At 61.4% G+C, this 113,328-nt stretch carries 102 protein-coding genes and 3 pseudogenes (2 of these 105 only partly in view); 56 read left to right on the top strand and 49 right to left on the bottom strand.

Annotation, left to right across the window (positions count from 1 at the left end):
* Together CQ002_RS15690 and CQ002_RS15685 are read right to left on the bottom strand one after the other, a co-directional pair.
* Window positions 1-1,224, bottom strand: the 5' portion of a protein-coding gene (locus CQ002_RS15690; RefSeq protein WP_105162013.1) for a heavy metal sensor histidine kinase. The gene continues 138 nt to the left of window position 1, outside the view; the window shows 1,224 of its 1,362 coding nt (coding positions 1-1,224); the start codon lies at window positions 1,222-1,224; its stop codon lies beyond the left edge, outside the window.
* Window positions 1,221-1,892, bottom strand: coding sequence for a heavy metal response regulator transcription factor (locus CQ002_RS15685; RefSeq protein WP_069023171.1), 672 nt, complete (start codon window positions 1,890-1,892; stop codon window positions 1,221-1,223). The genes CQ002_RS15690 and CQ002_RS15685 overlap by 4 nt, the downstream gene beginning before the upstream one ends.
* A 146-nt stretch (window positions 1,893-2,038) precedes the next feature.
* Between CQ002_RS15685 and CQ002_RS15680 the strand changes: the two genes are divergently transcribed.
* The 5 genes from CQ002_RS15680 to CQ002_RS15660 all read left to right on the top strand — a co-directional run bounded on the left by CQ002_RS15680 (window position 2,039) and on the right by CQ002_RS15660 (window position 5,044).
* Window positions 2,039-2,542, top strand: a complete 504-nt coding sequence (locus CQ002_RS15680; RefSeq protein ID WP_105162012.1) for a heme-binding protein — start codon at window positions 2,039-2,041, stop codon at window positions 2,540-2,542.
* A gap of 10 nt (window positions 2,543-2,552) precedes the next feature.
* Window positions 2,553-2,963 carry a hydroxyisourate hydrolase gene (uraH, locus tag CQ002_RS15675; protein ID WP_069023166.1) on the top strand — a complete coding sequence of 137 codons (411 nt, stop codon included), beginning with the start codon at window positions 2,553-2,555 and terminating at the stop codon, window positions 2,961-2,963.
* 248 nt (window positions 2,964-3,211) lie between these two features.
* The gene (locus tag CQ002_RS15670; protein WP_069023164.1) at window positions 3,212-3,676 is read left to right on the top strand and encodes a thiol-disulfide oxidoreductase DCC family protein; all 465 of its coding nucleotides are present in this window, start codon (window positions 3,212-3,214) and stop codon (window positions 3,674-3,676) included.
* Window positions 3,677-3,736: 60 nt separating this feature from the next.
* Entirely contained in the window at window positions 3,737-4,297 is a 561-nt protein-coding gene (gene folE, locus CQ002_RS15665; protein WP_069023161.1) for a GTP cyclohydrolase I FolE, read from the top strand.
* A 36-nt stretch (window positions 4,298-4,333) separates the two neighbouring features.
* The gene (locus tag CQ002_RS15660) at window positions 4,334-5,044 is read left to right on the top strand and encodes an SDR family oxidoreductase (RefSeq protein ID WP_069023159.1); all 711 of its coding nucleotides are present in this window, start codon (window positions 4,334-4,336) and stop codon (window positions 5,042-5,044) included.
* Between the two features lie 66 nt (window positions 5,045-5,110).
* On the opposite strand, the gene CQ002_RS15655 is transcribed toward CQ002_RS15660, so the two are convergent.
* Window positions 5,111-7,021 (bottom strand): potassium transporter Kup, encoded by a 1,911-nt coding sequence (locus tag CQ002_RS15655; protein WP_105162011.1) that lies wholly within the window; start codon window positions 7,019-7,021, stop codon window positions 5,111-5,113.
* A gap of 589 nt (window positions 7,022-7,610) precedes the next feature.
* Here CQ002_RS15655 and CQ002_RS15650 point away from each other — a divergent pair.
* The 5 genes from CQ002_RS15650 to CQ002_RS15630 all read left to right on the top strand — a co-directional run bounded on the left by CQ002_RS15650 (window position 7,611) and on the right by CQ002_RS15630 (window position 12,264).
* Window positions 7,611-8,087: a PAS domain-containing protein gene (locus tag CQ002_RS15650; protein WP_069023155.1), complete on the top strand. Its 477-nt coding sequence runs from the start codon at window positions 7,611-7,613 to the stop codon at window positions 8,085-8,087.
* 79 nt (window positions 8,088-8,166) lie between these two features.
* Window positions 8,167-9,705 (top strand): cryptochrome/photolyase family protein, encoded by a 1,539-nt coding sequence (locus CQ002_RS15645; RefSeq protein ID WP_105162010.1) that lies wholly within the window; start codon window positions 8,167-8,169, stop codon window positions 9,703-9,705.
* Complete coding sequence (locus CQ002_RS15640) at window positions 9,702-9,854, top strand: DUF2256 domain-containing protein (RefSeq protein ID WP_105162009.1); 153 nt, start codon at window positions 9,702-9,704, stop codon at window positions 9,852-9,854. The genes CQ002_RS15645 and CQ002_RS15640 overlap by 4 nt, the downstream gene beginning before the upstream one ends.
* 574 nt (window positions 9,855-10,428) lie before the next feature.
* A complete protein-coding gene (locus CQ002_RS15635) occupies window positions 10,429-11,874 on the top strand; it encodes an ATPase domain-containing protein (RefSeq protein WP_164403629.1) in 1,446 nt (481 codons plus the stop codon).
* 24 nt (window positions 11,875-11,898) lie between these two features.
* Complete coding sequence (locus CQ002_RS15630; RefSeq protein ID WP_069023148.1) at window positions 11,899-12,264, top strand: response regulator; 366 nt, start codon at window positions 11,899-11,901, stop codon at window positions 12,262-12,264.
* A 131-nt stretch (window positions 12,265-12,395) separates the two neighbouring features.
* Here CQ002_RS15630 and CQ002_RS15625 read toward each other — a convergent pair whose 3' ends face one another.
* The 4 genes from CQ002_RS15625 to CQ002_RS15610 form a co-directional block, all read right to left on the bottom strand.
* A complete protein-coding gene (locus CQ002_RS15625; RefSeq protein WP_105162008.1) occupies window positions 12,396-12,761 on the bottom strand; it encodes a histone-like nucleoid-structuring protein, MvaT/MvaU family in 366 nt (121 codons plus the stop codon).
* Window positions 12,762-13,112: 351 nt separating this feature from the next.
* The gene (locus CQ002_RS15620; protein WP_069023144.1) at window positions 13,113-13,760 is read right to left on the bottom strand and encodes a nicotinamidase; all 648 of its coding nucleotides are present in this window, start codon (window positions 13,758-13,760) and stop codon (window positions 13,113-13,115) included.
* A gap of 164 nt (window positions 13,761-13,924) precedes the next feature.
* The gene (locus CQ002_RS15615; protein WP_098466276.1) at window positions 13,925-14,698 is read right to left on the bottom strand and encodes an L-iditol 2-dehydrogenase; all 774 of its coding nucleotides are present in this window, start codon (window positions 14,696-14,698) and stop codon (window positions 13,925-13,927) included.
* 18 nt (window positions 14,699-14,716) lie between these two features.
* Window positions 14,717-15,976 carry a sugar ABC transporter substrate-binding protein gene (locus CQ002_RS15610; protein WP_371919458.1) on the bottom strand — a complete coding sequence of 420 codons (1,260 nt, stop codon included), beginning with the start codon at window positions 15,974-15,976 and terminating at the stop codon, window positions 14,717-14,719.
* Between the two features lie 264 nt (window positions 15,977-16,240).
* Between CQ002_RS15610 and CQ002_RS15605 the strand changes: the two genes are divergently transcribed.
* The 3 genes from CQ002_RS15605 (at window position 16,241) to CQ002_RS15595 (ending at window position 19,340) form a co-directional block, all read left to right on the top strand.
* Window positions 16,241-17,179 (top strand): AraC family transcriptional regulator, encoded by a 939-nt coding sequence (locus CQ002_RS15605; protein WP_105162006.1) that lies wholly within the window; start codon window positions 16,241-16,243, stop codon window positions 17,177-17,179.
* A 155-nt stretch (window positions 17,180-17,334) separates the two neighbouring features.
* Window positions 17,335-18,282 (top strand): nucleoside-specific channel-forming protein Tsx, encoded by a 948-nt coding sequence (locus CQ002_RS15600; protein ID WP_069023136.1) that lies wholly within the window; start codon window positions 17,335-17,337, stop codon window positions 18,280-18,282.
* A gap of 14 nt (window positions 18,283-18,296) precedes the next feature.
* Window positions 18,297-19,340, top strand: a complete 1,044-nt coding sequence (locus tag CQ002_RS15595) for a purine nucleoside permease (RefSeq protein ID WP_069023134.1) — start codon at window positions 18,297-18,299, stop codon at window positions 19,338-19,340.
* Between the two features lie 20 nt (window positions 19,341-19,360).
* On the opposite strand, the gene CQ002_RS15590 is transcribed toward CQ002_RS15595, so the two are convergent.
* The 3 genes from CQ002_RS15590 to CQ002_RS15580 all read right to left on the bottom strand — a co-directional run bounded on the left by CQ002_RS15590 (window position 19,361) and on the right by CQ002_RS15580 (window position 21,377).
* Window positions 19,361-20,320, bottom strand: a complete 960-nt coding sequence (locus CQ002_RS15590; RefSeq protein WP_105162005.1) for a zinc-binding alcohol dehydrogenase family protein — start codon at window positions 20,318-20,320, stop codon at window positions 19,361-19,363.
* Between the two features lie 29 nt (window positions 20,321-20,349).
* Window positions 20,350-20,523, bottom strand: coding sequence for a DUF1427 family protein (locus CQ002_RS15585; RefSeq protein WP_012723684.1), 174 nt, complete (start codon window positions 20,521-20,523; stop codon window positions 20,350-20,352).
* 89 nt (window positions 20,524-20,612) lie between these two features.
* Window positions 20,613-21,377 carry a helix-turn-helix transcriptional regulator gene (locus CQ002_RS15580; protein ID WP_105162004.1) on the bottom strand — a complete coding sequence of 255 codons (765 nt, stop codon included), beginning with the start codon at window positions 21,375-21,377 and terminating at the stop codon, window positions 20,613-20,615.
* Between the two features lie 115 nt (window positions 21,378-21,492).
* Here CQ002_RS15580 and CQ002_RS15575 point away from each other — a divergent pair, with 115 nt between their 5' ends.
* Together CQ002_RS15575 and CQ002_RS15570 are read left to right on the top strand one after the other, a co-directional pair.
* Window positions 21,493-21,735 carry a DUF6555 family protein gene (locus tag CQ002_RS15575; RefSeq protein ID WP_069023127.1) on the top strand — a complete coding sequence of 81 codons (243 nt, stop codon included), beginning with the start codon at window positions 21,493-21,495 and terminating at the stop codon, window positions 21,733-21,735.
* 16 nt (window positions 21,736-21,751) lie between these two features.
* Window positions 21,752-22,024: a hypothetical protein gene (locus tag CQ002_RS15570; protein WP_069023125.1), complete on the top strand. Its 273-nt coding sequence runs from the start codon at window positions 21,752-21,754 to the stop codon at window positions 22,022-22,024.
* A 121-nt stretch (window positions 22,025-22,145) separates the two neighbouring features.
* Here the strand turns inward: CQ002_RS15570 and CQ002_RS15565 are convergent, their stop codons facing one another.
* The 3 genes from CQ002_RS15565 to CQ002_RS15555 all read right to left on the bottom strand — a co-directional run bounded on the left by CQ002_RS15565 (window position 22,146) and on the right by CQ002_RS15555 (window position 23,350).
* Window positions 22,146-22,316: a metallothionein gene (locus CQ002_RS15565; RefSeq protein ID WP_081327098.1), complete on the bottom strand. Its 171-nt coding sequence runs from the start codon at window positions 22,314-22,316 to the stop codon at window positions 22,146-22,148.
* A gap of 88 nt (window positions 22,317-22,404) precedes the next feature.
* Window positions 22,405-22,857, bottom strand: a complete 453-nt coding sequence (locus CQ002_RS15560) for a DMT family transporter (RefSeq protein WP_069023122.1) — start codon at window positions 22,855-22,857, stop codon at window positions 22,405-22,407.
* 4 nt (window positions 22,858-22,861) lie between these two features.
* Window positions 22,862-23,350, bottom strand: a complete 489-nt coding sequence (locus CQ002_RS15555) for a DMT family transporter (protein ID WP_069023120.1) — start codon at window positions 23,348-23,350, stop codon at window positions 22,862-22,864.
* A 118-nt stretch (window positions 23,351-23,468) separates the two neighbouring features.
* On the opposite strand from CQ002_RS15555, the gene CQ002_RS15550 reads away from it, so the two are divergent.
* Window positions 23,469-24,401 carry a LysR family transcriptional regulator gene (locus CQ002_RS15550; protein WP_098466269.1) on the top strand — a complete coding sequence of 311 codons (933 nt, stop codon included), beginning with the start codon at window positions 23,469-23,471 and terminating at the stop codon, window positions 24,399-24,401.
* 261 nt (window positions 24,402-24,662) lie between these two features.
* Here CQ002_RS15550 and CQ002_RS15540 read toward each other — a convergent pair whose 3' ends face one another.
* From CQ002_RS15540 to CQ002_RS15530, 3 genes are all read right to left on the bottom strand, one after another.
* Window positions 24,663-25,985, bottom strand: a complete 1,323-nt coding sequence (locus CQ002_RS15540; RefSeq protein ID WP_069023116.1) for an Nramp family divalent metal transporter — start codon at window positions 25,983-25,985, stop codon at window positions 24,663-24,665.
* Window positions 25,986-26,026: 41 nt separating this feature from the next.
* Window positions 26,027-27,580 carry a DUF726 domain-containing protein gene (locus CQ002_RS15535; protein WP_105162003.1) on the bottom strand — a complete coding sequence of 518 codons (1,554 nt, stop codon included), beginning with the start codon at window positions 27,578-27,580 and terminating at the stop codon, window positions 26,027-26,029.
* Between the two features lie 103 nt (window positions 27,581-27,683).
* Window positions 27,684-28,481, bottom strand: a complete 798-nt coding sequence (locus tag CQ002_RS15530) for a helix-turn-helix domain-containing protein (RefSeq protein ID WP_069023112.1) — start codon at window positions 28,479-28,481, stop codon at window positions 27,684-27,686.
* Between the two features lie 107 nt (window positions 28,482-28,588).
* Between CQ002_RS15530 and CQ002_RS15525 the strand changes: the two genes are divergently transcribed.
* The 4 genes from CQ002_RS15525 (at window position 28,589) to CQ002_RS15510 (ending at window position 33,320) form a co-directional block, all read left to right on the top strand.
* A complete protein-coding gene (locus tag CQ002_RS15525) occupies window positions 28,589-29,374 on the top strand; it encodes a crotonase/enoyl-CoA hydratase family protein (RefSeq protein ID WP_016977256.1) in 786 nt (261 codons plus the stop codon).
* An 80-nt stretch (window positions 29,375-29,454) separates the two neighbouring features.
* Window positions 29,455-30,414 (top strand): diiron oxygenase, encoded by a 960-nt coding sequence (locus tag CQ002_RS15520; RefSeq protein ID WP_069023110.1) that lies wholly within the window; start codon window positions 29,455-29,457, stop codon window positions 30,412-30,414.
* Between the two features lie 45 nt (window positions 30,415-30,459).
* Window positions 30,460-32,364 (top strand): asparagine synthase (glutamine-hydrolyzing), encoded by a 1,905-nt coding sequence (gene asnB, locus CQ002_RS15515; protein WP_069023108.1) that lies wholly within the window; start codon window positions 30,460-30,462, stop codon window positions 32,362-32,364.
* Between the two features lie 53 nt (window positions 32,365-32,417).
* Entirely contained in the window at window positions 32,418-33,320 is a 903-nt protein-coding gene (locus CQ002_RS15510) for an EamA family transporter (RefSeq protein ID WP_069023106.1), read from the top strand.
* A gap of 188 nt (window positions 33,321-33,508) precedes the next feature.
* Here the strand turns inward: CQ002_RS15510 and CQ002_RS15505 are convergent.
* Window positions 33,509-33,791, bottom strand: a pseudogene (locus CQ002_RS15505) (XRE family transcriptional regulator).
* Window positions 33,792-33,938: 147 nt separating this feature from the next.
* Between CQ002_RS15505 and CQ002_RS15500 the strand changes: the two are divergent.
* Window positions 33,939-35,747, top strand: coding sequence for a monovalent cation:proton antiporter-2 (CPA2) family protein (locus CQ002_RS15500; RefSeq protein WP_069023101.1), 1,809 nt, complete (start codon window positions 33,939-33,941; stop codon window positions 35,745-35,747).
* Window positions 35,748-35,819: 72 nt separating this feature from the next.
* On the top strand, window positions 35,820-36,374 hold the full coding sequence (locus CQ002_RS15495; protein WP_069023099.1) for a hypothetical protein: 555 nt from the start codon (window positions 35,820-35,822) through the stop codon (window positions 36,372-36,374).
* Between the two features lie 76 nt (window positions 36,375-36,450).
* On the opposite strand, the gene CQ002_RS15490 is transcribed toward CQ002_RS15495, so the two are convergent.
* From CQ002_RS15490 to CQ002_RS15475, 4 genes are read right to left on the bottom strand one after another with little or no spacing between them, the layout of a single operon-like run.
* Window positions 36,451-37,170: an alpha/beta hydrolase gene (locus CQ002_RS15490; protein WP_105162002.1), complete on the bottom strand. Its 720-nt coding sequence runs from the start codon at window positions 37,168-37,170 to the stop codon at window positions 36,451-36,453.
* Window positions 37,171-37,181: 11 nt separating this feature from the next.
* Window positions 37,182-37,937 (bottom strand): precorrin-6A synthase (deacetylating), encoded by a 756-nt coding sequence (cobF, locus tag CQ002_RS15485; protein ID WP_069023094.1) that lies wholly within the window; start codon window positions 37,935-37,937, stop codon window positions 37,182-37,184.
* A gap of 12 nt (window positions 37,938-37,949) precedes the next feature.
* Window positions 37,950-38,537: a histidine phosphatase family protein gene (locus CQ002_RS15480; RefSeq protein WP_105162001.1), complete on the bottom strand. Its 588-nt coding sequence runs from the start codon at window positions 38,535-38,537 to the stop codon at window positions 37,950-37,952.
* Between the two features lie 46 nt (window positions 38,538-38,583).
* Window positions 38,584-39,132 (bottom strand): DUF4865 family protein, encoded by a 549-nt coding sequence (locus CQ002_RS15475; RefSeq protein ID WP_105162000.1) that lies wholly within the window; start codon window positions 39,130-39,132, stop codon window positions 38,584-38,586.
* Window positions 39,133-39,225: 93 nt separating this feature from the next.
* On the opposite strand from CQ002_RS15475, the gene CQ002_RS15470 reads away from it, so the two are divergent.
* From CQ002_RS15470 to mntP, 3 genes are all read left to right on the top strand, one after another.
* Window positions 39,226-40,098: a LysR family transcriptional regulator gene (locus CQ002_RS15470; protein ID WP_105161999.1), complete on the top strand. Its 873-nt coding sequence runs from the start codon at window positions 39,226-39,228 to the stop codon at window positions 40,096-40,098.
* Between the two features lie 54 nt (window positions 40,099-40,152).
* Window positions 40,153-41,862, top strand: coding sequence for an SMEK domain-containing protein (locus CQ002_RS15465; RefSeq protein ID WP_158260142.1), 1,710 nt, complete (start codon window positions 40,153-40,155; stop codon window positions 41,860-41,862).
* A gap of 1,060 nt (window positions 41,863-42,922) precedes the next feature.
* Window positions 42,923-43,486: a manganese efflux pump MntP gene (gene mntP / locus CQ002_RS15460; protein ID WP_034103889.1), complete on the top strand. Its 564-nt coding sequence runs from the start codon at window positions 42,923-42,925 to the stop codon at window positions 43,484-43,486.
* A 154-nt stretch (window positions 43,487-43,640) separates the two neighbouring features.
* Here the strand turns inward: mntP and CQ002_RS15455 are convergent, their stop codons facing one another.
* The gene (locus CQ002_RS15455; RefSeq protein WP_034103885.1) at window positions 43,641-44,708 is read right to left on the bottom strand and encodes an NAD(P)-dependent alcohol dehydrogenase; all 1,068 of its coding nucleotides are present in this window, start codon (window positions 44,706-44,708) and stop codon (window positions 43,641-43,643) included.
* Window positions 44,709-44,874: 166 nt separating this feature from the next.
* Between CQ002_RS15455 and CQ002_RS15450 the strand changes: the two genes are divergently transcribed.
* A complete protein-coding gene (locus CQ002_RS15450) occupies window positions 44,875-45,693 on the top strand; it encodes an alpha/beta fold hydrolase (protein ID WP_034103883.1) in 819 nt (272 codons plus the stop codon).
* A gap of 46 nt (window positions 45,694-45,739) precedes the next feature.
* On the opposite strand, the gene CQ002_RS15445 is transcribed toward CQ002_RS15450, so the two are convergent.
* Window positions 45,740-46,126 (bottom strand): DoxX family protein, encoded by a 387-nt coding sequence (locus CQ002_RS15445; RefSeq protein ID WP_105161997.1) that lies wholly within the window; start codon window positions 46,124-46,126, stop codon window positions 45,740-45,742.
* A 76-nt stretch (window positions 46,127-46,202) separates the two neighbouring features.
* Entirely contained in the window at window positions 46,203-47,078 is an 876-nt protein-coding gene (locus CQ002_RS15440; RefSeq protein WP_034103879.1) for a LysR family transcriptional regulator, read from the bottom strand.
* A gap of 198 nt (window positions 47,079-47,276) precedes the next feature.
* Between CQ002_RS15440 and CQ002_RS15430 the strand changes: the two genes are divergently transcribed.
* Window positions 47,277-48,275, top strand: coding sequence for an NAD(P)H-quinone oxidoreductase (locus tag CQ002_RS15430; protein ID WP_105161995.1), 999 nt, complete (start codon window positions 47,277-47,279; stop codon window positions 48,273-48,275).
* A 68-nt stretch (window positions 48,276-48,343) separates the two neighbouring features.
* On the opposite strand, the gene CQ002_RS15425 is transcribed toward CQ002_RS15430, so the two are convergent.
* Window positions 48,344-49,468, bottom strand: coding sequence for an alkene reductase (locus CQ002_RS15425; RefSeq protein ID WP_105161994.1), 1,125 nt, complete (start codon window positions 49,466-49,468; stop codon window positions 48,344-48,346).
* 79 nt (window positions 49,469-49,547) lie between these two features.
* Window positions 49,548-50,531, bottom strand: coding sequence for a GNAT family N-acetyltransferase (locus tag CQ002_RS15420; protein WP_371919455.1), 984 nt, complete (start codon window positions 50,529-50,531; stop codon window positions 49,548-49,550).
* 179 nt (window positions 50,532-50,710) lie between these two features.
* On the opposite strand from CQ002_RS15420, the gene CQ002_RS15415 reads away from it, so the two are divergent.
* Window positions 50,711-51,583 (top strand): undecaprenyl-diphosphate phosphatase, encoded by an 873-nt coding sequence (locus tag CQ002_RS15415; RefSeq protein ID WP_034103870.1) that lies wholly within the window; start codon window positions 50,711-50,713, stop codon window positions 51,581-51,583.
* 81 nt (window positions 51,584-51,664) lie between these two features.
* Here the strand turns inward: CQ002_RS15415 and yghU are convergent, their stop codons facing one another.
* From yghU to CQ002_RS15390, 5 genes are read right to left on the bottom strand one after another with little or no spacing between them, the layout of a single operon-like run.
* Complete coding sequence (yghU, locus tag CQ002_RS15410) at window positions 51,665-52,498, bottom strand: glutathione-dependent disulfide-bond oxidoreductase (RefSeq protein ID WP_105161993.1); 834 nt, start codon at window positions 52,496-52,498, stop codon at window positions 51,665-51,667.
* 44 nt (window positions 52,499-52,542) lie between these two features.
* A complete protein-coding gene (locus CQ002_RS15405) occupies window positions 52,543-53,643 on the bottom strand; it encodes an agmatine/peptidylarginine deiminase (RefSeq protein WP_105161992.1) in 1,101 nt (366 codons plus the stop codon).
* Window positions 53,644-53,650: 7 nt separating this feature from the next.
* The gene (locus CQ002_RS15400; RefSeq protein WP_105161991.1) at window positions 53,651-54,742 is read right to left on the bottom strand and encodes an extracellular solute-binding protein; all 1,092 of its coding nucleotides are present in this window, start codon (window positions 54,740-54,742) and stop codon (window positions 53,651-53,653) included.
* Window positions 54,739-55,632 (bottom strand): N-carbamoylputrescine amidase, encoded by an 894-nt coding sequence (gene aguB, locus CQ002_RS15395; protein ID WP_098466252.1) that lies wholly within the window; start codon window positions 55,630-55,632, stop codon window positions 54,739-54,741. The genes CQ002_RS15400 and aguB overlap by 4 nt, the downstream gene beginning before the upstream one ends.
* Window positions 55,629-56,678 (bottom strand): agmatine/peptidylarginine deiminase, encoded by a 1,050-nt coding sequence (locus tag CQ002_RS15390; RefSeq protein WP_105161990.1) that lies wholly within the window; start codon window positions 56,676-56,678, stop codon window positions 55,629-55,631. Before CQ002_RS15390 ends, aguB begins: the two co-directional genes overlap by 4 nt.
* A 134-nt stretch (window positions 56,679-56,812) precedes the next feature.
* Here CQ002_RS15390 and CQ002_RS15385 point away from each other — a divergent pair, with 134 nt between their 5' ends.
* The 3 genes from CQ002_RS15385 to CQ002_RS15375 are packed head-to-tail and all read left to right on the top strand — an operon-like array spanning window position 56,813 to window position 58,835.
* Window positions 56,813-57,679, top strand: coding sequence for a LysR substrate-binding domain-containing protein (locus CQ002_RS15385; RefSeq protein WP_105161989.1), 867 nt, complete (start codon window positions 56,813-56,815; stop codon window positions 57,677-57,679).
* The gene (gene mug, locus CQ002_RS15380; RefSeq protein ID WP_034103859.1) at window positions 57,676-58,209 is read left to right on the top strand and encodes a G/U mismatch-specific DNA glycosylase; all 534 of its coding nucleotides are present in this window, start codon (window positions 57,676-57,678) and stop codon (window positions 58,207-58,209) included. Before CQ002_RS15385 ends, mug begins: the two co-directional genes overlap by 4 nt.
* Before the next feature lie 29 nt (window positions 58,210-58,238).
* Window positions 58,239-58,835, top strand: coding sequence for a glutathione S-transferase family protein (locus tag CQ002_RS15375; protein ID WP_105161988.1), 597 nt, complete (start codon window positions 58,239-58,241; stop codon window positions 58,833-58,835).
* A 97-nt stretch (window positions 58,836-58,932) separates the two neighbouring features.
* On the opposite strand, the gene CQ002_RS15370 is transcribed toward CQ002_RS15375, so the two are convergent.
* Window positions 58,933-59,700, bottom strand: coding sequence for an SDR family NAD(P)-dependent oxidoreductase (locus CQ002_RS15370; RefSeq protein ID WP_069023062.1), 768 nt, complete (start codon window positions 59,698-59,700; stop codon window positions 58,933-58,935).
* 138 nt (window positions 59,701-59,838) lie between these two features.
* Here CQ002_RS15370 and CQ002_RS15365 point away from each other — a divergent pair, with 138 nt between their 5' ends.
* The gene (locus tag CQ002_RS15365; RefSeq protein WP_034103852.1) at window positions 59,839-60,987 is read left to right on the top strand and encodes an aldose epimerase family protein; all 1,149 of its coding nucleotides are present in this window, start codon (window positions 59,839-59,841) and stop codon (window positions 60,985-60,987) included.
* Between the two features lie 64 nt (window positions 60,988-61,051).
* On the opposite strand, the gene araH is transcribed toward CQ002_RS15365, so the two are convergent.
* The 7 genes from araH to CQ002_RS15330 are packed head-to-tail and all read right to left on the bottom strand — an operon-like array spanning window position 61,052 to window position 69,390.
* Window positions 61,052-62,020 (bottom strand): L-arabinose ABC transporter permease AraH, encoded by a 969-nt coding sequence (gene araH, locus CQ002_RS15360; protein WP_034103851.1) that lies wholly within the window; start codon window positions 62,018-62,020, stop codon window positions 61,052-61,054.
* Between the two features lie 9 nt (window positions 62,021-62,029).
* Complete coding sequence (gene araG, locus CQ002_RS15355) at window positions 62,030-63,532, bottom strand: L-arabinose ABC transporter ATP-binding protein AraG (protein WP_105161987.1); 1,503 nt, start codon at window positions 63,530-63,532, stop codon at window positions 62,030-62,032.
* Window positions 63,529-64,533, bottom strand: coding sequence for a substrate-binding domain-containing protein (locus CQ002_RS15350; RefSeq protein ID WP_034103847.1), 1,005 nt, complete (start codon window positions 64,531-64,533; stop codon window positions 63,529-63,531). The genes araG and CQ002_RS15350 overlap by 4 nt, the downstream gene beginning before the upstream one ends.
* 37 nt (window positions 64,534-64,570) lie before the next feature.
* A complete protein-coding gene (locus CQ002_RS15345; RefSeq protein ID WP_034103845.1) occupies window positions 64,571-65,434 on the bottom strand; it encodes an SMP-30/gluconolactonase/LRE family protein in 864 nt (287 codons plus the stop codon).
* A 36-nt stretch (window positions 65,435-65,470) separates the two neighbouring features.
* Window positions 65,471-67,051 carry an aldehyde dehydrogenase (NADP(+)) gene (locus tag CQ002_RS15340; protein ID WP_105161986.1) on the bottom strand — a complete coding sequence of 527 codons (1,581 nt, stop codon included), beginning with the start codon at window positions 67,049-67,051 and terminating at the stop codon, window positions 65,471-65,473.
* Between the two features lie 11 nt (window positions 67,052-67,062).
* Complete coding sequence (gene araD1 / locus CQ002_RS15335) at window positions 67,063-68,052, bottom strand: AraD1 family protein (RefSeq protein ID WP_098466246.1); 990 nt, start codon at window positions 68,050-68,052, stop codon at window positions 67,063-67,065.
* Between the two features lie 15 nt (window positions 68,053-68,067).
* Entirely contained in the window at window positions 68,068-69,390 is a 1,323-nt protein-coding gene (locus tag CQ002_RS15330; RefSeq protein WP_034103839.1) for an MFS transporter, read from the bottom strand.
* Between the two features lie 193 nt (window positions 69,391-69,583).
* On the opposite strand from CQ002_RS15330, the gene CQ002_RS15325 reads away from it, so the two are divergent.
* Complete coding sequence (locus CQ002_RS15325; RefSeq protein WP_105161985.1) at window positions 69,584-71,320, top strand: IlvD/Edd family dehydratase; 1,737 nt, start codon at window positions 69,584-69,586, stop codon at window positions 71,318-71,320.
* A 48-nt stretch (window positions 71,321-71,368) separates the two neighbouring features.
* A complete protein-coding gene (locus CQ002_RS15320; protein ID WP_034103835.1) occupies window positions 71,369-72,091 on the top strand; it encodes a FadR/GntR family transcriptional regulator in 723 nt (240 codons plus the stop codon).
* Between the two features lie 701 nt (window positions 72,092-72,792).
* On the opposite strand, the gene CQ002_RS15315 is transcribed toward CQ002_RS15320, so the two are convergent.
* Window positions 72,793-74,919, bottom strand: coding sequence for a TonB-dependent siderophore receptor (locus tag CQ002_RS15315; RefSeq protein ID WP_105161984.1), 2,127 nt, complete (start codon window positions 74,917-74,919; stop codon window positions 72,793-72,795).
* 172 nt (window positions 74,920-75,091) lie between these two features.
* Here CQ002_RS15315 and CQ002_RS15310 point away from each other — a divergent pair, with 172 nt between their 5' ends.
* Complete coding sequence (locus CQ002_RS15310; protein WP_034103831.1) at window positions 75,092-75,781, top strand: SOS response-associated peptidase; 690 nt, start codon at window positions 75,092-75,094, stop codon at window positions 75,779-75,781.
* On the opposite strand, the gene CQ002_RS15305 is transcribed toward CQ002_RS15310, so the two are convergent.
* Window positions 75,772-76,863, bottom strand: coding sequence for an NADH:flavin oxidoreductase/NADH oxidase (locus CQ002_RS15305; protein ID WP_034103829.1), 1,092 nt, complete (start codon window positions 76,861-76,863; stop codon window positions 75,772-75,774). The two genes, CQ002_RS15310 and CQ002_RS15305, sit on opposite strands and share 10 nt — an antisense overlap.
* Window positions 76,864-76,941: 78 nt before the next feature.
* On the opposite strand from CQ002_RS15305, the gene CQ002_RS15300 reads away from it, so the two are divergent.
* Complete coding sequence (locus CQ002_RS15300; RefSeq protein ID WP_034103827.1) at window positions 76,942-77,253, top strand: helix-turn-helix transcriptional regulator; 312 nt, start codon at window positions 76,942-76,944, stop codon at window positions 77,251-77,253.
* 8 nt (window positions 77,254-77,261) lie between these two features.
* Here the strand turns inward: CQ002_RS15300 and CQ002_RS15295 are convergent, their stop codons facing one another.
* Genes CQ002_RS15295 through CQ002_RS15285 form a run of 3 tightly spaced genes read right to left on the bottom strand, consistent with a single transcriptional unit; the run spans window position 77,262 to window position 79,643 of the window.
* Window positions 77,262-77,720: a metallophosphoesterase family protein gene (locus tag CQ002_RS15295; protein ID WP_098466242.1), complete on the bottom strand. Its 459-nt coding sequence runs from the start codon at window positions 77,718-77,720 to the stop codon at window positions 77,262-77,264.
* A gap of 25 nt (window positions 77,721-77,745) precedes the next feature.
* A complete protein-coding gene (locus CQ002_RS15290; protein ID WP_105161983.1) occupies window positions 77,746-78,768 on the bottom strand; it encodes a GGDEF domain-containing protein in 1,023 nt (340 codons plus the stop codon).
* Window positions 78,769-78,794: 26 nt separating this feature from the next.
* Window positions 78,795-79,643 (bottom strand): hypothetical protein, encoded by an 849-nt coding sequence (locus CQ002_RS15285; protein ID WP_244914138.1) that lies wholly within the window; start codon window positions 79,641-79,643, stop codon window positions 78,795-78,797.
* 382 nt (window positions 79,644-80,025) lie between these two features.
* On the opposite strand from CQ002_RS15285, the gene CQ002_RS15280 reads away from it, so the two are divergent.
* The 5 genes and pseudogenes from CQ002_RS15280 to CQ002_RS15265 all read left to right on the top strand — a co-directional run bounded on the left by CQ002_RS15280 (window position 80,026) and on the right by CQ002_RS15265 (window position 86,996).
* Window positions 80,026-80,916: a bestrophin family protein gene (locus CQ002_RS15280; RefSeq protein WP_069023038.1), complete on the top strand. Its 891-nt coding sequence runs from the start codon at window positions 80,026-80,028 to the stop codon at window positions 80,914-80,916.
* A gap of 145 nt (window positions 80,917-81,061) precedes the next feature.
* Window positions 81,062-82,141 (top strand): annotated as a pseudogene (locus CQ002_RS28895) (cache domain-containing protein); the annotation flags it as partial.
* A gap of 321 nt (window positions 82,142-82,462) precedes the next feature.
* Window positions 82,463-83,005 (top strand): annotated as a pseudogene (locus CQ002_RS28890) (methyl-accepting chemotaxis protein); the annotation flags it as partial.
* A gap of 260 nt (window positions 83,006-83,265) precedes the next feature.
* Window positions 83,266-85,674, top strand: coding sequence for a glucose/quinate/shikimate family membrane-bound PQQ-dependent dehydrogenase (locus tag CQ002_RS15270; protein WP_034103816.1), 2,409 nt, complete (start codon window positions 83,266-83,268; stop codon window positions 85,672-85,674).
* Between the two features lie 56 nt (window positions 85,675-85,730).
* The gene (locus tag CQ002_RS15265) at window positions 85,731-86,996 is read left to right on the top strand and encodes a carbohydrate porin (protein WP_105161981.1); all 1,266 of its coding nucleotides are present in this window, start codon (window positions 85,731-85,733) and stop codon (window positions 86,994-86,996) included.
* 145 nt (window positions 86,997-87,141) lie between these two features.
* Here CQ002_RS15265 and CQ002_RS15260 read toward each other — a convergent pair whose 3' ends face one another.
* Window positions 87,142-88,317, bottom strand: a complete 1,176-nt coding sequence (locus tag CQ002_RS15260) for a DNA-binding transcriptional regulator (RefSeq protein WP_034103812.1) — start codon at window positions 88,315-88,317, stop codon at window positions 87,142-87,144.
* Between the two features lie 139 nt (window positions 88,318-88,456).
* Between CQ002_RS15260 and xylA the strand changes: the two genes are divergently transcribed.
* The 4 genes from xylA (at window position 88,457) to CQ002_RS15240 (ending at window position 93,674) form a co-directional block, all read left to right on the top strand.
* Window positions 88,457-89,773, top strand: coding sequence for a xylose isomerase (xylA, locus tag CQ002_RS15255; protein WP_034103810.1), 1,317 nt, complete (start codon window positions 88,457-88,459; stop codon window positions 89,771-89,773).
* 212 nt (window positions 89,774-89,985) lie between these two features.
* A complete protein-coding gene (gene xylF, locus CQ002_RS15250; RefSeq protein ID WP_034103808.1) occupies window positions 89,986-90,987 on the top strand; it encodes a D-xylose ABC transporter substrate-binding protein in 1,002 nt (333 codons plus the stop codon).
* Window positions 90,988-90,992: 5 nt separating this feature from the next.
* Window positions 90,993-92,537: a D-xylose ABC transporter ATP-binding protein gene (xylG, locus tag CQ002_RS15245; protein WP_177431171.1), complete on the top strand. Its 1,545-nt coding sequence runs from the start codon at window positions 90,993-90,995 to the stop codon at window positions 92,535-92,537.
* The gene (locus CQ002_RS15240; protein WP_034103804.1) at window positions 92,538-93,674 is read left to right on the top strand and encodes a sugar ABC transporter permease; all 1,137 of its coding nucleotides are present in this window, start codon (window positions 92,538-92,540) and stop codon (window positions 93,672-93,674) included.
* Between the two features lie 475 nt (window positions 93,675-94,149).
* On the opposite strand, the gene CQ002_RS15235 is transcribed toward CQ002_RS15240, so the two are convergent.
* Complete coding sequence (locus CQ002_RS15235; protein WP_034103802.1) at window positions 94,150-95,649, bottom strand: CoA-acylating methylmalonate-semialdehyde dehydrogenase; 1,500 nt, start codon at window positions 95,647-95,649, stop codon at window positions 94,150-94,152.
* Between the two features lie 109 nt (window positions 95,650-95,758).
* On the opposite strand from CQ002_RS15235, the gene CQ002_RS15230 reads away from it, so the two are divergent.
* The 4 genes from CQ002_RS15230 (at window position 95,759) to CQ002_RS15215 (ending at window position 99,466) form a co-directional block, all read left to right on the top strand.
* Window positions 95,759-96,697, top strand: a complete 939-nt coding sequence (locus CQ002_RS15230) for a LysR family transcriptional regulator (RefSeq protein WP_105161980.1) — start codon at window positions 95,759-95,761, stop codon at window positions 96,695-96,697.
* Between the two features lie 68 nt (window positions 96,698-96,765).
* Complete coding sequence (locus CQ002_RS15225) at window positions 96,766-97,710, top strand: ornithine cyclodeaminase family protein (protein WP_034103798.1); 945 nt, start codon at window positions 96,766-96,768, stop codon at window positions 97,708-97,710.
* On the top strand, window positions 97,707-98,840 hold the full coding sequence (locus CQ002_RS15220; protein WP_098466235.1) for an FAD-binding oxidoreductase: 1,134 nt from the start codon (window positions 97,707-97,709) through the stop codon (window positions 98,838-98,840). Before CQ002_RS15225 ends, CQ002_RS15220 begins: the two co-directional genes overlap by 4 nt.
* Window positions 98,840-99,466, top strand: a complete 627-nt coding sequence (locus CQ002_RS15215) for a transcriptional regulator (RefSeq protein ID WP_069023021.1) — start codon at window positions 98,840-98,842, stop codon at window positions 99,464-99,466. Before CQ002_RS15220 ends, CQ002_RS15215 begins: the two co-directional genes overlap by 1 nt.
* 141 nt (window positions 99,467-99,607) lie before the next feature.
* On the opposite strand, the gene CQ002_RS15210 is transcribed toward CQ002_RS15215, so the two are convergent.
* Window positions 99,608-100,384, bottom strand: coding sequence for an ABC transporter substrate-binding protein (locus CQ002_RS15210; RefSeq protein WP_034103792.1), 777 nt, complete (start codon window positions 100,382-100,384; stop codon window positions 99,608-99,610).
* A gap of 261 nt (window positions 100,385-100,645) precedes the next feature.
* Here CQ002_RS15210 and CQ002_RS15205 point away from each other — a divergent pair, with 261 nt between their 5' ends.
* The 4 genes from CQ002_RS15205 to CQ002_RS15190 all read left to right on the top strand — a co-directional run bounded on the left by CQ002_RS15205 (window position 100,646) and on the right by CQ002_RS15190 (window position 106,532).
* Window positions 100,646-102,346: an AMP-binding protein gene (locus CQ002_RS15205; protein ID WP_105161979.1), complete on the top strand. Its 1,701-nt coding sequence runs from the start codon at window positions 100,646-100,648 to the stop codon at window positions 102,344-102,346.
* Between the two features lie 151 nt (window positions 102,347-102,497).
* Window positions 102,498-102,953 carry a (2Fe-2S)-binding protein gene (locus CQ002_RS15200; RefSeq protein ID WP_105161978.1) on the top strand — a complete coding sequence of 152 codons (456 nt, stop codon included), beginning with the start codon at window positions 102,498-102,500 and terminating at the stop codon, window positions 102,951-102,953.
* On the top strand, window positions 102,953-105,172 hold the full coding sequence (locus CQ002_RS15195) for a molybdopterin cofactor-binding domain-containing protein (protein WP_105161977.1): 2,220 nt from the start codon (window positions 102,953-102,955) through the stop codon (window positions 105,170-105,172). The genes CQ002_RS15200 and CQ002_RS15195 overlap by 1 nt, the downstream gene beginning before the upstream one ends.
* A 16-nt stretch (window positions 105,173-105,188) precedes the next feature.
* Window positions 105,189-106,532, top strand: coding sequence for a cytochrome c (locus CQ002_RS15190; RefSeq protein ID WP_105161976.1), 1,344 nt, complete (start codon window positions 105,189-105,191; stop codon window positions 106,530-106,532).
* Window positions 106,533-106,616: 84 nt separating this feature from the next.
* Here CQ002_RS15190 and CQ002_RS15185 read toward each other — a convergent pair whose 3' ends face one another.
* Window positions 106,617-107,510, bottom strand: coding sequence for a glycine betaine ABC transporter substrate-binding protein (locus CQ002_RS15185; RefSeq protein WP_105161975.1), 894 nt, complete (start codon window positions 107,508-107,510; stop codon window positions 106,617-106,619).
* Window positions 107,511-107,666: 156 nt separating this feature from the next.
* On the opposite strand from CQ002_RS15185, the gene CQ002_RS15180 reads away from it, so the two are divergent.
* Window positions 107,667-109,703, top strand: coding sequence for an NADH:flavin oxidoreductase (locus tag CQ002_RS15180; RefSeq protein ID WP_105161974.1), 2,037 nt, complete (start codon window positions 107,667-107,669; stop codon window positions 109,701-109,703).
* 234 nt (window positions 109,704-109,937) lie between these two features.
* On the opposite strand, the gene CQ002_RS15175 is transcribed toward CQ002_RS15180, so the two are convergent.
* Window positions 109,938-110,645, bottom strand: a complete 708-nt coding sequence (locus CQ002_RS15175; RefSeq protein ID WP_069023009.1) for a TetR/AcrR family transcriptional regulator — start codon at window positions 110,643-110,645, stop codon at window positions 109,938-109,940.
* Between the two features lie 293 nt (window positions 110,646-110,938).
* On the opposite strand from CQ002_RS15175, the gene CQ002_RS15170 reads away from it, so the two are divergent.
* Together CQ002_RS15170 and CQ002_RS15165 are read left to right on the top strand one after the other, a co-directional pair.
* Complete coding sequence (locus tag CQ002_RS15170; RefSeq protein WP_105161973.1) at window positions 110,939-111,208, top strand: hypothetical protein; 270 nt, start codon at window positions 110,939-110,941, stop codon at window positions 111,206-111,208.
* A gap of 278 nt (window positions 111,209-111,486) precedes the next feature.
* On the top strand, window positions 111,487-113,328 hold the 5' portion of the coding sequence (locus CQ002_RS15165) for an ATP-binding protein (RefSeq protein WP_234010476.1). It continues 264 nt past the right edge of the window; 1,842 of the gene's 2,106 nt are visible here — the first part of the coding sequence; it begins with the start codon at window positions 111,487-111,489; its stop codon lies beyond the right edge, outside the window.

The following is a 113,328-nucleotide window of genomic DNA, read 5'->3' as shown; positions in this document are numbered from 1 at the left end:
ATCACACCGGTAGAACCGTTCAAACAGCCGAGGTAGATGCTCCGCTGAAATCGGCGGGCCTTGGTTGTGTACAGAGACCTCGACCCTGTCCTCCCACACCACACTGTTGATAACCACGTCCGTCGCAGGCGATCCATAACGCAGTGCATTGGCCACCACGTTAGCCAACGCTCGACGGATCAACACCGGATCAGCACGCAACTGGGCGTGGGCATGATTGACCAGCGTCATATCGCGTTCTTGCGCGACGCCTTCGAAATACTCACACAGTTGCTCGACCAGATCATGCAGGTTGATGGGATCGTCGTGCACGGAGGCTTGCGACTGCTCGGTACGCGCGAGAAAAAGCATGCTGTCGATCATTCGCGCCAGGCGCTCATATTCCTCTTGATTGGACACCAACAGGTTTTGATAGTCCTCGACCGACCGACTGTGCCTCAGGCTTTGCTGGGTATGCCCCATCAGGTTGCTGAGCGGGGTGCGCATCTCATGGGCGAGGTCTTCCGAGAAGCGTGACAGCTGGGCGAACCCGTCTTCAAGGCGTGCAAGCATTTGATTAAGCGCCTGGCTGAGCGCTTGCAGCTCAGTCAGTTCGTTGAACTCATCCAGCCGCAGATGCAGATGGTGTGCATCGATACTGGCCGCGCGTTGCGCCAGCATACGCACCGGTTGCAAGCCTCGTCGACTGACCCACCCGCCCAGCACAAACGCCAACAAAGCCCCGACTGACATGGCGAGCCAGAGCTTGAGTCGGTAAGCCCCCAGCATCTGCTCACGCTCACCTAACAACTTGCCAGCAATCAGGGTCAAGCTTCGTCCCCCCTGCATGACATCCTTCCAGGCCAGTCGGACTCCCTGCGAAGCATCGCCGTCACCGAGCCGGGCCTGGGTTGCGGCAGGCAACGTGGGCACGCTCATGCCGACGGGGTTGATTTCGATCAGCGCCTGACCGGAGCCGTCGACAATCCAGAGCAGGTTGTCACGGTTGCCCAGCATATTTTCGTAGAGCTTGGGTCGATGTCGTAGTTGCTCGACGCTGACGCTGTCGTTTAGCAACGCTTGCATACGCTCCAGGCGACCTAGCAGCGCCTGGTCATCGCGCCAGGCGATTTCCCGTTGTAACGATTGATAAAGATAAAAACCGATGGAACCCAGCAGCAGCGCACTGACCAGCGCGAACATGACCGCCAGGCGCAGGCTCAGGGCACGCGGGAACAGTTTCAGGATTGCACCTCGAGCATGTAGCCAATGCCTCGCACGGTATGTATCAGCTTGAGCGCATAGGGGTCGTCCACCTTGGCCCGCAGTCGACGGATGGCGACATCGACCACATTGGTGTCACTGTCAAAGTTCATCTGCCAGATCTGCGAGGCAATCAACGAGCGCGAGAGCACCTCCCCTTCTCGGCTGACCAGCAGGTGCAAGAGGGCAAACTCCTTGTTGGTCAGGATCAGGCGTTCGCCCCTGCGCGTGACCTTGCGTCGCAACAGATCCAGGCTCAGGTCGGCGACCAAAAACTGCTCGACCTCACGGGGCGGCCCCCTGCGTAGCAAGGTCCGTACACGTGCCAACAACTCGGCATAGGAAAAGGGTTTGACGAGGTAATCATCGGCCCCTGACTCGAGCCCCTTGACCCGGTCTTCCACGGAATCACGGGCGGTGAGAAAAAGCACCGGGGTTTGCCACTTGCGCCGAATGACCTGAAGCAATTGCCATCCATCCAGGCCCGGCAGCATGACGTCCAGAATGATCAAGTCGAACTCACTTTCCTGCGCCAGGTACTGGCCCTCCAGGCCATCCAGGGCGACTTCGACCACGTAGCCAGATTCAGTCAGGGCTTTGTGGAGGTAATCCGCTGTTTTGGCTTCATCTTCAACGACCAGGATACGCATCTTTTCCTCCAAGGCTGGCGCATAGGCTAGCGCGCCAGACCGTTTCGTTACATTACATATTGGTAATGATGAGGCAATCATTCTGACGGAGCGCTCGGGTCATCATGCCTGGCAATGACTCAGCCAGACCAAACACAGGAAAAAGCATGCGTAAAAGCCTATCCACTTCATTGCTGGTGCCTCTCGCAATGAGCTCTGCGCTCGCCGTTGCAACGCCCGACCACGTTGTGCAGCGCAAGGACGTGTCACTGGCAATGGCCAATGACTTATTGAATGCCGCGCTGGCAGCCTGTCATGCCCAGGGGCGCACCGCCGTTGGCGCAGTCGTCGACCGTGGCGGCAACTTGGTCGCCGTCCAACGCGACGACGATGTCGGCCCGCACAACACGCTGGCGGCTCAGCGAAAAGCCTACACCGCGCTGTCGACCAAGACCCCAACACGGCTATTGGCAGAACGTGCCCGCACGACGCCGGATGCTGAGAACCTCAACACCCTGGATGAACTGTTGCTGCTAGGCGGCGGCGTGCCGTTGCTGTTTGAGGGGCAAGTCATCGGGGCTATCGGAATGGCCGGAGCCGGTGGGGCAGCAACCGATGAAGGGTGTGCATTAGCCGCTATCAACAAAATCCTACCTGCCGTCAAACACTAAGGACATGATCATGACTGTATTGAAAACCCTGTTCGCTGGCATCGTATTGAGTGTCGTATCGTCGCTGGCATCAGCGGCAACCAACCCGCTCAGCGTGCATGTGCTCAACCTACAAGATGGCCTGCCGTCAGCGGGTGTCAATGTCACCCTGGAAAAACAGTCCGGGAAGAGCTGGAACATGCTCAACCATGCAACGACGAACGAACAAGGTCGTGTGACCGGGCTGTACCCGGAAGGTCAGGCCCTGGAGAAAGGCACTTACCGTGTCACCTTCAAAACCGGTGAATGGTTCGCCGCCCACAACACCTCAAGTTTCTTCCCGGAGGTACCGGTGATTTTTGAGGTGGACGGCACTGTCCCGCACTACCACATTCCCTTGCTGCTCAGCCCGTACGGTTTCTCTACCTACAGAGGGAATTGAGTACCTACCCGGCAGGACAACCAGGCCGCCCCTGATCTCAGGGGCGGCTTTTTTAATTGTTGGGCATCTCCCCCGATGACGCGCACGCCCTAGCGTACCTTGCCGCCAGGAACCTCCCTGTCGAACGAACGGGCGATCCGCCCACGCAACGGCGCGTCAGGGTCCATGGCACGGCAAAACACTCATGCTCATTGTCAGTCCGTTTCTTTAAGCATATCTTGTACAAAACCTATACAAGACCATACACCATGTACAACAATACGGATTGGCCGCTGACGCTGTACTTTGACGGTGAATGCCCGCTGTGTGCGCGCGAAATCCGGATCCTGCAACGGCACGCCTCTGATAATCGACTGCTGTTTGTCGACATCAGCAGCGCTGGGTTTGACGCCAAGGCACTTGGTTTCACAGTCGAGCAGATGCAGTCCTCACTGCATGCGCGTTTCGCTGATGGTCGCTGGCTAACCGGCTTGGACGCCACCCTGTGGAGCTGGCGAGCCGCTGGCCTGGGGTTTTGGGCCACGCCACTGACATGGCGTGCATTGCGCCCGCTGTTTGAATTGGGTTATCGCCTTTTCTGCCGCTTACGTCCCCATTTGGCGTGGTTACCTCACCCGGACGGTGGTCGTCGCTGTGTCGATAACCGTTGCACGGTGGCGCAGTCAGAACCCGAGTCCGACAAGAAGCCCGCGTCGAAAATAAAGCACGTCTAGAAAACTTCGTCTTGTCATTGGCCCAACGAAGAACCTGAGTCAACGCTGCGAGGAATCAACATGAACCCGTCATTAGCAGATCAATACCGTGAAATTCTCGTCGGCGTAGGCGAGAACCCTGAGCGCGAAGGCTTGCTGGACACGCCCACGCGGGCGGCCAAAGCGATGCAGTACCTGTGCAACGGCTACACGATGGACCTGGAAAGCGTGGTAAACGGCGCGTTATTCGAATCGCAGAATGATGAGATGGTCATCGTGCGCGACATCGAACTGTATTCGTTATGTGAGCATCACATGCTGCCCTTCATCGGCAAGGCTCATGTCGCGTACATCCCCACCGGAAGGGTGCTGGGCCTGTCAAAGGTCGCCCGAGTGGTGGATATGTTCGCTCGCCGCCTACAGATCCAGGAGAACCTCACAAAACAAATTGCCGACGCCATTCAGCACATCACCGATGCCGCCGGCGTTGCGGTGGTGATCGAGGCCAAGCACATGTGCATGATGATGCGGGGCGTGGAGAAACAAAATTCGGTGATGACCTCATCGGTGATGCTGGGCGCCTTTCGTGAATCCTCCCCTACACGTCACGAGTTCCTGCAACTGATAGGACGACTGGGTTAACGCCAACACATCGCGCCAGACGGTGGGAGAGACTAGATGAACAGTGCGTTCAAGATGAATTCCCTTGGCGAGGGCTATCGTGCCTTGGTGATTGGCGCCAGTGGTGCGCTCGGCTCGGCTTTTTGTGAATGGCTCAATCAGGATCCACGGTGTGCGGGCGTACGTGAGCTGGGGCGCAACAGCGTTCCATGCCTGGACCTGGAGGATGCGGACAGTATCGCCAGAGCGGCCGCAGAATTGACTGGAGAAGCACCGTATCAGTTGATCTTGCATGCAGCCGGCCTGCTCCATCGCGAGGGAATAAAGCCTGAAAAAAGTTACGCCGCGATTGAAGCAGATGCACTGCATTCGGTATTTCAAGTCAATACTGTGGGGCCCGCCCTGGTGTTGCGTTACTTCCTGCCGTTGCTAGACCCTCAGGGCGCAATGGCAATGCTCTCTGCCAAGGTCGGTAGCATCGGTGATAACCGCCTGGGCGGCTGGTACGCCTATCGCGCTTCCAAGGCGGCATTGAACATGCTGATTAAAACCGCGGCAATCGAACTGGCACGAACCCGTCCCCAGGCGCGCTTGCTGAGCCTGCATCCCGGCACGGTGATCTCGGGCTTGTCACAGCCCTTTCGTGGGGCTTCTGCCGCGAGACCAGCAGACATTGCTGCACGCGAATTGTTAACGCTGATTGACCGCTTGGAGCCTGCCGACAGCGGCCACTTCTTTGCTTACGACGGAGAGCGCCTACCCTGGTAGGCGCGTCGTGAACCGTCATCGACAGGGGTTGACCGAAAGCAAGGCGAATGGTGACGTACGAGTGTGTTACATCTCCACTTGAGTACCCAGTTCAATCACCCTGTTCAATGGCAATTTGAAATACTTGAGGTTGCTGTTGGCGTTCTTCAGCAGAAACGCGAACAGGTTTTCTCGCCAGCGTGCCATGCCAATACGCTGGGTCGGGATCACTGTCTCACGACTGAGAAAATAGGTCGTGCGCATCGGGCTGAAATCCAGCTCATTCAAATGACACAGCTTCAAGGCCATGGGAACGTCGGGCTCCTCCATGAAACCGAAGTGGAGGCTGACACGGAAGAACCCTTCTCCATAAGCTTCGACCTCAAACCGTTGGTCTGCACTCACTCGAGGGCTGTCTTCGGACACTACGGTGAGAAGCACCACTTGCTCGTGCAGCACCTGGTTATGCAAGAGGTTGTGCAAGAGTGCATGGGGAACGGCATCCGCCCTGGCGGTCAGGAAAACCGCTGTACCTTGCACCCGGTGCGGCGGCTGCGAACGGATGCTACTGATGAACAACGGCAGGGGCAGCGCGGTCTCGTCCAGCCGCTCGACGATGATTTTGCGCCCCCGCTTCCACGTGGTCATCAAGATGAACAACCCGATACCGGCGATCACCGGGAACGCACCCCCCTGGAAAATCTTCGGCGCATTGGCCGCGAAGTACAAGCTGTCGACCAGTAGAAAACCGAGCAGCAGCGGGATAGCCACCCAGCGCGGTGTTTTCCAGAGCAGCAGGGCCACGGCTGAAGACAGAATGGTGGTGATCAACATAGTACCTGTGACAGCCACGCCATACGCAGCCGCCAAGTTACTGGAAGACTCGAAGCCGATCACCAGCAGTACCACACCCACCATCAATGCCCAGTTGACGGTGCCGATGTAAATCTGACCCTGCTCCTGGCTGGAGGTGTGCTGGATAAACATCCGGGGCACGTACCCTAGCTGGATCGCCTGGCGCGTCAGGGAAAAAGCACCGGAGATCACTGCTTGAGAAGCGATGATGGTAGCCAGTGTGGACAGCGCGACCATGGGGAGCAACGCCCAGCTAGGCGCGAGCAAATAGAATGGATTGCGCACCGCCTCCGGGTTCTCCAGGATCAGGGCACCCTGGCCAAAGTAATTGAGCGCCAGGCCAGGCAATACCAGCATGAACCAGGCACGCGAGATCGGTTTGCGACCAAAGTGGCCCATGTCGGCATACAGTGCTTCGGCGCCGGTCAACGCCAATACGACAGCACCCAGTATTGCCACGCCTATTCCCGGATGGGCGACGAAAAACTGTACCGCCCAAGCAGGGTTGAGCGCTTGCAGCACTTCGGGGCGCTGCAAGATACCGTAGATCCCGAGGGCACCCAACACCACGAACCATAGCACCATGACCGGGCCAAACAGGACACCGATGCGAGCCGTGCCATGTTTCTGTATCAAGAACAACGCCACCAGCACGATCACCGACAGTGGCACGACCCAGTGTTCTATTCCGTCAAAGGCGAGCTGTAACCCTTCCACCGCCGAGAGCACAGAAATCGCGGGGGTGATCATGCTGTCCCCGTAAAAAAGCGCTGCACCGAACAGGCCAAGCAGAACCAGGACTTTACTCATGTGCGGATAAGGCGCTGCTGCGCGGCGGGCCAACGCTGTCAACGCCATGATGCCGCCTTCGCCCTGGTTGTCGGCGCGAAGAATAAACAGCACGTACTTGATCGAGACGACCCAGATCAATGACCAAAAGATCAGTGACAGAATGCCCAGCACACCGTCGTGATTGACCTGAACGCCATAATGGCCGGAAAAAACCTCCTTCAATGTATAGAGGGGGCTGGTGCCAATATCCCCATAAACTACCCCGACCGCAGCGACGAGCAAGCCCACCCCTGACGTCTTGGAAGGGGAGTGTTCATTTACGGCGGTCGCTGTCTCACTCAAGGGGCGCATCTCTCAATTATCAGGGGGAGTGAATGCACGCAATCCTTGGTCATTGCACTCTTTCAGGGCCATCGGAAAAACGAGGCGCGTAGAGGATCAAAAAAACGACGCCAGTATCGTTGCGAGCAACGCCCTCTACCGTAAAGAAGCCGTAAAAATTTCGGACGGAACCTGCCCTTCTTGGCGCGCTCATCACAGCGTGTCCTACCTGGCCAAAGGGCATCGGTTCACAATCGACGTGATGCTGGCGGCGCGGCGCCTGGCAGTGTCTTTGTCTTTCAATGCAGTCTTATTTTACGAAGAAAGAACGCCCGCCAGCGTCGATGATTTACCCTCGAAAGACGTCCGCAGGGCCATCGGCAATAAAGGGTCTAAACGGGGTGCCCTCCGGTATTCAATACACGTCGACAGTGTGGGTTGGTACGAAAAACACTTGAGCCGACTACGTTTGACTGCGAACGGGTGTAACAGTGGCTTGTGGGTACGCGTTCGAGTGTCCAAACGGTCGAGCCACCATGGAAAAATGCCCTAGCACTTCTGGAAATCCAGATCAGCCAGGTTGTTATAGAATGGCTTGAAACTCATAGGGGCTCTGAAAATGATCGACGCAGAACTGCTGAAATTGATGGTTGAAACCTCCGATGACGGCATTGTGATTGCCGAGCAGGAAGGCGATGAGAACATCCTGATCTATGCCAACCCCGCCTTCCAGCGCCTGACGGGCTACAGCGTCGACGACATCCTGTATCAGGACTGCCGCTTCCTGCAGGGCGATGACCGGGACCAAGCCGGCTTGGCCGTTATTCGCGAGGCGATAAAGAACCATCGCCCTTGCCGGCAGATCATTCGCAACTACCGTAAAGACGGCAGTGCGTTCTGGAATGAGCTGTCGATTACCCCGGTATTCAACGACGCTGACCAACTGACTTATTACATCGGGATCCAGAAGGACGTGAGCGCCGAATTCGAGGCTGTCGCGCGTGTGCGCGAACTGGAAGCGGAAGTCGAACACTTGAAGGTTCAACTGGCTCAATGGCAATCCACGTCCCCAATGCTTCAGGACCCAACGCATTAATGATTCTTTGGTGTCCACTGCAAACGACTTTCCTCCGATGACGGCTACCTGGCACCCACACTCAGCTGGAACTTACTGAATGAAGAAGTCGAACCGGCTGTGCCTGGTCTTGGGCGACCAGTTATCTTTCGACCTTGCCTCACTGCAAGGGCTCAACAAGGACCGTGACACGGTTCTACTGGTCGAGGTGATGGAAGAAGCCAGCCATGTGCCCCATCACCCGCAGAAAATCATCCTGATCTTCAGTGCCATGCGTCATTTCGCCGAGGCGTTACGACAGCAAGGGTTCCAGGTGCAATACGTCACGCTTGATGATCCGAAAAACAGTGGAACCGTCAAAGGCGAACTGCAGCGCTGGCAGGCATTGACGCATTCCGATGAAATACATATCACGGAGTGCGGCGACTGGCGCCTGGAACACGCCCTCAAGGACTGTGGGCTGGCCATCCAATGGCATCCCGACAGTCGGTTCCTTTGCACGCGCACCGAATTCTCTGACTGGGCCAAGGGCAAGAAGCAACTGCGCATGGAGTTCTTCTACCGCGAGATGCGTCGCAAAAGCGGGTTATTACTCAATGGCGATGGGAGCCCGGTCGGAGGCGCCTGGAACTTTGATGCGGACAACCGCAAGGCATTGCCCAAGGGCGTCATCCCGCCGTCACCGGCCCGCTTCAAGCCAGATGCGATCACCCAGGATGTGCTTGCGTTGGTAGCCGAACATTTCTCCAGTCACTATGGCAGCTTCGACACGTTCGACTACCCGGTCACACACGCCGATGCCCAGGCGTTGTGGGAGTATTTCCTCGACTGGGGGCTGGCAGCGTTCGGCGACTACCAAGATGCAATGGCCAGTGATGAACCCTTCCTGTTTCATGCCCGGATCAGCGCCGCGCTCAATATTGGCCTGTTGGACCTGCGTCAGCTGTGCCGTGACGTTGAGTCGGCGTATTGGGCCCACAGGATTCCATTAAACGCCGCCGAAGGTTTTATTCGTCAACTCATAGGTTGGCGTGAATATGTACGGGGCGTCTACTGGCTGAAAATGCCCGACTACGCCGGCGGCAATCTGTTTGGCAACAACCGGCCGCTTCCAGCGTTCTACTGGACGGGCAACACCCAAATGAAGTGCATGAGCCAGGCGATCGGCCAAAGTTTGAAACATGCCTATGCCCACCATATCCAGCGGTTGATGGTGACCGGCAACTTCGCGCTGCTCGCAGGCATCACCCCGACTCAGATCTGCGACTGGTACCTGGCAATTTACATGGACGCGTTCGACTGGGTCGAACTGCCCAATACACTGGGTATGGTCATGCACGCCGACGGCGGGTACCTGGGTTCCAAGCCTTATTGCGCCAGTGGCCAATATATAAAGCGCATGTCTGACTACTGCCGCACCTGCGTCTACAAGGTCAGTGAAAGCACGACCGACGACGCCTGCCCTTTCAATTCACTCTACTGGCATTTCCTGATGCGCCACGCAGACCTTCTGCGCAGCAATCAGCGCTTGGGCATGGTCTACAAAAACCTCGACCGGATGACTGAACCCAAACAACAAGCGCTGTGGGATCGCGGCCAGGAACTGCTCGCCAGGCTCGATGCAGGGGAATCGTTGTGAAGAAGAGCGAACTGCCGGTCAAAAAGTGCGCGGTCTGCGGATTAGATTTTGCCTGGCGCAAAAAATGGGCGCGCTGTTGGGATGAGGTCCGCTACTGCTCGCAGCGTTGCCGTCGAAACAAGGCCGCAAACGCTGAAAGTGTGAAGTAGATACGTGTGAGTCTTGTGCAGTGACGACAAGCATGCAAATAAGCAGTCCAGTCGCTGTAGTCGCTTCAAGAGGGTCGGCTGCGATAAGCCGCAGCAACGATTACCGCATGTGCTGGGATCGCTGCTGATGACGTTCACTGGATACGGCTGGTTTGATCGTAGGGTCCAGGCAACCGCTTCATTCTGGAATCAAGCCTTAGCGCGCGTTAAGCGTTTAATGCCTGCCGGCCAAGTCCCAATACTACCCCTGGTCACTGCGCAACAATGCTGTACGGCAAATAGCGCCGTTTTTTAGAACTCGCGACGTTCCGTGCAAGAGGCTGTTGGCCAGAACTCGAAAATGATTTGAATTGCCGAGCTCCGTCATTGTCCTCTCAACACCTCATGCGAAAACAAGCGGTCTAGCAGGGGCGACACCGTTGCCAAGACTCACAATAGAGCCGTCATTCGACGGAAAAATAGGCACCTGCTACCATGCCCATCCCTGTCCAAGGGATGGATGGCCCCAACACGCAATTGACGTTAGCATTCAACTTAATTCGGCTTGAATAGCCTGTCTTCATATCAGGGTCGCATTGTGGAAAAGCTTAAACGCCTTCAAAGCGGAATCGAAGGGCTGGATGCTCTGCTCAAGGGGGGACTGGTTGCGGGCTCCTCATACATTATTCAGGGCCGTCCAGGGTCCGGCAAAACGATCCTCGCCAACCAACTTGGATTCCATCACGCGAATAATGGAGGGCGGGTACTGGTTGCGACGCTCCTGGCTGAATCGCACGACCGGCTTTTTCAATTTCTTTCTACCCTCAGCTTTTACGACGCCTCCAAAGTAGGCGCCGAAATCCAGTTCGTCAGCGCATTTGACACCTTGGAAAACGAGGGTCTTGACGAAGTAGTGAAGCTGCTTCGGCGCGAGATAAGCCGTCAGAAAGCAACCGTGATGGTGGTGGACGGTTTACTCAACGCACGCTCCAGAGCTGACTCGCACATTGACACCAAAAAATTCATCTCTGAGTTACAAGGCCACGCCGCCTTTGCGGGTTGCACCGTGTTATTTCTTACCAGCTCCCGCCTGGATGACGGTAGTCCAGAGCACACGATGGTCGATGGTGTGATCGAAATGGGTGAGGAGCTTTATGGCACGCGCTCAGTACGTCGTATTCAACTGCGAAAGACTCGCGGTAGCGGAGCGATGACGGGCCTCCACGAGTGTGAAATCAACGATCATGGGTTAGTGGTTTATCCACGGCTGGAAAGCCTCTACAGCCACCCGTCAGCACTCGACAGTGCCGACTTGACGCGCATCGCCAGCGGCGTCGCCTCGTTAGACACCATACTGGGTGGCGGTCTGTACAGCTCCAGCGTGACGCTGGTCATGGGCCCCTCAGGAATAGGTAAAACGACCCTGGGGCTCAAGTTCCTCGGCGAGTCCACACCTGAAGCACCCGGCTTGCTGTTTGGATTCTATGAAAGCCCACAGCGACTGCGCTTGAAAGGTGTCTCCCTGGGGGTCGATGTAGAAGGTATGGAAAAAAGCGGCGCCTTGAGCATCGCCTGGCAACCCACCACCGAAGGCCTGCTGGATGGCTTGGGCGCCCGACTCCTGAAAATTGTCGAGGAAAAGGGCATCAAGCGTGTTTTTATCGATAGCCTCAGCGGCATGACGCGGGTTTCGACCAACCCAGCACGGATCACCGACTTTCTAAGTGCGCTGATGAACGAGCTTCGCGCCAGAGGAGTAACGGTGTTCGCGTCCTGGGAAATGCGTGATCTCTTCGGCTCGGAGGTCAGCGCACCCAACTCTGACCTGTCCAGTTTCGTTGATAACCTGATGCTTATGCGCTTCTTCGAGAATCAGTCTGAACTATGCAGGACCCTCTCTATTCTTAAAGTACGAGACAGCTCCTACGACCCCTCTCGTTTTGAGATGGTGATCCGTGACCAAGACGTTGATCTGAAAAAGGCTTCAAGCAATGAGCCACCCACATCCAGTCATTCATCGCTGCCTGGTTCAACTTCCTAAGTCTTTGATTCGGGTTATATTCACATGACCACCATTCTGGTCGTCGACGACGAGTATTTGATCGCTGACATTCTTGGCTTCGCGCTAGAGGATGAGGGGTTCATGGTCGTGAAGGCAGGCCACGGTCAAAAGGGACTTGAAGTGCTTGAGAGAGAGCGCCCCGACTTGATCATCACCGATTTCATGATGCCGGTGATGGATGGACTCGAATTCGCCAAAGCCGTACGAGCCCTGCCCTCCGTTAAACACTTGCCGATTATTCTGATCAGCGGCGCCCAGGCGCACATTGGCATGCAGAGATCTGACTTGTTCAATGTTGTGTTGGAGAAACCGTTTAATATCGACTTGATCATTGACGAGGTAAAGAAACTCCTGGCTGACCGTCATTAAGATGCCAAGTCGAAGTGCCCTGAACGTGTGATTGAACGAAGGGACGATTGGCAGCCGTGTCGAGGTTCAAGCCAGCCAGCGGTTAACTGAAAATGGGCCCTCGTTGGGCCCATTTTTACCTCAAGCGATGATCATTGGGCGAGCCAGGATTCCACGGTGGCCGAACCATGTTCAGCTTTCCACTCTTTCAACCCTTTGTGATTGCCGCCCTTGGTTTCAATGGTCTCGCCGGTGTGCGGATTCTTGTAGACCTTAACCTGGCGGGCTTTGCGTGTACCGGTTTTCGGCGCGGCTAAAGAGGCGCGTCGGCCGGCTTGCGGATCCAGCAGGTTGATCACGTTTTTCAAGCTGTAACCATATTTCGCGAGCAAATCCCGAAGCTTCGTTTCGAATTCGATTTCTTTCTTGAGGCCAACATCACCCTTCAACGCTTCGAGTGCCTGGAGCTGTTCGGCGAGGTGTTTTTCGAGCTGGCGGAATTCGGCAAGCTTAGACATTGGAAACCTCTGGTAGGTAAGTCTTTTAACAGTACACCAAAAGCAGAGTACTGGACGAACGACGGGTGATCGAAAGCGCGCGGCCATCAATCATCTGAAGCCTGTAAGGCAAGCAAGGTTGCGCACTAAGAGAATAGAACATGAATAACAACAGTGATCGCGCCGACTTTATTTATCATTGCACTCACACTAACGAATCCATCGATATTGCATCGAGTGTTGAGCGCAGAACGACGGGCGGCCGCGTTGTTCCGATCCGTGGCCGCGTAGACGCTTAAGAGGACGCCTTGAGATAGGAACGGGCTGACACACGACAGCGATCATTCCAGCCAATCAAGTCGACCTCGGCCATCAACGTGTGGCCAACGCCACCAGTTCTTCGCGGCTGCTGCTGATCTGGGCACCGGCCTTGAGCAGATCATTGACCGCCTGTACGCCGCCCTCCTGCGTGATGCCTCGGCACGCCGGCAGGTGCAAGACCACTTCAAGGCCAGCGCTGAGCAGTTGCAACGCGGTGGTCTTGACGCAGTAGTCCAGGGCCAGGCCGCCGACGATCACGCGGCTAACGCCCTGGGCCCTGAGGTACTCGATGACGCCGGTCGACAACTTGTCGTGCAGGTCGTGGTAGCAGGCACCGTAGGGGTGCAGGTCGGGTTCGACACCTTTCCAGATGAAGTAATCGTAGTCGTAGGGCGTGGGCAACTCGTCCAGCAAGGTGAAGCCTTCGGTGCCCGGTACGCAGTGGCTCACCCAGGTTACATCGGCGTGGGCCAGGCCCGTCGGTTGTAGCATCTCGCTGTGCTGCGACACCACCCAGGGCGCGTGCGGGGTGTGAGCGTCCTTGCTGCCGACGCGATGGCCGGCGAGGCTGGCCATGTAATTGAGTTCGGCACCGATCTGGTCACCGCCCGCTACCGGTAGCTCGTTGGGGCACAGTGGCGTGAAGCTCTTCTGGGCATCCACGTCGAATGAAGCAATGGCGGTTTTCGCAAGGGGCATGGTCGTTCTCCTGTGGCCTGGCATCCACTTAACGCAGTGGCTGATGGCAGCGTCAAGCTGCCGTTCTACCACACCATGACCGCGGCATCGCTACAGAAACCGCGGTTCTTCAAACGGCCGCAGTCGCGAGCAAGCCCGCTCCCGCATTTTTACTCGGCCTGCAGTCAACTCATCCAATTGCCGCCGTCGACGTTATAGGTCTGGGCCACCACATAGTCGGCCTCCTTCGAGGCCAGGAAGATCGCCATCCCGGTCAGGTCCGCCGCCGTCCCCATCCGCCCAAAGGGCACCGCCTCCCCAACCCGCTTCTTTTTCTCGCCTGGCGCCAACCCTTCATGCCTGGCAAACAACGCATCCACTCCGTCCCAGTGCTCACCCTCGACCACGCCGGGGGCAATGGCGTTGACGTTGATGCCCTGCTTGATCAGGTTCAGCCCCGCCGATTGGGTAAGGCTGATCACCGCCGCCTTGGTCGCGCAGTAGATCGCCACCAACGCCTCGCCCCGCCGTCCGGCCTGGCTGGCCATGTTGATGATCTTGCCGCCGTGCCCCTGGCTGATCATCTGCCGCGCGGCGGCCTGCAGGGTGAACAATGTGCCGGCGACGTTGATCGAGAACAGCCGCTCGTAACTGTCGCGGGTGATGTCGACAATAGGCGCGAGGTCGAATAGCGCGGCGTTATTGATGAGGATATCCAGCTTGCCGGCCTGGGCCACCACGGCAGCAATCGCGCCGTCGATGGAGGCCTGGTCAGTGACATCCATTGCCACCGCGTAGGCTTGCGGGCCCAGTTCGGTGGCGGTGGCCTGGGCGCGTTGCAGGTTGATATCGGCGATGGCCACGGTGGCGCCCTCGGCGATGTAGGCCTGGGCAAAGGCGCGGCCGATCCCGCGTGCTGATCCGGTGATCAGCGCGCTCTTACCTTCGAGTCGTTTCATTGAGGTGTCCTGTGAACATTATTTCGGGTAGCCGGCGCGTTTCATCTCGCGCTCGGTGCTGGACTGCGCCTGCAACAGGGCCTGGTCAACCGACATGCCGCCGGTCAGCGCAGCCGAGAACAGTTTGCCGACCGACGTGCCAATCGCCTGGAACTCAGGGATCGTCACGTACTGGATGCCCACGTACGGCACCGGCTTGGCCGACGGGTGTGCAGGGTCGGCGTGCTTCATCATCTCCAGGGTCACCTGGGCAAAGGGCGCCGCTTTCAGGTACGCCTCGTTGTAGGTGGACTGGCGGGTGCCTGGCGGTACGTTGGTGATGCCTTCTTTGTCGGCCACCAATTGGATGTAGTCCTTGGAAGTCGCCCAGTTGATAAAGGCCTTCGCGGCGTCCTTGTGCTTGGAGGTGGCCGGAATCGCCAGGGACCAGGCGTAGAGCCACGAGGACCCTTTATCGGTGACTTCGGTAGGCGCGGCGGCAAAACCTACGCGGTCGGCGACCTTGCTCTGAGTGTTATCGGTGGTGAAGGAACCGGCCACGCTGGCATCGACCCAGATCGCGCATTTGCCGCTGTTGAACAGCGCCAGGGTTTCGTTGAAGCCGTTGCTGGACACGCCCGGCGGCCCATATTGCTTGAGGGTGTTGACGTAGAAGTTGGCGGCAGCGGTCCACTCGGGGCTGGTCAGTTCGGGCTTCCACTGTTCGTCGAACCAGCGTGCCCCAAAGGCGTTGGCCATGGTGCTCAGCAAGGCAATGTTTTCGCCCCAGCCAGCCTTGCCACGCAGGCACATACCGTACTGGTCCTTGTCCTTGGCGGTGAGCTTGGACGCGAACTCACCGAGCTGGGTCCAGGTGGGGTGCGCCGGCATGCTCAGGCCTGCCTGATTGAACAGGTCGGTACGGTAATAGGTGACGGTGCTTTCGCCATAGAACGGCAAGGCATACAAGGTGCCGTTGACCGACAGGCCCTGGCGTACCGAGGGGAAGATATCGTCAGCGTCGTAATTGGCCGGCAGTGGGGCCAGGGGTTCCAGCCAGTGCTTGGCACCCCATAGCGGGGTTTCGTAGGTGCCGATGGTCAGCACGTCGAATTGCCCGCCCTGGGTGGCGATATCGGTAGTGAGGCGCTGGCGCAGCACGTTTTCTTCCAGCACCACCCAATTGAGCTTGATGTCCGGGTGCTGTTCTTCGAACACCTTGGACAGGCGCTGCATGCGGATCATGTCACTGTTGTTGACCGTGGCAATGGTGACGGTGTCGGCGGCATGGCTGGGCATTGCCAAGGCCAGGCCAGAAAGCAGGAACAACGCTTGCGGGATCTTGAACATAGCGGTTTCCACCTGTTGTTTTTCTTGTTGTTGAGCGCCGATTACAGCAGCTTGGCCAAGCCCTCACAAACGCATGGCGAATGCTCGACCGATACTTTTTTAACTGCTGACTGGAAGTTAAAAAAGTATCAGTGCCGGGCGAAACCGGGGGTAGCGCGTCCGTTACCAACCCGCGTATTTTGAGACGATCCAACCTCTAAAAGAGGCATCACCATGCCCGTCAGTCGCGCCCAACTGTTCGAACATCGCCCCGCCGAACTCGAAGTGATCCTGCCCGAACCGGATCATTGCTTTCGCTGGTTCGAACACGACTACCCCTATGACCTGGCGCGCTGGAACCACCACCCCGAATTCGAAATCCACCTGATCCGCCAAGGCAGCGGCAAACTGGTGGCCGGCGACTATATCGGTGCATTCAGTGCCGGGCATGTGGCACTGATCGGCCCCGACCTGCCCCACGACTGGATCGGCGAGCTGGCGCCCGGCGAGTCCCTGAGCGGCCGCGACGTGGTGCTGCAATTTGACGGCGCCGCCCTCCTCGCCCTGCGCAAGACCTTGCCGGAACTCGGTGACCTGTCGGTATTGTTCGAACAGGCCCGTCGCGGTCTGGAATTCATAGGCGACACTGCCGTCACCGCAGCGAATCTGATGGAAGCCATCGGCAGCGCCCATGGCCTGCAGCGGTTGATCCTGTTCCTGCAATTGCTCGACACCCTGAAAAACGCCCCGCCGCAGCAGGTCAAGGCCCTGGCCAGCCCGTGCTATGCGCCGACCCTGGACGCGCGTAGCGCCGAGCGCATCAACAAAGCGTTTGACTATTTGATGCGCGAGCTGACGGGCGATGTGCGCTTGTCGGTGATCGCACAACAGCTGGACATGAGCGAACCAGGCTTCTCGCGCTTCTTCAAGCGCAACACCGGCCACGGGTTCATCGACCTGATGCGCAAGTTCCGTGTGCAACGCGCCTGCCGGCTGTTGCTGCAAAGTGACATGTCGGTGGCCGACATCTGCTTTGAAGTGGGCTACGCCAACCTGTCCAATTTCAACCGGCACTTTCGCATCGAGATGAACCAGACGCCGAGTGACTATCGGCGGGAAACGGCGATGCATCTGTTCCAACGCATTGAAAAAATGACACCCAGTCAATTCTGACCAAAAGGTCGACTAATCCCATTTTTTTTCAGGCTGATCAATCGATTGAGCAAAGTTGGTACAGCCTGTGCAAACGTTTGCGGTACGAACTTGGCCACCCAGTTCACCCCCACCCGAAGAATCGGGTCCAAACCGCGTACGAATAGGGATTTTCAATGCATCACTCCTCTTGGCACCCTGCTTCCCTTGGTGTTTCCCTGCTACTGGCCGCCGTTACGGGAGTACTCAGCGCCCCCATTTTGGCGCAGGAGAAACCCGCCGATGACTCAGCACAGGGCGAAACCCTCAGCCCTGAAGCCAGCCCGGCAAAAAAAGGCGCGTACCTGTCGGACTGGTTCAACCAGGACCTGACGTTGATCGGCAGCAAAGACATCAGCTTCGGCCCCAAGCCGCAAGATGACATCTATCTGGAATACGAGTACTTCGGCCGCAAGGGACCCTTCGAGTTGTACGGCTATATCGACGTGCCTAAGATCCTCACGATCGGTAACAGTAATGACAAAGGCGTGTGGGACCATGGCTCGCCAGTGTTCATGGAGCACGAGCCGCGCATCTCCATCGACTACCTGGCGGGCCGCAGCCTGGCCATCGGGCCATTCAAGGAATGGTACGTGGCGTTCGACTGGATCTACGACCACGGCAGCAACAAGGAAAACCGCGCCAATACCCTGTACAGCGGCCTCGGCACCGACATCGACACCCACTCGCGGGTCAACCTGTCGGCCAACTTCTACGGGCGTTACCAGTGGGAAAACTATGGCGCCAGTAACGAATATTCCTGGGACGGCTACCGCGCGCAAATGAAGTACATCGTGCCCATCGGCAAGTTCGATAACGGCGCCTCGCTGACTTACATCGGCTTCACCAACTACGATTTCGGTTCGGACCTGCACAAGGACAACCCGGCGCGCACCGCCAACTCCGTGGTGGCGACCAATGTGCTGTTGTATTCGTTTACCCACCTGCGCTTTACCCTGGTCGGTCGTTATTTCCATAACGGCGGCAACTGGGAAGACGGCAGCGAGCTGAATTTCGGCGAAGGCAACTTTCGCGCCCGGTCCGACGGCTGGGGCTACTACGCCGGCGTGGGCTACCAATTCTAATCAAGGAGCTTTAGATGAAAGCGTTTACCCGTTTCTCCGTTACCGGCTTCTCGATGGCTGTCGGCCTGGCCCTGCTGCCCCACGTGGTGCTGGCGGATGCACCGGCGCCGATCAAACCCAAGGTCATGCTGATCACCATGTTCGCCCCGGAAGCGCAAACCTGGATCGATCGGCTGGAACTCAAGCAGCAAGTGCGCGTGCCAGGCTTGTCGGCTGAGTACCCGGTGATCCGCTGCAACACCCAGGACGTGTGCCTGCTGGTGACCGGCATGGGCCAGACCAATGCCGCCGCGTCCACCCTCGCCCTGGCCCTGTCACCCAAGTTCGACTTGCGCCAGAGCTACTTCCTGATCGCCGGAATCGCCGGTATCAACCCCAAGCACGGCACCCTCGGCACCGCTGCCTGGGCGCACTACCTGGTGGAGTTCGGCACTCAATGGGAGCTGGATTCACGGGATGCCCCAAAGGATTGGCCGACCGGCTATATCGGCATCAACACCAAGGGGCCCAACGAAAAACCACCCTTGGACTACAAGACCGAAGTGTTTGAGCTCAACCCCAAGTTGCAGGCCAAGGCCTTCGCCTTGTCGCAGAAAGTCGAGCTGACGGAAAGCAAGGAGTCCAGCGCCTGGCGCAAGCACTATCCTGCCGCCCCTGCCAACCAGCCGCCACAAGTCACCCGTTGCGACACGCTGGCGGGCAACACCTGGTTCTCGGGCACTCGTTTAAGCGAACGCGCCGAAGTCTGGACCCAGTTGCTGACCGACAACAAAGGCGAGTACTGCACCACCCAGCAGGAAGACAATTCCACCTATGAGGCCCTGCTACGCGCCAGCCGCGAAGGCCTGGTGGATATCCAGCGCCTGGCGGTGGTGCGTGCCGGCTCGGACTTCGACCGCCCGTACCCTGGCTACAGCGAAGTGGACAACCTGCTCAAATACGCCGATCAAGGGGGCTTCGTGCCGGCGCTGGAAAACCTGTACCGCACGGGTAACCCGCTGGTGCAGGCGATCCTCAAGAACTGGTCGGCATGGGAGAAAGGCGTTCCAGAAGCGTGAGGATCCACCCATAGGCGCCGTCAGGGCAGGAAGATGATTTTGTCCGCACTGCCCTGGTTCACCGCGTCGAAGCACTGCACCCCATCGGCCAGCGCCACCTCACGCAGGCCGGTGGGCAGCGGCAGCAAGCCCTCGTCAAAGAAGCGCCCGAACTGCTCCAGCATGACCGCGCATTGTTCGCAGTTGTAGAGCAGCGAATTGATCCCCACTACCGAGCCGCCCTTGCGATACAAGGCCAGTGCCGGCAGTTGCACATGGCCGTCCACCGGTGCCGCGATAATGGCGATGCGACCGAACGGCGCCAGGCCTGCCACCGCCGCCGGCAGCCAGAACCCCGTGGTGTCGAAAATCACATCGGCACCGCCCTTGAACACGGCATTCACCGCCGCACCCAGTTCTTCCGGCGTGCCCAGGGCAATCGCCTCGAAGCCCTGCCCCTGCAACACCCCAACCTGCTCAGGACGCCGCACTGCGGCCAGCACCTGGGCACCGCGAATGTTCGCCAGGGCCAATGCCGCGCTGCCGACAGCACCATTGGCGCCGATCACCAGCAACCGCGTGCCTTTCCCCACACCGCTGCGCTCCAGCGCGTCCCAGGCGGTGGTGTACGGTACGCCGAGGCTGGCTGCCTGGGCAAAACTCAAATGGGTCGGCTTATGCGCTACGCCCTTGGCCGACACGGTGAGGTACTGGGCATGGGAACCGTCGGCAAAAAAACCCAGGTCGCGGCCAGTGCCCCAGACGTCCTGCCCGACCAGTTCCTGTGGTCCCTCCACGACGACACCGGCAAAGTCGCGACCGGGAATGCGTGGCAAGGTGGTGTAGGGAAAACGGCCGAGCACGTTCTTGACGTCGCTGGGGTTGAGGCCGGCGGCCTTGACCTGTACCAGCACTTCACCCGCGGCCGGGACCGGAGTGGCAACGTCGACAAAACCGAGGGCGGCGAGATCACCGGTGGCAGTAAATTGCAGTGCTTTCATGGCCAATATCCATCGAAGAGAAAAAGGGATCAAGACAACCAGGTGCCCACCAACTGCCGGCCCATGGGCCAGAGCTTTTCGCCCAGCAGCATGCCCATCAGGCCGATCAAGGCGATGGCCGGGGGTGCGGGCGAGCGGAAATCCAGGGCGCCGTAGATCACGCCGACAAACAGGCCAATGGCGAGGGAAATCAGGTAGTTCATGAGGTCAGCGCCGTGTGGGTGGATGCGCTCAGTCTAGAGAGACGAATCCTGAAGCATCGGCCAAGTGCTTCGGGATTTCGGCCAACCCTTTAACCCAGGTAGTGGGAAGGCGCCACACCGAGTTCACGGCGGAACATGTCGCTGAAGCTACTGGGCGAGTAACCGAGGGAGCGGGCAATGCTGCCGACGGACTGGCCCTGGATCAACTCCGCCACTGCCGTGGCCAGTTGCACCTGGCGGCGCCACTCGGCGAAGCCCATGCCCAGGTTGTGCTGGAACAGCCGCGCCAGGGTGCGCACACTGGCACCGGCGGTTTCGGCATGTTGTTCAAACGGGATCTCCAGGGATGGCGCGGCCATGACCGCCTGGCAGGCGTTGACCAGGCGGCGGTCGGCCTCCACCGGCATGGCGATGCGGATTTGCGAGCGACGCGCCCGTTGCAACTCCAGCAAGGCCAGGCTGACCACTGCGTCGTAGTAACCCGCCTCACCGCTGTCACCCTCGTCCACCAGGGTCACGATCAGCTCCCGCAGCAACCCACCGACTTCGATCACCTGCACCTGGCTGTCCAGCGTCGCTGCGAGCGCCGGGCGCAAGTAGATATTGCGCATCTGCAGATCCGATACCACTCGAATCCCATGCTCTACACCCGGCGGCAGCCAAACCGCACGCTGCGGCGGCACCACCAGGGCTTCGCGCGGGGTCTCGACCCACATCACGCCGCTCATGGCATAGAGCAACTGCCCCCAGTCGTGGCTGTGGGGTTCAACGTACAGCCCACGCGGGTACGTGCGCGCCAGGGGCTGCACGAGAACGGCGTGATCACTGAGGTCGGGCGGCGCGGCCTGGGCCATAGGGTGCACATCAATCAGGGTGAGCCGCCATGGTAATGACCACCGCTCGACAATCCGAGTGAATTTTTACAGTCGCGGGTGATCACTTGTTTATACCGGGAGGGTCAATGGACCAATGAATAACGCAAAACTGTTTGTGATCGACTACACGCTGCATGGCGAGCCCAAGTCATTCATCATTCGCCTGGAAAAGCTCGATGCCGCTGAAGCCTGGCATTGGGCCAGTTGTGACGCGGGCGTCGGCCGCATCGGCCGCTTTGCTCGTGAGCAAGTGAAGAAGACCAGCCAGCAGCAAGCTGAGAAATTCGGCATTACCAACGTGCAATGGCGCCGCTCGGACGCGCGCGCCCAGGCTTGATAAGGAAGGGATAACCATGGATTTGCCGGTAGCGGTCAATGGCAAGGCGCGCATTGACTACACCCAGGACACTCTTTTTGGGCCAATGGCCAAGCATGTCGAATGCCAGGTGAGCCTCCAACAGCAACCAGGCTGGACGGTGCTCAAGGTGTTCCAGCCTTTGCCGGATGACCTGCACGCAGCGCACACCGTGGTGTTTGCCCTCGAGGGTCGACGCACCAGCGCGGTCGTAAAGGATAGCCAACGGCTGTCAGACCATAGCCTGCGGCTTGAACTGGAAACCCAGTAGCCAACACCACGCACAGGGCGTGTGGAAGTTGGCTTACCTGCGATGGCAGCGTATCAATGACTGATGGGTGGCTGACTCACCGCCATTGCAGGCAAGCCAGCGCCCTCCGTTGTGAACGCATTCAGCCTTTGGCCGACTTGGCGCATTCGCAGCCCGTGGCCGCTGCGCACGGTTCGCCATGGGCGTGGTGCTCGGCACAGCCCTGGCAGCAATAGCCCTGACCGTCCTTCATTACCGCATCAGCCCCCAATACACACTTGCAGTGTGGGCAGGCACAGGTTTTATCTGGCATGTCAGACTCCTTCTTCATGGTCGTCCCGGTGCGGCGGACGCCGGCACCTTAAGCAGTGACTGCGGCCCGCCGTCGATGGTTCAAATCATCAGTCGGTGCGGGTATTGCTGCGATACATGAACACCAGCGCCAATGCCAGGCAGGCCATCGCCACGACCCGGCTGGCCGACAATTCAATGGCCGGGTTGCCCAGCCAGCCGAAGTTGTCGATCAACATGCCCATGCCCAGTTGGCCGACGATCACCGCGACAGTGGCGACAGCCGTGCCAACCACCGGCACCGCGCCAACCATCACCATCATGTACACCACACCGAACAACGCGCCGGTCAGTTGCCATTTCGGCACATCCAGCAAGCTCACCGCCTGGGCGGGCTCAAAGAACAGGATCAACAACGCGGTGACAATCGCCCCCACCACAAAAGTCACCAGGCTGCCCCGCAATACACCCACGGCCTGGCCCAGGCGACCATTGATGGCTGCCTGCACGCTCAACACCGCCCCTGCGGCAACCACGACTACCAGTAACAGAATCAGATTCATCGCCTTAACCTCGTGCAATCAGAACAAGTGCCACCACAATCAACGCCAGGGCAATCCAGCGCTCGCCATTGACTCGCTTGCGCGCCGTGCCGAACCAGCCGAAATGGTCGATCAGCACGCTCTTGCCAACCTGCCCCGACAGAATCGCGATCATGGTCATCGCAATACCGATATGCGGCGTGGCCAGCGTCAGCACCACCACGTAGATCGGCCCCAGGAAACCGCCGATCAACTGCCAGCGCGGCAGGGTGGACAACGCCGGTCCCTTTTGCGGACCACTGAACAACAGCAGCAGAAACAGGATCGCCGAGCCCACCCCGAAAATGCTCAACGTCGCCCATAAATGGCCGACCTGCACACCCAGCGGCCCTAGCAACCCCGCCTCCACCGACAGGCCCATGCCGGCCAGGATCACCAGCGGCAGCAACAGCAGTCGCAGGCCGCTGTTTTTCGGCTTGGCTTGCGCCACGCCCTCGATAGAACTTGCTTGCATACATCACCTGCACATCAACAAAGGATTGGATGGCGCGCATTATCCAGTGGCAGTCCTGTGCGATAAATGGGAGCATGCCAACAACACCTTTGCGTAAAACGCACAGCATGGAGGCATGATGCAAGGCTTGAACGAACTGAGTTTCAAGGCGCTACGCCTGTTTGTCGCGGTGTTGGATTTCGGCAGTTTTTCCGAAGTGGCGCGCCGTGAGGGCCTGGCACCCTCCTCCATCTCTCGGCAGATACAGTTGATGGAGCAGGCCCTCGGCCAGCAGTTGCTGTACCGCCATACCCGCGCCGTCAGCCCTACCGAGGCCGGGCGCCTGCTCGGGCGGCACGCGCGGTTGATGCTGGAACAGCTGGAAGCCGCCGGCCAGGCCCTGCAAGAACAGGAAAGCGAACCCAGCGGATTGGTGCGCATCAATGCGCCGATGGTCTTCGGCCAGCGTCACCTGTCACCGTGGCTGGGCGAGTTGTGCAGGCGCTACCCGAAGCTGCAACTGGACATCCAGCAAACCGACACCTACGTCGACCCGTTGCAAGATGGCACCGACCTGCTGTTCCGTATCGGCGTGCTCAACGACTCCAGCATGCAGGCACGCATCTTTGCCCCCCAGCGCTTTCGCATCGCCGCCAGCCCCGCCTACCTGGCCCGACATGGCACGCCCCAACACCCCGACGAACTGACCCACCACCAGTGCCTGGCCTACAAAGGCATCACCGGCCAGCAACGCTGGTTCTTCCGCAAAGGCCAGGACGACTGGACGCCCTATAGCGTCAAGGGCCCGATCACCGGCAACCACGCCGACACCTTGACCCACGCCGCCGAGCAAGGGTTGGGACTGGTGGTGTTTCCTTCCTGGCTGATCGGCGAAGGCTTGCGTGCAGGCACCTTGCAGGCGGTGCTGACCGACTATGAAGTGGCCACCACGCTTGAGCCGCAGCAGATTGCGGCGCTATGGCCAGGTAGCCGGCGCTTGTCGCTGAAGGTACGCACGGTGATCGATTACTTTGTGGAATGTTTTGGCGGTGTGCCGTATTGGGATCGGTGACGGGCGCAGGTGCGGCGCGGGAGGTATTTCCTACGACAAAAAGTAGTTCCGACCTGATTTAACCGGCCAGCATCTTTGTGCGTCGCGTGTTGGGCAGCCTGTAACCCTCCCCCTCCATGGATATTGCGGTAGAACTGCCAGCGGGTCCTCGGATCGGCGCAATGAAAGGGAAATGGTCAATGGCTGAAGGCTTTGATGCGCCCCTTCCGGCGCACACCCTGGATGCATTCGAGCACAGGTCCTTTTGTTTAACCTGCGCCCTTAATCAAACACCCACTGCCCAATCAGCCAGGCATTCGCCCCACTGATTACCGCGAACAGGAACCACGCCAGCAACCGTGTCGGCAACCGATTCACGAACGGCCCCATCAGCTGTTTATCACCGGTCATGCGGATCAATGGATACAACGCGAACGGCAATTGCAGGCTGAGCACTACCTGGCTAAGGATCAGCAGCTTGCCGATGGCGTCGTCGCCCATCAGCCATACCCCCAGAAACGCCGGGATCAACGCCAGCCCACGGGTGATCAGGCGCCTTTGCCAGCAGGGAATACGCAGGTTGAGGTAGCCCTCCATGATCACCTGCCCGGCGATGGTGCCGGTAAAGGTGGAGCTTTGCCCGGAGGCCAGCAACGCGATACCGAACAGGATGCTGGCGAACGCGCCCCCCACCAGGGGGTCGAGCAGGTGGTAGGCGTCCTGGATTTCGACCACATCCGTGTGGCCGGTCTTGTGGAAGGCTGCAGCGGCCAGCACCAGGATCGCGGCGTTGACCAGCAGGGCCAGGGCCAGTGAACCGATGGTGTCGATACGTGCCAGCTTGACCGCGTCCTGTTTGCTGGCGAGGTCCTTGCCGATCAGGCGGGTTTGCACAATGGAGCTGTGCAGGTAGAGGTTATGAGGCATCACCGTGGCCCCGAGAATCCCGATGGCCAGGTACAGCGGCGCAGCGTCGCTGATGGCCGAGAGGGATGGCGTGAAGCCGCTGAACACGTCCGGCCAGTAAGGCTTGATCAGGACCAGTTCGATAAAGAAACACACGCCAATGGTCGCCACCAGGGCCAGCATGATCGCTTCCAGACGGCGGAACCCCCGGTTCTGCAGGGCCAGGATCAGCAAGGTATCGAAGGCGGTGATGACAATCCCGGTGGTCAGCGACACACCCAGCAGCAAGTGAAATGCCAGGGCACAGCCGAGCACCTCGGCAAGGTCGGTGGCAATGATGGAGATTTCCGCGAGTAGCCACTGGGTGCGTGCCGACCGCTTGCTATAACGCTCGCGGCACAGTTGCGCCAGGTCCTTGCCGGTGGCAATGCCCAGCCGCGAGCACAGGCACTGCACCGCCATCCCCGCCAGGCTGGCGAGCAGCACCACGAACAACAGGCTGTAACCGTAGCGAGAGCCCGCCTCGATGGCCGTGGCCCAGTTGCCAGGGTCCATGTAACCGATGGAAATCAACAGGCCCGGGCCGGCGAACATCAGCACGCGCTTGAAGAACGAAGCCTTGGGATCCACGGCAACGGAGCCGGCCACTTCCGGCGGGCAAAACGGGGCGGTAGCAATTTTTGGCAGGCTGAATTTCACGCGGGATCCCAGGCAAACACACTCGACAGAGGCGCAGCTTATCAGTCGGGCGCGACCGTGCGCATCACCGTCTCACGCGGCAGGTCGAACGTTTCGACCACTTGCACCACCAGGTCCATCTCCTGATTCAGCGCCTCACGCTCCATCCGCTGGCGAATCACGCCAATCACCAGCACTGCCAGGGTGGTAATCGAATAGGCCGGGCCTGAAAACGCGCGCACCCCACTCACCAGCAGCATCGCCGCTGCCAGGGCCTGGCCGACCACCGGGATAGCCGTGGCGGCCCCTCGGCGCAGGATAAACCCGGTCAGCCCCGCCAGCGCCGTGCCACTCAATGCGGTGGTGGCGGAGCGGCCGACGTCGAAACGGCTGAACATCCCCTGCTCCTTCTGCGCAGCGGCCTTGAGTTCGGCGTCGAACACCTGACGATCGGCGTTGCTGAGTTTGTCCTTGTACTGTTCGATGAGCTTCTCGGCGACCTGGGCTTCCAGGTCGGCCAATTCGACGGTATCGAGCGGCTCATCGAACTTGATCCCCAGCCGCTGAACCACATCTTCGGCGATCTGACGGTAACTCACACCATGCCCACGGGCCAGGTTCATGAAGGTATCGCCGCCCATGCGCTGCAATTCGATAGCCAGCTTGAGCGGCTCGCGCACCGTGGCGTCGATAGACGCACTGCGCTTTTGTGCCATCAATTCGGCGAGGAACTTCAACTCCTCCGGCCGCGCCTGCACCAGCGCGGGGAACAACTCCGCGTCTTCTTCGGCAAAACGCACTTCGGGGCTGCGCTGGTCGGCGCGGATCATGCCGCGTCGCTCGTGCAACAGGTCGGTGTACTGCACCACCGTCTGCAACTGCGGCCAGTAGGCGGCATGGTCGAAGGTCGCCAGGTGCACGTTGGTGACCTTGGCTTTCAGTGCCGGCGTCACCGGGATCGCGTAGCGGCCGATGCAGCGCTCGGTGTCCGGCTTCATGGCCAGGGCCCAGTCCTTGCTGGAGTGGCAATTGATCACCCGCCCCTTGAGCGGCGCCGAGACTTCATCCCACGGGCTCGACGTGCAGATTGCGCCCCCCATCAACAGCAGATTGTCCAGCGGCAGTTCGCGAGCGGTTTCAGGGCTGGCGAGCAGGCTCTTGACCAGAATACGTGCGCCAAGCGAATGGCCGATCAAGTTGATACGCCGGACCGCCATGGACTCACAGTGCAGGTAGCTGGCCAATTCCGGCAGCAGGCTCCTGGCGACTTCGTCCACCCGCGCCTCGACGCTTTTGTAGTGGTCGAGGAAATACGCAATCGCCTTGCCCACCCCGACAGTCGCCGCGCCCAGGCCACCGCCGCCAAGCATCGCGCCAATCACATCCTTGACGGGGGCAAACAGGTTTTCCAGGAAATGCCCCGCCGGCCAGAACAGCATCAGGTTGGTCGAGCCTTCGATACTCGCCAACTGCTCCTTGAAGCCGCCCAGTTGTTGCCGGTTGAAGAACGCCGAATAACCGTGAACATAGAGATTGAGCACATCGCCCTGAGGCTCGCCACACAGTACGAACGTGGGCTTGCGGGTGCGGTGCATTTCATCCCACTGGTGCTGCATGGGGCAGTGACTCCTGATGGCAAGGGACGGCGATAGTAACAAAGGGCGAGGCTCAACGCCGTACCGCTGGGGGAAAAGGCACCCGGTTGGCCGGCTCATCCTTTCAGAATATGGAAGCGGCCTTGGACTTGGCCAGGTAACGCGCCGGCGAATCGCCCAGGTTGCGGCGGAACACCGACGTGAAGGCGCTGGAGCTGCTGAAACCCAACTCGAACGCCACATCCGTGATGGACGAGCCATGGCTGAGCCGCGCGGTGGCCTCCAGCAGGCACACCTGCTGGCGCCACGAAACAAAGGTCATACCGGTGCACTCGCGAAAGTTACGCGTAAACGTGCGCCGGCTCATGCTCGACCAATCGGCCATCTCGCCAATCGAGATTTTCTGCGTGGGCGCCTCGAGAAAGCGCTGACAAGAACGGGCCAGGCGCGACTCCGAAGGCAGCGGCGCACTCAATGGCAACTCAGGCATGGTGCCGATTTCATCGATCAACAGGGTCAACACGCAACGATCACGGACGCTGGGCGAGGCCGATGGCCCAATCGCGAGTGCCGCCTCCAGTAGATGGCGCAACAGCGGCGAGACGCCAAACACCTGGCAGTAGTCCTGCAACCCGGCGCGTCGTGCCGCGTCGTCGTCCAGGTAGGTATTGAGCATCACCACGTCGCCGCGCATGTGCATCTCGTGCGCCACCCCGCCCGGCACCCAGATCGCGCGCTGGGGCGGCACGACCCAATTACCCAGGTCGGTGAACATTTTCAACGCGCCTGTCGAGGCATAGGCGAACTGCCCGCGCCGGTGGGTATGCCTTGGAAACACGGTGCCAGATGGGTACTCGCGCAGCGTCACCACCGCTTCGGGGCTATCGGGTTCGTAGGGCGAAAAGGTGAAGGTCGGCGGCATGGCCCGATTTTGTCAAAGTATGACCTGACATAGCAAGCGGGCCATTAATCTGCCACCTAGAATCGTCGCTCCCCAAGTTGGGTTCATATCGAAGGGATATTCGGAAAATGAGTGTCAAAAACTACTTGGACGTACGAGTAGACGGCGCCGTTCTGATGGTGGGACTCAACCGCCCGCAGAAGCGAAACGCCATGTCTCTGGAAGTCATGCACGAACTGCGCGATACCTTCACCAACATGCCCGAGGGCATTGGTGCCGCCGTGCTCTACAGCACCAGCCAGCATTTCTGCACGGGGTTGGACCTGTCGGAAATCCGCGACCAATCGGTCATCGATAACGTCCAGGCCTTCCGCGAATGGCACAAGACCTTCGAACTGATCCAGTTCGGCAAGGTGCCCGTGGTGGCGGCCATTACCGGTGCCGCCATCGGTGGTGGCCTGGAAATCGCCACCGCCTGCAGCCTGCGCGTGGTGGATGACAGCGCCTTCTTCTCGCTGCCCGAGGCCATGCGCGGCTTGTATGTCGGCGTCGGTGCATCGGTACGTTTCCCACGCATCGCCGGCATCGCCCTGATGACCGACATGATGCTCACCGGTCGCACGCTCTACGCCAAGGAAAGCTATGAGCGCGGCGTGGCCCAGTACCTGGTGCCGGTTGGCCAGGCGGTACTCAAGGCCACCGAATTGGCGCACAAGATCGCCGGCAACCTGCCCATGACCAACTACGCGGTGACTCACGTGTTGCCACGCATTGTCGATCAGAGCCAGCAGGACGGCCTCATGACAGAGGCCTTGATTGCCGCAGTGGTGTCTTCCGACATCCGCACACAGGATCGCCTGGCGGACTTTTTGGATCGCAAGAAGGACAAGATCCAGACCGCGCCAGCGGTGTAACTCCCGGTCGTGAACGTTGCCGAGCCCACCTCGGCAAACCATGGATGGCCTTCACAACTCACTTTCAACCCGGTGAAACCATGTTTCAGCACAGCACTCAAGACGATCTTTATCGCAGCAATGACGCGGCCGATGAACGATTGATCAAAATCGAACGCAGCTGGCACAAACGCGCCCAGATCAAGCTCGACTCCCAACGCCCGGATATCCAGCTGGACCTGCAGGCGCCGGACTTTCTCGAGGCCCTGTTACCTTTCGCCCATGACCCGCATTACCAGAACTACCCGCATGCCCTGAAGCTGCTGATCCTGTCGGCCGGCTGGGTCATCTACAACCAGAAAACCATCGCTATCGAAACCGAAATCATCTGCCCGTCGTGCATCGACCTGCTGCAGTTGGGCTCGCGCCTGAGTTCCGCCAGCGCCGCGACGATTTCCGAAACCCTGGCGGATGAGGCTTACCACACGCTGTTCTCGATCAACATGTGCGAGCTGGCGATCACCCAACGCGGCATGCGCATCAAATGGCCGGAGCTGGAACTGACGCGCCACTTGAGCCAGGCCCAGGCCACCCTGTCCGAGACGGACTTCAAGATCTACCGCCTGGCGTTCTCGCTGGTCTCGGAGACCTTTATCAGCGACTACCTGGCCGACCTCAGCGATGCGCCGGATATCCAGCCGGTGTTCCGTCACGTGGTGGCCCTGCACAAAAAAGACGAGCTGGTGCACAAGCACATCTTCCCGCTGTTCGTACAGCAGGTGGTCGGTGAGTTCACCCCGCAGCAAACCGCGTTGTTCACCCGCGGTATCGCCAACTCCATCCGGATTTTCCCGATGCGCGAGATTTCGGCGTGGCGAATCATCCTGCCGCAACTGCTCGAAGTGTTCGGCGATCAATCGCTGCTGCTCCCCACGCACTTTACCGAGACCGGTGAAGCGGACTACTCGGCCATGCCCGAGATCCTCAGCGCCATTGGCATACACCCCGAAGCGGTGCTGCCAGAGCTGCAGGAAAAGACCGAACCGGTCACCACTGTTTGAACCCAGCGTGCTGCTGCCCCCTACAAATTTAAAAGAGTAATTGTCATGTGTGGATACATTGGCGTCTTCGCCAAGCAACCTCGTGCGTTCAACCCCAACATGTTCGACGCCGCCCTGCGTGCGATCCATCACCGTGGACCGGACAGCTCCAGCCAGTGGTTCGACCCCAAGGGCCAGGCCGCTTTCGGTTATGTACGCCTGGGCCTGGTCGGCCTGGGTAACGGCACCCAGCCGATCGTCGCCGATGAGGGCGACCTGGTGATGATGGTCAACGGCGAGTTCTATGACTATCAACGCATTCGCGCCGAGCTGGAAGGCTATGGTTGCCGCTTCAAGACGTCTTCCGACAGCGAAATCGCCATGCACCTGTACCGCCGCCACGGCGTACGCGGCCTCAAGCAACTGCGCGGCGAGTTCACCATCCTGATCTTCGACCGCCTGCGCAAAAAGTTGTTTGCCGTGCGTGACCGAGTGGGCGTCAAGCCGCTGTACTACACCGAGCATGAAGGCGCCTGGTACTTCGCTTCCGAAATCAAAGCCTTGCTCGCGGCCGGCGTGCCCGCGCAGTGGGACCACGAAGCCTATGCCAACCGGGGTTTCATCCTGCGCGACCGTACCGTGTTCAACAACATTCGCAGCGTCAAACCCGGCTGCTGGATCATCGCCGACGAAAGCGGCCTGCAAACCGAGCAATACTGGGACTGGGAATTCCCCGATGCCCAGGCCACCGAGCAACGCACTGAAGCCGAGATGATCGACTCGCTGCGCCACACCATCGAAGAGTCCGTACGGTTGCGCTTGCACGCCGATGTACCGGTGGGTGTATGCCTCAGTGGCGGCCTGGATTCGTCGGCCATGCTGGGGATTGCCACCGAGCTGACCGGCCAGCCACTGCAGGCATTCCACTTGTCCTTCGAAGGCGAGCAAGCCTACGACGAACGCCAGTACGCCGAAATTGCCGCCCGGCACAACCGCGCCCATCTCAACGTGCTGTCGGTGAACTCCTCCGACATGGCGGACAACTTCGAAAATGCCCTGTGGCACGCCGAGATGCCCTTCGCCAACGCCCACAGCGTGGCCAAGTACCTGCTGTGCAAATACGTGCAGAACCAGGGCATGCGTGCGGTGCTGACCGGCGAAGGCGCTGACGAAGTCTTCGGTGGCTACCCGCACTATCGACGCGACATGGTGCTGTACAACCACGAAAACCAGGACCCAACGGCAATCGCCGAGCTCACCCGACGCCTGCACGCCAGCGAAGATCGCTACCTGCCCGGTGGCAAGAACGATGTGAAATGGGTGCAGGACGAACTGGGCCACGGTGTGTCCTGGTTGCAAACCCAATCGGCGTTGTTCGGGCCCTTGGCTCAGCTGTACAGCGATGACTTCCGTGAGCGCTTCAGCAATACCGATGCCTATCGCGAGTTCTACGACCGCCTGAGCCCGCGGGCGCTCAACGGCTGGGAACCGGTCAACCGCTCGCTGTACATGGTGGCCAAGTCCAGCCTGCCCAACGTGGTACTGACCTCCCTGGGCGACCGCATGGAAATGGCCGGCAGCCTGGAAGGCCGTCCGCCGCTGCTGGATCACCAAGTGATCGAGGCGGCGTGCCGCTTGCCTGTCAACATGAAAGTGCGCGGCGCCACCGAAAAATACGCCCTGCGCGAGGCCATGCGCCCTTATGTGCCGCAGGCTGTCCTGGACCGCAAGAAGCAGTACTTCCGTGCACCGCCTGCGTCCGAGAGCCCGCAATCGAAGCTGTATGAAATGATCAACGACGTGTTGAGCGGCCCAGCATTGAGTAACGTGCCGTTCTTCGATCCACGTAAAGTACGTGCCCTGCTGGCAACCCTGCCAAGCTTGTCTGTCACCCAACGCGCCTCGGCAGACAACTTGCTGATGGAGATTGCCGGGTTGTGCCTGATGCAAAAACGGTTCGCCTTGAACTGACTTTCCGGCGGCACCTCGCGATTGCGGCGTGCCGCCTGACCCAAGGAGGGTCCATGCTGAAAAAACATTTGTCACTCGCCGTACTCGTCACCCTGGTATGGGGCGTCAACTTCCCCATCACCAAACTGGGCCTGCGCGCCATCGACCCGTTTGTCCTCACCGGCATTCGCTTCGCGCTCGCCGCCTTGCCGCTGGTGTTCTTTATCAAGCGTCCTGCCGTCAAGTTCAGCTACGTGGCCGCCTACGGTTTCATCTTCGGGCTGGGCATGTGGGGCGTGATCAACTACGGCATCCAGGTGGGCGTGAGCCCGGGTATCGCTTCATTGATCATTCAGCTCAGCGTGTTCTTCACCATGGGCTGGGGCTTTGTGCTGTTCAAAGAGAAGATCCGCGGCGCGCAGATGCTCGGTGCCGTGCTGGCCCTGATCGGCCTGGCAGGGATCATCTCCACCCAGGAAGGCAACCATGCGGTGCTGGGCGTCATGCTGATCGTGCTCAGCGCAGTGGCGTGGAGCGTGGGCAACGTCATCATCAAGAAGTCCGGGGTCAAGGAGATCTTCTCGTTCATGGTGTGGGCCAGCCTGATCCCACCGATCCCGCTGTTCATCACGGCCTGGCTGATGCACGGCGGCGCCGCCTTCGAGGGCTTGCAAGCCAGCCTCGACCTGACGGCGATCCTGTCGATCCTGTTCCAGGTGTACCTGGCGACGCACTTTGCCTACTGGGGCTGGAACTCGCTGCTCAAGCTGTACCCGGTGTCCACCGTGGCGCCCTTGTCACTGCTGATTCCGGTGTTCGGTATCACCAGTTCGATGCTGATTCTCGACGAGCGCATTTCCACGCCCAACCTGATCTCGATCGGCGTCATCATCGTAGGGCTGGCCGTGGGCCTGTACCGCAAGCCGGTCAACCTGGCGCCGGTGGAGCCGCAGCCGATTGCCCACGTGGAGAGATAGCCATGGCACCCCTTCAGGTCGGGGAGCGGTTGGCTGACGCTGGAACGCGACAGCGCCAACGGGTCGGAATCCCGACTGAAAGGGACGGTGTCGACGCCCCGTACGAAAGCGCGCATGGCGAGGGGTGGGTTCGCGAGAGTGGCCCATGGGTGGATGCCCGGTACAAGGCCAGGCGTTGGCAACCGCGTTCAGCAGGCAACGTTGTCGATCTTGAGCTGACCATCGGGAAACCTCGCAATGATCTCCAGCTCGCCCCCCCATCGCACGGATAGAGTCGCGTAACGTGCTGATGTACCTGTCGGTACGCCGTTCCATCTTGGAGACGGCCGCCTGGTTGATGTTCAATGCCTTGGCCAGGCTTTGCTGGCTCAACTGCTGAGCGTTGCGCAGCTCATGCAGAGACAATCCCTGCAGGTGCTGCTGGAACAGCTGCTGGGCTTCGGCACGCAGAGGTCGGTGAATTGCTTGCACATCCTTGCGGAACGACTCCAGGCCCTTAAGCCCCGTGTAAAAATGCAGCGCTATCACACGCATACGCAGCAAAAACACAGTTATCGACAGGTAAAAAGCGCTCTAATACCCGCCTGTTGACTGGCTTTGAAGATCCTGGAGTTCGTAATGCCCCATGAAGGCAACCTGTTACAAGCAGCCGTGGTGTTCCTGCTCGCCGCCGTGCTGACCGTGCCCCTGGCCAAACGCCTGCAATTGGGCGCGGTGCTGGGTTATCTGTTCGCGGGTGTCATCATCGGCCCGTCGGTACTGGGCCTGATCGGCAACCCGCAAAGCGTCGCGCAATTCTCCGAGCTGGGCGTGGTGCTGCTGCTGTTCATCATCGGCCTGGAACTGTCGCCCAAGCGTCTGTGGGTGATGCGCAAGGCGGTGTTTGGCGTGGGCCTGGCGCAGGTACTGCTTACCGGGCTGGTCATGGGGGTGGTGGCGTTGTGGCTGTTTGGCCAGTCGTGGAACAGCGCAATCGTGCTGGGCCTGGGCCTGGCGCTGTCGTCCACCGCCTTTGGCCTGCAAAGCCTGGCCGAACGCAAGGAGCTGAACCAGCCCCACGGCCGCCTGGCGTTTGCCATCCTGTTGTTCCAGGACATCGCTGCAATCCCGCTGATCGCCATGGTGCCGCTGCTGGCGGGCAGCGATCACCCGACCACCGAAGCCCAAGGCCTGCAGCATGTGTTGCAGATCCTCGGCAGCATCGCGGTGGTCATTATCGGCGGACGCTACCTGTTGCGGCCGGTATTCCGCATCGTCGCCAAGACCGGCCTGCGTGAAGTGTCCACCGCCACCGCGCTGCTAGTGGTGATTGGTACGGCGTGGTTGATGGAGCTGGTGGGCGTGTCCATGGCCCTTGGCGCCTTCCTTGCCGGCCTACTGCTGGCGGATTCGGAGTACCGCCACGAACTGGAATCCCAGATCGAACCGTTCAAGGGTCTGTTGCTGGGCCTGTTCTTTATCAGCGTGGGCATGGGCGCCAACCTCAGCCTGCTGCTCAGCTCGCCGCTGGTAGTGATCGGGCTGACGCTGCTGCTGATCGGGCTGAAACTGCCGTTGCTGTACGCTGTGGGCCGGTGGGTCGGTGACCTCAACCGCGAAAGTGCCCTGCGCCTGGGCGTAGTGCTGGCAGCAGGCGGTGAGTTTGCCTTCGTGGTGTTCAAGATCGGTCGCGACCAGGGCCTGTTCGAACCACACCTCTACGACATCCTGGTACTGACCATCACCTTGTCCATGGCCGTGACGCCGCTGCTGCTGTTGGTGTGCCCGAAGCTTTTCAAGCCCAAGGTCAAGCCGGTGGAAGTACCGGAGGAATACCGCACCATCGAGAGCGACGCGCCGCGCGTGGTCATCGCCGGCATGGGTCGTATGGGCCAGATTGTGGCGCGGATCCTGCGCGCGCAGAACATCTCGTTTATCGCCCTGGACACCTCCGTGGAAACCATCGAGCTGACCCGCAGCTTCGGCGGCATGCCGGTGTTCTACGGCGACCCGCAACGCCCCGAGATCCTGCACGCAGCCAAGGTCGACCAGGCAGAGTTCTTCGTGATCGCCATGGACGACCCGGAGATCAACATCAAGACCGCCGAACAGGTGCGCAACCTCTACCCGCACATGAAGATCATCGCCCGTGCACGTAACCGCCAGCACGTGCACCGCCTGGTGGACCTGGACGCCTCGCCGATTCGCGAAACGTTCTACTCCAGCCTGGAGATGAGCCGACGCACCCTGGTGGGCCTCGGCTTGAGCCAGGCACAGGCCGATGCACGCATCACCCGCTTCAAGAACCACGATTTGCAAGTGCTGGCAGCGCAACACGCGGTGTACGACGATGCGGCGAAGGTGATGCAAACCGCTCAGGAAGCCCGGGCAGAACTGGCGCGGCTGTTTGAGATGGATCGACTTGAGGAAGAGTCCGACAAGGTGTGAGGCTACAGGTGAACGATTTTGCGAAAATTCTGACAGAATACGGCGCAATTTCGTTCACCCCTGGAGCGCTTCATGGCCACTTTCACCAAGACCGCCGCCCTGCTGGCCCTCGCGCTGACCGCAGGTAGTGTATTCGCCGCATCCAAGCCGACCACGCAAACCATCTCCACCTTGGGCGGCAAGTTCACCTTCACACTGCCCAAGGCCTACGTTGCCGACACCTTGCCCACCGGCAAGGCTGAAGAGGGCACCGCCGACACCCAAGGCACCTTGTACGCCAACCAGACCACGAAAAGTGTGGTGATCGTCGCCGAAACCGTGCGCAAAGACGGGGTAAACATCGGCGATAACGACGCGCAATTCCTGGATGGCGCCGTGGCTGGCTTCGTCAAGGACCAGAGCGCCGCCCTGCCCGACTTCAAGAAACAGAGCGAGAAGAAACTGACCGTCAAAGGCCTGGGCCTGCGCCAGGTCGACAGCACCGCCACTCAAGGCGGCGGCAAGACGCTGAATTCCACATTCCTGGGCGGTTCGGGCAACCATCTCCTGGTGATCCAGGCGATTTCGCGGGCAGATGATGCCAAAGGGCATGCGGCGTTGGTGAAGCAGATTACCGGCGGGAAATAACCTGGCGACCCAAGCAACGTCGATCCAATGTGGGAGCTATCGCGGGCACGCCCGCTCCCACATTTTTTGACCGCGTTTATTTCAGGCTTTTTTCCAGCCAGGCCTTGAGGTCCTGCACTTCTGCTTCGCTGATGGTGTGGTTCATGCCGGGATACCCATGAAACTCCGGCTTTAACCCCAACCCCGTCAACACTTCGTTCGCCCGCGTCGCCGAGGCGTAGGGCAGCGCCTGGTCCAGGGTGCCGTGACCGATGAAGATCGCCAATCTACCCAGTGATGCATCCGGCTTGAGCTCAGCCTTGAGCACCGGCAACACGCTGCCACTCAAGGCCGCAATGCCACGCACCAGCGCCGGCCGGCGCAGGCCCACCTCATAGGACATGATCGCGCCCTGGCTGAAGCCCACCAGGAACACTCGGTCAGGTTGGGTGTGGTACTTGGTGGTGGCTTTGCCGACAAAGTCTTCGATCAGCTCGGCACTGCGCTGCAAGTCGGCGGTTTCGCCATCATACTCGCCGTCACCGGGCGTCTTGGTAAACCAGCGATAGCCGTGCGGGTCTACCGGCATCGGGGCACGGGCCGAGAGGTAAGTCCAGGTGGACGGCAGCGCATCCTTGATGCCGAACAAGTCTTCCTCGTTGCTGCCAAACCCGTGCAGGAAGATCACCAGTGGCTGATTGCGTGCATCGCCCTGGGTCTGCTCCAGGTACGACAACGGCAAATCGGTGTGCAGCGTCTCGTCGGCATGAGCGGCCCCGACCACCAGGGTCAGCGCCAGGGCAAACAATTTGAGCATGGGACGTTACCTCAGGGTTTGCGTAGCAGATAAGTGTCCATGATCCAGCCATTTTCCAGGCGTGCCGCCTTGCGCACCCGCTCTATGTGTTCAGCCACTTCGCTCACTTTGCCACTGATGAGGATCTCATCCGGGGTCCCCAGGTAGGCGCCCCAGTAGATATCCAGGTCCTGGTCCGCCACCGTGCGGTAGGAGTCTTCGGCGTCAAGCATGACCACCAGGGTGTCGGCATCGCTGGCCTGCCCCGCCGCCAGGCGGCGCCCGGTGGTGATTTCGACCGACTTGCCAATGCGATTGAGCGGCACTTTGTGCTGCGCGGCCAGGGCCTGCACGCTGGTGATGCCAGGGATTACCTCAAACTCAAAGGTGCAGCGGCCACTCGCCAGGATCGCCTGCAGGATGCGAATGGTGCTGTCGTACAAGGCTGGGTCGCCCCAAGCCAGGAAAGCGCCGACTTCACCGTCAGCCATTTCCTCGTTGATCATGCGTTCGAAGGTCTGTTGCTTATCGCGGTTGAGGTCTTGCACGGCGGTGGTGTAATCGATGTTGCCGCGCACACGCTCGGGGCAATCGGCCTCGACGAAGCGGTAGCCGGGTTCGGTGATGTAGGTCTCGCAGATCTCGCGACGCAGGTCGATCAACTTGTCTTTGCTCTGGCCCTTGTCCATCAGGAAAAACACGTCGGTACGGTTGAGCGCTTTCACGGCCTGCATCGTGATGTAGTCAGGGTTGCCGGCGCCAATGCCGATGATCAGGATGCGTTTCATGGGTTGCTCTCATTACGGGGCGTGGATTTTGCCATGTTCATGCGGCCAGGCGTGAGTTTCCAGGCGCAGTCGCCAGGCCTGGTTGAACCGCAGTTCGGTGGCGGACAACGGCTCGACGTCGATCAAGTAGAACATCGAGATCGGACATTGCATGACGTACAGCACCGCGGCGCGGATCACAAAGGGGTGGGTGACGGCCACCACATGGCCAGGTTGGGACTCCAGGGATTTCATCCACCGGCTAACCCGGGCACACACCTGGTCCACGGATTCCCCGCCGTGAGCGGTACTGGCGCTGTTGCGCCGCCAATCCGACAACTCATCGCGATCAATTTCGTCGATGCCCTTGCCTTTCCAACGGCCAAAGTCACCGTCGCGCAAGGCTTGATCAACAATGGGATGGCTGCCGAACATGCCTGCCGTTTGCCGGGTCCGCGCCTCGGGTCCACACAATAGGCGCAGGTTCTTCTTGTAACGGTCGGCAAGGGACAACTGCGCTTTTTGCCAATCCATGGCAACGGACTCGTCATCGGGAAAACTGCCCCTTTTTTGCAGCGGCGTCACGGCATGGCAAATGAGTGTCAAACGAGTGGCCTGCATCACAATCGCTTCAACGACAAGAATGAGGCCACCAAGACTGGCTTAGTTAGCGCAAGGGTGCAACGCCCTGTGCCAGATACAACACTTGGTAACCCGTGCCGCGATGCTCGGCGTCCAGCGCGCTGTCCGACAAGGTGAACCGTAACAACCGCCACGCCTGCACATCCAGCGCAAGGAACACCGCAAACGTGTCCTTGCTCAGCGCCAGCTGTCGATTGCGGCATTTCTCCTCGGCCAGGATCTCGGCCCGATTGGCTCCAGGCGCCAGTGGCCATTCCTCCCGATAAAGACTCAACGCGCCCAGCGCAGGGCCACGCTGTACATCCAGCGGCAACCAGCTCTCGACATGCGGGCGCCCAAAGCTGTCGAGCACTTTCTGAAAGCGCTCGCCCAACAAAAAGTCAGCGGCCTGCAACGGGTCGGCCCACAGGTACACCGACGAATACACATTGGCCCCGTGCTCCTGAGCGATAAATGCCTTGAACAGCAACCCCTCTGCGTTATCCCACAGCGGCCCCAACTGCGCGGCGCGCCGGCGAATCACAGCCATGTCGTAGTCAGCGGGCAAGCGGTGCGAATACTGTTTGGCAAACATGCGCGAACTCCTGTGCAAGATGAGGGTTGAGCTTGCGCAGCGTCGATGATTTCAACAAGATATCACCCGATATAAGTGCGATAAGGATTCGATATGACCGACGCGCCCAAACCACTGGACATCGATACCGTGCAGGCCTTCGTGCGGGTGGCTGACTTCGCCAGCTTCACCCGCGCCGCCGAAGCCCTCGACACCTCACAGGCGGCGATCAGTCTCAAGCTCAAACGGCTGGAGGAGCGCCTCGGCTATCGCCTGCTCGAACGCACGCCTCGCCACGTGCGGCTGTCGCCCCAGGGCGAACACTTCATCGTCGCCGCCCGTGCCTTGCTCCATGCCCACGAACGCGCCTTGGGCGATATGGGCAACCCTGCACGGCGGCGCCTGGTCATCGGCATCAGCGACCACGTGGCCGGCCCCGACCTGCCGACGTGGCTCAGCCGACTGGCGGCGTATGACCCGTTGGTGATCCTCGAAGTGCGCATCGCCTCCTCCCGCGACCTGGTCGCCGCCTTTGATCGCAACGAACTGGACGCGGTGATCGTGCGCAACGAGGGCGACCGCCAGGACGGCGAAGTGTTGGTGGTGGAGCGCTTCGGCTGGTTCGCCGCACCCACCTGGCAACACACGCCCGGCACGCCACTGCGCATGGCGACCATGGCCGCGCCCTGCGGCGTGCGCCACTTGGCGACACGCGCCCTCGACACCGCGCGCATCGACTGGACAGAAGTATTCGTCGGCGGCGGCGTCATGGCCGTGGGCGCAGCCGTCAGCGCCGGATTGGGCATCGCCGCCCTCGCCCACCGCGTGGCACCGTCTGGCACGGTAGACGTAAGCGAGCAATACGGCTTGCCCGCCTTACCCATGAGCGAAGTCGTCCTGCACAGTCGCATCACTGATAGCCGCTCCAGGGAAACATTGCGTGCACTGAGCGCCACCTTCCGCGGCGTCCTACGCAGTCCCGTGTAGCAGTCGACCTGCCGGCGATAGCCGTTGACGATGGCGCCGGGCGCGAGGATTAACATGGACAACGGCCGAGCATGGCCTTGGGCTTTCGCGCCTGACACACTCCACGTTCAACTTGCAGCAGCACGGCTCGCCATGAATCACACCGCTGACTCTCGCAATACTCAACTTGATCGCCTGGCCTTGGCCCTGGCAGTGTTCAAGCACTACGTCGAGATCAAAAACTACGCCCAGCTTCTGGACAACAACCGGCTTGCCGAATCGTTGATCGCCGATCTGATGTCGTGCTTGATTGGAAGAGGGAAATTCAAGAACCTCAATGAGGAAACCCCCAACCACCCCGCCATAGACCTGCTGTCCGAAGATGGCACGCTCGGTGTTCAAGTCACCACGACGCGCACGCCCGACAAAGTCAGGAAAACCCTGGAAAAGTTCGCCGCCTTGCCCGTCAAGCCCCAACGGCTATTCCTGGTGATGCTCTGCGGACGGCGGGAAAATTATCCAATCGCGTCGTTGGCGGAGCACATACGTCGGGCAGGCATCCAGTTCGATCCGCGTACCGACATTCTCGACCTTGAGTCGCTCTATCGCATGGCACAGGCCAACGACCAGGCGCGTATAGAAGAGGCCGTACAGCGACTGGAAGAAGAGATGGGTCAACGCGCGCTGGCCCTGCTGGGTGATTTCAACAAAAACGCCGACCGTGTATTGCAAGTACTTCATGCTCATGACCTCAGGCGATCAGAGTTCAACGAAATCTTGGGCATTGACCCGACACAAGCACCTACCGACATAACCACCGCCCACGGATTGCAGCCGTGGCTCACCCCAGGCATCTGCACGGCCATCGCGGACCAGTTCAATGTGCCAGTGGGCTGGCTCAACGGTACCGATGACCGGATCGGCGATTACTACAACAGTTCGTCATGGCGCACGACTGGCGATGTCGCAGGTCTGCTTTCCAACGTTGCCGAACGCTATGGGCATGCGCACTTCTGTATCGTGATTCCTGACGGCCTCGATAACCCATTCGAACACCTTGAGCATACGCCGCAAGGTGCGTGGGACGTGCCCTTCCTCGTGTTTTACAAAGCCCGCGGCACCTATGGTGATGTGTATGCACACTTGGGGGTGCAGCCGTGGAATACCCTGCACCATCGTCAAGCGGCAGTGTTTCTGAGTACCGCGCTTCGTGATTTTTCCCGACAGGGATTTGGTCACTTTTCCGTCACTTGGGAACAATGGCCACAGGACGACATCCTGGCAAGCTGCACCGATATACTGCTGGCAGAGCTGATGCAACATCGAACCGGGTTACCGCTGGAAGGGCAAGACTGTATCCATTTCGATGGCCGCTGGCAGTTCACCGGGCAACCATCGCTGACCTCGCGCTTCAACGATGATTATCTACCCTCAGTGCTCCACGGATTCCAGCACCTGCAACAGTTGCAGCACAGGTGCCGGGTACTCCAGCAGCACGTCGATACCCAGGCTGCCTGGCGCGCCATCGCAAGCCCGGCACCCGGCGCCAAACGCATCGACGGCTATCAGGCGTGTGACATCGCGCAGCTCTGCCAAGCGCCCTTGCGGTGCGCGGACGCCCAAGGCAATGAGTGCGAACTGTCGGTTGATCAGGCGCGCGCCCTGATCGATGAGCAACTGGAGATGGCCGCCGCGGACCCGAGAAAGCGATTCATCTTCCTCGACCTCCATGTAGACCGGCTGCAAAGCAGCCGCCCTATCGCTCAAAGTAGCAACTACCGCTAACCACGATGCGAAGCGAGCCGCTGTTGATCGTGATCTTGATCTGGCTTTTGATCTAGCCTTTGATCTGAGGAGCCCCATCAAACACGCTGGCCGGAATTCGACAGAGATTTGGGGGGTAAACCGGCAGGGATGCCGGTTTAGCCGCCCCGCGCCATGGAGGGCGCGTGGCGGCGGCCCCCCAAATCCCTGTCGGATTACGGGCACACCGAGCCTAGGCGAGGTGCCGAGTGTTGGGGCAAGAGCCCTTTGGTTACTTTGGGGCTTTTCCAAAGTGACCCGCTGTAAGAGCGGAACCCCTAGCAGCCGTTACCTAGATAACGGATATGTACCCGGTCTGATCCAATCTCCTGATCGTCTGTCAGGCCGCCTTCGCGAGCAAGCCCGCTCCCACATTTTTGGATCGTGGGGTGACAGGTAGACAGTGGTTGGCTGTCAGGGCGCTTTCGCGAGCAAGCCCGCTCCCATATTTTTGGATCGTGGGGTGACAGGTAGAGAGTGGTTGGTTGTCAGGGCGCTTTCGCGAGCAAGCCCGCTCCCAGATTTTTGGATCGCGGGGTGACAGGTAGACAGTGGTTGGCTGTCAGGCCGCCTTCGCGGGCAAGCCCGCTCCCAGATTTTTGGATCGCGGGGTGACAGGTAGACAGTGGTTGGCTGTCAGGCCGCCTTCGCGGGCAAGCCCGCTCCCACATTTTTGGATCGTGGGGTGACAGGTAGACAGTGGTTGGTTGTCAGGGCGCCTTCGCGGGCAAGCCCGCTCCCAGATTTTTGGATCGCGGGGTTCAATTAGGTAGCGGTCCCCACCACACCCCCTGCACCGCCGCCCGCGTGATGTAGCACACTCGTTTAACGGAATTTTCATATCCGCTCGCCTAAGATCGCCCACCTCGTTGGGGAGTAACCGGCTTCTGATCCCGTCGGAAGCGTTCGTATCAACATATTCGGCAACCTGCCGTGGTGCGGACACCGTCTTTTCGGTTGGTGAGACCAGCGACACATCCATGCCTGAAGTCGGGCGCGTGGCTGTGTCGTTGTCTCATATAGCCCGACTGGAAGCCTTACCGTGAACCCCATTTCCCTGATCCTCCTCGCCCTGGCCATGTCCACGGATGCCTTCGCGGCAGCCATCGGCAAAGGCTCCAGCCTGCATAAACCCCGCCTCACCGAAGCCCTGCGCGCTGGCCTGATCTTTGGCGTGATCGAAGCCATCACGCCGATGATCGGCTGGGCCATCGGTCACGCGGCCACGCGCTGGGTAGAAAACTGGGACCACTGGATCGCCTTCACCCTGTTGGTCGGGCTGGGGCTGCACATGATCTGGAACGGGTTGAAGGCCGATGATGAAGAAGCCGAGAAACCGACCCAGCATTCGTTCATGATCCTGGCTGTCACGGCGTTTGCCACCAGCATCGACGCACTGGCGGTCGGCGTTGGCCTGGCGTTTGTGGACGTGAACATCCTGGTGGCGGCGGCCGCGATTGGCCTGGCGACCATGACCATGGTGACCCTCGGCATGATGCTTGGGCGAGCGTTGGGCACGGTGGTGGGCAAGCGCGCCGAGATGGTCGGTGGTGGGGTGCTGATGCTGGTGGGCGCGACGATCCTGTACGAACATCTCTCGGCCTGAAGCACCGCCCACCACCCAAAATGGCCGCTCTATGTGGGAGCCGGGCTTGCCCGCGATGCAATCAACTCGGTGCATCTGAAACGCCGAGGTGCTTGTATCGCAGGCAAGCCATCTCCCACAAAGAGCCGCTAGCACCGATGCGTCATCGGGGGTATCAGGCGGCGTGGCTTTCTTTTTTCAGGCTGTCCATGTCGATCACGAACCGGTACTTCACGTCCCCCTTGAGCATCCGCTCATAGGCCTCGTTTATGCCCTGGATATCGATCATTTCGATGTCCGAGACAATCCCATGCTTGGCGCAGAAATCCAGCATGTCCTGGGTCTCCTGGATGCCGCCAATGAGCGAGCCAGCCAGGCTGCGACGCTTGAAGATCAGGTTGAATACCGTCGGCGACGGGTGCGGGCTGTCGGGGGCACCGACCAGGGTCATGGTGCCGTCGCGCTTGAGCAGATTGAGGAACGCATCGAGATCATGCGGCGCGGCAACCGTATTGAGGATGAAGTCCAGGCTGTTGGCGACCTTGGCCATTTCGTCCGGGTTCTTGGACACCACCACTTGATCGGCGCCCAGGCGCAGGCCGTCTTCGCGCTTATTGGGTGACGTGGTGAACAGCGTCACATGAGCGCCCATGGCATGCGCGATTTTCACCGCCATATGGCCCAGGCCACCCAAGCCGACCACGCCGACCTTCTTGCCGGGGCCGACCTTCCAGTGATGCAGTGGCGAATAGGTGGTGATACCCGCACACAGCAACGGCGCCACGGCCGCCAGGTTGGAATCGTCGTGGGAGATGCGCAGCACGAACTTTTCCTTGACCACGATGCTGTCCGAATAGCCGCCGAAGGTGTTTTCGCCGCCGAACACCGGACCGTTGTAGGTGCCAGTAAAGCCGTTCTCGCAGTATTGTTCCTCGCCCTCGGCGCAGGACGCGCAGTGCTGGCAACTGTCGACCATGCAACCGACGCCGGCCAGGTCACCGACCTTGAACGCTTGCACATTGGCGCCTACCGCCGTGACGCGCCCAACGATTTCATGGCCGGGCACGGAGGGATACAGGGTGTTGTTCCACTCGTTGCGCGCGGTGTGCAGGTCAGAGTGGCAGACGCCGCAATAGAGAATATCGATCTGTACGTCATCAGCCCCCGGCGCGCGGCGCTCGAAGGTAAAGGGCTTGAGGGAATCCTTGGCGTTCTGGGCGGCGTAGCTGTAAGTCTTGGCCATTTCGTTCACCTGTGTGATCTGACGGTTGTGTGTGATCCGACGTAAGAGATCAGTGGACCAGCATAGACGCCGAACCGTTCAACCGAGCACACGCGTACAAGCCCTTCGTCCGGTTTAGCGCAATAGTGAGGCTGAATTGTTTTGCCCACCCTCACAGGAGTTTTCCATGAGCACCTTCGTTGCCAAAGACGGTACCCAGATCTATTTCAAGGACTGGGGCAGCGGTAAGCCCGTGTTGTTCAGCCATGGCTGGCCGCTGGATGCGGACATGTGGGAATACCAGATGGAATACCTGAGCAGCCGCGGTTTTCGCACCATCGCGTTTGACCGCCGTGGCTTTGGTCGGTCGGACCAGCCGTGGACCGGTAACGACTACGACACCTTCGCCGATGATATCGCCCAGTTGATCGAGCACCTGGACCTCAAGGACGTGACCCTGGTGGGCTTCTCCATGGGCGGTGGCGACGTCGCCCGCTACATCGCCCGCCATGGCAGTGCCCGCGTTGCCGGCCTGGTGTTGCTGGGCGCGGTGACGCCGCTGTTCGGCCAGAAGCCGGACTACCCACAAGGCGTGCCGCTCGACGTGTTCGCCGGGTTCAAGGCCGAGTTGCTGAAGGATCGCGCGCAATTCATCAGCGATTTCAACACACCGTTCTACGGCATCAACAAGGGTCAGAAGGTCTCCGCCGGCGTACAGGCCCAGACCTTGCAAATCGCCCTGCTGGCGTCACTGAAATCCACCGTGGATTGCGTCACCGTGTTCTCCGAAACCGACTTCCGTCCGGACATGACCAAGATCGACGTGCCAACCCTGGTCATCCATGGCGACGGTGACCAGGTCGTGCCGTTCGAAACCACCGGTAAAGTAGCGGCCGCCTCGATCAAGGGCGCCGAGCTGAAGGTGTACAAGGACGCCCCCCACGGGTTCGCTGTAACCCATGCCCAGGCGTTGAATGAAGACCTCCTGGCGTTCCTGAACCGCTGAAAACACCCTCTCCTTGTTTGGCCGGGCTTGCCCGGCCTTTTTTTGCTCAAGAGAAACGCTGATTCAGCACCAGGCGTCCCGGCCCACTGATCAACAAGGCGGTGAAAATGATCAGCAGCAGCCAGCCGAACTGCGCCTCGAACAGCGTCCACTCCGGATGCACCACCCCCAAGGCGATCAGCAGCACACAGAGGATCGGCAGGCACGCCAGGCGCACCAGCACGCCAGCCATGATCAGCAGCGGGCACAACACTTCGGCGAATATCGCCAGCAGCAGCGTGACCGACGCGCCCAGGTGGAACGGATCCTCGATGAGTTTCAATTGCTCGCTGTAGTTGAGCAGCTTGGGCAAGCCATGTACCCACAACAGGAACAACGCCCCGCTGACGCGCAGAAACAATAGCCCCAGGTCCTGACGTTTCGATTCGTGCATACGTGCTCTCGGTGGTTGACATACAGGTCGATTGTGTCGACAACGCCCGCCGCACGCTTGCAAGCCTGTGCTGACCTCAGTCCCCCGTGCCCGCGAACGCCGCGACGATTTCATCGATCACTGCGCGCACCCGTGCGGTGTGGCGCAGGTCGGCGTGGGTCACCAGCCAGACGTCATATGGCAATGGCCGCGTGCGCTGCGGCCACAGGCGCACCAGCCCATCCATCTCGCCGGTGTGCACCGGGATCTCGCCGATGCCAATGCCGGCTGCGATGGAACGGCGCACCAGCAGGCTGGAACTCAAGGTCGCGACAATGCGCCCGCGCCCCAGGGGTTCCGAGACCAGGGTCAGGTCTTTCTGGCCTTGCAGGTAGGGTTGGTAGGCCACCAGGTCATGGCCTTCGAACAGGCTGCCGGGTTCGGGCGCGCCGTGGCGGTCGATGTAGCCCTGGGATGCGAACAGCCCGACCGGCCACCGTGCAATGCGCCGGGCGATCAGGTCGGGGTTGTCCGGGCGAGTATTGCGCACGGCGATATCGGCTTCGCGCTTGGCCAGGCTAAGGATCTGGGTGGACGCGTCCAGTTGCACGCGCACGTCGGGGTGTTTGTCGTGCAGGCGGGCGATGGCCGGAATCAGGAAGTCGATGGCCAGGGAATCGGTGGTGGTCACCCGTACTGTGCCGGTCAGGCGGTCATCCAGGCCTTGGACCTGGCGTTGCAGGTCGAGGGCCGAGCGCTCCATGTTCGCCACCGACAGCAACGCCGCTTCGCCGACCGCCGTGAGCGCATAGCCCTCGCGGGTGCGCAGGAACAAGGTGGCGTTCAAGGACTTTTCCAGGGCGTTGATCCTTCGACCCACGGTGGCCTGGTCCACACCTAATACCCTGGCGGCGCCGCGCAACGTCGACTCGCGGCAAACCGCCAGGAACACCCGTGCATCATCCCAATTCATCGATGCCTCCAATGCTGCATAAATGCATCGCAGCGCTGCCAAATCGCAGCATTATTGCATCAACAATCCTGGATACACTGGTCCCCAGAGAAAAACTTCTGACGTGCCAGCCTGGAAATCGCTGGACAGTATTGCGCTGAACCGCCGACCGCTCGACACGGTCCCACCCCATACGCTCATCGCTGCAGGTAATCTGAAATGACGCTTCCCAAAGAAATGACCTTGATCGAAATCACTACCCCCGGCGCGCCTGAAGTGCTGCAACCGCGCCGGGCCGAGGTGCCGGTCGCAGGCACCGGCGAGATACTGATCCGCGTGCATGCCGCCGGGGTCAACCGCCCCGATGCCTTGCAACGTGCAGGCAAGTACCCGATGAAACCCGGCATGAGCCCGATTCCAGGCTTGGAAGTGGCCGGGGAAGTGGTCGCGCTGGGCGATGGCGTGAGCGAATACGTCGTCGGTGACAAAGTCTGTGCCTTGACCAATGGCGGGGGTTACGCGCAGTTCTGCAGCGTACCGGCCAGCCAGGCCCTGCCGATCCCCGAGGGCATGGACTGGATTCAGGCCGCCGCCGTGCCGGAGACCTTCTTTACCGTGTGGGCCAACCTCTTCGGTCTCGGCGGGGCACACAAAGGCCAGCGCGTGCTGATCCACGGCGGCACCAGCGGCATCGGCACCACCGCCCTGATGCTGTGCCGCGAGTTCGGTATCCAGGCCTTCGCCACTGCCGGCAGTGCCGACAAGTGCGCAGCGATTACCAAGCTGGGCGCCGAAGCGATCAATTATCGCGAGCAGGACTTTGCCGAGGTCATTGCCAAGCAGACTGCTGACAAAGGCGTGAACGTGATCCTCGACATCATGGGAGCCTCCTACCTGAACAACAACATCAAGTCCTTGGCCATGGACGGCCACTTGGTGATGCTGGGCTTCCTCGGTGGCGGCAAGGCCAACGACGTCGACCTGTTGAGCATCCTGGGCAAACGCGCGGTGATTACCGGCTCGCTGTTGCGTGCACGCACCAGGGATGAAAAGGCCGCGATTGCCGAACAGCTACGCGAATACGTATGGCCGGTGCTGGCCGCCGGGCGGTGCCTGCCGATCATCGACAAAGTCTACGAATACACCGACGCCGCCCAGGCCCATGCGCGGATGGAGGGCGGCGATCATATCGGCAAGATTGTGTTGCGGGTGCAATAACACCGGGGGCTGACTTTTGTGGGAGCTGGCATCGCTAGCCAGCTTCCACATGGGTCAGTGCTGCAAGGCTATTGGGCGTACACCGGGTAGTCGATATACCCGGCTTCTGTCCCGCCATACAGCCCATCAGCCCGCAAAGGATTCAACGGCCACCCGTTGAATAGCCGCTGTGGCAGATCCGGGTTGGCAATGAATGGCCGCCCGAACGCGATCAAGTCCGCCAGCCCCGCCTCGACCAAATCAGCACCGCGCTCAGCGGTGTAGCGACCGGCGTAGATGATCCGCCCGCTGAAGGTATCGCGCACCGCGCGGCGGAACGATTCCGGCAACACCGGGGCGTTGTCCCAGTCGGCTTCGGCAATGGACACATAGGCGATGCCCGATTCTTCCAGCACCTTGATCGCTTCGATGTAGGTGTGATGCGGGTCGTCTTCCACCAGGCCGATGTACACACGGTCCTGATCGGTGCCGCTGAACAATGGCGAGAAACGCACCCCCAGGCGCTCCGGACCGACCACGGCGCTCACGGCTTCGACGATCTCGCGTAGAAAACGCAAGCGATTGTGCAGCGAGCCACCGTACTCGTCATCACGCTGGTTGGCGTGGGCCGAGATGAACTGGTTGACCAGGTAACCATTCGCCGAATGGATTTCCACGCCGTCGAACCCGGCATCCAGCGCATTGCGTGCTGCCTGGGCGTAGTGCCCGACCAGTTCCTCGATCTCGAGGGCCGTCAAGGCGCGCGGAACCGGCGGTTGCTTCAACTCACCCTCGCCCGGCGCCGTTTCAATGAACGCCTTGGCCTGCAGTGCCTGGATTGCCGACGGTGCGACGGGTGCGCCTCCTTCTGGCTGCAAGGCGTTGTGGGACACACGGCCGACATGCCACAACTGGGCGAAGATCACCCCGCCTTCGGCATGCACCGCCTGGGTGACCTTGCGCCAGCCGTCGATCTGCGCCGGGGTGTAGATGCCTGGTGTCCACGCGTAACCCTGGCCACGCGGTTCAATCTGCGTGCCCTCGCTCACCATGAAACCGGCCGTGGCACGTTGGCGGTAATACTCGGCCATCAAGTCGGTGGCGATATCACCCGGTTGGGCACTGCGCTGGCGCGTCAACGGCGGCAGGACAATACGGTTGCTCAGTGTGTGGTGCCCCAGTTTGACCGGGGTGCTTAAAATAGGGTCATTCATTTAATAACTTCCACATTGCGGACACGCTAAAGCATTGGCGACTGATGACAGTCGCCAATGAATCGAACGGTTAATTAACTTAAGCGGTGAGTTTCAGCAGCGCCTTGGCCACATCACTGGAGCTGCCAGGGTTTTGCCCGGTGACCAGCAAACCATCGGTAATGACAAAGGACTGCCAATCGGCCCCCTTCTCATAATGGCCACCCAACTTCTTGAACTCATCTTCCACCAGGAACGGCACCACCTTGGTCAACTCCACCGCGGCTTCTTCCGAGTTGGAGAACCCGGTGACACGACGGCCCTTGACCAACGGCTCACCGTTGACCGCCTTGACGTGACGCAAGGCGCCCGGTGCGTGGCAGACAAAGCCGATCGGTTTGCCCGCGCGTTCGAAGGACTCGATCAGGGCGATCGACACCGGCGATTCCGCCAGGTCCCACAATGGGCCGTGGCCGCCTGGGTAGAACACGGTGTCGAAGTCGTCGGCGTTGACCGTGTCCAGCTTCAACGTGGTCGCCAGGGCCTGTTGTGCAGCCGGGTCGGCGGCGAAGCGGTGGGTCTGCTCGGTCTGGAAGTCCGGCTGGTCGCTGACCGGGTCCAGCGGCGGCTGGCCGCCGGCAGGAGAAGCCAGCACCACGTCGGCACCGGCGTCCTTGAACGCGTAATAGGGAGCGGCAAACTCTTCGAGCCAGAAGCCGGTCTTGCGCCCAGTATCGCCGCTGCACAGCACCTGGCTGGCGATGGCGCGGCCGATGCCTTTGCGGCGGTAGCGCTTGAGGATGAACAGGTCGGCCAGTTCCAGGGCGTCGATGCCCGGCAGTTCGCTGCCTTCGATCAACAGGAAGCCGGCAATGTAGCCATCGACCAACAGCAGGTTGGCGCTCCACTGCGGGTCTTGCCAGTAACGGGTCAGGTGTTCGTCATGGATGTAGAAGCGGCCGTCCGCCTCGACATCTTCCTGTTCCCAGTCCGACGATTCATAAGCGTAGTACTGGTAGAGATTGCGGATCAGCTCGGCGTGCTCCGGGCCGGTCTGGATCAGTTCAACGGTGGTTTCAGGCATGGGGCTCTCGGTCAGGAATGCAGGTCGACATTGTTCACAAAACCCACGGACAGTCCACTAGAGCGGCCAACCTTTCTACTTGCTGAACCGATTGCAAATAGGTGTTGCCTCCGCCAAAACCCTGAAACATTTCGAATAAACTCCGCGAAATTGCCTCCCCTTTTTCAAGGACACGTATTTTGACCAACGTCTGTTCCGCCGGCCTGGATGTGGGTTTTGCCTCCCTGGATTACCTGCAGATCTTCATCCTGGGCGTGATCCAGGGCATTACCGAACTGTTGCCGGTGTCGTCCACCGCCCATATGCGCGTGGTACCCGCCCTGCTCGGCTGGCAGGACCCCGGCTCGGCGTTTTCTGCGGCCATGCAGTTGGCAGCGCTGGCGGCGGTGGTCAGCTACTTCTGGCGCGATGTGCGCCAAGTGACCACCGGCAGCATCGGCGCGGTGCGCCGGGGTGACTACAACGACCCGTGGTTCAAGCTGGCCGTGGCCATTGTACTGGCAACCCTTCCCATCGGGATTGCCGGCCTGGCGTTGTCTTCGACGCTGAATGCCTGCAACTCGCCCTTGCGCGGCTTGGGGGTGATCGGCATTTCCTGCGTAGTGATGGCGGTGCTGTTGGCGGTGGCGGAGGTGCGCGCACGCCACACCCGGGAGATGGGTCAGATGCGCCTGCGGGATGCGCTGATCGTGGGGATTGCACAGATTGGTGCGTTGATTCCGGGCGTCTCGCGCTCCGGTTCCACCCTCACCGCCGCGCTGTTCCTCAATTTCAAGCGTGAGGAAGCCGCGCGGTTTTCCTTCCTGCTGGGCCTGCCGGCCATCGCCCTCGCGGGCCTGAAGGAACTGTGGGCGTTGCTGCATGCCGACCTGCCCGTGCATGCCTGGCCGCATTTGCTGTTCGGCCTGGTGGTGGCGAGTGTCTCGGCGTTTTTTGCGATCTGGGGGCTGATGAAGTTCCTGGAGCGATTCTCCACCTGGCCGTTTGTGATCTACCGCGCACTACTGGGGGTCTTCCTGATTGTCGCGGTGAGCACTGGGCTGTTGAGCTGATTCGACATTGCTCTCAACCCACCCCACCTCCAATGTGGGAGCTGGCTGGCCTGCTCCCACCGTTTTGACCCTCTCAGACCGTTAGTCCAAGTCGCTCGCGTCATGCCGTTCGGCCAATTGTTCCTCAGGTGCGCCAGACACCCGGTTCACCCGCCGCCCCCGCTGCACCGCTGGCCGCGCGTCAATCGCATCCGCCCAGCGCAATACGTGCTTGTATTCATGCACCGACAGGAACTCCGCCGCGCCATACAAGCGGCCTTTGACCAACCCGCCATACCAGGGCCAGATGGCGATGTCGGCGATGGTGTATTCATCCCCGGCGATGTACTCGCTCACTGCCAGGCGTTGGTCGAGTACGTCGAGCTGCCGCTTGGTCTCCATGGCGAACCGGTTGATCGCGTATTCCATCTTGCTCGGCGCGTACGCATAGAAGTGCCCGAACCCACCCCCCAGGTACGGCGCGCTGCCCATCTGCCAGAACAACCATGACAGGCATTCCGCGCGAGCCGCAGGTTCAGTCGGGAAGAACGCCCCGAACTTCTCCGCCAGGTACTGCAAAATTGCCCCGGACTCGAAGACCCGAATCGCTGTGGCACCGCTGCGGTCCAACAGTGCCGGGATCTTGGAGTTCGGGTTCACGCCAACAAACCCGCTGCCGAACTGGTCGCCATCACCGATCTTGATCAGCCAGGCGTCATATTCCGCACCGCTGTGGCCCAGGGCCAGCAACTCCTCCAGCAGGATCGTGACCTTCTGGCCATTCGGCGTGGCCAGGGAATACAGCTGCAGCGGGTGCTTGCCCACCGGCAGTTCCTTGTCATGGGTCGCGCCGGCAATCGGCCGGTTGATGCTGGCGAAGGTGCCGCCACTTTCGGTGTCCCAGGTCCACACTTTCGGGGGTACGTAATCGGTCATGCTTACTGCTCCAGACGTGCTTGCGATCAGCGAAGCGCTCCAGACTAAACCAAAGGTTGATGGCTCGTCACACAGTGAATGCCACCGCCCCCCGCTGCAATCGCGTCGATATTGAGTGGTATCACCTTGCGTTCCGGGTAGAGCCGGGCCAGCAGGTCCAGTGCCTTGCGGTCCGCTACCGAATCGCCAAACTCGGGGGCGATGACCGCACCGTTTATGACGAAATAATTGATATAGCCTGCGGCGAAATCCGGGTTCTGCTGGGTGAAGCGGTTTTTGCGCCCATTGAGCGGTGGCGACACGGTATGCACCTGCAAGGCGCGACCATCGGCGTCGGTGGCGTTTTTCAGGATGTCCAGGTGCGCCAGGGTGACCGCGTGATCATAGGCGTCAGGGTCGGTGTCCAGGTTGGCGAGCACCACGCCGGGTGACACGAAACGCGCGTAGAAATCCACGTGGGCGTCGGTGATGTCCCGGCCCTGGATACCCGGCAGCCAGATGATCTTGCGCAGGCCCAGGCGCTCTTTCAGCTCGGCTTCGACCTCGGCCTTGCTCCAACCCGGATTGCGGTTGGCGTTTATCCAGCTGCTTTCGGTCATGATGCCGGTGCCCAGGCCATCCACTTCGATAGCCCCGCCCTCGCCCACCAGTTCGCTGCGCAGGTGGCGCGCGCCGGTTTCCTCGGCGATCCGTGCGGCCAGGAGCGTGTCATCGTCGTGCTGCTGCTTGTTACCCCAGCCGTTGAAGTTGAAGTCCACTGCCCCCAACCCGCCCGCGCCGTCGATGACGAAGTTGGCGCCGGTATCGCGTATCCAGATGTCATCCAGCGCGGTTTCCACGAAAGTGATATTGCGCGTGCCGCACTGTTTTTCGGCAAGCAGGCGCTCGTCTTCGCGGCAGAACACCGTGACCGGTTCATGCTCGGCTATTGCGCGGGCGATGCGTCCCAGGGCGGCTCGCACATCGGCAGTGAAGTCGTTCCAAATGGCGTCCTGGGCGCCAAAGGCGATGAAGGCCTGGCGGTGCCTCTCGCCCTCATCGGGCATGTAGAAACGGCCACGGCGGTTGGCTTGGATGTGCGGGGCGATCAGGGTCATGGCACAGACCACACTGGCGTGTTTGATAAAGGTGCGACGGGTTGGCATGCAATACTCACTTCACAGTGGCTGTCTTGAACTTAGTCCATACGCGCATCCGCGCGCGCATGTCGGCCTGGGGGATGTCCCTGCCGACGATCAGGCGCTCGAAGGTCGCCGCCTCCGGGTAGATGTCCGGGTTGTCGCGCATGCTTGCCTCCACGTCCGGCCAGGCCTTGGCATTCGCGGTGGGATAGCCGGTGAGGTTGGTGATGGCCGCCATGTTCTCCGGGCGCATCACGAAGTTGATGAAGGCGTAGGCGTATTCCGGGTGTTGGGCGTCGATCGGGATGGCCATGGTGTCCATCCACACCGTGGTGCCTTCGCGGGGGATGTGATAACCGAAGGTCACCGCTTTGCCGGCCGCATCGGCGGCGCGCTGGGCCTGGGTCATGTCACCGCTGTAGCCGAGGGACAGGCACAGGTTGGCATTGACCAGATCGGTCACCGGTTGCGACTGGAACTTGCGAATAAACGGGCGCAGCTTGAGCAACAGCTCGCTGGCCGCCGCCAGGTCTTCGCGCTTGGCGCTGCGCGGGTCACGGCCCAGGTAGTTGAGCACCACCGCAAGCACTTCGTCCGGCGAGTCGATCAGCGAGATGCCGCAATCGGCGAACCTGGCCGCGTTTTCCGGTTTGAACAGCAGGTCCAGGCTGTTGACCGGCGCATTCGGCAGGCGCTGCTGGATCTGCTGCGTGTTGTAAGTCAGGCCGATGGTCCCCCAGGTGTAGGGCACTGTGGCGTTGTTCGAATTGACATAGTGGGTGCGCAGCTTCTGCAGGCCCGGCTCGATATCGCCCATTGCGCTGAGCTTGGCGGGGTCCAGGGCCTGCAGGCTGCCGGCGCGCATCAGGCGCTCGGCCACGGTGTCGCCGGGGAAGATCAGGTCGTAACCACTGCCGCCAGCCATCATCTTGGCTTCCAGGGTTTCACTGCCGTCCATCACGTCGTAGATCACCTGGATACCGGTCTCGGCGGTGAACCTGGACAAGGTGTCGGCGGCGAAATAGTCGGCCCAGTTATAGACCTTCAGTGTCTTGTCATCGGCCGACGCGCAGACGGCAGTGCTCAGCAGCGCGCAGCTGAGCAGCGTGGGGACGATCCTCATGCTGGCATCCTCGGCTGGCGACCATCGAGCGTCAGCAGTGCGCCGTACATCTGCGGGCGTCGATCACGGAAGATGCCCCAGGTCAGGCGCTCCTCACGCATGGCAGACAGGTCCAGGCTGTGCACCAGCACGCCGGTGGCGTCGCGATCCGCTTCGGCCAGTAGCTTGCCCTTGTGGTTGCAGATGAACGACGACCCATAGAAACCCATGTGCAGGCTCGGGTCGGTCGTCGCCACCTCGTGGCCAACGCGGTTGGCGGCAACCACCGGCAGCAGATTCGCCGCCGCATGGCCGCGCATGGTCATTTGCCAGTGGTCCCGGGAATCCAGGGTGTTGCAGCCGGGCTCCGAGCCGATGGCGGTGGGAAACAGCAGTACGTCGGCGCCTTGCAACGCCAGGCAGCGCGCGGTTTCCGGAAACCACTGGTCCCAGCAGATGCCCACGCCGAGGCGTCCGAATGCGCTGTCCCATACGCGAAAACCGGTATCGCCGGGGCTGAAATATTCTTTCTCCTGATAGCCGATGGCGTTCGGGATGTGCGTCTTGCGATAGACGCCGAGCAAGCGCCCATCGGCATCCGCCACGCTGAGGGAATTGAAGAAGGCATTGCCGGCCTTTTCGAACCAACTGAGCGGCAGTACCACGCCCAGCTCCCTGGCCAGGGCGGCGAAGCGCTTGAGTACCTGGCTGTGCCGGTATTCCTCGGCCAGCGCCAAGTGCTTGTGGTGTTGCTCGATGCAGAAATACGGTGTGGCGAACAGCTCCTGCAACAGGATAACCTGGGCGCCCTGCGCGGCCGCGTCGCGCACAAGTTGCTCGGCACGGTCGAGGTTGGCGGGCAGGTCCCAGGTGCAAGGCATCTGTGTGGCGGCAACCGTCAGGAGGCTCATGGCTTCACCCACGCAGGCTGTTGCTGGGTGATGCAATGCACCCCGCCGCCGCCGTGCGCCAGGTGATTGATCTGCACCGGCACGATCTCGCGACCGGGGAAAGCCTGGGCCAAGACCTCGGCTGCCACCTGATCGGTGGCAATGCCATAGGCGGGCATGATGATTGCGCCATTGGCGATGTAGAAGTTGGTGTAGGAGGCGCAGAACACTTCGGCCTCGGTGTCCACCGCATCGGTGGCCTCATACAAGTCGACCATCTCGAAGCGGCGGCCCTGGGCGTCGGTGGCCAGTGCGAGGGCGCGGCGGTTTTCGCGCACGACTTCGGCGTAGACCGAGTGTTGATCGTGAGTCGCATCGACCAGCAGCACCCCGGGACGGGCGAACGCGCAGACGCCATCGACATGGCCGTCGGTCATGTCGCCGGTCACATAGTCCGGGTCGCCGGGTAGCCAGATCGTCTTCTTGATGCCCAGCAGGCGCGCGAAGATGTCTTCCATCTCGGCCTTGCTCACACCGGGGTTGCGGTTCGGATTGAGCAGCACCGATTCGGTGGTGATCAGCGTGCCCTCGCCGTCCACATGGATCGCGCCGCCCTCATTGCTCAGGGGCGTGCCGAAGCACGCCAGCCCCAAGTGGTTGAGCACGCGACGAGCCAGGCTTTCATCGAGGTCATGGGCCGACTTGCCGCCCCAGGCGTTGAAGCGCCAGCTCACCCCGGCCGTGCCCAGTTGCGGATGGCAGACGAACGTCGGGCCGGAGTCGCGGCACCAGCTGTCGTTGACGGCGTGCTCGATCAGTTCGATGCCTGGCCCGCACAGCGCCTTGGCGCCGACCACCGCCGACGGATCCACAATCATCTTCACCGGTTCAAAGCGTGCAATCGCATTGGCCACCCGCGCAAAATCCTGCTGCACCTGCGCCAAAGTCACGCCCCAGGTGGTTTCCCATAACGCCTGGTTGTGCGGCCAGGCCATCCACGTCGCCGCATGTAGGGCCCACTCCGCAGGCATCCACCAACCGTTGTTTTGCATTGCACTCTGCTGCATGACAAACACCCTTCAGTTAAGCCATTGTGTTCAGCGAAAACTGCCCACGGCGTCTTGGCTTACATGCTATTGGCGCTCAAAGGACCAGACAAACGATGGATTTTGTAGAAATCTGATTAGAGGAACTTATCAGCATGCTCAAGCACTGGCCGCCACTCGGCACCCTGCGCGGCTTCGAAGCCGCCGCCCGGCTGGGCAGTTTCCACAAGGCTGCCGAAGAACTGCACCTGACCCAATCGGCGATCAGCCAGCAGATCCGCAGCCTGGAGGCCTACCTCGAGCAGCCGTTGTTTTTCCGCAGCGGGCGCAGCGTGAGCCTGACCGACGCCGGCCATGACTTCCTCAGCACCACCCAGGCGCTGTTGCAGCAACTGGCGGTGGGCGTGCGGCGCCTGGGGCAATATCGCAAGCCCAATCAACTGGTGCTCAATACGACGCCGACCTTCGCACGCCACTGGCTGCTGCCTCGGCTTGCGGATTTCCGCCTGCAGCACCCGGAGGTCGATCTGTGGATCTTCAGCACCGACGAAGTACCCGACATGACCAGCCAGACCATCGACCTGGCGGTGCGCGATGACATCAGCTCCCAGGCCGAATGCAGCTTCAAGGTGCTGCACGCTGACCGGCTGTTTCCCGCCTGTCACCCACGGGTGTTGAAGCAGCCCTTGGCGCAACGCACCACCCTGCACGGCGAACGGGAAATGGACTGGAGTCATTGGGCAGTGGAAGCCGGCATCGATATGGGGCAGCAGGACCAGGGCTTGAATTTTTCCGACCCTGGCCTGTTGCTCGACGCGGTGTGCAGCGGGCTGGGGATTGGCCTGGTCAGCCAGTTGTTGAGCCGCCAAGCGCAAGCAGACGGATTGCTCGTGCCCTTGGTAGAGGCGACCATTCGTGGGCCGAGTTGGGCACTGTTGACCCACCGCGACAGCGAGCATGACCCGCTGGCGCGCCGTTTCACGGCGTGGCTGCTCACCCACTTGCAGGTAGGCCCAACATGAACGACCGCCTCGACGACATCCTGGCCGACCACCTGGACGTGGTGTTCTGCGGCATCAACCCCGGCAAGGGCTCCGCCGCCCTGGGCCTGCACTTTGCCAATCGCAGCAATCGCTTCTGGCGCACCGTGCACCTGGCGGGCTTTACACCCGATGAAATCCGCCCTGAAGACGGCCGTACGTTGCTGCACTGTCACTGTGGCCTGACGACGGTTGTTGAGCGCCCCACCGCAAGCGCTGGCGAGCTGGCACGGCATGAGTTCACCGATGCGGCAGCAGCGTTTGAACACAAAATCCAACGCCATGCCCCCCGTTTCGTGGCCTTTCTCGGCAAGGCTGGCTACAGCGCGCTGTCCGGTAAGCGCGAGATTGAGTGGGGGTTGCAGCCGCAGCGGCTGGGCGGTGCGTCGGTGTGGGTGTTACCGAACCCCAGTGGACGCAACCTGGCGTTCAGCCTGGAGCAACTGGTGGTCGCCTACCGACAACTTCGGGAGGCCATTGCGCAGGCCGATCCTGCGCCCTTACTCTCTTGAGCCATCCCTTCGAGCGCAATGGAGTCTTCATGAAACTGATCGGCATGCTGGACTCGCCCTACGTACGCCGCGTGGCTATTTCCCTGGACGTGTACGGGGTGGACTTTGTGCATGAACCGCTGTCGGTGTTCCGCGCCTTCAGCGAGTTCGCCCAGATCAACCCGGTGGTCAAGGCCCCGACCCTGGTGCTGGACGATGGCACGGTGCTGATGGATTCCAGCCTGATCCTCGACTACCTGGAAGCCCTCGCCCCGGATAACAAGAAGCTGCTCGCGCAACAGCCCGCCGCGCGCGCCCAGGAGCTGCAGGTACTTGGCCTGGCGCTGGCGGCCTGCGAGAAAAGCGTACAGATCGTCTACGAACACAACCTGCGCCCCGCCGAGAAACTGCATGCGCCCTGGCTCGACCGCATCAGCGGCCAATTACTGGCCGCCTATTCACTGCTGGACCAGCAACTGGCTGACGGTGGAGCACTGACCCAGGCGTCGATTACCGCGGCGGTGGCCTGGTCGTTCAGCCAGTTCACCGTAGGCTCGGTGGTCAAGGCGGATGCCTTTCCCAACCTCAAGCGCCACGCAGAGCGGCTGGAACAGCACCCGGCGTTCAAGCGTTACCCCATCGAATAAACCACCCAGAGCGGGCTTGCGTGGGAGCGGGCAAGCCCGCTCCCACATAAGCTCTCTGCCACCGTGAGTCGGTGTTGCCTGGCGCAACGGGGCCGGCTCAGACCCACCCACCATCCACGATAAAGTTCTGCGCCGAACACATCGCCGATGCATCAGAGGCCAGGAACAACGCCATATTGGCAATGTGCTCCGGCAGCACGCTGCCTGGCAGGCACTGGCTGCGGCTGATCAATTCCTTCGCGGCATCGTCGACCCACATCGCCAGTTGTTTTTCTGTCATCACCCAACCCGGCACCAGCGTATTCACACGGATGCGGCTCGGCCCCAGTTCCCGGGCGAGCGCGCGGGTCATGCCGTGGGCGGCGGCCTTGCTGGCGGCGTATACCGGGTAGCCGGCGGAGGCCATCATCCAGCCGACCGACCCGAGGTTGATGATCGCCCCACCGCCCGCACTTTTCATCATTGGCACCACGGCCTTGGCGGCGAAGAACGCGTGTTTCAAGTTGACGGAGATGAGCCGGTCGAACATCTCCGAGTCGACTTCTTCCAGGGTGTGGCGCACATCATTGGCGGCGTTGTTCACCAGCACAGTGATGGGCCCCAGGGAGTGTTCGAAACGTCCAATGGCGGCTTTGTAGGCGATCTCATCCGTGATGTCGCAATTCACGAACTCCACCGTATGCCCCCGCGAACTCAACAGCGCCGCCAGGCGCTCGCCCTGGCTTTGTGCGCGGTCGACAAAGCCGACCTTGGCGCCCTGCGCGGCGAAGGCGCGCACCATGAATTCGCCAATACCCGAGGCGCCTCCCGAGATCAGGACAGTCTTGCCTTCAAGGTCGGGGTAAACCGCGTGCCGAGTGTTCATATAATAGGTGCCTCACTTAATTAGTCTTATTTTATTTTGCAAAAATGGCGTTAAAGGCTATAAATTCGCTGTCCAATCGACAAAATATCGCACATTAGTAGAACTATTCCACTCAAAACAACAAAAGGAAGTTCGATCATGAAGCACCCTCGATACCTGCTCTCGGGCTTGGCGATGTCCATGCTGATCGCCAGTGGCGGCGCCCAGGCTGCAGGCCTCAGCAGCGAGCACAAACCTTTCGGCAAAACCAACGACGGCACCGCCGTCGAACAGTACATCTTGCGTAACAGCCACGGCATGCAAGCCACCGTGATCACCTACGGCGGTGTGTTGCAGTCGCTGGCGGTGCCGGACAAACACGGCAAGGTCGAAGACGTCGTGCTGGGCTTCGATGACGTGCAAGGCTATCAAAGCGGCACCGCGTTTTTCGGCGCCACCATCGGACGCTTCGGCAATCGCCTGGCCGGCGGTGCCTTCGAGCTCGACGGCAAACGCTACCAGGTGCCACTCAACGACGGGCCCAATTCGCTGCATGGCGGCGCACAAGGCTTCGACAAACACGTGTGGAAGGCCGAGTCGATCAAGGACAAGGACTCGGTCGGCGTGAAGCTGAGCTACCTGTCCAAGGACGGCGAGATGGGCTTTCCGGGCAACCTGAAGACCGAAGTCACCTACCGCCTCAATGACCGCAACGAACTGCACATCGACTACACCGCCACCACCGATAAACCGACGGTGCTCAACCTCACCAACCACAGCTATTTCAACCTGGCCGGCGCGGGGAATGGCGACATCCTCAAGCAGGTGGCGACCTTGCATGCCAGCCATTACACTCCGGTGAATGCAACGCTGATTCCCACCGGCGAGCTGGCGCCCGTCAAGGGCACGCCGATGGACTTCCTGAAACCCACACCGATCGGCCAGCACATCAAGGAAGATCACCCGCAGCTCAAATTCGCCGAACCGAAACAGGGTGGGTTCGACTTCAACTGGGCGCTGGATACCAAAGGCGATGTGAAGCAGTTGGCGGCCGAGGTGCACGACCCTGCGTCCGGGCGGCGGTTGCAGCTGTTTACCACGGAGCCTGGGGTACAGTTTTATACCAGTAACTTCCTCGATGGTTCGGTGAAGGGCAAGGCTGGCAAGACGTATCAGCACTGGAGTGGGTTCACACTCGAGACCCAGCATTTTCCGGATGCGCCCAACCAACCCAAGTTTGCCTCGACCCGCCTGAACCCAGGGCAGACTTACACCCAGAACACCGTCTTCAAATTCACCGCCGATTAAAACCGCTTTACTGTGGGAGGGGGCTTGCCCCCTCCCACATTTTGAGCCTCACATGACAAGCGGTTCAGCGTTGTTTCATGCGGTCGATGACGACGGCCAGCAGCAGGATCGAGCCCCGGATCACGTACTGGTAGAACGTGTCGATGTTCTTCAGGTTCATCGCATTCTCGATGATCGCCAGGATCAGTACACCGGCAATCACGTGGCGGATCATGCCTACCCCGCCGCTCAACGACACCCCACCCAGCACACACGCCGAGATCACCGTCAGCTCGAAGCCCTGGCCGATCATGGGCTGGCCGGACGTCATGCGCGAAGCCAGGATCACCCCGGCCAACGCGCCGATCACCCCATGCACGGCGAAGATCAGGATCTTGGTGCGGTCTACATTCACCCCTGCCAGCAACGCCGCTTCCGGGTTGCCGCCGATGGCCATGGTGTTGCGCCCATACGTGGTGTAGTTGAGCAGCCAGCCGAAAAACAGGAAGCACAGGACGGTAATCAGGATCGGCACCGGGACGCCAAGCAGCTGGCCGTTGCCGAAGATAAAGAACTGATCCTGGGACACGCCCACGGCCTTGCCGTTGGCAAAAATGTACGCCAGGCCACGCACGATCTGCATGGTCGCCAAGGTGGTGATCAGCGCATTGACCCGTAGCTTGGCGATCACGATGCCGTTGATCAGCCCCACCATCAGGCCCATCAGCAACGCAGCGCCAATGCCCAGCATGACGCTGTCGGTGTCGCGCATCACAATCGCCGCGACCACCCCGGCGCAGGCAATCACCGAGCCCACCGACAGGTCGAAATGCCCCGACGCCAGGCAGAACAGCATGGTGCAGGCGGCGATGCCCACGGTGGAAATCGCCAGGCCCAGCCCGCGCATGTTCAACGGTGAGAGGAAGTTGTCGATGAGCAACGCGCACAGCAAAAAGATACTCACGGCCGCCAATAGCATGGCCCAGTTGTCCAGCAGTGCGCGCAGGTCCAGGGGCTTGCGCGCGGTGGGCAGCACATTGTGTTGAGTGGTCATAATCGTCTCTCAGTTCGCCAGGCTGCGCGGCAGGGCCAGTTGCAGCAGGTTGGATTCAGTGGCGTGTTCGCGAGTTTGCTCACCCCGCATTGCGCCTTCGCACAGCACCAGGATGCGGTCGGAGATGCCCATCACTTCCATCAGGTCGCTGGACACCACAATCACGGCAATGCCCTGGGCCGCGAGGTTATGAATGATCTGGTAGATCTCGGCCTTGGCGCCGATATCGATGCCACGGGTCGGTTCGTCCAACAGCAACACCTTCATCGGCATCGACAGCCAACGACCGAGAATGGCCTTCTGTTGATTGCCGCCCGACAGGTACATGATCTTCTGCGTCGCGTTGGGCGTCTTGACCTTCATGGCCTTGATCTGCTGGTCGGCGTTGCCCTTTTCCCAGCCGTCGCGCAGCAGCCAGCCGAACGTGGAATGGGCACCACGTGCGCTGATATTGATGTTCTCGGCGACGCTGGACAGTGGAATGATGCCCTCTTTCTTGCGGTCCTCCGGGCACAACAACACGCCAGCGGCGATGGCATCGCGGGGTGACTGCAAGTGCAGGGGCTTGCCGCAGAGTTCCAGTTGCCCGGCGCTGGCGCGCTCCAGGCCACTGAGCAGGCGAAACAGCTCCGTTCGCCCGGCGCCCACCAGTCCGAACAGGCCCAGAATCTCGCCCTTGCGCACCGAGAAACTGATCGGCTCACGCAGGCCGGGCCCCAGCAGGCCAGTGACCTTCAGCGCGACGTCGCCCTGCTCACGCGGGCGGTAGTCGTAGATGTCCTGGATATCGCGGCCCACCATGCACGTCACCAACTGGTCGTGGGTCAGCGCACTCATGTCCTCGAACGTACGCACGTAGCGGCCGTCCTTGAACACCGTCACGGCGTTGCAGATGCGGAACACCTCCTCCATGCGGTGGGACACATAGAGCACCACTTTGCCCTCGTCGCGCAGGCGGGTGATGATCGCCATCAAGCGGTCGATCTCCCGTGCAGACAGGCTACTGGTGGGCTCGTCAAAGGCGATTACCTGGGCGCCACGGGACAACGCCTTGGCGATTTCCACCAGCTGGCGCTGGCCGAGCGACAGGCGACCGAGTTTTTCTGCCGGATCGATTTCATCCGCCAGGCCCTTCAGGCAGGCCAGTGCCTGCTGGCGCAGCAGGCTCCGGTTGACCACGCCAAGACGCGACGGCAAGTGCCCGAGGAACAGGTTCTCGGCCACCGTCATTTCCGGCACCAGGTGCAGTTCCTGATGGATCACCGCCACGCCACTGGCAATGCTGTCGGCGGCGTTCTTGAAGGCCATGGTCTGCTCGCCGATCCGCAGCGTGCCGGTACTGGGGATGTAGGCGCCGCCGAGGATCTTCAACAGCGTCGACTTGCCCGCGCCGTTCTCGCCCATCAAGGCGTGCACTTGCCCTGGGTGGGCGCTGAAGCTGATGCCATCCAGCGCCTTGACCCCGGGAAAGGTTTTGCCGATGCCGTCAAACCGAAGGACGGCAGCGGTCATTGCCACAACCCGATCTTGGTCAGTTCTGCCTGGAAGTTCTCACGGGTGATCAGGGTGACTTCGTCCATGGCCGTGTACTTCGCAGGCTCGGTGCCCTTGGTGACCCACTCGAACATCATCAACGCGGTGTTGTAGCCCTCGATATGCGGGCTAGGCAGCATCGAGCCGAAGAAGCCGCTGCTAGGCTTTTTCAGTTCGCCGATGGCGTCAGTGCCATTGATGCCGATGCCGATCACATTGGCGGCCTTGAAGCCGGCGCTTTCGGTAGCGCGTACGCCGCCGAGCACGGTGTTGTCGTTCATGCCGCCGATGATCAGGTTTTTTGCGCCGCTGGGCAGCTTGACCAGGGCGGAGTTGGTGGCGTCCATGCTGCCGGGTACGTCGAGGGTCTTGGCGGCGGTGAACAGGATGTGGTCCTTGGGAATGCCGGCTTCTTCCAGGGATTTGACCGAGCCGTCGGTGCGCTTCTTACCGGTATCGAGTTCGTTGAAAGTATTGATCACCGCGTAGGTGTCCTTCCAGTCCCACCCGCGTTTTTTCGCTTCGGCGGCCATCGCGGCGCCCTGCTTCTGGCCGACTTCAAAGGCGGCCATGCCCAGGTACGGCACGTCTTCCATGAAGGCCCCCTTGGCATCGACGAAACGGTCATCCACGGCAATGACTTTCAGGCCATTGGCCTTGGCCTTGGCGACGATGGCCGGGCCGAGGGACACATCCGGCGGGCAGATCACAAACCCCTTGGCGCCGTTGGCGGCCAGGCTGTCGATGGCCGACAGGGTTTTTTCACCGTCGGGCACGGCGATCTTGATCACAGTGAAGCCATGTTCTTTGCCGGCTTTTTCGGCAAATGCCCATTCGGTCTGGAACCACGGTTCTTCAGCCTGCTTGACCAGGAAACCGATCTTCACTTCCTCAGCGGCCAGTAGCAGGCCACTCAAGCTCATGGCCGAGACCGCCACGGCGGCACAGCACAGGGAACGCAAACCACGACGACGATTCATACGGGTGACTCCTTGTTGTTGTTTTCAAGTCTTGGGTTTAGCCGGCGAAGCGATGACAGGGTTTTCCCGCGACATCGACTTCCATCGCCAATACCGCGCCATCCAAGGGGTGATCCAAGGGGCTGGCAGCACTGGTGATGTACAGGGTGGTGAGGTTCGGGCCACCAAACACACAACTGGTGGGGCGGCTGACGGGCAGTTCGACGATACGGTCCACCTCGCCCTCGGGTGTCAGGCGCAACAGGCAGCTGCCGTCCCAGCGGGCGTTCCAGATATAGCCTTCAACGTCCATGGCGGAGCCGTCCGGCCCGCCACGCTCGTGTGGGCCGAACCACGTTTGCGCGGGGTCGAGCTGGCCGCCTGGCTGGATAGCATGCCGGTACAGCGTACCGTCCAGGCTGTCGCCGAAATGCACCTGGCGGCCGTCATCACTCCACAGCAAGGTGTTGGGAATGCCCAGGCCGCTGAGCAACGGCGTGACCTGCGCATCGGCATCGATGCGAAACAGGCCGCCGGAACGTCGGGTAATGGGCAGGTCTTCACCCTGCTCGCCAATGTTGTTCTGCATCGTGCCCAGCCACAGGCGGCCCTGGGCATCGCAGCGTGCTTCGTTGCCACGGTTGCCTGCTTGTGGGTCGGCCACGCACAGCAGGGTCAAGGCCTCGGTGACCAGGTCGAGGCGATACACGCCACTGCTCAAGGTCACCAAGGCATCGCCGCGTTCACACGGGATGAACGCCGAGACATGCTCCGGCAACTGCCACACCTGCAACTGCCCGCCCATCAGGCGCAGCGCCTGCTTGCCAGCGATATTCACCCAATACAGTGCCTGGGTGGGCGCATCCCAGAACGGACCTTCGCCCAACTGTGCACGGTGCGGGGTAACGGCGATACACGACATGATGCCTCCTGGATTTTTATTCTTCTCAGGTGCGCGTTACAGCGGGTCGCGAGATGGCGTGCCATCCACCAGCCGCTGGATACGCAACGGGTTGGCGTTTTTCAACGCGTCGGGTAGCAGGCTATCAGGGTAATTCTGGAAGCACACCGGGCGCAGGAAACGGTCGATGGCCAAGGTGCCGACCGAGGTGCCACGGGCATCCGAGGTCGCCGGGTAGGGACCGCCGTGCACCATCGAATCGCAGACCTCCACGCCGGTCGGGTAGCCGTTGAGCAGGATGCGCCCCACTTTCTGCTCCAGCAGTGGCGTGAGTTCGGCGAACTGTTGCAGGTCGGCCGGTTCGCCAATGAGGGTTGCCGTGAGTTGGCCGTGCAGGCCTTGCAGGGCAGCGCTGAGCTGTGCCTGGTCGGCCGCTTCCACAAACACCGTGGTGGGGCCGAACACTTCTTCCTGCAGCACCTCATCGCCCTCGATCAACAGGCGCACATCGGCCTTGAACACCTGCGGTTGCGCTTGATTGCCAGCCTGTTTGCTCCCCGCCAGGTGCTGGATGCCAGGGTGCGCCAGGAGCTTTTCCAGGCCCTTGCCATAGCTGCCCAGGGTGCCCGCGTTAAGCATGGTCTGTGGTGGTTGGTCGCCGATCAGTTGCGCGACCTGTTGGGTGAACGCAGTGAATGCAGGCGAAGCAATACCGATGACCAGCCCGGGGTTGGTGCAGAACTGGCCGCAGCCCTGCACCACCGAGGCGGTCAGGTCGCGCGCCACCGTGTCGGCCCGTGCGGTTAATGCCTGGGGCAGCACGATCACCGGGTTGATACTCGACATCTCGGCGAACACCGGGATCGGTTGCGGGCGCGCCGCCGCCATGTCGCACAATGCACGGCCACCCTTGAGCGAACCGGTAAAGCCGACGGCCTGGATGGCCGGGTGCTTGACCAGTGCTTCACCCACGCCACCGCCGAAAATCATATTGAACACACCCGCCGGCATCTCGGTGGCCTCGGCCGCCCGGATGATCGCATCGGCGACGCGTTCTGCCGTCGCCATATGCCCGCTGTGAGCCTTGAACACCACCGGGCAGCCGGCTGCCAGTGCGGCGGCGGTGTCACCGCCCGCGGTGGAAAACGCCAGGGGGAAATTGCTCGCGCCAAACACCGCGACCGGCCCCAGGCCGATGCGGTATTGACGTAGATCCGGGCGTGGCAGCGGCTGGCGGTCAGGCAACGCCTTATCGATGCGCGCGCCGTAGAAATCACCGCGACGCAGCACCGTGGCGAACAGGCGCATCTGGCCGCTGGTGCGTCCACGCTCGCCCTTGATGCGCGCAGCCGGCAGCGCGGTTTCGCGGCACACCAGCTCGACAAAATCTTCCCCCAGCGCGTCCAGTTCATCGGCCACCGCGTCCAGGAACTGCGCGCGGCGCGACGCACTCAAGGCGCGGTAGGCGGGATAGGCCTGCGCGGCCGCCCTGGCGGCGGCGTCGACTTCCTGCGGCGTAGCCTGGTAGAAAGCCTGGGGCAAGGCTTCGCCGGTGGTGGCGTCGATGCTTTGCAACGTGACGCTGCCGTTGGCACTGCGCTGGCCGCCGATATAGTTGTGGCCGAGGTACTGGGTCATGGGGATCTCCTTTAAAGGCTGATGACGTCGCCGGGTTCGAATGCCGCATCGCTGCTGCCGACACGGTTGACCAGCGGCGCGCCGAACTCGGCCTGGCTGATTTCGAACACATCGCCGGCCTGGGTACGTATACCGTCGGCAAATGACAGGGTGGCGGTGCCGAAAAAGTGGATGTGCACGTCGCCGGGCTTGAGGAACTGGCGGTATTTGAAGTGGTGGTATTCGAGGTTTTCCAGGCTGTGGCACATATTGGCCTCGCCGCTGAGGAATTCGTTCCGCCAGATTTCCTCGCCGTTACGCAGGATGCGACTGGTGCCCGCCAGGTGCTGGGGCAACTCACCCACGCGCAACTCTGGGCCATAGCTGCAACTGCGCAGCTTGGAATGGGCCAGGTACAGGTAGTTTTTACGTTCCATCACGTGGTCAGAGAACTCGTTGCCCACCGCGAAACCGACTCGATAGGGCTTGCTGTCCGGGCCGATAACGTAGAGGCCACCGATCTCCGGTTCTTCACCGGCATCGTCGGCAAACGGCGGCACCGGGAAGGCGGCGCCAGGGCGCACGACGATGCTGCCGTCGCCCTTGTAGAACCACTCGGGCTGCACGCCCGCCTGGCCGGCCGCGGGCTTACCGCCCTCCACGCCCCACTTGAAGATGCGCATGGTGTCGGTCAGCACGGTGTCGTCACCGGCCTGGTGCATCTTGTCCCGCGCCGAGGCGCTGCCCAGGTGGGTCAAGCCGGTGCCGCTGATCAACATATGGGCCGGGTCCGGATGGTCCAGCGGTGGCAGGATCTTCAGCTCGGCCAGCAACGTGGCATAGTCGTAGCTGTCGCCCAGGCCCAGGCTGTCCACTTGTTGTGCCAGGCCTACGCCCGCTTCAATGGCTGCCAGGGCCAATTCACGCACACTGCGTGCCGTGCGGACTTCACGCAGCTGGGTACCGTCGATCACGCCGACCCGGCGCTCGCCATTACGCAACTCGAACTGAACTAAACGCATGCCATTTCTCCTGAATTAAGTACGTGTGGCGCCACGGGCACTGGCGGCGAATTGGTCGGCAGGCAGCACATGCTTGCGCTCCAGCAGGCGGTAGACCACGAAGGTCAACACCAGCCCGAACACCATCACCCCAGACAAGAAGTACAAGCCAGACGCCAGGTTGCCGGTGTATTCCTTGAGCGCGCCGATCACGAACGGGCCGATATAGCCGCCGAGGTTGCCCACCGAATTGATCAAGGCAATGCCAGCCGCCGCACTGGCGCCCGCGAAGAAGCGTCCGGGCAGGGTCCAGAACACCGCCGTGCAGGAAAACATCGCGAACGCCGCCAGGCACAGCGCGGCCATTTGCAGCACCGGCACACTGAGCCAGGCACTGAAGAACAGACCGATGGCGCCCAGCACATAGAGCACGGCGAGATGGCCGTAGCGGTCGTTCAAACGGTCGGAACTGCGCGGGATGATCAGCAGGCCGATGATCCCGAAGATATACGGCACAGCCGAGATGAAGCCGGTGACCAGGTCAGTGCCGCCGAACTGTTTGATCAGGGTCGGCAGCCACAGGCCGAGGCCGTAGATGCTCAGGGTGACCGGCAGGTAGAACAGCGCCAGCAACAGCACGCGCTTGTCTTTCAACGCATGCAGCGGGTTGCCGTGACGGGTCTGGCCGTAGGCTTGCAGGTCTTTGGCGAGCTCGCCGGTGAGCCAGGCCTTTTCGTCCTCGCTCATCCAGGTGACCTGCTTGGGGCCGTCCGGCAAATAGCGCAACACCGGCCAGGTCAGCAGGATCGCCGGGGTGCCGATCACGATGAACAGCCACTGCCAGCCGTGCAGGCCAAGGATGCCGTCCATGCCCAGCAACCCTCCGGACACCGGGCCGGTGATCATCATCGCGATGGGTTGCGACAGGATGAACAGCCCGAGGATCTTGCCGCGATGGCGCACCGGGAACCATTGGGTGATGTAGTACAGGACACCCGGGAAGAACCCCGCCTCCGCCGCGCCGAGCAGAAAGCGCATCACATAGAAGCTGTGCGGCCCCTGCACAAAGGCCATGCCGATGGTGATGGCGCCCCAGGTAATCATGATCCGCGCAAACCAGCGCCGTGCACCAAAGCGGTCGAGCATCAGGTTGCTGGGGATCTCGAACAGGAAGTAGCCAATGAAGAACAGCCCTGCGCCCAGGCCATAGGCGGCGTCGCCGATACCGACGTCGGCGCCCATGTGCAACTTGGCAAAGCCCACGGCGGAGCGGTCCACGTAGGCGATCAGGTACAGCAGGATCAGGAAGGGAATGAGTTTCAGCGTGATGCGCCGAATAAGCCGCAATTCCTGGCTCATGGGGGTCGATCTCCGATTGTTGTTCTTATAGAAGCTCGGGGGACGCCTCTCGCGAAAATCCGCCAGGGTCATACCTCAGTTGAGAAGGACTATATAGTAGGACTATTTGCAAAACAACTCTTCCAAAGCATCGATTTTGCGCTTATGTTTAAGCACGCATAGAACATATAGTCATACAATAAGAGAATCGATCATGCCTGATAAAAAGCTCGGCCTACGCTCCGCCCAGTGGTTTGGTACCGCCGACAAGAACGGCTTCATGTACCGCAGCTGGATGAAGAACCAGGGCATTGCCGACCATCAGTTCCATGGCAAACCGATCATCGGTATCTGCAATACCTGGTCGGAGTTGACGCCGTGCAATGCCCATTTCCGTCAGATCGCCGACCACGTGAAACGCGGCGTGATCGAGGCTGGAGGCTTCCCGGTGGAATTCCCGGTGTTCTCCAATGGCGAATCGAACCTGCGACCTACCGCGATGCTCACCCGCAACCTGGCGAGCATGGACGTGGAAGAAGCCATTCGCGGCAATCCGATTGACGGTGTGGTGCTGCTGACCGGCTGTGACAAGACTACCCCGGCGCTGCTGATGGGCGCGGCCAGCTGCGACGTGCCGGCCATCGTGGTCACCGGCGGGCCGATGCTCAACGGCAAGCACAAGGGCCAGGACATCGGCTCGGGCACGGTGGTGTGGCAGCTCAGCGAACAGGTCAAGGCCGGCACGATTACACTGGACGACTTTCTCGCGGCCGAGGGCGGCATGTCCCGTTCGGCGGGCACCTGCAACACCATGGGCACCGCATCGACCATGGCGTGCATGGCCGAGGCGCTGGGCACTTCCCTGCCCCACAACGCGGCGATTCCGGCGGTGGATGCGCGGCGTTATGTGCTGGCGCACATGTCCGGCATGCGTGCGGTCGAAATGGTGCGTGAAGACTTGAAGTTGTCGAAGATCCTCACTAAAGAGGCGTTTGAAAACGCGATCCGCGTGAACGCGGCCATCGGCGGCTCGACCAACGCGGTGATCCACCTCAAGGCGATCGCCGGGCGCATCGGCGTCGAACTCGACCTGGATGACTGGACCCGCATTGGCCGTGGCATGCCGACCATTGTCGACCTGCAACCCTCGGGGCGCTTCCTGATGGAAGAGTTCTACTACGCCGGTGGCCTGCCCGCCGTGCTGCGCCGCCTCGGCGAAGCCAACCTGATCCCGCACCCCAATGCCCTGACCGTCAACGGCAAGTCCCTGGGCGAGAACACCCAGGACTCGCCGATCTACGGCCAGGACGAGGTGATCCGCACCCTCGACAACCCGATCCGCGCCGACGGTGGCATCTGCGTATTGCGCGGCAACCTGGCGCCGCTGGGTGCGGTGCTCAAGCCGTCCGCCGCCAGCCCGGAGCTGATGCAGCACCGAGGTCGCGCGGTGGTGTTCGAGAACTTCGACATGTACAAGGCGCGCATCAACGACCCGGAGCTGGACGTGGATGCCAACTCGATCCTGGTCATGAAAAACTGCGGCCCCAAGGGTTACCCTGGCATGGCCGAAGTCGGCAACATGGGCTTGCCCGCCAAGCTATTGGCCCAGGGCGTGACAGACATGGTGCGGATTTCCGATGCCCGCATGAGCGGCACCGCGTACGGCACGGTGGTGTTGCATGTGGCGCCGGAAGCCGCGGCCGGCGGGCCGTTGGCCACGGTGCAGGAAGGTGACTGGATCGAGCTGGACTGCGCCAACGGCCGCCTGCACCTGGACATTTCCGACGCCGAGCTGGCGGCGCGCATGGCCGACCTGGCGCCCCCGCAAAAACTCATTGTCGGCGGCTATCGCCAGTTGTACATCGACCATGTGCTGCAGGCTGACCAGGGGTGTGACTTTGACTTCCTGGTGGGGTGCCGAGGGGCTGAAGTCCCCCGGCATTCCCACTAATTGGGATGCTATGATGCTGCGAATTCAAGCCAGAGCCTCACCGTAGTCATGGATCACCAGCCGCCCAAGCCGCGCAAGAGCCAGCATGCCCAGATCGTCCAGGACTTGGGCATGCACATCGTTTCCGGTCGCTTCAAGCCCGAAGAACGGCTGCCCATGGAGGCCACGCTCTGCGAGGAGTACAAGGTCAGTCGCTCGGTGCTGCGTGAGGCCACGCGGGTACTTAGCGCCAAGGGCCTGGTGTATTCCAAGCCCCGCGTAGGCGCGGTGGTGCGGCCTCGGTTGAAGTGGCACCTGCTCGACCCGGACGTGCTGTCCTGGTTGATGCAGTCCACGCCGCACAGCGAGTTCTTCAACACACTGGCCGGGGTACGGCGCATCCTCGAACCGGAAATCGCCGCCATGGCCGCGACCACCGCCACCGATGAAGACATCGCCACCATCGAGAAAGCCTACCTGGGCATGGAAACCGCACAGACCCACGAACAACTGCTACAGGCTGACCTGGACTTCCACCGCGCCATTGCCGATGCCACCCGCAACGACCTGCTGGCCTATATGTGCAACATGCTGTCGCTGCCATTGCGCGAGTCGATCAACATAACCAACCGCCGCCCGGACATTCAGGGCCTGAGCCTGCCTCGGCACAAGGCGATCCTCACCGCGATCCAGAACCGCGATGCCCTTGGGGCGCGGCATGCGTCGCTGGTGCAGTTGGATGACACGCGGGTGGCGCTGGATACGGTAATGAATGTGCTCACGCCGCTCTGACCTCCTGCCCGGCAACCACGCTTTATCAGGTGCAAACCCATTCAAATGTGGGAGCGGGCTTGCCCGCGAATGCGCTGTGTCAGCCAGAACATTCAGCGACTGACACTCAGCATTCGCGGGCAAGCCCGCTCCCACCGGTTTACCTGTGTACGCCGTTACAGCGTGTAGGCGATCCCGACCTGGACTGTGCGGGGTTCGCCTGGGTAGGCCACCCTCTTCATACTCGCGGTTGTGGCGCTGGATACGGTAATGAACGTACTCACGCCGCTCTGACCTCCTGCCCGGCAACCACGCTTGATCAAGTGCAAACCCATTCAAATGTGGGAGCGGGCTTGCCCGCGAATGCGCTGTGTCAGCCAGAACATCCAGCGACTGACACTCAGCATTCGCGGGCAAGCCCGCTCCCACAGGTTTACCTGTGTACCCTGTTATAGCGTGTAGGCGATCCCGACCTGGACTGTGCGGGGTTCGCCTGGGTAGGCCACCCTCTTAATACTCGCGGTTGTGGCGCTGGATACGGTAATGAACGTGCTCACGCCGCTCTGACCTCCCGCCCGGCAACCACGCTTTATCAGGTGCAAACCCATTCAAATGTGGGAGCGGGCTTGCCCGCGAATGCGCTGTGTCAGCCAGAACATTCAGCGACTGACACTCAGTATTCGCGGGCAAGCCCGCTCCCACCGGTTTACCTGTGTACGCCGTTACAGCGTGTAGGCGATCCCGACCTGGACTGTGCGGGGTTCGCCTGGGTAGGCATACACATTACCGAACGCACCTTCTTCATACTCGCGGTTGAACACGTTCTTCACATCCAGGTTCAGCCGCAGTTTGTCGTTGACCTTGTAGTAGCCGAGCAGGTCGACCACGGTGTAGGCATCCATCGAGAAGGCAGTGTTGGACGTCTGCCCTGCGCGCTCATCCACGTATTTGCCGCCCGCCCCCAGGCCCAGGCCTTTGAGCGCGCCGTCCTGGAATTCATAGACGTTGAGCAAGCTGAAGCTGTTGCGCGGAATGTTCAACAAGCGCGTGCCCGTGCGCAGGGTATTGTCCTTGGTGACTTCGGCGTCGACGTAGGCATACCCACCGATCACGCGCCACTGCGGGGTGATGTTGCCTGCCACATTCAGGTCCAGGCCTCGGCTGCGTACCTGGCCAGCGGCGACGCTGAAGGTGGAGTCCACGGGGTCGGTGGTGAGCACGTTTTCCTTTTCGATCTGATAGATCGCCGCATCAACGCTCAACTGGCGATCGAAGGCCTCCCACTTGATGCCCATCTCGTAGGACTTGCCTTTCTCCGGCGCAAAACCGCCGCCCTGGCGGCTGGCACCGGTATTGGGCTTGAACGAGCGCGCAGCGTCGGCATACACCGCGACGGTGTCGGTAAGGTCATAGATCACGCCGACGCGCGGGGTCACCGCATTGTCGCTGGCATTCCAGCTTTTCCCGCCTGGCACATAGGTGCGGTAGTCGTGCTCGAAGCGTTCCAAGCGTGCGCCTGCCAGGACTTTGAGACGCTCGGTGAGCGCCACCTGGTCCTGGACGAACGCGGCGTAGGTCTTGAGGTTTTCCTTGTCATGGGTTGGCGTGCGCGTGAGCGCCGGGCGCGCCTGGCCGTAGGCCGGGTTGAAGATGTCGATGGCATACGCGCCCACCGCGCCGCTGGAGCGCTGGATGATCGACGTGTAGTCGTAGTCTTCGAACTCGACGCCGGTGAGTAACGTGTGGTCCAAGCCGGCTGTAGAAAAGTGCCCGGTGAGGTTGAGCTGGGTGTCTTTGTCGGTCCACTCCAGCTTGCGGTAGTTGAAGTTGCGGCCCAATGTGCGACCGTCAGCGGCCAGGCCATTGGCTTCGATGGCGTTGCCTTGCAGCGTGCCGTCCAGCCATTGGAAGCCGCCGCCCAAGGTCCAATTGTCATTGAGCAGGTGTTCGAAACGCAGCTGGGCCATGCTGTTGTCGTTGTGCAATTTGCCGACGTCTGGCTCGCCCCAGAAGGTGTCGCGCGAAGGCGTCCCTTTTTGGTTCGGGTAGCGCGTCAAGCCACGGTCCAGCGGATGGTTATTGCGCATGAAGTCGCCCTCGAAGATCACCTTGGTGTCGTCGGTGGCTTGCCAGGTGAGCACCGGCGTCACGCCGTAGCGTTCGGTTTCCACATGATCACGGAAGGTGTCGCCGCCCTCGCCCACCACGTTCAGGCGATACGCCAGGCGACCTTGCTCGTCCAGCGGGCCAGACGCGTCGAGGGTCGCGCGCTGCATGCCCTGGTTATCCAATTGGCTGCCGAGGGTCACCGTCGGCTCGGCCAGCGGTTGCTTGGACACCACGTTGAAGGTGCCACCGGGGTCACCACGGCCGTAGAGCATGGTCGCCGGGCCGCGCAGCACTTCCAGGCGCTCGAGGGTGTTGGCGTCGGGCATGTTCGGGTAGCCACGGTTGATCGGGAAACCATTGCGGTAGAACTCGCCGGTGGTAAAGCCGCGCACGGTGAAGGTGGTCAACCCCTGCCCGCCGAAGTTGTTCGCCCGGCCCACGCCGCCCGCGAAGTCGAGTGCATCCTGCAGGCGGGTCGCACTCATGTCCTCGACCACGTCTTTGGAGACCACGGTGATGGACTGCGGCGTTTCATGGATCGAGGTATCGGTGCGCGTCGCACTCGCGGAGCGCGTGGCGTGGTAGCCCTGCACTGGCCCCTGGGCGGTTTCATAGTCGGCAGCGCCGGTGACGCTGGTGGTTTGCAGTTCGATGGAGGCTTTCTCAACTGGCTCGACCTGCGCCCAACTCAACGGGGAAAACGCCTGAAGCACACACACGGACAGCACAGTACGACGCATGGGAATAACCTAGTGAAAGAGCCAGATGGAAGGGCATATCTGCCAGTTATTTTGCGGCGCAGGGTATAACAACTGCACAGCAATTGATATGCATTCTCATTTGTTATGTGCGAATTTTTACCGTCTCGCGGGATTCGCCGGCTACGCTCAGGGTTCAGCAGGAGGAATTGCCATGTGCGGACGACTGACGCAGTACCGCGGCATTCATGACTTCGTGGCAGCGTTGAGCATGCCCAACGCCCTCGCCGACTCGGCAGGCGATCAAGCCCGCTACAACATTGCACCCTCGACGCAGGTGGCGCTGTTGCATGTGGACAATGAGGTGCTACGCGCCGACCGCGTACGCTGGGGCTGGCGCCCGCACTGGGCCAAGGACCGCGCGCCACCGATCAACGCCCGCGCCGAAAAAGTCGCCCACGGCGCGTTCTTTCGTGCGATCTGGCCGCATCGCGCCATAACGCCGGTGGACAACTGGTTTGAATGGGTGGATGAAGGCGGCCCGAAAAAACAGCCCTACCTGATACGTCGAAGAGACGGCGCCCCTGCGCTGTGCGCCGCCATCGGCCAGCTACCCGACGCCGATGAGGGCGCGGGCGAGCACGATGGGTTTGTGATCATCACCGCCGACAGCGCCGGCGGCATGGTCGACATCCACGACCGCCGGCCGGTGGTGCTCAACCCGGCGCTGGCGCGTGAGTGGCTTGACCCGGCGACAAGCAAGGGCCGGGCCGAGCAGATGGTACTGTTGCAGGGTGAACCGTCCGAAATATTCGAATGGTTCAGGGTGGACATTGCGGTGGGCAATACGCGCAACGACGGGCCCGGCTTGATCGAACCCGTCGACAGTCAGGCTCAGCGATAGCGTTCCAACCAATGCGCGTAAGGCGCAGGCAAGGTCCACGACGATTTCTCTACCCCCAGCTCCTTGGCTGCAAAGTACGCCCAATGCGGGTCAGCCAGGTGTGCACGGCCGACCGAAACCAGGTCCAGGTGCCCGGCCTGCAACGCGCCTTCAGCCAGTTGCGGGGTGCCAAAACCCCACGCCGACGTCACCGCAATACCCGCTTCACGACGCACGCGCTCAGCGATCGGGCCCATGAAGGCCGGGCCCCACGGGATATTGGTGTCGGGGATGGTGAAACCGACGCTGACGCTCAGCAGGTCCAGGCCACCGGCCTTGAAACGACGCGCCAGTTCGATGGACTCGGTGAGGGTCTGTTCGTCGCGGCCGTCGTATTCGATCACGCCAAAACGTGCGGTGAGTGGCAGGTTTTCCGGCCAGACCTCACGCACGGCGGCCAGGGTTTCCAGGAGGAAACGGCTGCGGTTGTCGAAGCTGCCGCCGTAGGCGTCGGTGCGCTGGTTGGAGTGTTCGGAGAAGAAGCTCTGGCCCAGGTAACCGTGGGCGAAGTGCAGCTCGATCCACTCGAAACCGGCGTCACGCGCGCGACGGGCAGCGTCGACGAAGTCCTGGCGCACGCGGGCGATGTCGTCCAGGGTCATGGCGCGTGGCACCTGTGGCAGGTTCGCGCCGAAGGCGATGGCCGAGGGTGCGATGGTTTCCCAGCGGCGGGCATCGGAGGCGGCCATATGGTCGTCACCTTCCCATGGGCGGTTGGCGCTGGCCTTGCGGCCGGCGTGGCCGATCTGGATACCCGGCACAGAACCTGCAGCCTTGATGGCCTTGACCATCGGCACGAACGCTTCGGCGTGGGCATCGCTCCAAAGACCGGCGCAACCTGGCGTGATACGGCCTTCCGGCGCGACGGCGGTGGCTTCGACCACGAGCAGGCCGGCACCACCACGGGCCATGCTGGCCAGGTGCACAAGGTGCCAATCGTTGACGATGCCGTCATCGGCCATGTATTGGCACATCGGCGGAATGGCAATGCGATTGCGCAAGGTGACGTCTTTGAGTTTGAACGGTTCGAACAAAGCGGTCATTGAGAACTCCAGGATCGAGTGAGTGATTCGATAGTTCGATGGTAATCGAACTATGGTATTCAACGATACCCCCCTGTTATGATTCGCTTCATGCGAGCCTTTAAACACCCCCCTCTCGAAGACCTGACGCTCGAGCGCCTGCTCTACGCGCTGAGTGACCCGGTGCGCCTGGAAATCGTGCGTTGCCTGGCCGGCGTGCCCGAGGCCACCTGTGGCGAACTGGACGGCGGGCGGCCCAAATCGAGCATGTCCCATCACTTTCGCGTGTTGCGCGATGCCGGGCTGGTGCACACCCGCAGCGCGGGGACCACTCATCTGAATTCGTTGCGCGCCGAGGTACTTGAAGAACGGTTCCCGGGCTTGCTGCAGAGCATTCTGGCGCAGCACTAGAACCCGGATCAGTCCAACAGCGCGATCAGGTGTGGCTCGATCGATGTCTCCAACACCTCCAATACGGCCAACGTCACCGGCAACTTGAAGCGCCGCCGCCCTGCGCTGCCCGGGTTTACATACAGCGTTGCGCCGCGCCATTCGATCAGGGGCTTGTGCGAATGGCCAGTGATCACCAGCCGCGTTTTTGCCTCCAGCAACGCGGGTACGTCAGCGATGTCATGCACGACCAACGTCTGCCAGCCATTCACATCGATGTTCAGATGATCCAGCACCTGTGCCGCCCATGCCGCGTCCTGGTCATTGTTGCCGCGCACCACCTGCAAGGGCGCAATGCGCGCCAGTTGCTCGATGATCTCAGGGCTGCCAATGTCGCCGCCATGGATGATCAGCTCGCATCCTTGCAAGGCCGCGACCGCTTCTGGGCGCAACAGGCCGTGGGTGTCGGAAATCACGCCAACTTTCATGGAGCCTCCGGGGGTTGGGTTCGGTTCAAGCGGGGCAAACAGGCATGCCATCCAGGTGCACGCAGTCTTTGCCATTGCGCTTGGCGGCGTAGAGATTGCGGTCTGCACACTTGAGGACCACCGACATATCCGCGCCTGCCGTAAAGCGTGTAATGCCGGCACTGCAGGTGTAATCATGGGGCGGCGCGACACTGCTGCGAATTGCCTGCAACAGGCGCAACGCATAATCGGTTGCGACGCACGGATCATCGCAGACCAGCAAGACGCCAAATTCCTCGCCGCCAATCCTGCCGAAACTGTGGCTGCCACGGGTGGATTTCAAGCAGGTGGCCATCGCGCAGAGAATCTTGTCCCCCACATCATGCCCGAACTGGTCATTTTTCAACTTAAAACTGTCGATATCCAACATCATGAAGTAGCCGGTATCACCGGTCGCAATCAGTTTGGCGAAACGTTCCATAAAGGCTCGCCGATTCAACAGCGACGTCAGGTAATCGGTTTCTGCCAGTTCGCGAAACTCGCTCTCGACCAGCAGCACAGAACGCAGGTTCTTCAAGTAGGAGAAACTCAGGACAAAGCCAATGGACACCGACGACAGGCAAAATATGAACAGGTAGATTTCGACGCCTGCGTAAAAAACCACCTGGATATTGGGCCACATCACCATCCAGACCAACGCGGCACACATCAGGAAATCCTGAGCCGTGATAAACAGGATGGCGCTGCTGATCACCAGGGTGAGCGCCAGCGGCAAGGCAAACACTTGCAACTCAGGGTTGCCGCGCATCACATAGGCAAACCCGACGGCCAGCAACACCATGTAGACAGCGCCCAGCATCCGCCACAGGTAAAAATTGGACACGACACGGTGAAGCCGGCAGACCACCAGCAGGCAGAGCGTGATCAACAGCTTATACAGGCCAAACGTCTTCAACGAGTCAGCCCACAACACACTCAACCAGGCGATAACGCCGATGAGTTCAGCCTGGGTGATCGCGGTCGACAGCAGCCTTTGCATCCGTGGCCGAAGCTTCACATTAGCCGGCATCCCTTCACTCCCTGTGCATGAATGACCTACTGACTGTCGGTATGACCCAAATGCAGGCTGTGCAGGCTTATTGCAAATGAATAAGCCATGAAGCGTCTGACCAACAAGATAAACGGCGGCAGCACTTCAAGCAGTGTCTTGGAATGGATTTTGAAGTAGCCCCTGTCTGCCCCCTCGCGAACCAAGCGAATGATATGGGTCTTGGACACCGATAACCGCTCAGCCAGTGAAAGATAGGAAGAGGCGCGGAAACTGGCGCCCGCGTTATCCAATGCGCACGCATCGTTATAAATGGCCAGCATCAACAGGTGGCCGGCATCCCGATTGACCAGCCAATAACTCTCGGGCAACAACTCGTTCAGGGTCAAGTTGGCCTCAAGGACGGCCGCAAAGCCTTTGAAATAAACCGCCAGAAACGCGCGATCATCCAGCTCGCCCACTTGCCGGATCAAGAAATCCTCGGGGTACAGCGTGCCCAGCGGCGCTACCACGGAAGTGAGCATCGACCTGACCTCCGCGCAGGCCTGTGACGACGGGCTGAAGACTCGGAAACGGCTGTCCTCCGGATGCCCCGCCACTTTCATGAACCCCAGGGCGCGGAACAACATGAAAATCGACTCCAGGCCGTTCCTCGAACAAAACCCACGCGCCGCGCACGATGCCTTGACCTCGGACAGCAGCGGCACAGGCTGGGAAAAATAAGCACTTAATAACGCGAAAGACACCATCAAGCGATTGAACTTCAATGCCGTCTTGTAGAAAAACGGTCTTTTCGAATAGGGTCCCAGCAACATCGAATAATGCGTGCGAATGCACGCCTCGAACTCCGCGTGGCATTCAACAACACGTGCTGAATGATCCAGCGCCAACTTCAACGAACGACCGCACATGAGAAAGAGCCCTGATCAAACAAACTGAATTCACTGATTTCAATTGCAGTACTTCTGCAATCAGGTCTCACAACAACTCACGTCAGAATAATTGCCAGTAATGGCGTTTTGCCGCAGTGCAATTTATCGTGGATAGAGTACGGGACCGCATCGCTACCAAAATTGTTCCGCCCCCTCTTTGGCAACTTGATGGACGACAAACTCCGAGACATTTACTTACATGTCGAAAGCGCCCTCGAAAAGCCGGGCCACGCCAGCCTGATCACACAAGGCCGACTTAAACGTTTCAGTCACTGGGCGAACCTTACCCACGTCCAGGCGTCCGAGCTAAGGCACTGTTGCTTACCGCTCGCCGCGAGGTTCTCGTTTGAAAGCCGCCATCATCAAAAAGTACCGCCTGATCATCAAGACCATGGGCTACGTGGGCTGGGCCCTGTTCTGGCTGTTGCTGTGGGACGTCGCCGTCACCGTGGACTTCATGCTGTTCCTCACCGCCAAGATCAATTTGCCGCTGATGCCCCTCACCCTGTTGGGTTCGGCGCTGGTGGTGCTGATCAGTTTTCGCAACAGCAGCGCCTATAACCGTTGGTGGGAAGCCCGCACCCTGTGGGGTGCGATGGTCAACAATTCGCGCAGCTTCGCCCGCCAGGTACTCACCCTGCTGGACGACCCCGACGGCGAAGTGAACCCGGTCAAGGCCACGCTGCTGCGCCGCCACGTGGCGTACGTGAACTGCCTGGCCGCCCACCTCAAGGGCGAGCCGTGCCCAGAAGAAGTGCGTGCGTTCATCCCCAGCGAGGAGTTTGCCCGCAACGGCGCCACCAACAACTTTGCCAACGATATCCTCACCGGCTCGGCGGCGCTGCTGGCCAAGGAATACAAGGCCGGCCACCTCGACAGCATCCGCCTGGCACGACTGGAGTCGACCCTGGTGGACTTGTCCAACGCCCAGGGTGGCATGGAGCGGATCGCCAACACGCCGCTGCCCTACCCCTACGTGTATTTCCCGCGCCTGTTTATCTCGCTGTTCTGCCTGATCGTGCCAGTGGGCCTGGTGGAATCCCTGGGTTGGTTTACCCCGCTGGCCTCGACAGTGGTGGGTTTCATGCTGCTGGCCATCGAACGCATTGGCACCGACCTGCAGAGCCCGTTCAACTCCAGCGAACACCAGATCCAGATGGAAACCATCTGCGAAACCATCGAGAAAAACCTGCAGTCGATGCAGCGTGATGCGCTGGGTGGCGAGCGCATCAGTTAAACCCTCCCTTCGGCCTCAAGTGCGTGCCCTCCCAGTCGATATACCGAGGGTACGCATGGGCCACACCTCCCTCATAACAACACATGCGACGCTCGACGCTACTGTTTTCTCCTTGCCAAAATTATAAATACCCGCGGGTGAAGTCATGAATATCAAGCAAAAGCTGACCTGGGCATTTGCGGCCATCGCATGCGTGCCGGTTATCCTGGTGGCCGTGCTGGTCGTGTTGAATCTGCGCGAGGGGGCCCTGGCCAATTTCCTCGACAGCAGTGGCCGTGAGATTCGCCAGATCGACAATGGCATGAAGCAGTTCTTCGACGGCATCAGCCAGAACGTGGACTACGTGGCCAAGGACCCGCGCGTTGTCGCGGCCAAGGACCTCAAGAGCTACGCCGGCGCCGATGCCGCACAAATCCCCCTCACCCCGACCAACACAGCGCTGCTGGAGATTTTCGACCAGTTTGCCAAGAGCCATCCGAGCACCGCCTACCTGTCCCTGGGCTTGAAGGACGGCGGCTACGCCAGTTGGCCCGACGACACCAAGCTCAACAACTACGACCCGCGCGTACGCCCCTGGTACCAGGCGGCCATCGCCGCGCCGGGTAAAACCGTGCGCACGGGTGCCTACTATTGGGCGCCGGACGATGTGACGCTGATCGGCACCGTGCACACCGTCGCCGACGCTACCGGCAATATCCTCGGTGTGGTCGGCCTGGACGTGTCGCTCAAGCAGCTCACCGAACTGGTGCGCAACATCAAACTGGGTGACAGCGGCTACCTGATGCTGGTGGAAGCCAACGGCAACGTGCTGGTGGACCCCAGCGACGCCAAGCACAACTTCAAGCCCCTGGCCGACCTGGGCCCCCACTACGCCGAGCTGGCCAAGCGCGGCGACGGTGTGAGCCAGATCGACATTGATGGCGTGCCCTACATGGCCAACGTGGTCAGCTCCAAGGACCTGGGCTGGCGCTTTATCGGCCTGATCAAGCGCGATGAAGTGATGGCCGGCGCCACCCGCCTGACCTGGTTGATCGCCGCCATTGCCGCGGTACTGGCCCTGGTGTTCGCGATTGTCGGCGCCAGTTTTGCCAGCGTCATCGTGCGCCCGATTCGCGGCGTGGCCGACGGCCTGCAAGAGATCGCCGAAGGTGAAGGCGACCTGACGCGCCAGCTCAAGGTGCAAGGCAAGGATGAAACCGCCAGCCTGGCCGGTTGGTTCAACCAGTTCCTGAGCATGATCGCGCAGTTGGTGCAGCGCATCGGCAATGCGTCGTCCGACCTGCAGACCGCCGCCGCCGACACCAGCGAAGTCGCCCACAACATGAACCAGGCCGCCGGCCGCCAGCGCGAAGCCGTGGAACTGGTGAGCACCGCGTTCAACGAAATGGTAGCCACCGCCAACGAAGTGGCGCGTTCCTGCAGCGCCGCCGCCACCAGTGCCGACGAAGGCTACCGCGACGTGCACGACGGCCAGCAGCACATCGGCGAAGCCACCGGCAGCGTGCTCAAGCTCAGCGAAGACCTGCAGCGCTCCACCCAGACCATGCAGCAGCTGGAGCAGGACAGCAAAAACATCAACACCATTCTCGACACCATTCGCTCGATTGCCGAGCAGACCAACCTGCTGGCACTCAACGCGGCGATCGAGGCCGCACGCGCCGGCGACCAGGGCCGCGGCTTTGCGGTGGTCGCCGACGAAGTCCGCGCCCTCGCCCGCCGTACCGCTGACTCCACCGGCGAGATCGACAGCCTGCTCGGCAACCTCGCCCGCCGCACCCAGGAAGTCACGCAGCAGATGCAAGGCAGCCTGCTGGTGTCCCACACCAGCGTGGAACGTATCCAGCAAGCCCGCGACAGCTTCGACAAGATCCGCGGCTCGGTGGACTCGATCCGCGACCAGAACACCCAGATCGCTACGGCCGCCGAGGAACAGCACCAGGTGGCTGAAGAGATCAACCGGCACATCGCGCAGATCCATGCCGATGCGCAGCTGGTCGAAGGGTTTGCCCATTCGGCGCAGACCGGGTCAGGTCGGTTGACGGATATTTCAGGTCAGCTCAAGGGGTTGGTGGGTCGCTTCAAGTTCTGATAGGTCGGCAAGCCTGGTCCCATTCAGCGCATCACTGTGGCAAGCGGGCTTATTGCAGAAAGCGGGGCAAGCCCGCTCGCTGCAACAAGCCCGATCACCCCACGTTGCCCCCGCCGGTTACCTCGCACGCTGAGCGACATTTAGCCACACGCCATCATCGCAGCACCTGTAATAGTCTATTGCAGGACTCTAATGTACTAACCAGTTACTTATCTTGCTAAAATCGCGTCTTTGCCCTCTCACATTCGAGTCCTTTCGACATGAAACGAGCATCGCGCGCCGCTGGCGCCTCTAGATTCTTACTGCTGGGCCTGGGCGTGATCATCGCCCTGCTCGGCCTCGCGCTGGCCATTGGCGGCGTCAAACTGGTCAGCCTGGGAGGTTCCTGGTACTTCCTGATCGGCGGCGCGGTCATGGCGATTGCCGGGCTGTTGATCGCCGCTCGCAAACCGGCCGGGGCCTGGCTGTTCGCGGCGTTCCTGATCGGCACGGCCATCTGGGCGGTCGCGGATGTGGGCCTGGTGTTCTGGCCATTGTTCTCGCGACTGTTCATGTTTGCGGCCATCGGTATGGTGGTGGCGCTGGTCTACCCGTTGCTCGTCAACAAGCCTGCCCGCGGCGCCTATGGCGTTGCCGCCGTGCTGGCAGTGGCCGTGGCGGTAGCAGCAGGCAATATGTTCGTCGCTCACCCAAGCGTCGCACCGACCGGCGCCGGCCCTGGCATCACCCCCGTGGCCGCGGCCGATGCGCAGAAAGACTGGGCGCACTACGGCAACACCGAAGGCGGCAGCCGCTTCGCCGCGCTGGACCAGATCAACCGTGACACGGTCAATAAGCTCAAAGTGGCCTGGACCTACCACACCGGTGATGTCGCCATCAGCGATGGCAACGGTGCAGAAGACCAACTGACCCCCCTGCAGATCGGCAACAAAGTGTTCATCTGCACGCCGCACAACAACCTGATCGCCCTGGACGCCGACACCGGCAAGGAGCTGTGGAAGAACGAAGTCAACGCCAAATCGGCGGTGTGGCAGCGTTGCCGTGGCATGGCTTATTTCGACGCCAGCGCGCCGATCGCCCAGCCGACCCAGCCCAACAGCTCGCCGATCATTGCCGCCAGTGTTCCTGCCGGTGCGCAGTGCCAGCGTCGCTTGCTGACCAACACCATCGATGCACGCCTGATCGCCGTGGATGCTGACACCGGCAAGTTCTGCGAAGACTTCGGCACCCACGGCCAAGTGGACTTGAAGGCCGGCCTGGGTAACGTGCCGGACAGCTACTACCAACTGTCCTCGGCGCCGCTGATGGCCGGCACCACCGTGGTGGTGGGTGGCCGCGTGGCCGACAACGTCCAGACCGACATGCCGGGCGGCGTGATCCGTGGCTTCGACGTCATCACCGGCCAGATGCGCTGGGCCTTCGACCCGGGCAACCCGGAAGACAAGCAAGCCCCGGCAGACGGCAGCACCTATGTGCGCAGCACCCCGAACAGCTGGGCGCCAATGTCCTATGACCCGCTGATGAACACCGTGTTCCTGCCCATGGGCAGCTCGTCCACCGACATCTACGGTGTGGAACGCACCCAGCTCAACCACAAATACGGCGCCTCGGTGCTGGCGCTGGACGCCTCCACCGGCACGGAAAAGTGGGTGTACCAGACCGTCCACAATGACCTGTGGGACTTCGACCTGCCGATGCAGCCAAGCCTGATCGACTTCACGCCGCCAGGCAGCGACAAAGCCGTGCCTGCGGTGGTGATCGGCACCAAGGCCGGGCAGATCTACGTGCTCGACCGCGCGACCGGCAAGCCGCTGACCGACGTGCAGGAAGTCCCGGTCAAGGCCGCCAACATCCCTAACGAACCCTACTCGCCCACCCAGCCAAAGTCGGTCGGCATGCCACAGATCGGCGCGCAAACCCTCACCGAGTCGGACATGTGGGGCGCCACGCCGTTTGACCAGTTGCTGTGCCGCATCGACTTCAAGGGCATGCGCTACGACGGCCTGTACACCGCGCCGGGCACGGATAAATCCCTGAGTTTCCCGGGTTCGCTGGGCGGCATGAACTGGGGCAGCCTCTCCACCGACCCGGTGCACGGTTTCATTTTCGTCAACGACATGCGCCTGGGCCTGTGGATCCAGATGGTGCCCTCGCAGAACAAGGCCCAGGCCTCGTCCGGTGGCGAAGCGCTCAACACCGGCATGGGCGCCGTGCCGCTCAAGGGCACGCCGTATGCGGTAAACAAAAACCGCTTCCTGTCGGTGGCCGGCATCCCGTGCCAGGCGCCGCCGTTCGGCACCCTGACCGCGATCGACATGAAGACGCAAAAGGTCGCCTGGCAAGTTCCGGTCGGTACCGTTGAAGACACCGGCCCGCTGGGTATCCGCATGCACCTGCCGATCAAGATCGGGCTGCCGACCCTCGGCGGCACCCTGTCCACCCAGGGCGGCCTGATCTTCATCGCCGGCACCCAGGACTTCTACCTGCGCGCCTTCAACAGCGGCAACGGGGATGAAATCTGGAAAGCCCGCCTGCCCGTCGGCAGCCAAGGCGGCCCGATGACCTACGTGTCGCCGAAAACCGGCAAGCAGTACATCGTCATCACCGCCGGTGGTGCGCGCCAGTCCACCGACCGTGGCGACTACGTGATCGCCTACGCACTGCCATAACCCCCTCCAGGCGCGGTGCACCCTCGCACCGCGCCTTCTGCTTTGGAAGAACCCGCATGACCCCCTCTTCTCATCTTTCCCTTGGGCGCCTGCTGCTCGGCCTGGCCCTGGGTGCCGCCCTGCCTGTGCAAGCGGATGACACCACCTTGACCGGCGACTGGGGCGGCCTGCGCCGTGAACTCGACGAGCAAGGCGTGCGCTTCACCGGCGACTACAGCGGCGAAACCGCCTACAACGCCCACGGCGGCCAGCATCGTTCGGCGCGCTACTCACAGAACGTCAAGCTCGGCGTGCAGTTCGACCTGGGCAAGCTCTACGGCTTCAACAACGGTGACCGCATCCAGCTCACCCTCAACGACCGTCGCGGCAACAGCGCCTCCGAAGACCTGGTGGGCAACCGCCTGCCGATCCAGGAAAACTACGGCGGCCTCTACACGCGCCTCACCGAGCTGAGCTACGAGCGCACGCTGTTCACCCCGGCGCTGAACCTCAAGCTCGGCTACATGGCCATGGGCAATGACCTCGGCGGCCTGGACAGCGGCATCCTGTGCAACTTCATGAATGCCGGTTTCTGCGGCCACCCGCTGAACATGTCCGGCGGCAGCGGCTGGACCAACTACCCCAACGCACGCCTGGGCGCACGGGTGAAATACGACTTCGCGCCGTCCTGGCAAATGCGCGTCGCCGCGTTCAACGTCGACCCGGACAGCAACGGCGACTCCAGCCGCGCCTGGCATTTGAGCCCCAAGCACACCACCGGCACCGTCGTGCCCATCGAACTGGTGTACAAACACGCAGGCCCACTGCCGGGTGAATACAAACTGGGCTATTACTACGACAGCTCCGACGTCAAACGCATTGGCAGCAACAAGGAGGTCAGCGGTCGCGGCGGTCACTACCTGCTGGTCGACCAGGCGGTGTGGGCGTCCGACTCATACGCCGGCCGCGTGCTGCATGCCTTCGGCCAATACTCGGCTGCCAGCGAAGCGGCCTCGCCGTTCAGCAAGTGGTACGGCGCGGGCGTGGTGCTCTACAAGCCGTTCGAGGGCCGGCCACGCGACACCCTGGCCTTGGGGTATGGGCGTGCCGTACCCAACCCCCGCAGCCGCGATGTACAGGAACTGGCCGCCTTCAACGCCGGGACCGATTATCCCAACCTGAACAATGCCGAACAGTTGATCGAACTCAGCTATGGCTACCAGGCCACGCCATGGCTGAACCTGCGCCCGGATGTGCAATACATCATCGAGCCGGGCGCGTTCTCCGGTGCGGACATCGACAACGCCCTGGTGGTGGGCCTGCAGGTCAAGGCAGTGTTCTAAGCGCCGAGCGCGGTCAAATCCTGTGGGAGCGGGCTTGCCCGCGATGGCGGTGTATCAGTACATGATGTCCTGACTGACACGCCTTATATCGCGGGCAAGCCCGCTCCCCCATTTTATCTCTCGCATACTGTTTGAATACGCTGCCCTAGACCGCGCCCTGCTGATACTCCCGTGGCGTACAACCGAACTCACGGCGAAACACCGTGTGCAAGTACTGCGCGGAGGTGAAGCCGCAGCGCGATGCGATGTCGGCGATGGCCAGGTTGTGGTCAGCCAGGCCCTTGGCGGCAGCTGCGAGTTTGAAGCGCAGGATCTCGTCATGCACGCTGCACCCACGCACCTTGCGAAAGTGCGCCTCCAGGGAGGAACGCGACACGCCGACATAAGCCGCCACCTGGGCGGTCTTGATGCCCTGGCAGGCGTACTGGCGGATGAACAACAGGGCTTGCATCACATACGGATTGCCCAGGGGTTGATGCAGGCTGGAGGCCTGCACGTTGATCGCATCCGGCGGTACCAGGATCTGCGTTCCGGCACAGGGTTTGCCGTGCAGCATCTGGTGCAGCAGCGCCGCGGCGGTGCGGCCCATGGTTTCGGTGCCCTGGATCACTGAACTCAGGGGCACCCGCGTGAGGGTGCGGGTCAGCGGGTCATTGTCGATGCCGATCAACGCTACCTGCTCCGGCACGGCGATGCCGGCGGTGAGGCAGGCTTGCAGCAACTGCCGTGCGCGGGCATCGGTGACGGCGATGATGCCGATAGGCTTGGGCAAGCTGTGCAGCCAGGCGATCTGCTGTTCCACCGCGCTGTCCCACAGCGGCGCGCTGGTGCCCAGGCCGCGATACACCTCGACGTGCAGGCCATCGCGTTGCAGCAGGCGGCGAAAGGCCTTTTCGCGCTCCTGGGCCCAGCGATTGGCCTGGGCTTCGGGCAGGCTGAAGCAGGCGAAGCGCGTCAGGCCGGCTTCGATCAAGTGTTCATACGCCAGCTTCATCAGCGCATGGTTATCGGTCGCCACATAGGGAATGCCCTTGGGGTAGGCGCGCGCATCCGCATAGGAACCTCCCACCGCCACCACCGGCACCTTGCTCGCGGCCAGCGCCTCGCCGATCAGCGGGTCGTCGAAGTCGGCAATGATGCCGTCGCCCTGCCAGCGCTCGATGCCTTTGAGACGGCACAAGAAGTCCTCTTCGAGGAACAAATCCCAGGACGCACGGGTGCTGCTCAGGTAATTGCCGATGCCGGCGATGATGCCGCGGTCGTAGATTTTGCTGCCGTTGAAGAGCAAGGCAATGCGGTGCACGGGCGGTAGGGTTTTCATTGTTTTTATCCTGGGGCCGGTCGCCACAGACTAGACCCTGCCACTCAAAATCGCACCATCCCTTGGTGATTTTCATAATCGGCAGTGCCAATGCCGTTGCTAGTATCGAGACACCGCCAAGAACAATAAGGAAAACGCCATGCCGTACTTCCCCGGTGTCGAGCAGGTTCGCTTTGAAGGCCCCGATAGCGATGCCCCCCTCGCCTTTCGCCACTACGACGCCAACAAACTCATCCTCGGCAAACCCATGCGCGAGCACCTGCGCATGGCGGCCTGCTATTGGCACACCTTCGTGTGGCCGGGGGCGGATATGTTTGGCGTCGGCACCTTCAAGCGGCCGTGGCAGCGCAGCGGCGATCCGATGGAACTGGCGATCGGCAAGGCCGATGCCGCCTTCGAGTTTTTCTCCAAGCTGGGCATCGACTACTACAGCTTTCACGACACGGACGTCGCTCCCGAAGGCAGCTCGCTCAAGGAGTACCGTCACCACTTCGCACAGATGGTCGACCACCTCGAACGCCATCAGGAACAGACCGGGATCAAGCTGCTGTGGGGCACCGCCAACTGTTTCAGCAACCCGCGCTTTGCCGCCGGTGCCGCCAGTAACCCGGACCCGCAAGTGTTCGCCTACGCCGCTGCGCAGGTGTTCAGCGCCATGAACGCGACCCTGCGGCTCAAGGGCGCCAACTATGTGCTGTGGGGCGGTCGTGAAGGCTACGAAACCCTGCTCAACACCGACCTCAAACGCGAGCGCGAACAGCTTGGGCGCTTTATGCGCATGGTGGTGGAGCACAAGCACAAGATCGGTTTCAAGGGCGACCTGCTGATCGAACCCAAGCCCCAGGAGCCGACCAAGCACCAGTACGATTACGACAGCGCCACCGTGTTCGGTTTCCTGCATGAGTACGGGCTGGAGCATGAGATCAAGGTGAACATCGAGGCCAACCACGCGACCCTGGCCGGGCACAGTTTTCATCATGAGATCGCCACGGCGGTGTCCCTGGGGATCTTCGGCAGCATCGACGCCAACCGCGGCGACCCACAGAACGGCTGGGACACGGACCAGTTCCCCAACAGCGTCGAGGAAATGACCCTGGCCACGTATGAAATCCTCAAGGCCGGGGGCTTCAAGAACGGTGGCTACAACTTCGATTCCAAGGTGCGGCGCCAGAGCCTCGATGATGTGGACCTGTTCCACGGGCATGTCGCTGCCATGGATGTGCTGGCCCTGGCATTGGAACGCGCGGCGGCGATGGTGCAGAACGATCGGTTGCAGCAGTTCAAGGACCAGCGCTATGCCGGCTGGCAGCAGCCGCTGGGCCAGGCGGTGCTGGCGGGTGAATTCAGCCTGGAATCGCTGGCCGAGCACGCGTTTGCCCATGAGCTGAACCCGCAGGCGGTGAGTGGACGGCAGGAGATGCTCGAAGGCGTCGTCAACCGTTTCATCTACACCTGACTGTAGGCGCCGGCTTGCCGGCGATTGCGGCGGAGCAGCCTCCGCCCATGCCAGCTCAAACACCGTTATCGCCGGCAAGCCGGCTCCTGCACAGGCAAGCGTCGCTGGTGACATTCGCGCGACAAATCTATGCGCCAAGCGGCGAAGGACGCTCTACAGTTCTACCCGCATCACGCTGTGTCTTTCCAACAACAATAAAAGGACGCACCACCATGAAGTCATTCAAACGTACCCTGCTCACCACTGCCCTGGCCCTGCTCGCCCTGCCGGTGATGGCCGATTCGGCTCATCCGAAGATTGGTTTTTCCATCGACGACCTGCGCCTGGAGCGTTGGTCCCGTGACCGTGATTACTTTGTGGCGGCAGCGGAAAAACTCGATGCCAAGGTCTTCGTGCAATCGGCCGATGCCAACGAGCAGAAGCAGATTTCCCAGATCGAGAACCTGATCTCCCGTGGCGTCGACGTGATCGTCATCGTGCCGTTCAACGCCACGGTGCTCACCAACGCTGTTGCCGAAGCCAAGAAGGCCGGGATCAAGGTGGTGTCCTATGACCGCCTGATCCTCAACGCCGATATCGATGCCTACATCTCCTTCGATAACGAAAAAGTCGGCGAGATGCAGGCCAGCGGCGTGCTGCAAGCGGCGCCCAAGGGCAACTATTTCCTGCTTGGCGGCGCGCCCACCGACAACAACGCCAAGGTGCTGCGCGAAGGCCAGATGAAAGTGCTGCAGCCGGCCATCGACAAGGGCGATATCAAGATTGTCGGCCAGCAGTGGGTGAAGGAATGGAACCCCACCGAAGCCCTGAGCATCGTCGAAAACGCCCTGACCCGGAACGACAACAAGATCGACGCCATCGTTGCCTCCAACGACGCCACCGCCGGCGGTGCGATCCAGGCCCTGGCCGCGCAGAAGCTGGCGGGCAAGGTGCCGATCTCCGGCCAGGACGCCGACCTCGCGGCCATCAAGCGCGTGATCGACGGCACTCAGACCATGACGGTGTACAAGCCGCTCAAGCTGATCGCCACCGAGGCCGCCAAGCTCTCGGTGCAGCTGGCGCGCAATGAAAAACCCACCTACAGCTCGCAATACGACAACGGCAGCAAGAAGGTCGACACCATCCTGCTCACCCCGACACCGCTGACCAAGGCCAATGTCGACCTGTTGGAGAAAGACGGGTTCTACACCAAAGAGCAGATTGCCGGGCAGTGACCGCCATGTCCGACTACCTGCTGCAAATGAACGGCATCGTCAAAACCTTTGGCGGTGTCAACGCGCTCAACGGCATCGACATCAATGTACGGCCGGGGGAATGTGTCGGCCTGTGCGGTGAGAACGGTGCTGGTAAATCCACGTTGATGAAGGTGCTGTCGGCGGTCTACCCCTACGGCACCTGGGAGGGTGAAATTCTCTGGGACGGGCAGCCACTCAAGGCCCAGTCGATCAGCGAAACCGAAGCGGCCGGCATCGTCATCATCCACCAGGAGCTGACCCTGGTGCCGGACCTGTCAGTGGCCGAAAATATCTTCATGGGCCACGAGCTGACCTTGCCGGGTGGGCGCATGAACTACCCGGCAATGATCCACCGTGCCGAGGCCTTGATGCGCGAGCTCAAGGTGCCGGACATGAACGTGGCGCTGCCGGTGTCGCAATACGGCGGCGGCTACCAGCAACTGGTGGAAATCGCCAAGGCCCTGAACAAGAAGGCACGACTGCTGATTCTCGACGAGCCTTCATCGGCCCTGACCCGCTCGGAAATCGACGTGCTGCTGGACATCATCCGCAGCCTCAAGGCCAAGGGCGTGGCCTGCGTGTACATCTCCCACAAGCTCGATGAAGTGGCGGCAGTGTGCGACACCATCGCAGTGATCCGCGATGGCAAGCACATCGCGACCACCGCCATGGCCGACATGGACATCGCGAAGATCATCACCCAGATGGTCGGCCGCGAGATGAGCAACCTCTACCCCACCGAGCCTCATGAGGTGGGTGAGGTGATTTTCGAGGCGCGCAACGTCACCTGTTATGACGTGGACAACCCCAAGCGCAAGCGCGTGGACGATGTGTCGTTTGTGCTCAAGCGCGGTGAGATCCTGGGCATCGCCGGGCTGGTCGGCGCCGGGCGTACGGAACTGGTGTCGGCGCTGTTCGGCGCCTATCCCGGCCGCTACAGCGGCGAAGTATGGCTGGACGGCCAGGTGATCGACACGCGCACGCCACTCAAATCGATCCGCGCCGGGCTGTGCATGGTGCCCGAGGACCGCAAGCGCCAGGGCATCATTCCCGACCTGGGCGTAGGCCAGAACATCACCCTGGCCGTGCTCGATACCTATGCGCACCTGACCCGTATCGACGCCGAGGCCGAGTTGGGCAGCATCGACCAGCAAATCGCGCGCATGCACCTCAAGACTGCCAGCCCGTTCCTGCCGATCACCAGCCTGTCCGGCGGCAACCAGCAAAAGGCCGTGCTGGCGAAAATGCTGATGGCCAAGCCCAAGGTGCTGATCCTCGACGAACCCACGCGCGGGGTCGACGTGGGCGCCAAGTATGAGATCTACAAGCTGATGGGCGCCCTGGCCGCCGAGGGGGTGTCGATCATCATGGTCTCGTCGGAGCTGGCCGAAGTGCTCGGTGTCTCCAACCGTGTGCTGGTGATCGGTGACGGCCAGTTGCGCGGTGACTTCATCAACGAGGGGCTCACCCAGGAACAGGTGCTCGCCGCTGCGCTCAGCCATAACAATAATGATCGGAAGACCGCGTAGATGAATCAGGTCAAACACCTTTTCACCCGCTACAAAATGCTCGCCCTGGTGATCGCCGTGGCGGTGATCTGGCTGTTTTTCAGCTGGCAGACCGAGGGCGGGTTCCTCACCCCGCGTAACCTGTCCAACTTGCTGCGGCAGATGTCGATTACCGGGATACTGGCGTGCGGCATGGTACTGGTGATCATCAGCGGCGAAATCGATTTGTCGGTGGGGTCATTGCTGGGGTTGCTGGGCGGGCTGGCGGCGATCCTGGATGTGGTCTACCACGTGCCGCTGCTGGCCAACCTGAGCCTGGTCGCCCTGTGCGGCTTGATGATTGGATTGGCCAATGGGTACATGACGGCCTATCTGCGCATTCCTTCATTCATCGTCGGCTTGGGTGGGATGCTGGCGTTTCGCGGGATTCTGCTGGGGATTACCGGCGGCACTACCATTGCGCCGGTATCGCCTTCATTGGTGTATGTCGGCCAAGGGTATTTGCCGCATTCGGTCGGTATCGGCCTCGGCGTTTTGCTGTTCGCCCTGACCCTGTTCCTGACCTGGAAACAACGGCGCAACCGCGCACTGCATGGGCTGGCCGCGCATTCATGGGTGCGTGATGTGTTGCGCGTGGTGGTGATCGGCGCGGTACTGGCCGGGTTCGTCACTACCCTCAACAGCTACGACGGCATCCCCGTGCCGGTGCTGCTGTTGCTGGCGCTGCTCGGCGTATTCAGCTACGTCACCAGCCAGACCGTGTTCGGCCGCCGCGTGTATGCAGTGGGCAGCAACATGGAGGCGACGCGCCTGTCGGGCATCAACGTGCAAGCGGTGAAGCTGTGGATCTTCGGCATCATGGGCGTGATGTGTGCCCTCGCCGGCCTGGTCAACACCGCCCGCCTTGCGGCCGGCTCGCCCTCGGCGGGGAACATGGGCGAGCTGGATGCGATCGCGGCGTGCTTTATTGGCGGCACGTCGATGCGCGGCGGTTCGGGCACGGTGTATGGCGCGTTGCTGGGGGCGTTGGTGATTACCAGCCTGGATAACGGCATGTCGATGCTGGATGTGGACAGTTACTGGCAGATGATCGTGAAGGGCAGCATTCTGGTGTTGGCGGTGTGGGTGGACGTGAGCACACGCACCGGGCGGCGGTGAACGTCCGCAAGAGTAGCGAAACACCCATGCAGCCGCTGGATAAGTGGCGTTAGTGGCATTTGCCTGAAGCCCACGCACACCAGCGCCTGAACGCGATAAAAATTGTGGGAGCTGGCTTGCCTGCGATGGCGGTGTATCTGTGCCCAACAGGTCGACTGGCACACCCCCTTCGCGGGCAAGCCCGCTCCCACATTCGATCACCTACAACCTTGGGTTACTTGGACACCGGCATCGACCGCCTGAAGCCCACACGCACCAGCGCCTGAACGCTCCCACCTTCGATCACCTACAACCTTGGGTTACTTGGACACCGGCATCGACCGCCTGAAGCCCACACACACCAGCGCCTGAACGCGATAAAAATTGTGGGAGCTGGCTTGCCTGCGATGGCGGTGTATCAGTGCCCAACAGGTCGACTGACACGCCCCCTTCGCGGGCAAGCCCGCTCCCACCTTCGATCACCTACAACCTTGGGTTACTTGGACACCGGCATCGCAAACTCGGCGCCTTGCTCGATGCTTTCCGACCAGCGCTGCATGATCGACTTTTGCTTGGTGTAGAAGCGCACGCCTTCAGTGCCGTAGGCGTGCATGTCGCCAAACAGGCTCTTCTTCCAGCCCCCGAACCCGTGCCACGCCATCGGCACCGGGATCGGCACATTGATCCCAACCATGCCCACTTCGATCCGGCGTGCAAATTCACGGGCGATGTTGCCGTCGCGGGTGAAGCAGCTCACGCCGTTGCCGAACTCATGGTCGTTGACCAATTTTATCGCTTCGGCGAAGTCGGTCACGCGCACGCAGGCCAGCACCGGGCCGAAGATTTCTTCGCGGTAGATGCTCATCTCTTTGGTCACGTGGTCGAATAACGTCGCGCCCAGCCAGAAGCCGTTTTCCAGGCCCGGTTCGGTGGGCACGTAATCACGTCCGTCGAGCAGCAATTGCGCGCCGGCTTGCACGCCTTGTTCGATGTAGCCGCTGATGCGCTCCAGCGCCGCACGGGACACGATCGGGCCCATCTCGGCCTTGAGGTCGCGGCCGTCGGTGATGCGCAGTTGCTGGGCGCGTTCGGTCAGGGCGGCGATGACTTTGTCACCTACATCGCCCACCAGCACCGCCACGGAGATGGCCATGCAACGTTCGCCGGCACTGCCGTAGGCAGCGCCCATCAGGGCGTCGACGGTTTTTTCGATATCCGCGTCGGGCATCACCACCATGTGGTTCTTCGCGCCGCCCAGGCCTTGCACGCGCTTGCCGTGACGGGCGCCGGTTTCGTAGATGTACTGGGCAATCGGTGTGGACCCGACGAAGCTCACCGCCTTGACGTCGGGGTGCTCGATCAATGCATCCACCGATTCCTTGTCGCCCTGCACCACGTTGAACACGCCTTTGGGCAAGCCGGCTTCACGCAGCAGTTCGGCCATGAACAGCGAGGCGCTTGGGTCGGTCGGGCTTGGCTTGAGGATGAAGGTGTTGCCCGCCGCGATGGCGATCGGGTACATCCACATGGGCACCATCACCGGGAAGTTGAACGGTGTCACGCCGGCCACCACGCCCAGCGGCTGGCGCATTGTCCAGTTGTCCATGCCACGGGAGACCTGGTCGGAGTGCTCGCCCTTGAGCAGGTTCGGGATGCCGCAAGCGAATTCGAGGATGTCGATGCCGCGGTCGACTTCGCCCTGGGCATCGGTGAAGACCTTGCCATGTTCAGCCACGATGATGCGCGCCAAGTCGTCCTTGCGCTCACGCAGCAGGTGCAGGTATTCGAACAGCACGCGGGCACGGCGGATTGGCGGGGTGTCGGCCCAACCGGTGAAGGCGGCCTGGGCAGCGGCGACGGCTTCGGCGACGGTCTGGCGGCTGGCCAAGGCCACGCGGCCGGTTTTTTCGCCGGTGGCCGGGTTGTAGACGTCCTGATAGCGGTCATCACGGGACACGCGCTGGTCGTTGATGTAGTGCTCGATCGTTGTTGTCATGGCAGTGAATCCCAAGTGCTTAACGTTGGATCACACGATAGGCTTTCGATTTGTTCCGAACCAGAGCAGAATCCTGAACTTATTGTCCATTCTTGCGAACAATACACCCATGGAAAAGACTGAGATCGAGGCGCTCTGGACCCACATCCATTGGCTGTCGGTGTTGGAGGAACAAGGCACCTACACCGCCGCCGCCGCCCGCCTGGGCGTGAGCAAATCGGCCGTGAGCCAGCGCATTTCCGACCTGGAAAAGGCCACCGGTGCACGGCTGGTGACGCGCACCACACGCAGCGTAAGGCTCACCGATGCGGGACTGTCGCTCACCCGTGATGTGCGCAGCGCCTACGCGCAGATCGCCCGCAGCTTCTCGTCCGTGCGCGATTCGGCCGGGGAAATTCGTGGGCTGGTGCGCCTCACGGCACCGGTAGCATTTGCCCGTCAGCAACTGGTGCCGCACTTGTCCGAGTTCCTGCAGCAATACCCGCAAGTGCGTGTCCAGCTGGATGTGTCGGACACCCTGAGCTCACTGGCCGCCGAAGGCTACGACCTGGCCGTGCGCCACGGTTTCCAGGTGCCGGAAACCCATGTGGCGTGGAAGCTGTGCGACACCGGCTCGGTGCTGGTTGCCACCCGCGATTACTTGCAACGCCACGGCGAACCACGCGAACCCGGCGACCTGACCGCGCATAACTGCCTGTTCTACCCTCGCGGTACCGACCAGCCCGCGTGGACCTTCGAGCGCGGCACCAAAAACATCCAGCGACTCACCGTACCCATCGCTGGCAGCTTCGCCACCAATAACAGCGAGGCCTTGCGCGACTCGGCGCTCAACCACCTGGGCATTGCCCTGCTCCCGGACTTCAGCGCCCACGCCGCCCTGGCCGGTGGCACGCTGGTGCAGGTGCTCAAGGGCTGGACGCTCAAGGGCGCGTTTGCCGATGAGATCTACCTGATCCGGCCTTACTCGCCCCATGTGCCGAAGTCGGTGACTGCATTGGTGGGTTTTTTGAAGGAGAAATTGTCGGGAGGATTTCACTTCATGGAGTGAGGTTTATCACTTGCTCGACGGAATTAAATGTCCATAATGGACAAATTAGTTTATCCGTGGAGTCCCCCATGCCCAGCACGCCTCATGTGATCTCTCAGGACCAGGCCCGCGAATTGCTCGCCCAGATCGATGTGCCGCACATCCTGCGCAAGCTGTTCCTTGATCTGGCGGCTGGGCAAGCCGTGCAGCCGGCACAGCAGTGGGTAGCATTCCCGCACGCCGCCGGCGACTTCATCAACTACCTGGGTGTGCTGGCCGAGGACGGGGTGTATGGGGTCAAGACGTCGCCCTATATCGTGCGCGAGCAAGGCCCGCTGGTGACAGCATGGACCTTGCTTATGTCGATGAAGACCGGCCAGCCACTGCTGTTGTGCGATGCCGCCGAGCTGACCACGGCACGCACTGCCGCCACCACGGCCCTGGCAGTGGATGCGTTGGCGCCGTTATCCGCGCGGCGCTTGACGATTATTGGCAGTGGCAAGGTGGCACAGGCGCACCTGTACTACGCCAGACAACTGCGGGACTGGCAGCGCATCAGCGTGTTCTCGCCAAGCCTGGCCAGCGCCTCTGCCTCGGCCATCGCACACCTCAAGCACCTGGATCCGCGCGTGGTCATCACCCCCAGTGGCGAGGCGGCCGTCGAAGACGCCGACGTGATCTTGCTGTGCACCTCGTCGGCCGGGCCAGTGATCGACCCGGCACGCTTGAGCAAACCGGCGCTGATCACATCGATCAGCACCAATGCCCCGCGAGCCCATGAAGTACCGCCGCAATGCCTCAACGCAATGCAGGTATTCTGCGACTATCGCCACACCACCCCGGGCTCGGCGGGTGAAATGCTGATCGCCGCCGAGCAACACGGTTGGGACCCGCGCACCATCGTGGGCGACCTGCCCGAACTGCTCAGCGAAAAGGTGCAGCGTCCGACCTACGACCGCCACGTATTCTTCCGCTCCATCGGCCTGGGCCTGGAAGACATCGCCCTGGCCAATGCCCTCTGGAGACAGTTATGAGCCACGCAGACTTCATCATCATCGGCGGCGGCATTGCCGGCGCGTCCACCGGTTTCTGGTTGTCGCAACACGGCAAGGTGCTGGTGCTGGAGCGCGAAAACCACCCGGCCTACCACTCCACCGGGCGCTCTGCTGCACTGTATACGGCTGCCTACGGAACCGCGCAGGTGCGTGCGCTGACCCTGGCCAGCCGTGCGTTCTTCGACAACCCGCCGCCCGGTTTCTGCGAACACCCATTGCTCACGCCTCGGGGCGAGATGACGGTGGATTTCATTGGCGATGCGACCGAGTTGAACGCCCAATACCTGAGCGCCAAGGCCACCGTGGCGCAGGTCGAACTGCTCAGCGCCGACGAAGCCTGTGCGAGGCTGCCCATCCTGCGCCGCGAAAAAGTCCACGGTGCGCTGTATGACCCTACCGCCAGCGATATTGACACCGATGCCCTGCACCAGGGCTACCTGCGCGGTATCCGCCGCAACGGCGGCGAGGTGCGTACCGACAGCCACGTACTCGGTTTGAGCCGTGACGCCGCCGGCATTTGGCAGGTGCACACCCAGGGCGCCACCTGCACTGCGCCGGTCATCATCAACGCGGCCGGTGCCTGGGCCGACCATATCGGCGGGCTCGCCGGGGCCGCGTCCATCGGCTTGCAACCGAAGCGGCGTTCGGCGTTTATCTTTGCCGGCCCCGAAGGCGTCGACAGCCACCACTGGCCGATGCTGGTGGCGCTGGACGAGTCGTTCTACATGAAGCCCGACGCCGGTATGTTCCTCGGCTCGCCGGCCAACGCCGACCCGGTCGCGCCACAGGACATCCAACCCGAAGAGCTGGACATCGCCATGGGTATCTACCAGATCGAAGAGGCCACCACCCTGACCATCCGCCGCCCGACACGCACCTGGGCCGGCCTGCGTAGTTTTGTCCACGACGGTGATCTGCTGTCGGGTTTTGACCCGGTGATACCCGGCCTGTTCTGGGTAGCGGCACAAGGCGGCTATGGTATCCAGACCTCACCGGCCATGGGCCAGGCCAGTGCAGCACTGGTGCGTGGCGCGCCGCTGCCGGAGGCATTGACGCGGTTCGGCCTGGACGCTGGTATGCTCTCCCCTGCCCGCCTGGAGCCTCATTGATGAACACCGCTGAACAAGACACGGTCATGCAGAACTTCCGTGCGATGGCCGACGCCATCGCCACCCTGTTCTTCCCCCACGCGGAAGCGGTGCTGCATGACCTGCGCTCGCAAAAAGTCGATTACATCGCCAACAACCTGTCCAAGCGCAGCATCGGCGATGACTCGGCGTTGGAAGACATGCTCAGCGATGACGTCAGCGACGTGAATATCGGCCCTTACGAAAAGCTCAACTGGGACGGTCAGAAAATCCGTAGCCTGAGCACCGTGCTGCACGACCACAAAGGCCGCCGACTGGCGGTGCTGTGCATCAACCTGAATATTTCATTGTTCGAGAATGCCAAGGCGGCACTGGATCTGTTCCTGTCGCCGAGCAAGCTGATCCCGCAACCCGACTCATTGTTTCGCGATGACTGGCAGGAGCGCATCAACACGTTTCTGCATGCGTGGATGCGCGAACGTCAATTGAGCCTCAACCTGCTGAGCCGTGACCATAAGCGTGAGCTGGTGCTGGCGCTGCATGCCGAAGGGGCGTTCAAGGGCAAGAGCGCGTCGAACTATGTGGCCAATGTGCTGGGCATGGGGCGGGCGACGGTCTACAAGCATTTAAAAGAACTGAAGGGCTGAACCCTCACGCCTGAACATCACTTCAGCGCACATGTGGGAGCGGGCTTGCCCGCGAAAGCGCTGGTTCAGCCAACCTCAATGTTGAATGTCAGCCCGCCTTCGCGAGCAAGCCCGCGCCCACATTTCACCCACGTGTACCTCTCAATCGCCGTAGATGTCAGACTTGAAGTACTGCTGCGAAATCTTCTGGTACTCACCACTGGCGCGAATGCCGTCAATGGCCGTATTCAACTCGCTGACCAACCCGGTATTGCCCTTGCGCACTGCAATCCCGGCGCCCTCGCCCACGTATTTGGGGTCCTTGAGTTCCGGGCCGACAAACGCGTAGCCCTTGCCCCGTGGCATCTGCAAGAAGTCATTCAAGGGAATGGTATCGGCGAAGATCGCATCCAGCCGCCCGGCCGCCAGGTCCATGTAGATTTCTTCGTTATTGCTGTAGCGCTTGACGTTGATTCCCTTGGGTTCAAACACCTCGGTGGCGTAGCGATCCGTGGTGGTGGCACGCTGCACACCCACCGTCTTGCCCTTGAGGCTGGCGTACTGGTCATCGACCACCGCACCGTCCTTCATCACCAGGCGCGATGACGTGAAATAGTACTTGTGGGTGAAGTCCACCGACTTCTTGCGGTCTTCGTTGATGGTCATGGACGACAGGGCCAGGTCGATTTTCTTGACCTTGAGGGACGGAATCAGACCATCGAACTCGCCTTCAACCCACACGCACTTGACCTTCATCTGCGCGCACAGCGCATTGCCGATGTCGTAGTCGAACCCGACGATCTTGCCTTCCTGGGTCTTGGACGCGAACGGTGGGTAAGCCGCCTCGATCCCGATGCGCAGGGTTTTCTCGGCCGCCACCACATGGCTGGACGCAAGCAGCCCCAAGGCCAGGGCGGTGATGAGGGAGCATTTCTTCATAGTCGTGTACTCGCAAGTTGTTGTTGGTTTGGCAAGCGTGAAGAAAAGGATGAATCGGCAATCTTGTACTTATAATTCCATATTGGACTTTTACGTATCGACCGTCAATCACGCCGCCTCGTAAGCCGACACCCATGAGTTTTTTGCACAACGCACCGGTGTTTTTGAGCGTTCTGCTCTGATTTATGCGTGCCTATACTCGGTCCAGCCTCTGGGTTCAGCCGGGGGCAAGTCCCACAACAATAATTAAGGACAGCCACCATGACCCAGCCCTTCCTGGCCGCTCGGGATTTTCTGCTCGCTCACCGCACCGACTACGCCACCGCCGTACGGGATTTCCGCTGGCCACAACTGGACGAGTTCAACTGGGCCCTGGACTATTTCGATGCCATGGCCGAGGGCAATGCGGCGAATGCGCTGTGGATCGTCGAGGAAGACGGCAGCGAGCAGCGCTACAGCTTCCAGCAACTGGTCGCGCGCTCCAACCAGGTGGCCAACCACCTGCGCGCCCTCGGGGTCAGCCGGGGTGATCGTGTGTTGTTGATGCTCGGGAACGATGTGGCGTTGTGGGACACCATGCTCGCCGCGTTCAAGCTCGGCGCCGTGGTCATTCCCGCCACGGCCCTGCTGAACCCCGACGACCTGCGCGACCGCATCGAGCGCGGACAGGTTCGTCACGTGGTGGTCGGCGAAGCGCATGTGCACAAATTCGCCGGGCTGGCGCAGGGTTGCAGCCGTATCTGCGTGGGTTCGGCACCCTCCGGCTGGGTCGCACACAGCGCGGCCTTTGAATACCCCGAACACTTCGAAGCCGACGGCCGCACCCTGGCCACCGACCCGATGCTGCTGTATTTCACCTCGGGCACCACCTCCAAGCCCAAGATGGTGCTGCACAGCCATCAGAGCTACCCGGTAGGCCACCTGTCGACGATGTACTGGATCGGCCTGCAACCGGGCGACCTGCACCTGAATATCTCGTCGCCAGGTTGGGCCAAGCATGCCTGGAGTTGCCTGTTCGCGCCGTGGAATGCCGGCGCGTGCATCTTTATCCATAACGTCGCGCGGTTCAGCGCCCCGGCCTTGCTGAGTGCGTTGGAACGCTACGGCGTGACCAGCCTGTGTGCGCCGCCGACCGTGTGGCGCATGCTCATCCAGGAAGACCTGGCCAGCTACAAGGCACGCCTGAGCCTGCGCGAACTGGTTGGCGCAGGCGAGCCGCTGAACCCGGAAATCATCGAACAGATCCAACACGCCTGGGGCCTGCCGCTGCGTGACGGTTTCGGCCAATCGGAAACCACGGCCCTGGTGGGCAACACCCCCGGCCAGGTGCTCAAGCCGGGGTCCATGGGCCGCCCGTTGCCGGGCTATCAGGTCGCCTTGCTTGATCCCGATGGCAACCCCGGCACCGAGGGCGAAGTCGCCCTGCCTTTGGACGTACGCCCGCTCGGCCTGATGTTGTGCTACGAGGACAGCCCGGAAAAAACCGCCGAGGTCATGCGTGACGGTTACTACCGCACCGGCGACACCGCGCAGATCGACGCCGACGGCTACATCACCTTCGTCGGTCGCGCCGACGATGTGTTCAAGGCTTCCGACTACCGCATCAGCCCGTTCGAGCTGGAAAGCGCATTGATCGAACACCCGGCCGTCATGGAAGTGGCCGTGGTGCCGAGCCCCGACCCGTTGCGCCTGGCCGTACCCAAGGCGTTCCTGATCCTGGCCCACGACGAGCCGGGTAGCGCTGAGTTGGCCCAGCATATTCTCGCCTTCGCCCGTGAGCATCTGGCGCCCTACAAACGGGTACGACGTATCGAGTTCGTCACCGAACTGCCCAAGACCATTTCCGGGAAGATTCGGCGGGTGGAGCTGCGCCAGATGGAGGTGCTGCGACGCCAAGGTGATACGCGGGGTGAGCATGAGCACTTCGAGGAAGACTTCGTACGGCCAACGGCTGATTCGTAGTCGCACAATCCTGTTGAATACTTGCCTGATCCTCCGACTTATCGACTAATGGATAGATAGCCCTTGCGCGCTGGTCTAGAGTTCGACAATAAGCGGCCACTGCGTTCATGACTAAAACAGGCCGCACCTACCGTCGATCAGCAGGTGAGCCATGGAATTACGAATCAACCAACAGGCCTATGAGGTCGATGCCGACGCGGACACGCCATTGCTGTGGGTGATCCGCGATGACCTGGGCCTGACCGGCACCAAATACGGCTGCGGCCTGGCCCAGTGCGGCGCGTGCTCGGTACTGGTGGATGGCAATGTGGTGCGCTCCTGCGTCACGCCGGTGGCTGGGGTGGTCGGGCGTGAAATCACCACCATCGAAGCGATCGAAACCGATGAAGTCGGCAGGCGTGTGGTCGCGGCATGGGTCGAGCGCCAAGTGGCGCAATGCGGCTACTGCCAGTCCGGGCAGGTGATGGCGGCTACTGCGCTGCTCAAGCACACCCCGGCACCCAGCAAGGCGCAGATCGACGCGGCCATGATCAACCTGTGCCGCTGCGGCACGTATAACGCCATCCACGCGGCTGTCGACGACCTGGCCAAGCAGGGGAGCGTCTGATGAACCTCATCAACGAACTGCTCGATACCCCGGTGAACCTGTCGCGTCGCCGCTTTCTGGCGAGCACCGCCGTGGGGGCGCTGGTGATTGGTTTTGGCCTGCCACTGGGCTCGGGCCGGGTGCAAGCCGCCACCACCGCTGAACGCGGCACCCAGGTGCCGGCGTTTCTGGAGATTCGCCCGGACGGCAGCGTGCGCCTGCTCAGCCCCTTCATGGAAGGCGGGCAAGGCACCCACACCGCCATGGCACAGATTGTCGGTGAAGAACTGGATGCCGACCCCGCGACCTTCATCGTCGAGGCCGCCCCGCCCGGCGAAGCCTATGTGGTGATGGAAAACGGTATGCGCATCACCGGCGGCAGCATGTCGGTGCGCATGAGCTACCCGACCATGCGCCGCCTGGGCGCCCTCGCCCGTGCGATGCTGCTGCAGGCCGGCGCCGAACAGTTGGCCGTACCGGTGAGCGAGCTGACGACCCAGCCAGGGCGCGTGGTGCACGCGGCGTCCGGCCGTTCGCTGGGCTACGGTGAGCTGGCCAGTCGCGCCCTGGACATGCCGGTGCCCGATCCAGCCAGCATCACCCTGCGTGACCCTAGCCAGTTCCGCTGGATCGGCAAGCCGGTCAAGCGCCTGGATGCCTACGATAAATCCACCGGCAAGGCGCTCTACAGCATCGACCTGAAAGTCGACAACATGCTCCACGCGGCGGTGCAGCACGCGCCACGCCTGGGCATGACCGTGGGCAGCCTGCGTAACCAACCGCAGGTCGAAGCCATGAAAGGCGTGCATTCGGTGCACGTGCTGCCCGGTGCGGTGGCGGTGGTGGCTGAACGCTGGTGGCACGCCAAGCGTGCGGCCGAAGCGATCCAGGTCGACTGGCAGGAAGCTGCGGCGGACTCGACATTACGCGTCATGCCGGCAGACTTTTCCAGCGACAAGCACCGTGACTTCCTAGCCGCCCAGCAAGGCCCGGCCCGCGACGATGAGAATGAAGGTGACGTGGCCGCTGCACTCAAAGGCGCCAAGACCCAACTCGAGGCGACCTATCACAACCAATACCTCAACCACGCCCAACTGGAACCGCCGTCGGCGCTGGCGCGCTTCAATCCGGACGGCACCTTGGAGATCTGGCTGCCCAACCAGGCACCGGACATGTTCCGCGCCGACATCGCCAAGCGTACCGGCCTCGACCCTGCAAACATCACCCTGCACTCGCCCTTGCTGGGTGGTTTTTTCGGCCGGCATTTCCTGTACGACTCGGCCAACCCCTACCCGCAAGCCATTGCGCTGGCCAAGGCCGTCGGCCGTCCGGTCAAGCTGATCTGGAGCCGTGAGGAAGAGTTCCTGCGCGATGTGCTGCGCCCATTGGCCGTGGTCAAGTTCCGCGCGGCGCTGGATGACAAAGGCTTGCCGATCGCCATCGAAGCGGTGAGTGCCACTGAAGGTCCGACCGAGGCCCTGGCCGGTAAACAGGGCGATAAAATCGACCCCACGGCCGTCGAAGGTCTGTCGGGCAAGTCCTACGCCATCCCCAACAAACGCATCGCGCAGATCTACGTCAAAGGCGCGCCCATGCTCGGCTACTGGCGCTCGGTGGGCAATTCGCTCAACGACTTTTTCTATGAGTCGTTTCTCGACGAGCTGGCGGACAAAGGCGGTCACGACCCCTACGAGTTGCGCCTGCACCTGCTGCGCGACAACCCACGGCTGACGACCTTGCTGCAGGCGGCGGGTGAACTGTCCGGGGGCTGGAAGCGTGGCCCCTTCACCGCTGAGGACGGCACCCGGCGCGCACGCGGCGTGGCCATGGCCTCGCCGTTCGGCTCGCACACGGCGGCCATTGCCGAGGTGTCCATCGAGGGTGGGAAGGTCAAGGTGCACGATATCTGGCAAGCCATCGACCCGGGCAGCATCGTCAACCCGGCGATTGTCGAGGCGCAAGTCAACGGTGCCGTGGCGTTGGGTTTATCCCAGACGTTGCTGGAAGAAGCGGTGTACGTGGATGGCAAGCCGCGGGCGCGCAACTACGACCTCTATCCGATCCTGGCACCGGCGCAGATGGCGCGAGTGCATGTCCGGGTGGTCGAGAGCGGCGAAAAGATGGGCGGTATCGGCGAGCCTCCGTTGCCCGCCGTGGCACCGGCCGTGGCCAATGCGGTGGCGCAGTTGACGGGTCAGCGTATTCGCAGCCTGCCAATGAGCCGACACACCTTCAGCTGACTCTCAGGAAACGCCCATGAACAACCGTCGATTCGCAAGAACCGCAGGCTGGCTGGCGCTGCCCTGCCTGGTTGCGGCAGGCCTGCTGGCCTGGTACGTCACCCGTGAGCCTGCTACGCCCTTCGAACAGGCGCAGGCCGCCACTCCCTTCGAGCCCGCCGTGGTCAGTCGTGGCGAATACGTCGCCCGCCTCAGCGACTGCGTGGCCTGCCACAGTCTGCCGGGCAAGGCGCCGTTCGCCGGGGGCCTGGAAATGGCCACGCCGCTGGGCGCGATCCACGCCACCAACATCACGCCGGACAAGCAACACGGCATCGGCGCCTACACCTTGGCCGACTTCGACCGTGCGGTGCGCCACGGCGTGGCACCCGGTGGACGCCGCCTGTACCCGGCCATGCCCTACCCGTCTTATGTCAAACTCAGCGACGACGACATCAAAGCGCTGTACGCGTTCTTCATGCAGGGCGTGCAACCGGCCAACCAGCCGAATATCCCCAGTGATATTCCATGGCCGCTCAACCTGCGCTGGCCTATCGCGCTGTGGAACGGCGTGTTCGCCCCGACCGCCAGCTATGCGGCCAAACCGAACCAGGACGCGCTGTGGAACCGCGGTGCCTACATCGTCCAAGGCCCCGGCCACTGCGGCAGTTGCCACACGCCGCGCGGGCTGGCCTTCAACGAGAAAGCCCTGGACGAATCCGGTGCGCCGTTCCTTGCTGGCGCCCTGCTCGACGGCTGGTACGCACCCAGCCTGCGCCAGGACCCCAACACCGGGTTGGGACGCTGGGACGAGGCGCAGATCGTGCAGTTCCTCAAGACCGGGCGCAATGCCCATGCGGTGGTCTACGGTTCGATGACCGAAGCGTTCAACAACTCCACGCAGTTCATGCAGGACCACGACCTGGCAGCGATCGCCCGCTACCTCAAGTCACTGCCCGGCGACCCGCAGCGTGACGGCACACCCTGGCAGTACCAGGCGGTGACCGCGAGCCAGGATGCCCCCGGCGCCCACACGTATGCGACCCGCTGTGCCTCCTGCCACGGCCTCGACGGCAAAGGCCAGCCCGAATGGATGCCGCCCTTGGCCGGCGCTACGTCGGCCTTGGCCAAGGAAAGCGCCTCGGCGATCAACATTACCCTCAACGGCTCGCAGCGTGTGGTGGCGGCAGGCGTACCCGACGCCTACCGCATGCCAGCGTTTCGTGAGCAATTGTCCGACCAGGAGATCGCTGAAGTGCTGAGTTACGTGCGCGGCACCTGGGGCAATAATGGCGGTGCGGTGGACGCGAAGGCGGTAGGCAAATTGCGCGGGCATACCGACCCGGCGAGCAGCAGCCCGATTATCTTGCACATGCGCTGAAGCGAAACGAACCTGTGGTGAGCGGGCTAGCCCCGCTCACCGCGACAATCCTTCCACGGTGTCCCTGAATGTGCACGCCTGTGCTTATCGGGCGACGAGCCCCGCATTGAACATCCCTTCAAACCGCGCCTTGTTGGCTGCGTAATACGCGGCCACCGCCTTGTCCGCCGTACTCTCCCGCGCCTGCATCATCAGCGCTTCCAGGTCGGCCTGGGGGATAGAGAAATGCGCAAAGAAGTACGCCACTTCAGGATGCTCCTGGCTGAAGCCTTTGCGGGCCATGGCGTGGATCTGCTCGGCGCCGCCGAAGATCTGCTTGGGGTCATCCAGGTAGCGCAGCGACCATTTGGAGAACATCCAGTGCGGGCTCCAGGCGTTGATCAGTGACCACTTGTTGCGCTTCAGGTTACGGTCCAGCTCATTGAGCATGCCGCTCTCCGAGGACCCCACCAGCTTGTAACCCGTCAACGCGTAGTCTTCCATCGCCTTGACGGTGAGCTTGTACTGGCCGTTGCCGACTTCGGACGTAAAGATCTTGCCGTCGAACTTCTCGCGGATGCCGGGCTTGTTCAGGTCTTCCACACTGGCCACTTCCGCGACCGGCACCGAGGTGGGCACGGCCATGCCGATGCGCCCCTCATAGAGCACGCCGAGGTCTTCCAGGCGGTCCTTGTACTTGTCGTAGAACGCCTTGTGGGTACTGGGCAGCCAGACCATCGGGATCAGGTCGATGTTGCCGTTGGCCAGCGCCTGGAACTGAATACCGATGTCGGCCATCACCAGTTTGACCGGTTGCTTGAGGTGTTCCTGCAAGGCGGTACTGGCGAGCTTGACGGTGATTTCCGTGTCGGACCAGTTCACCCAACCGATGCGTACCGGTGGTTTTTCCTCCGCATGGGTCAGTGCAGCACTGGCACCCATCGCGAGGCCGAGCAGGTAGGCACAGGCTTTTTTCCGATAGCGCACATGAGCATTCATCAGGCGTCCTCCTAGGGGGTGAAGGCGATCTTAGCGACGACTTCAGGCTGTCGCAATAAAAATGTACATGCATGTCGTCAATTATTGACACCTATGTACATTTACCCTAATTTCAGATCGCCAAGCCTGATGTTGCCCACGACGGAGCACCCCCTGATGTCCAGCGATCCCCTGCTGCAGCCTTACAAGATCAAGCACCTGACCCTGCGCAATCGGATCATGACCACCGCCCACGAACCGGCCTACCCGGTGGACGGCATGCCGCAGGCGTTGTATCGCGCCTACCATGTCGAACGCGCCAAGGCCGGGGTGGCGCTGACCATGACAGCCGGTTCTGCTGCGGTGTCGCGTGACAGCCCGCCCGTGTTCAACAACGTGCTGGCGTATAAAGACGAAGTGGTCGGTTGGTTGAAGGACCTGACGGATGAGTGCCACGAACATGGCGCGGCCGTGATGATCCAGCTGACACACCTGGGCCGTCGCACGCGCTGGGACAAGGCGGATTGGTTGCCGGTGGTCTCGCCGTCGCACCGTCGCGAAGCCTCACACCGCTCTTTCCCGAAGAAGATGGAAGACTGGGACATCGAGCGAATCATCAAGGACTATATCGACGCCGCCGAGCGCATGCAGGCGGCCGGCCTGGATGGTCTGGAGCTGCAAGCCTACGGGCATTTGATGGACCAGTTCTGGTCGCCGCTGACCAATGACCTCGACGGCCCGTACGGCGGTTCACTGGAAAACCGCATGCGGTTTACCTTCGATATCTTGCGCGGCATTCGCCAGCGGGTCGGTGAAGACTTCCTGCTGGGCGTGCGCTACACCGGCGACGAGGCGTTACCGGGCGGGTTCAACGCCGACGAGGGCCTGCAGGTGTCGCACATGCTCAAGGACAGCGGGCTGGTAGATTTCCTCAACGTGGTGCGTGGGCATATCGATACGGATGCAGGCCTCACCGATGTGATTCCGATCCAGGGCATGCGCAATTCACCGCACCTGGATTTCGCCGGCGAGATTCGTGCATCTACTGGCTTCCCCACCTTCCATGCGGCGAAAATCCCGGACGTTGCCACCGCGCGCTACGCCATCGCCTCGGGCAAGGTGGACATGGTCGGCATGACCCGCGCCCATATGACCGACCCGCATATCGTGCGCAAGATCATCGAGCGGCGCGAGGAGGACATTCGCCCCTGCGTCGGTGCCAATTACTGCCTGGATCGCATCTACCAGGGCGGCGCGGCTTATTGCATCCACAACCCAGCGACTGGCCGCGAGACCAGCATGCCCCACGACATTCCCAAGGCCGCGCACACGCGCAAAGTGCTGATTATCGGCACGGGCCCGGCCGGGCTGGAAGCAGCGCGCGTCGCCGGTGAGCGCGGTCACGACGTCACCGTGCTGGAAGCAGCGGACCGGCCCGGTGGCCAGATCCGCCTGACGGCGCTGAGCGAGCGGCGTCGCGAGATGATCGGCATCATCGATTGGCGTATGGCCCAGTGTGAACGCCTCGGCGTCCGGTTCCACTTCAACACCTGGGCCGAAGCCGAGACGGTGCTGGCCCATGAGCCGGATGTGGTGATCGTCGCCACCGGCGGCATGCCGCACACCGAGGTACTCACCCAGGGCAATGAGCTGGTGGTCTCGACGTGGGACATCATTTCCGGCGACGTCAAACCGGGGCGCCACGTGCTGATATTCGACGATGCGGGCGACCATGCCGCCCTGCAAGCGGCCGAGGTGATTGCACGGAGTGGCGCCACGCTCGAAATCGTCACTCCAGACCGCGCGTTCGCGCCCGAGGTCATGGCCATGAACCTGGTGCCTTACATGCGCAGCCTGCAGGACCTGGACGTGACCTTCACCGTGACGTATCGGGTCGACTCGGTGGAGAAACGCGACGGTCGGCTGCTCGCCCACTTTGGCAGTGACTACGGCAAGGTGCACAAGCAGCGGGTGGTCGACCAGGTTGTGGTCAACCACGGCACGATTCCCCTGGACGACCTGTACTTCGACCTGCGTGGGCATTCCAGCAACGGGGGCGCGGTCGAGCAGCACGATCTGATTGCCGGTAACGCGCAAAACATCGTGACCAACCCGCAGGGTCGCTTCCAACTGTTCCGGATCGGCGACGCGGTGGCCGCACGCAACACCCATGCAGCGATCTACGATGCGTTGCGGTTGGTCAAGGACCTGTAGAAGACCACTGAGAGCTGGTGAGCTTTAGCGAGGCGGCGATAGCGATGGGACAGGCGACGGAAAGGCCAGCAGTGCCGCCGCCTTCGCCGCCTCGCTGGGGCTCGACAGCGCCCACCGTTGAGCGTCGTCGTGGCTCACATCCCACCGGCAAAGCAGATCCCTGTGGGAGCCTGGATGTGGTCCGACTTCAGCCAAAAAAGCAGCTCCCATATTTGAGGCAGATCGCGTCCTTGCTTACTCAGTGCTCGTTATCGGCTCTTCAAAGGTGTCGGCCAAGGGTACAAATACACCCGGCGTGGTTTCGGCGTAGCCGAACGCCCCGTAGAAGCGGTCCAGTTCGCGCCGCTTCAGCGCTTTACCGGTGAACACGCTCACATACTGGGGAATACGCCGGAAACGCACGATCACATCCTCGGTTGTTTTCATCGAGATGTAGCCGATCTGCGTGAGGTAGATGGTCCTGGCGCGCACATCGGCGGCTTCGTCATCGTAGCCAAAGCGCCGGAACATGCCGGCCAAGGCATTGATGCGGGTGTCATCGGCCAAGGCGATTTCCGCGCTGACGTCCGCCGATTGCATGGCCCAACTGCGTACGGCGAATTCGAATTGCGAGTCGAACAGCTCCGGGTTCAGCCAGCATTCGAATACGTTGAGAATGGCTTCGGAAATGCTCTCGGCGTAGCGCTCGCACTGGTGCACCAGGTTGCCGGTGTTCTTGTCGCGCCAACGGGCCAGCAAGGCGGCAAGCAATTGCTCGCGGTCTTCATAGAACCAATAGAAGCTGGTACGTGACAAGCCCAATTGCTTGGCCAGCGGCATGACACGCACAGCGTCGATGCCGGACTCTTTCAACGCGGCGTAAGCGGCGTCCAGCCATACGTCGACTGAGCCTCGCCAGCCCGAATCCTGGGCCTTGCCTCGCGGTTTTACAGTTTGCGACATCCGGGGGTTACCTTTGGCGGGGAATTACAGGCCACTCTACACCGCAACGTGTGCAGCGCACAGGGAATGTACATCGCCGTACATTCCCTGTGCGCCCTGCTCGCCCCTTGAACACCCCGCAGGCTTAACGACCTCAAACCTGCACTAACTTGAACGATTGTGCGCTTTTACCTATCCATAAAGCAGGACCCCCAGACACGAGAACGGCTCGTGTCAGTCCTTGTGCGAGCTACGAACCCGGCCCCTCGGCGCCCTTCACATCGCTCGCCTACGACGACCTTGAGGTAAAGGCCATGGCCGCGAACACCCGTAAAGCATCGACACCCTTCGCCCCGGACGAACTCGCCAGAAACGCCAAACTGTTCTACGAAGCGGATCGATTGGAAAAAGACGCCTACGACATCATTGGCACCAGCCTGGCGACTGCCGACGCATGGCTGCGTTTCACCGAGGCAAAACGGGTGGCGGACACGAAACGCACCGAGGCGTATCAGGACCTGATGCGCATCCGGCGCAGCACGCTAGGTTCGAGGTCCGGCCAAGCGCTGTGCAATGACCGATGATGCACGCCCGCGCGCTGTCCATCTGAAAGAGTAGCCAGCCACCCAAACCCCGACTTTACTTGTCGGGATGTCGTGCGCCGCAACAATTGAACCCTGTGACAAGGGCGTCGGTCATACGGCGGCTTGGTCACTCCTCTAACTCGTCTATGGAAGCTGCAGTGAAAAACCTGACTCGTGCAGAACTGGAGGCGCAAGTCCTGCATTTGCGTGCCCTGCTGGAAGGCGCAGGCATTGACCCGTTGTCAGGCGCTGTGGGCATTGGCGCGGCGCAGCGCTGCATGGAAGAAACGCAGGCGGGCTATCACCAGGCGATGCTCGACCTGTCCAGCATGCGTATTGAGCACACCGCACTGCGCCAGAGTGAGGAACGCTTTCGCACGATCCTGGAGACGGTCGAATCGGCATTTGCCATCGTCAAGGTCAAGTTCGACGCCGATGACCAACCGATTGACTACCTGTTCGTCGAAGCCAACCCGGCCTTCGAGCACCAGGCCGGGGTCGACCTGCGCGGCAAGTGGGTCACTGAGTTCGCCCCAGACCTGGAGCAATTCTGGTTCGACACCTACGGGCACGTAGCGAAGACCGGTGAACCGGCGACCTTCGAAAACTACGCCGAAGCCTTCAAGCGTTGGTTCGATGTACGCGCCGTGCGCGTCGGCGATCCCAGTGACCGGCAGATCGCGATCATCTTCAGCGATGTCACCGAACGCCGTAACGCCGAAGAGCGCCTGCGCATCAGCGAGGCCGTGGCACGGCAAAACGTGGAGCGCGTGCAACTGGCGCTGGCTGCCGGCGCGATCATTGGCACCTGGCACTGGGACATTCCCAGCGACCGCTTCAGCATCGACGAAGCCTTCGCCCGCGCCTTTGGCGTAGACCCGGCGTGGGGCCATGAGGGCCTGAGCCTGGCGCAAGTGATGAAGTCGGTGCACCCCGAAGACCAGGCCGGGCTGACCACTGCGATCCATGCGGCGATTGCCCGTGGTGGCGCCTATGCGCACCAGTACCGCGTGCGTCGCAATGACGGTCAATATTATTGGATCGAGGCCAATGGGCGGGTTGACCTCGCCGAAGATGGCACCCCATTGACGCTGCCCGGCGTGGTCATCGACGTGGAGAGTCGCCGGTCTGTCGAGGCCGAGCGCGACCGTGCGACTGCCGCACTGCGCGCCCTGAATGAAACCCTCGAACAACGCGTGGCCGAGCGCACCGTCGAGCTGATCCAGGCCGAAGAAAAACTGCGTCAGTCGCAGAAAATGGAAGCGGTCGGCCAATTGACCGGCGGTCTCGCCCACGACTTCAACAACCTGCTGGCAGGCATCTCCGGCGCGTTGGAACTGACCGCGCTGCGCATTGCGCAAGGGCGCTGGCAGGAAGTCGACAAGTACATCACCACCGCGCAAGGCGCCGCCAAGCGTGCGGCGGCGTTGACCCACCGTTTGCTGGCGTTCTCGCGCCGCCAGACCCTGGACCCACGACCAACTGATGTGAACGTGCTGGTGGACGGCATGGGCGAGCTTATCCAACGCACGGTGGGGCCCAGCATCACGGTCGAAACCCTCGGTGTCAGCGGTGTATGGCTGACACTGGTCGACGCCAGCCAACTGGAAAACGCCTTGTTGAACCTGTGCATCAACGCTCGGGATGCCATGCCCCACGGTGGGCGTATCACCATCGAGACGGCCCCTGTGTGGGTCGATGCCGAAACCGCCAGCGCCCATGACTTGACGCCAGGGGAATACCTGACGCTGACCGTCAGCGACACCGGCACCGGCATGACGCCCGAGGTCATGGCCAAGGCGTTCGATCCGTTCTTTACCACCAAGCCCATCGGCCAGGGTACCGGGCTGGGGCTGTCGATGATCTATGGGTTCGCCAAGCAATCCGGCGGGCAGGCACGGATTGCGTCGCACGTCGGGCGCGGCACTGCCATCAGCCTCTACCTGCCGCGCTACCAAGGGCACGCCATTGAGGCTGCGCCCGAACTGGGCAGTGCCTGCGCGATCCCCGCCGAGCGCGGCGAGACCATCCTGATCGTGGACGATGAACCCAGCGTGCGCACACTGTTGATGGATGTGCTGGGCGGCCTCGACTACAGCCTGATCGAAGCGAGTGACAGT

It is taken from the genome of Pseudomonas sp. MYb13 (assembly GCF_002980075.1).
GTDB lineage: Bacteria > Pseudomonadota > Gammaproteobacteria > Pseudomonadales > Pseudomonadaceae > Aquipseudomonas > Aquipseudomonas lurida.
This window is presented reverse-complemented; position numbering and strand designations above follow the sequence as displayed.

Excerpts from the sequence above, each read along its gene's own strand:
- CQ002_RS15685 (WP_069023171.1), bottom strand. The coding sequence starts at position 1,892 with ATGCGTATCCTGGTCGTTGAAGATGAAGCCAAAACAGCGGATTACCTC.
- CQ002_RS15680 (WP_105162012.1), top strand. The coding sequence starts at position 2,039 with ATGCGTAAAAGCCTATCCACTTCATTGCTGGTGCCTCTCGCAATGAGC.
- uraH (WP_069023166.1), top strand. The coding sequence starts at position 2,553 with ATGACTGTATTGAAAACCCTGTTCGCTGGCATCGTATTGAGTGTCGTA.
- CQ002_RS15670 (WP_069023164.1), top strand. The coding sequence starts at position 3,212 with ATGTACAACAATACGGATTGGCCGCTGACGCTGTACTTTGACGGTGAA.
- folE (WP_069023161.1), top strand. The coding sequence starts at position 3,737 with ATGAACCCGTCATTAGCAGATCAATACCGTGAAATTCTCGTCGGCGTA.
- CQ002_RS15660 (WP_069023159.1), top strand. The coding sequence starts at position 4,334 with ATGAACAGTGCGTTCAAGATGAATTCCCTTGGCGAGGGCTATCGTGCC.
- CQ002_RS15655 (WP_105162011.1), bottom strand. The coding sequence starts at position 7,021 with ATGCGCCCCTTGAGTGAGACAGCGACCGCCGTAAATGAACACTCCCCT.
- CQ002_RS15650 (WP_069023155.1), top strand. The coding sequence starts at position 7,611 with ATGATCGACGCAGAACTGCTGAAATTGATGGTTGAAACCTCCGATGAC.
- CQ002_RS15645 (WP_105162010.1), top strand. The coding sequence starts at position 8,167 with ATGAAGAAGTCGAACCGGCTGTGCCTGGTCTTGGGCGACCAGTTATCT.
- CQ002_RS15630 (WP_069023148.1), top strand. The coding sequence starts at position 11,899 with ATGACCACCATTCTGGTCGTCGACGACGAGTATTTGATCGCTGACATT.
- CQ002_RS15625 (WP_105162008.1), bottom strand. The coding sequence starts at position 12,761 with ATGTCTAAGCTTGCCGAATTCCGCCAGCTCGAAAAACACCTCGCCGAA.
- CQ002_RS15620 (WP_069023144.1), bottom strand. The coding sequence starts at position 13,760 with ATGCCCCTTGCGAAAACCGCCATTGCTTCATTCGACGTGGATGCCCAG.
- CQ002_RS15615 (WP_098466276.1), bottom strand. The coding sequence starts at position 14,698 with ATGAAACGACTCGAAGGTAAGAGCGCGCTGATCACCGGATCAGCACGC.
- CQ002_RS15610 (WP_371919458.1), bottom strand. The coding sequence starts at position 15,976 with ATGCCCAGCCATGCCGCCGACACCGTCACCATTGCCACGGTCAACAAC.
- CQ002_RS15605 (WP_105162006.1), top strand. The coding sequence starts at position 16,241 with ATGCCCGTCAGTCGCGCCCAACTGTTCGAACATCGCCCCGCCGAACTC.
- CQ002_RS15600 (WP_069023136.1), top strand. The coding sequence starts at position 17,335 with ATGCATCACTCCTCTTGGCACCCTGCTTCCCTTGGTGTTTCCCTGCTA.
- CQ002_RS15595 (WP_069023134.1), top strand. The coding sequence starts at position 18,297 with ATGAAAGCGTTTACCCGTTTCTCCGTTACCGGCTTCTCGATGGCTGTC.
- CQ002_RS15590 (WP_105162005.1), bottom strand. The coding sequence starts at position 20,320 with ATGAAAGCACTGCAATTTACTGCCACCGGTGATCTCGCCGCCCTCGGT.
- CQ002_RS15585 (WP_012723684.1), bottom strand. The coding sequence starts at position 20,523 with ATGAACTACCTGATTTCCCTCGCCATTGGCCTGTTTGTCGGCGTGATC.
- CQ002_RS15580 (WP_105162004.1), bottom strand. The coding sequence starts at position 21,377 with ATGGCCCAGGCCGCGCCGCCCGACCTCAGTGATCACGCCGTTCTCGTG.
- CQ002_RS15575 (WP_069023127.1), top strand. The coding sequence starts at position 21,493 with ATGAATAACGCAAAACTGTTTGTGATCGACTACACGCTGCATGGCGAG.
- CQ002_RS15570 (WP_069023125.1), top strand. The coding sequence starts at position 21,752 with ATGGATTTGCCGGTAGCGGTCAATGGCAAGGCGCGCATTGACTACACC.
- CQ002_RS15565 (WP_081327098.1), bottom strand. The coding sequence starts at position 22,316 with ATGCCAGATAAAACCTGTGCCTGCCCACACTGCAAGTGTGTATTGGGG.
- CQ002_RS15560 (WP_069023122.1), bottom strand. The coding sequence starts at position 22,857 with ATGAATCTGATTCTGTTACTGGTAGTCGTGGTTGCCGCAGGGGCGGTG.
- CQ002_RS15555 (WP_069023120.1), bottom strand. The coding sequence starts at position 23,350 with ATGCAAGCAAGTTCTATCGAGGGCGTGGCGCAAGCCAAGCCGAAAAAC.
- CQ002_RS15550 (WP_098466269.1), top strand. The coding sequence starts at position 23,469 with ATGCAAGGCTTGAACGAACTGAGTTTCAAGGCGCTACGCCTGTTTGTC.
- CQ002_RS15535 (WP_105162003.1), bottom strand. The coding sequence starts at position 27,580 with ATGCAGCACCAGTGGGATGAAATGCACCGCACCCGCAAGCCCACGTTC.
- CQ002_RS15530 (WP_069023112.1), bottom strand. The coding sequence starts at position 28,481 with ATGCCGCCGACCTTCACCTTTTCGCCCTACGAACCCGATAGCCCCGAA.
- CQ002_RS15525 (WP_016977256.1), top strand. The coding sequence starts at position 28,589 with ATGAGTGTCAAAAACTACTTGGACGTACGAGTAGACGGCGCCGTTCTG.
- CQ002_RS15520 (WP_069023110.1), top strand. The coding sequence starts at position 29,455 with ATGTTTCAGCACAGCACTCAAGACGATCTTTATCGCAGCAATGACGCG.
- asnB (WP_069023108.1), top strand. The coding sequence starts at position 30,460 with ATGTGTGGATACATTGGCGTCTTCGCCAAGCAACCTCGTGCGTTCAAC.
- CQ002_RS15510 (WP_069023106.1), top strand. The coding sequence starts at position 32,418 with ATGCTGAAAAAACATTTGTCACTCGCCGTACTCGTCACCCTGGTATGG.
- CQ002_RS15500 (WP_069023101.1), top strand. The coding sequence starts at position 33,939 with ATGCCCCATGAAGGCAACCTGTTACAAGCAGCCGTGGTGTTCCTGCTC.
- CQ002_RS15495 (WP_069023099.1), top strand. The coding sequence starts at position 35,820 with ATGGCCACTTTCACCAAGACCGCCGCCCTGCTGGCCCTCGCGCTGACC.
- CQ002_RS15490 (WP_105162002.1), bottom strand. The coding sequence starts at position 37,170 with ATGCTCAAATTGTTTGCCCTGGCGCTGACCCTGGTGGTCGGGGCCGCT.
- cobF (WP_069023094.1), bottom strand. The coding sequence starts at position 37,937 with ATGAAACGCATCCTGATCATCGGCATTGGCGCCGGCAACCCTGACTAC.
- CQ002_RS15480 (WP_105162001.1), bottom strand. The coding sequence starts at position 38,537 with ATGCAGGCCACTCGTTTGACACTCATTTGCCATGCCGTGACGCCGCTG.
- CQ002_RS15475 (WP_105162000.1), bottom strand. The coding sequence starts at position 39,132 with ATGTTTGCCAAACAGTATTCGCACCGCTTGCCCGCTGACTACGACATG.
- CQ002_RS15470 (WP_105161999.1), top strand. The coding sequence starts at position 39,226 with ATGACCGACGCGCCCAAACCACTGGACATCGATACCGTGCAGGCCTTC.
- CQ002_RS15465 (WP_158260142.1), top strand. The coding sequence starts at position 40,153 with ATGGACAACGGCCGAGCATGGCCTTGGGCTTTCGCGCCTGACACACTC.
- CQ002_RS15455 (WP_034103885.1), bottom strand. The coding sequence starts at position 44,708 with ATGGCCAAGACTTACAGCTACGCCGCCCAGAACGCCAAGGATTCCCTC.
- CQ002_RS15450 (WP_034103883.1), top strand. The coding sequence starts at position 44,875 with ATGAGCACCTTCGTTGCCAAAGACGGTACCCAGATCTATTTCAAGGAC.
- CQ002_RS15445 (WP_105161997.1), bottom strand. The coding sequence starts at position 46,126 with ATGCACGAATCGAAACGTCAGGACCTGGGGCTATTGTTTCTGCGCGTC.
- CQ002_RS15440 (WP_034103879.1), bottom strand. The coding sequence starts at position 47,078 with ATGAATTGGGATGATGCACGGGTGTTCCTGGCGGTTTGCCGCGAGTCG.
- CQ002_RS15430 (WP_105161995.1), top strand. The coding sequence starts at position 47,277 with ATGACGCTTCCCAAAGAAATGACCTTGATCGAAATCACTACCCCCGGC.
- CQ002_RS15425 (WP_105161994.1), bottom strand. The coding sequence starts at position 49,468 with ATGAATGACCCTATTTTAAGCACCCCGGTCAAACTGGGGCACCACACA.
- CQ002_RS15420 (WP_371919455.1), bottom strand. The coding sequence starts at position 50,531 with ATGCCTGAAACCACCGTTGAACTGATCCAGACCGGCCCGGAGCACGCC.
- yghU (WP_105161993.1), bottom strand. The coding sequence starts at position 52,498 with ATGACCGATTACGTACCCCCGAAAGTGTGGACCTGGGACACCGAAAGT.
- CQ002_RS15405 (WP_105161992.1), bottom strand. The coding sequence starts at position 53,643 with ATGCCAACCCGTCGCACCTTTATCAAACACGCCAGTGTGGTCTGTGCC.
- CQ002_RS15400 (WP_105161991.1), bottom strand. The coding sequence starts at position 54,742 with ATGAGGATCGTCCCCACGCTGCTCAGCTGCGCGCTGCTGAGCACTGCC.
- aguB (WP_098466252.1), bottom strand. The coding sequence starts at position 55,632 with ATGAGCCTCCTGACGGTTGCCGCCACACAGATGCCTTGCACCTGGGAC.
- CQ002_RS15390 (WP_105161990.1), bottom strand. The coding sequence starts at position 56,678 with ATGCAGCAGAGTGCAATGCAAAACAACGGTTGGTGGATGCCTGCGGAG.
- CQ002_RS15385 (WP_105161989.1), top strand. The coding sequence starts at position 56,813 with ATGCTCAAGCACTGGCCGCCACTCGGCACCCTGCGCGGCTTCGAAGCC.
- mug (WP_034103859.1), top strand. The coding sequence starts at position 57,676 with ATGAACGACCGCCTCGACGACATCCTGGCCGACCACCTGGACGTGGTG.
- CQ002_RS15375 (WP_105161988.1), top strand. The coding sequence starts at position 58,239 with ATGAAACTGATCGGCATGCTGGACTCGCCCTACGTACGCCGCGTGGCT.
- CQ002_RS15370 (WP_069023062.1), bottom strand. The coding sequence starts at position 59,700 with ATGAACACTCGGCACGCGGTTTACCCCGACCTTGAAGGCAAGACTGTC.
- CQ002_RS15365 (WP_034103852.1), top strand. The coding sequence starts at position 59,839 with ATGAAGCACCCTCGATACCTGCTCTCGGGCTTGGCGATGTCCATGCTG.
- araH (WP_034103851.1), bottom strand. The coding sequence starts at position 62,020 with ATGACCACTCAACACAATGTGCTGCCCACCGCGCGCAAGCCCCTGGAC.
- araG (WP_105161987.1), bottom strand. The coding sequence starts at position 63,532 with ATGACCGCTGCCGTCCTTCGGTTTGACGGCATCGGCAAAACCTTTCCC.
- CQ002_RS15350 (WP_034103847.1), bottom strand. The coding sequence starts at position 64,533 with ATGAATCGTCGTCGTGGTTTGCGTTCCCTGTGCTGTGCCGCCGTGGCG.
- CQ002_RS15345 (WP_034103845.1), bottom strand. The coding sequence starts at position 65,434 with ATGTCGTGTATCGCCGTTACCCCGCACCGTGCACAGTTGGGCGAAGGT.
- CQ002_RS15340 (WP_105161986.1), bottom strand. The coding sequence starts at position 67,051 with ATGACCCAGTACCTCGGCCACAACTATATCGGCGGCCAGCGCAGTGCC.
- araD1 (WP_098466246.1), bottom strand. The coding sequence starts at position 68,052 with ATGCGTTTAGTTCAGTTCGAGTTGCGTAATGGCGAGCGCCGGGTCGGC.
- CQ002_RS15330 (WP_034103839.1), bottom strand. The coding sequence starts at position 69,390 with ATGAGCCAGGAATTGCGGCTTATTCGGCGCATCACGCTGAAACTCATT.
- CQ002_RS15325 (WP_105161985.1), top strand. The coding sequence starts at position 69,584 with ATGCCTGATAAAAAGCTCGGCCTACGCTCCGCCCAGTGGTTTGGTACC.
- CQ002_RS15320 (WP_034103835.1), top strand. The coding sequence starts at position 71,369 with ATGGATCACCAGCCGCCCAAGCCGCGCAAGAGCCAGCATGCCCAGATC.
- CQ002_RS15315 (WP_105161984.1), bottom strand. The coding sequence starts at position 74,919 with ATGCGTCGTACTGTGCTGTCCGTGTGTGTGCTTCAGGCGTTTTCCCCG.
- CQ002_RS15310 (WP_034103831.1), top strand. The coding sequence starts at position 75,092 with ATGTGCGGACGACTGACGCAGTACCGCGGCATTCATGACTTCGTGGCA.
- CQ002_RS15305 (WP_034103829.1), bottom strand. The coding sequence starts at position 76,863 with ATGACCGCTTTGTTCGAACCGTTCAAACTCAAAGACGTCACCTTGCGC.
- CQ002_RS15300 (WP_034103827.1), top strand. The coding sequence starts at position 76,942 with ATGATTCGCTTCATGCGAGCCTTTAAACACCCCCCTCTCGAAGACCTG.
- CQ002_RS15295 (WP_098466242.1), bottom strand. The coding sequence starts at position 77,720 with ATGAAAGTTGGCGTGATTTCCGACACCCACGGCCTGTTGCGCCCAGAA.
- CQ002_RS15290 (WP_105161983.1), bottom strand. The coding sequence starts at position 78,768 with ATGCCGGCTAATGTGAAGCTTCGGCCACGGATGCAAAGGCTGCTGTCG.
- CQ002_RS15270 (WP_034103816.1), top strand. The coding sequence starts at position 83,266 with ATGAAACGAGCATCGCGCGCCGCTGGCGCCTCTAGATTCTTACTGCTG.
- CQ002_RS15265 (WP_105161981.1), top strand. The coding sequence starts at position 85,731 with ATGACCCCCTCTTCTCATCTTTCCCTTGGGCGCCTGCTGCTCGGCCTG.
- CQ002_RS15260 (WP_034103812.1), bottom strand. The coding sequence starts at position 88,317 with ATGAAAACCCTACCGCCCGTGCACCGCATTGCCTTGCTCTTCAACGGC.
- xylA (WP_034103810.1), top strand. The coding sequence starts at position 88,457 with ATGCCGTACTTCCCCGGTGTCGAGCAGGTTCGCTTTGAAGGCCCCGAT.
- xylF (WP_034103808.1), top strand. The coding sequence starts at position 89,986 with ATGAAGTCATTCAAACGTACCCTGCTCACCACTGCCCTGGCCCTGCTC.
- xylG (WP_177431171.1), top strand. The coding sequence starts at position 90,993 with ATGTCCGACTACCTGCTGCAAATGAACGGCATCGTCAAAACCTTTGGC.
- CQ002_RS15240 (WP_034103804.1), top strand. The coding sequence starts at position 92,538 with ATGAATCAGGTCAAACACCTTTTCACCCGCTACAAAATGCTCGCCCTG.
- CQ002_RS15235 (WP_034103802.1), bottom strand. The coding sequence starts at position 95,649 with ATGACAACAACGATCGAGCACTACATCAACGACCAGCGCGTGTCCCGT.
- CQ002_RS15230 (WP_105161980.1), top strand. The coding sequence starts at position 95,759 with ATGGAAAAGACTGAGATCGAGGCGCTCTGGACCCACATCCATTGGCTG.
- CQ002_RS15225 (WP_034103798.1), top strand. The coding sequence starts at position 96,766 with ATGCCCAGCACGCCTCATGTGATCTCTCAGGACCAGGCCCGCGAATTG.
- CQ002_RS15220 (WP_098466235.1), top strand. The coding sequence starts at position 97,707 with ATGAGCCACGCAGACTTCATCATCATCGGCGGCGGCATTGCCGGCGCG.
- CQ002_RS15215 (WP_069023021.1), top strand. The coding sequence starts at position 98,840 with ATGAACACCGCTGAACAAGACACGGTCATGCAGAACTTCCGTGCGATG.
- CQ002_RS15210 (WP_034103792.1), bottom strand. The coding sequence starts at position 100,384 with ATGAAGAAATGCTCCCTCATCACCGCCCTGGCCTTGGGGCTGCTTGCG.
- CQ002_RS15205 (WP_105161979.1), top strand. The coding sequence starts at position 100,646 with ATGACCCAGCCCTTCCTGGCCGCTCGGGATTTTCTGCTCGCTCACCGC.
- CQ002_RS15200 (WP_105161978.1), top strand. The coding sequence starts at position 102,498 with ATGGAATTACGAATCAACCAACAGGCCTATGAGGTCGATGCCGACGCG.
- CQ002_RS15195 (WP_105161977.1), top strand. The coding sequence starts at position 102,953 with ATGAACCTCATCAACGAACTGCTCGATACCCCGGTGAACCTGTCGCGT.
- CQ002_RS15190 (WP_105161976.1), top strand. The coding sequence starts at position 105,189 with ATGAACAACCGTCGATTCGCAAGAACCGCAGGCTGGCTGGCGCTGCCC.
- CQ002_RS15185 (WP_105161975.1), bottom strand. The coding sequence starts at position 107,510 with ATGAATGCTCATGTGCGCTATCGGAAAAAAGCCTGTGCCTACCTGCTC.
- CQ002_RS15180 (WP_105161974.1), top strand. The coding sequence starts at position 107,667 with ATGTCCAGCGATCCCCTGCTGCAGCCTTACAAGATCAAGCACCTGACC.
- CQ002_RS15175 (WP_069023009.1), bottom strand. The coding sequence starts at position 110,645 with ATGTCGCAAACTGTAAAACCGCGAGGCAAGGCCCAGGATTCGGGCTGG.
- CQ002_RS15170 (WP_105161973.1), top strand. The coding sequence starts at position 110,939 with ATGGCCGCGAACACCCGTAAAGCATCGACACCCTTCGCCCCGGACGAA.